Origin of the sequence: uncultured Tateyamaria sp. (assembly GCF_947488715.1) — a bacterium.
Lineage (GTDB): Bacteria > Pseudomonadota > Alphaproteobacteria > Rhodobacterales > Rhodobacteraceae > Tateyamaria.
The window spans coordinates 1-112812 of record NZ_CANLAG010000004.1; the positions used below are offsets into that span (position 1 = coordinate 1).

114 protein-coding genes, 1 pseudogene and 1 riboswitch (1 of these 116 only partly in view) are annotated in these 112812 nt (G+C 62.8%); of the genes and pseudogenes, 67 read left to right on the forward strand and 48 right to left on the reverse strand.

Annotated elements, in window-relative coordinates:
- The first annotated feature begins 249 nt into the window (after window positions 1–249).
- Together Q0936_RS10440 and Q0936_RS10445 are read left to right on the forward strand one after the other, a co-directional pair.
- The gene (locus tag Q0936_RS10440) at window positions 250–1011 is read left to right on the forward strand and encodes an NAD kinase (RefSeq protein WP_299146130.1); all 762 of its coding nucleotides are present in this window, start codon (window positions 250–252) and stop codon (window positions 1009–1011) included.
- 53 nt (window positions 1012–1064) lie between these two features.
- On the forward strand, window positions 1065–2207 hold the full coding sequence (locus tag Q0936_RS10445) for a Coenzyme F420 hydrogenase/dehydrogenase, beta subunit C-terminal domain (protein ID WP_299297147.1): 1143 nt from the start codon (window positions 1065–1067) through the stop codon (window positions 2205–2207).
- 2 nt (window positions 2208–2209) lie between these two features.
- Here Q0936_RS10445 and Q0936_RS10450 read toward each other — a convergent pair whose 3' ends face one another.
- Genes Q0936_RS10450 through Q0936_RS10460 form a run of 3 tightly spaced genes read right to left on the reverse strand, consistent with a single transcriptional unit; the run spans window position 2210 to window position 3780 of the window.
- Window positions 2210–2755, reverse strand: a complete 546-nt coding sequence (locus Q0936_RS10450) for an SCO family protein (RefSeq protein ID WP_299297142.1) — start codon at window positions 2753–2755, stop codon at window positions 2210–2212.
- Window positions 2756–2770: 15 nt separating this feature from the next.
- Window positions 2771–3331, reverse strand: a complete 561-nt coding sequence (locus Q0936_RS10455) for a hypothetical protein (protein ID WP_299297139.1) — start codon at window positions 3329–3331, stop codon at window positions 2771–2773.
- Window positions 3328–3780, reverse strand: coding sequence for a hypothetical protein (locus Q0936_RS10460; protein ID WP_299297136.1), 453 nt, complete (start codon window positions 3778–3780; stop codon window positions 3328–3330). Before Q0936_RS10460 ends, Q0936_RS10455 begins: the two co-directional genes overlap by 4 nt.
- A 168-nt stretch (window positions 3781–3948) precedes the next feature.
- On the opposite strand from Q0936_RS10460, the gene Q0936_RS10465 reads away from it, so the two are divergent.
- The gene (locus tag Q0936_RS10465; RefSeq protein WP_299378103.1) at window positions 3949–4962 is read left to right on the forward strand and encodes a hypothetical protein; all 1014 of its coding nucleotides are present in this window, start codon (window positions 3949–3951) and stop codon (window positions 4960–4962) included.
- A gap of 13 nt (window positions 4963–4975) precedes the next feature.
- Here the strand turns inward: Q0936_RS10465 and Q0936_RS10470 are convergent, their stop codons facing one another.
- From Q0936_RS10470 to Q0936_RS10495, 6 genes are all read right to left on the reverse strand, one after another.
- Entirely contained in the window at window positions 4976–6514 is a 1539-nt protein-coding gene (locus Q0936_RS10470; protein WP_299296493.1) for an SPOR domain-containing protein, read from the reverse strand.
- 66 nt (window positions 6515–6580) lie between these two features.
- On the reverse strand, window positions 6581–7213 hold the full coding sequence (gene upp, locus Q0936_RS10475; protein ID WP_299146136.1) for a uracil phosphoribosyltransferase: 633 nt from the start codon (window positions 7211–7213) through the stop codon (window positions 6581–6583).
- Window positions 7214–7357: 144 nt separating this feature from the next.
- Window positions 7358–8521, reverse strand: a complete 1164-nt coding sequence (locus Q0936_RS10480) for a phosphopentomutase (RefSeq protein WP_299296495.1) — start codon at window positions 8519–8521, stop codon at window positions 7358–7360.
- On the reverse strand, window positions 8521–9828 hold the full coding sequence (locus Q0936_RS10485) for a thymidine phosphorylase (RefSeq protein WP_299296498.1): 1308 nt from the start codon (window positions 9826–9828) through the stop codon (window positions 8521–8523). The genes Q0936_RS10480 and Q0936_RS10485 overlap by 1 nt, the downstream gene beginning before the upstream one ends.
- Complete coding sequence (locus Q0936_RS10490; RefSeq protein ID WP_299296500.1) at window positions 9825–10223, reverse strand: cytidine deaminase; 399 nt, start codon at window positions 10221–10223, stop codon at window positions 9825–9827. Before Q0936_RS10490 ends, Q0936_RS10485 begins: the two co-directional genes overlap by 4 nt.
- A 22-nt stretch (window positions 10224–10245) precedes the next feature.
- On the reverse strand, window positions 10246–11337 hold the full coding sequence (locus tag Q0936_RS10495; protein WP_299296531.1) for a cupin domain-containing protein: 1092 nt from the start codon (window positions 11335–11337) through the stop codon (window positions 10246–10248).
- A 190-nt stretch (window positions 11338–11527) separates the two neighbouring features.
- On the opposite strand from Q0936_RS10495, the gene Q0936_RS10500 reads away from it, so the two are divergent.
- The 3 genes from Q0936_RS10500 to Q0936_RS10510 all read left to right on the forward strand — a co-directional run bounded on the left by Q0936_RS10500 (window position 11528) and on the right by Q0936_RS10510 (window position 16306).
- The gene (locus tag Q0936_RS10500) at window positions 11528–13801 is read left to right on the forward strand and encodes an NADP-dependent malic enzyme (protein ID WP_299296502.1); all 2274 of its coding nucleotides are present in this window, start codon (window positions 11528–11530) and stop codon (window positions 13799–13801) included.
- A gap of 69 nt (window positions 13802–13870) precedes the next feature.
- Window positions 13871–14164, forward strand: coding sequence for a hypothetical protein (locus tag Q0936_RS10505; RefSeq protein ID WP_299296504.1), 294 nt, complete (start codon window positions 13871–13873; stop codon window positions 14162–14164).
- A gap of 240 nt (window positions 14165–14404) precedes the next feature.
- Window positions 14405–16306 (forward strand): AMP-binding protein, encoded by a 1902-nt coding sequence (locus Q0936_RS10510; RefSeq protein ID WP_299296506.1) that lies wholly within the window; start codon window positions 14405–14407, stop codon window positions 16304–16306.
- Here Q0936_RS10510 and Q0936_RS10515 read toward each other — a convergent pair.
- From Q0936_RS10515 to Q0936_RS10525, 3 genes and pseudogenes are all read right to left on the reverse strand, one after another.
- Window positions 16303–16959 carry a hypothetical protein gene (locus Q0936_RS10515; RefSeq protein ID WP_299296508.1) on the reverse strand — a complete coding sequence of 219 codons (657 nt, stop codon included), beginning with the start codon at window positions 16957–16959 and terminating at the stop codon, window positions 16303–16305. The two genes, Q0936_RS10510 and Q0936_RS10515, sit on opposite strands and share 4 nt — an antisense overlap.
- A gap of 7 nt (window positions 16960–16966) precedes the next feature.
- Window positions 16967–17443, reverse strand: coding sequence for a hypothetical protein (locus tag Q0936_RS10520; RefSeq protein WP_299146145.1), 477 nt, complete (start codon window positions 17441–17443; stop codon window positions 16967–16969).
- 127 nt (window positions 17444–17570) lie between these two features.
- A pseudogene (locus tag Q0936_RS10525) lies at window positions 17571–17822 on the reverse strand (aminopeptidase P family N-terminal domain-containing protein); the annotation flags it as partial.
- 19 nt (window positions 17823–17841) lie between these two features.
- Between Q0936_RS10525 and Q0936_RS10530 the strand changes: the two are divergent.
- A complete protein-coding gene (locus Q0936_RS10530) occupies window positions 17842–18051 on the forward strand; it encodes a hypothetical protein (protein ID WP_299296510.1) in 210 nt (69 codons plus the stop codon).
- A 254-nt stretch (window positions 18052–18305) separates the two neighbouring features.
- Here the strand turns inward: Q0936_RS10530 and Q0936_RS10535 are convergent, their stop codons facing one another.
- Both Q0936_RS10535 and Q0936_RS10540 read right to left on the reverse strand, forming a co-directional pair.
- Window positions 18306–18941, reverse strand: coding sequence for an MSMEG_1061 family FMN-dependent PPOX-type flavoprotein (locus tag Q0936_RS10535; protein ID WP_299296512.1), 636 nt, complete (start codon window positions 18939–18941; stop codon window positions 18306–18308).
- 8 nt (window positions 18942–18949) lie between these two features.
- Entirely contained in the window at window positions 18950–20578 is a 1629-nt protein-coding gene (locus tag Q0936_RS10540; RefSeq protein ID WP_299296514.1) for an AMP-binding protein, read from the reverse strand.
- Between the two features lie 74 nt (window positions 20579–20652).
- On the opposite strand from Q0936_RS10540, the gene Q0936_RS10545 reads away from it, so the two are divergent.
- The 5 genes from Q0936_RS10545 to Q0936_RS10565 all read left to right on the forward strand — a co-directional run bounded on the left by Q0936_RS10545 (window position 20653) and on the right by Q0936_RS10565 (window position 28920).
- Window positions 20653–21582, forward strand: coding sequence for a DMT family transporter (locus Q0936_RS10545; protein ID WP_299378106.1), 930 nt, complete (start codon window positions 20653–20655; stop codon window positions 21580–21582).
- A 49-nt stretch (window positions 21583–21631) separates the two neighbouring features.
- Window positions 21632–22273 (forward strand): sulfotransferase family 2 domain-containing protein, encoded by a 642-nt coding sequence (locus tag Q0936_RS10550; protein ID WP_299296519.1) that lies wholly within the window; start codon window positions 21632–21634, stop codon window positions 22271–22273.
- A gap of 205 nt (window positions 22274–22478) precedes the next feature.
- The gene (locus Q0936_RS10555; protein ID WP_299296522.1) at window positions 22479–23111 is read left to right on the forward strand and encodes a Hint domain-containing protein; all 633 of its coding nucleotides are present in this window, start codon (window positions 22479–22481) and stop codon (window positions 23109–23111) included.
- A gap of 222 nt (window positions 23112–23333) precedes the next feature.
- Window positions 23334–25646 carry a C1 family peptidase gene (locus Q0936_RS10560; RefSeq protein ID WP_299296524.1) on the forward strand — a complete coding sequence of 771 codons (2313 nt, stop codon included), beginning with the start codon at window positions 23334–23336 and terminating at the stop codon, window positions 25644–25646.
- 25 nt (window positions 25647–25671) lie between these two features.
- Window positions 25672–28920, forward strand: a complete 3249-nt coding sequence (locus Q0936_RS10565) for a DNA/RNA non-specific endonuclease (RefSeq protein WP_299296526.1) — start codon at window positions 25672–25674, stop codon at window positions 28918–28920.
- 126 nt (window positions 28921–29046) lie between these two features.
- Here Q0936_RS10565 and Q0936_RS10570 read toward each other — a convergent pair whose 3' ends face one another.
- The 11 genes from Q0936_RS10570 to Q0936_RS10620 all read right to left on the reverse strand — a co-directional run bounded on the left by Q0936_RS10570 (window position 29047) and on the right by Q0936_RS10620 (window position 40182).
- Window positions 29047–31245, reverse strand: coding sequence for a 3-hydroxyacyl-CoA dehydrogenase NAD-binding domain-containing protein (locus Q0936_RS10570; protein WP_299166143.1), 2199 nt, complete (start codon window positions 31243–31245; stop codon window positions 29047–29049).
- Complete coding sequence (locus Q0936_RS10575; protein WP_299297102.1) at window positions 31227–32168, reverse strand: hypothetical protein; 942 nt, start codon at window positions 32166–32168, stop codon at window positions 31227–31229. Before Q0936_RS10575 ends, Q0936_RS10570 begins: the two co-directional genes overlap by 19 nt.
- A gap of 42 nt (window positions 32169–32210) precedes the next feature.
- The gene (locus tag Q0936_RS10580; protein ID WP_299146156.1) at window positions 32211–33422 is read right to left on the reverse strand and encodes an acetyl-CoA C-acetyltransferase; all 1212 of its coding nucleotides are present in this window, start codon (window positions 33420–33422) and stop codon (window positions 32211–32213) included.
- A gap of 107 nt (window positions 33423–33529) precedes the next feature.
- Window positions 33530–33910: a membrane protein insertion efficiency factor YidD gene (gene yidD / locus Q0936_RS10585; RefSeq protein WP_299297104.1), complete on the reverse strand. Its 381-nt coding sequence runs from the start codon at window positions 33908–33910 to the stop codon at window positions 33530–33532.
- A gap of 3 nt (window positions 33911–33913) precedes the next feature.
- On the reverse strand, window positions 33914–34546 hold the full coding sequence (locus Q0936_RS10590; protein WP_299297106.1) for a glutathione S-transferase family protein: 633 nt from the start codon (window positions 34544–34546) through the stop codon (window positions 33914–33916).
- A 302-nt stretch (window positions 34547–34848) separates the two neighbouring features.
- Complete coding sequence (locus Q0936_RS10595; protein ID WP_299297109.1) at window positions 34849–36006, reverse strand: acyl-CoA dehydrogenase family protein; 1158 nt, start codon at window positions 36004–36006, stop codon at window positions 34849–34851.
- 23 nt (window positions 36007–36029) lie between these two features.
- Window positions 36030–36242 (reverse strand): hypothetical protein, encoded by a 213-nt coding sequence (locus Q0936_RS10600; RefSeq protein ID WP_299146160.1) that lies wholly within the window; start codon window positions 36240–36242, stop codon window positions 36030–36032.
- 45 nt (window positions 36243–36287) lie between these two features.
- Window positions 36288–38069 (reverse strand): acyl-CoA dehydrogenase C-terminal domain-containing protein, encoded by a 1782-nt coding sequence (locus tag Q0936_RS10605; protein ID WP_299146161.1) that lies wholly within the window; start codon window positions 38067–38069, stop codon window positions 36288–36290.
- Window positions 38070–38156: 87 nt separating this feature from the next.
- Entirely contained in the window at window positions 38157–38558 is a 402-nt protein-coding gene (locus Q0936_RS10610) for a MerR family DNA-binding transcriptional regulator (protein ID WP_299146162.1), read from the reverse strand.
- A 193-nt stretch (window positions 38559–38751) separates the two neighbouring features.
- Entirely contained in the window at window positions 38752–39501 is a 750-nt protein-coding gene (locus tag Q0936_RS10615) for a transporter substrate-binding domain-containing protein (RefSeq protein ID WP_299297947.1), read from the reverse strand.
- Window positions 39502–39810: 309 nt separating this feature from the next.
- Window positions 39811–40182: a MerR family DNA-binding transcriptional regulator gene (locus Q0936_RS10620; protein ID WP_299146164.1), complete on the reverse strand. Its 372-nt coding sequence runs from the start codon at window positions 40180–40182 to the stop codon at window positions 39811–39813.
- Window positions 40183–40304: 122 nt separating this feature from the next.
- Between Q0936_RS10620 and Q0936_RS10625 the strand changes: the two genes are divergently transcribed.
- The 3 genes from Q0936_RS10625 to Q0936_RS10635 are packed head-to-tail and all read left to right on the forward strand — an operon-like array spanning window position 40305 to window position 42565.
- A complete protein-coding gene (locus tag Q0936_RS10625; protein WP_299146165.1) occupies window positions 40305–40727 on the forward strand; it encodes a PaaI family thioesterase in 423 nt (140 codons plus the stop codon).
- Window positions 40724–41224 carry a PaaI family thioesterase gene (locus tag Q0936_RS10630; protein ID WP_299146166.1) on the forward strand — a complete coding sequence of 167 codons (501 nt, stop codon included), beginning with the start codon at window positions 40724–40726 and terminating at the stop codon, window positions 41222–41224. Before Q0936_RS10625 ends, Q0936_RS10630 begins: the two co-directional genes overlap by 4 nt.
- Window positions 41225–42565, forward strand: a complete 1341-nt coding sequence (locus Q0936_RS10635; RefSeq protein WP_299297949.1) for an MATE family efflux transporter — start codon at window positions 41225–41227, stop codon at window positions 42563–42565. It abuts the gene before it with no gap.
- Between the two features lie 126 nt (window positions 42566–42691).
- Here Q0936_RS10635 and Q0936_RS10640 read toward each other — a convergent pair whose 3' ends face one another.
- The 3 genes from Q0936_RS10640 to Q0936_RS10650 are packed head-to-tail and all read right to left on the reverse strand — an operon-like array spanning window position 42692 to window position 44516.
- Window positions 42692–43735, reverse strand: a complete 1044-nt coding sequence (locus Q0936_RS10640; protein WP_299297951.1) for a quinone-dependent dihydroorotate dehydrogenase — start codon at window positions 43733–43735, stop codon at window positions 42692–42694.
- Window positions 43732–44172, reverse strand: a complete 441-nt coding sequence (locus Q0936_RS10645; protein ID WP_299297953.1) for a DUF1330 domain-containing protein — start codon at window positions 44170–44172, stop codon at window positions 43732–43734. The genes Q0936_RS10640 and Q0936_RS10645 overlap by 4 nt, the downstream gene beginning before the upstream one ends.
- A complete protein-coding gene (locus tag Q0936_RS10650; RefSeq protein ID WP_299297955.1) occupies window positions 44169–44516 on the reverse strand; it encodes a DUF952 domain-containing protein in 348 nt (115 codons plus the stop codon). The genes Q0936_RS10645 and Q0936_RS10650 overlap by 4 nt, the downstream gene beginning before the upstream one ends.
- Window positions 44517–44656: 140 nt before the next feature.
- Here Q0936_RS10650 and Q0936_RS10655 point away from each other — a divergent pair, with 140 nt between their 5' ends.
- Together Q0936_RS10655 and Q0936_RS10660 are read left to right on the forward strand one after the other, a co-directional pair.
- Window positions 44657–46216, forward strand: a complete 1560-nt coding sequence (locus tag Q0936_RS10655; protein WP_299297957.1) for a 5'-nucleotidase C-terminal domain-containing protein — start codon at window positions 44657–44659, stop codon at window positions 46214–46216.
- A 114-nt stretch (window positions 46217–46330) separates the two neighbouring features.
- Window positions 46331–47014: an SOS response-associated peptidase gene (locus tag Q0936_RS10660; protein ID WP_299297959.1), complete on the forward strand. Its 684-nt coding sequence runs from the start codon at window positions 46331–46333 to the stop codon at window positions 47012–47014.
- Window positions 47015–47017: 3 nt separating this feature from the next.
- On the opposite strand, the gene Q0936_RS10665 is transcribed toward Q0936_RS10660, so the two are convergent.
- Both Q0936_RS10665 and Q0936_RS10670 read right to left on the reverse strand, forming a co-directional pair.
- Complete coding sequence (locus Q0936_RS10665; RefSeq protein ID WP_299146173.1) at window positions 47018–47365, reverse strand: hypothetical protein; 348 nt, start codon at window positions 47363–47365, stop codon at window positions 47018–47020.
- 96 nt (window positions 47366–47461) lie between these two features.
- Window positions 47462–48349: a LysR substrate-binding domain-containing protein gene (locus Q0936_RS10670; protein ID WP_299297961.1), complete on the reverse strand. Its 888-nt coding sequence runs from the start codon at window positions 48347–48349 to the stop codon at window positions 47462–47464.
- 100 nt (window positions 48350–48449) lie between these two features.
- Between Q0936_RS10670 and Q0936_RS10675 the strand changes: the two genes are divergently transcribed.
- Both Q0936_RS10675 and Q0936_RS10680 read left to right on the forward strand, forming a co-directional pair.
- On the forward strand, window positions 48450–49673 hold the full coding sequence (locus Q0936_RS10675; protein ID WP_299297963.1) for an acyl-CoA dehydrogenase: 1224 nt from the start codon (window positions 48450–48452) through the stop codon (window positions 49671–49673).
- Between the two features lie 10 nt (window positions 49674–49683).
- Window positions 49684–51834: a thiamine pyrophosphate-dependent enzyme gene (locus Q0936_RS10680; RefSeq protein WP_299297965.1), complete on the forward strand. Its 2151-nt coding sequence runs from the start codon at window positions 49684–49686 to the stop codon at window positions 51832–51834.
- Between the two features lie 211 nt (window positions 51835–52045).
- Here Q0936_RS10680 and Q0936_RS10685 read toward each other — a convergent pair whose 3' ends face one another.
- The gene (locus Q0936_RS10685) at window positions 52046–53041 is read right to left on the reverse strand and encodes an ester cyclase (protein ID WP_299297967.1); all 996 of its coding nucleotides are present in this window, start codon (window positions 53039–53041) and stop codon (window positions 52046–52048) included.
- Between the two features lie 101 nt (window positions 53042–53142).
- On the opposite strand from Q0936_RS10685, the gene ugpC reads away from it, so the two are divergent.
- From ugpC to Q0936_RS10780, 19 genes are all read left to right on the forward strand, one after another.
- A complete protein-coding gene (ugpC, locus tag Q0936_RS10690; RefSeq protein ID WP_299297969.1) occupies window positions 53143–54189 on the forward strand; it encodes a sn-glycerol-3-phosphate ABC transporter ATP-binding protein UgpC in 1047 nt (348 codons plus the stop codon).
- A 103-nt stretch (window positions 54190–54292) separates the two neighbouring features.
- A complete protein-coding gene (locus Q0936_RS10695) occupies window positions 54293–55513 on the forward strand; it encodes an extracellular solute-binding protein (RefSeq protein WP_299378110.1) in 1221 nt (406 codons plus the stop codon).
- A gap of 57 nt (window positions 55514–55570) precedes the next feature.
- A complete protein-coding gene (locus Q0936_RS10700) occupies window positions 55571–57076 on the forward strand; it encodes a GMC family oxidoreductase N-terminal domain-containing protein (RefSeq protein WP_299293057.1) in 1506 nt (501 codons plus the stop codon).
- Complete coding sequence (locus tag Q0936_RS10705) at window positions 57073–58101, forward strand: sugar ABC transporter permease (RefSeq protein WP_299293059.1); 1029 nt, start codon at window positions 57073–57075, stop codon at window positions 58099–58101. The genes Q0936_RS10700 and Q0936_RS10705 overlap by 4 nt, the downstream gene beginning before the upstream one ends.
- Window positions 58102–58128: 27 nt before the next feature.
- Window positions 58129–59283, forward strand: a complete 1155-nt coding sequence (locus Q0936_RS10710; protein WP_299293061.1) for a carbohydrate ABC transporter permease — start codon at window positions 58129–58131, stop codon at window positions 59281–59283.
- Between the two features lie 126 nt (window positions 59284–59409).
- Window positions 59410–59940 carry an ester cyclase gene (locus Q0936_RS10715; protein ID WP_299146182.1) on the forward strand — a complete coding sequence of 177 codons (531 nt, stop codon included), beginning with the start codon at window positions 59410–59412 and terminating at the stop codon, window positions 59938–59940.
- Between the two features lie 9 nt (window positions 59941–59949).
- Window positions 59950–61278: a histidinol dehydrogenase gene (gene hisD / locus Q0936_RS10720; protein ID WP_299293063.1), complete on the forward strand. Its 1329-nt coding sequence runs from the start codon at window positions 59950–59952 to the stop codon at window positions 61276–61278.
- A gap of 3 nt (window positions 61279–61281) precedes the next feature.
- Window positions 61282–62286, forward strand: coding sequence for an ester cyclase (locus tag Q0936_RS10725; protein ID WP_299293065.1), 1005 nt, complete (start codon window positions 61282–61284; stop codon window positions 62284–62286).
- Window positions 62283–63335 carry an ester cyclase gene (locus Q0936_RS10730; protein WP_299293067.1) on the forward strand — a complete coding sequence of 351 codons (1053 nt, stop codon included), beginning with the start codon at window positions 62283–62285 and terminating at the stop codon, window positions 63333–63335. Before Q0936_RS10725 ends, Q0936_RS10730 begins: the two co-directional genes overlap by 4 nt.
- Entirely contained in the window at window positions 63332–64093 is a 762-nt protein-coding gene (locus Q0936_RS10735; protein WP_299293069.1) for an SDR family oxidoreductase, read from the forward strand. The genes Q0936_RS10730 and Q0936_RS10735 overlap by 4 nt, the downstream gene beginning before the upstream one ends.
- On the forward strand, window positions 64093–65112 hold the full coding sequence (locus Q0936_RS10740) for a LacI family DNA-binding transcriptional regulator (protein ID WP_299293071.1): 1020 nt from the start codon (window positions 64093–64095) through the stop codon (window positions 65110–65112). Before Q0936_RS10735 ends, Q0936_RS10740 begins: the two co-directional genes overlap by 1 nt.
- On the forward strand, window positions 65109–66077 hold the full coding sequence (locus Q0936_RS10745; protein WP_299293073.1) for a nuclear transport factor 2 family protein: 969 nt from the start codon (window positions 65109–65111) through the stop codon (window positions 66075–66077). The genes Q0936_RS10740 and Q0936_RS10745 overlap by 4 nt, the downstream gene beginning before the upstream one ends.
- Window positions 66078–66119: 42 nt before the next feature.
- Window positions 66120–66734: a pyridoxamine 5'-phosphate oxidase family protein gene (locus Q0936_RS10750; protein ID WP_299293075.1), complete on the forward strand. Its 615-nt coding sequence runs from the start codon at window positions 66120–66122 to the stop codon at window positions 66732–66734.
- Window positions 66734–67267: a DUF6653 family protein gene (locus Q0936_RS10755; RefSeq protein WP_299293077.1), complete on the forward strand. Its 534-nt coding sequence runs from the start codon at window positions 66734–66736 to the stop codon at window positions 67265–67267. Before Q0936_RS10750 ends, Q0936_RS10755 begins: the two co-directional genes overlap by 1 nt.
- A complete protein-coding gene (locus tag Q0936_RS10760) occupies window positions 67264–68229 on the forward strand; it encodes a cupin domain-containing protein (RefSeq protein WP_299293079.1) in 966 nt (321 codons plus the stop codon). Before Q0936_RS10755 ends, Q0936_RS10760 begins: the two co-directional genes overlap by 4 nt.
- Window positions 68217–68828, forward strand: a complete 612-nt coding sequence (locus Q0936_RS10765; protein WP_299293081.1) for a class I SAM-dependent methyltransferase — start codon at window positions 68217–68219, stop codon at window positions 68826–68828. The genes Q0936_RS10760 and Q0936_RS10765 overlap by 13 nt, the downstream gene beginning before the upstream one ends.
- Before the next feature lie 15 nt (window positions 68829–68843).
- Window positions 68844–69968 (forward strand): cobalamin-independent methionine synthase II family protein, encoded by a 1125-nt coding sequence (locus tag Q0936_RS10770; RefSeq protein ID WP_299293083.1) that lies wholly within the window; start codon window positions 68844–68846, stop codon window positions 69966–69968.
- 3 nt (window positions 69969–69971) lie between these two features.
- The gene (locus Q0936_RS10775; RefSeq protein ID WP_299293085.1) at window positions 69972–70664 is read left to right on the forward strand and encodes an RraA family protein; all 693 of its coding nucleotides are present in this window, start codon (window positions 69972–69974) and stop codon (window positions 70662–70664) included.
- Window positions 70661–71191, forward strand: a complete 531-nt coding sequence (locus Q0936_RS10780; RefSeq protein WP_363323270.1) for a CIA30 family protein — start codon at window positions 70661–70663, stop codon at window positions 71189–71191. Before Q0936_RS10775 ends, Q0936_RS10780 begins: the two co-directional genes overlap by 4 nt.
- On the opposite strand, the gene Q0936_RS10785 is transcribed toward Q0936_RS10780, so the two are convergent.
- From Q0936_RS10785 to Q0936_RS10825, 9 genes are all read right to left on the reverse strand, one after another.
- Complete coding sequence (locus tag Q0936_RS10785) at window positions 71188–72420, reverse strand: mandelate racemase/muconate lactonizing enzyme family protein (protein ID WP_299293087.1); 1233 nt, start codon at window positions 72418–72420, stop codon at window positions 71188–71190. The two genes, Q0936_RS10780 and Q0936_RS10785, sit on opposite strands and share 4 nt — an antisense overlap.
- A 66-nt stretch (window positions 72421–72486) precedes the next feature.
- A complete protein-coding gene (locus Q0936_RS10790; protein ID WP_299293089.1) occupies window positions 72487–73578 on the reverse strand; it encodes a Zn-dependent alcohol dehydrogenase in 1092 nt (363 codons plus the stop codon).
- Window positions 73579–73687: 109 nt separating this feature from the next.
- On the reverse strand, window positions 73688–74917 hold the full coding sequence (locus Q0936_RS10795; RefSeq protein ID WP_299293091.1) for a TCR/Tet family MFS transporter: 1230 nt from the start codon (window positions 74915–74917) through the stop codon (window positions 73688–73690).
- Window positions 74914–76236, reverse strand: a complete 1323-nt coding sequence (locus Q0936_RS10800) for a lyase family protein (protein ID WP_299293093.1) — start codon at window positions 76234–76236, stop codon at window positions 74914–74916. Before Q0936_RS10800 ends, Q0936_RS10795 begins: the two co-directional genes overlap by 4 nt.
- Window positions 76237–76239: 3 nt before the next feature.
- A complete protein-coding gene (pcaD, locus tag Q0936_RS10805) occupies window positions 76240–77028 on the reverse strand; it encodes a 3-oxoadipate enol-lactonase (protein ID WP_299293095.1) in 789 nt (262 codons plus the stop codon).
- Window positions 77029–77033: 5 nt separating this feature from the next.
- The gene (locus tag Q0936_RS10810; protein WP_299293097.1) at window positions 77034–78224 is read right to left on the reverse strand and encodes an endonuclease/exonuclease/phosphatase family protein; all 1191 of its coding nucleotides are present in this window, start codon (window positions 78222–78224) and stop codon (window positions 77034–77036) included.
- The gene (locus tag Q0936_RS10815) at window positions 78221–79192 is read right to left on the reverse strand and encodes a threonine/serine dehydratase (protein WP_299293099.1); all 972 of its coding nucleotides are present in this window, start codon (window positions 79190–79192) and stop codon (window positions 78221–78223) included. The genes Q0936_RS10810 and Q0936_RS10815 overlap by 4 nt, the downstream gene beginning before the upstream one ends.
- Window positions 79189–80007 (reverse strand): alpha/beta hydrolase, encoded by an 819-nt coding sequence (locus Q0936_RS10820; RefSeq protein ID WP_299293101.1) that lies wholly within the window; start codon window positions 80005–80007, stop codon window positions 79189–79191. Before Q0936_RS10820 ends, Q0936_RS10815 begins: the two co-directional genes overlap by 4 nt.
- Window positions 80004–80690, reverse strand: coding sequence for a haloacid dehalogenase type II (locus Q0936_RS10825; protein WP_299293103.1), 687 nt, complete (start codon window positions 80688–80690; stop codon window positions 80004–80006). The genes Q0936_RS10820 and Q0936_RS10825 overlap by 4 nt, the downstream gene beginning before the upstream one ends.
- A 136-nt stretch (window positions 80691–80826) precedes the next feature.
- On the opposite strand from Q0936_RS10825, the gene Q0936_RS10830 reads away from it, so the two are divergent.
- Window positions 80827–81261, forward strand: a complete 435-nt coding sequence (locus Q0936_RS10830) for a peptidylprolyl isomerase (protein WP_299146204.1) — start codon at window positions 80827–80829, stop codon at window positions 81259–81261.
- Window positions 81262–81314: 53 nt separating this feature from the next.
- Here Q0936_RS10830 and Q0936_RS10835 read toward each other — a convergent pair whose 3' ends face one another.
- The 3 genes from Q0936_RS10835 to fabB are packed head-to-tail and all read right to left on the reverse strand — an operon-like array spanning window position 81315 to window position 83749.
- On the reverse strand, window positions 81315–81674 hold the full coding sequence (locus tag Q0936_RS10835; RefSeq protein ID WP_299293105.1) for a hypothetical protein: 360 nt from the start codon (window positions 81672–81674) through the stop codon (window positions 81315–81317).
- A gap of 44 nt (window positions 81675–81718) precedes the next feature.
- Window positions 81719–82510, reverse strand: a complete 792-nt coding sequence (locus tag Q0936_RS10840; protein WP_299293107.1) for an enoyl-ACP reductase — start codon at window positions 82508–82510, stop codon at window positions 81719–81721.
- Between the two features lie 9 nt (window positions 82511–82519).
- Entirely contained in the window at window positions 82520–83749 is a 1230-nt protein-coding gene (gene fabB, locus Q0936_RS10845; RefSeq protein ID WP_299146207.1) for a beta-ketoacyl-ACP synthase I, read from the reverse strand.
- 216 nt (window positions 83750–83965) lie between these two features.
- Between fabB and Q0936_RS10850 the strand changes: the two genes are divergently transcribed.
- Window positions 83966–84946 (forward strand): MBL fold metallo-hydrolase, encoded by a 981-nt coding sequence (locus tag Q0936_RS10850; protein WP_299293109.1) that lies wholly within the window; start codon window positions 83966–83968, stop codon window positions 84944–84946.
- A gap of 12 nt (window positions 84947–84958) precedes the next feature.
- Here Q0936_RS10850 and fabA read toward each other — a convergent pair whose 3' ends face one another.
- The gene (gene fabA / locus Q0936_RS10855; RefSeq protein ID WP_299293111.1) at window positions 84959–85468 is read right to left on the reverse strand and encodes a bifunctional 3-hydroxydecanoyl-ACP dehydratase/trans-2-decenoyl-ACP isomerase; all 510 of its coding nucleotides are present in this window, start codon (window positions 85466–85468) and stop codon (window positions 84959–84961) included.
- A gap of 140 nt (window positions 85469–85608) precedes the next feature.
- Here fabA and Q0936_RS10860 point away from each other — a divergent pair, with 140 nt between their 5' ends.
- The 3 genes from Q0936_RS10860 (at window position 85609) to Q0936_RS10870 (ending at window position 87724) form a co-directional block, all read left to right on the forward strand.
- A complete protein-coding gene (locus tag Q0936_RS10860) occupies window positions 85609–86394 on the forward strand; it encodes a 2OG-Fe(II) oxygenase (RefSeq protein ID WP_299293113.1) in 786 nt (261 codons plus the stop codon).
- Window positions 86395–86467: 73 nt separating this feature from the next.
- Complete coding sequence (gene irr / locus Q0936_RS10865) at window positions 86468–86887, forward strand: Fur family transcriptional regulator Irr (protein ID WP_299146211.1); 420 nt, start codon at window positions 86468–86470, stop codon at window positions 86885–86887.
- Window positions 86888–86974: 87 nt separating this feature from the next.
- A complete protein-coding gene (locus Q0936_RS10870) occupies window positions 86975–87724 on the forward strand; it encodes a methyl-accepting chemotaxis protein (protein WP_299293115.1) in 750 nt (249 codons plus the stop codon).
- 17 nt (window positions 87725–87741) lie between these two features.
- On the opposite strand, the gene Q0936_RS10875 is transcribed toward Q0936_RS10870, so the two are convergent.
- Entirely contained in the window at window positions 87742–88608 is an 867-nt protein-coding gene (locus Q0936_RS10875) for a hypothetical protein (RefSeq protein WP_299146213.1), read from the reverse strand.
- A 117-nt stretch (window positions 88609–88725) separates the two neighbouring features.
- Between Q0936_RS10875 and miaB the strand changes: the two genes are divergently transcribed.
- The 24 genes from miaB (at window position 88726) to Q0936_RS10995 (ending at window position 110271) form a co-directional block, all read left to right on the forward strand.
- Window positions 88726–90048, forward strand: a complete 1323-nt coding sequence (miaB, locus tag Q0936_RS10880; protein ID WP_299293117.1) for a tRNA (N6-isopentenyl adenosine(37)-C2)-methylthiotransferase MiaB — start codon at window positions 88726–88728, stop codon at window positions 90046–90048.
- Window positions 90049–90326: 278 nt separating this feature from the next.
- The gene (locus tag Q0936_RS10885; protein WP_299146215.1) at window positions 90327–90845 is read left to right on the forward strand and encodes an OmpA family protein; all 519 of its coding nucleotides are present in this window, start codon (window positions 90327–90329) and stop codon (window positions 90843–90845) included.
- A gap of 11 nt (window positions 90846–90856) precedes the next feature.
- The gene (locus Q0936_RS10890; RefSeq protein WP_299146216.1) at window positions 90857–91159 is read left to right on the forward strand and encodes a hypothetical protein; all 303 of its coding nucleotides are present in this window, start codon (window positions 90857–90859) and stop codon (window positions 91157–91159) included.
- A gap of 147 nt (window positions 91160–91306) precedes the next feature.
- On the forward strand, window positions 91307–92299 hold the full coding sequence (locus tag Q0936_RS10895; RefSeq protein ID WP_299293119.1) for a PhoH family protein: 993 nt from the start codon (window positions 91307–91309) through the stop codon (window positions 92297–92299).
- A gap of 58 nt (window positions 92300–92357) precedes the next feature.
- Window positions 92358–92846, forward strand: coding sequence for an rRNA maturation RNase YbeY (ybeY, locus tag Q0936_RS10900; protein ID WP_299293151.1), 489 nt, complete (start codon window positions 92358–92360; stop codon window positions 92844–92846).
- Between the two features lie 43 nt (window positions 92847–92889).
- Window positions 92890–93777: a hemolysin family protein gene (locus Q0936_RS10905; RefSeq protein WP_299293121.1), complete on the forward strand. Its 888-nt coding sequence runs from the start codon at window positions 92890–92892 to the stop codon at window positions 93775–93777.
- Entirely contained in the window at window positions 93774–95294 is a 1521-nt protein-coding gene (lnt, locus tag Q0936_RS10910; RefSeq protein ID WP_299293123.1) for an apolipoprotein N-acyltransferase, read from the forward strand. The genes Q0936_RS10905 and lnt overlap by 4 nt, the downstream gene beginning before the upstream one ends.
- A 9-nt stretch (window positions 95295–95303) precedes the next feature.
- Window positions 95304–95353, forward strand: a riboswitch (SAM-SAH riboswitch).
- Window positions 95354–95356: 3 nt separating this feature from the next.
- On the forward strand, window positions 95357–96538 hold the full coding sequence (metK, locus tag Q0936_RS10915) for a methionine adenosyltransferase (RefSeq protein ID WP_299293125.1): 1182 nt from the start codon (window positions 95357–95359) through the stop codon (window positions 96536–96538).
- Between the two features lie 88 nt (window positions 96539–96626).
- Window positions 96627–97193, forward strand: coding sequence for a hypothetical protein (locus Q0936_RS10920; protein ID WP_299293127.1), 567 nt, complete (start codon window positions 96627–96629; stop codon window positions 97191–97193).
- Window positions 97194–97742: 549 nt separating this feature from the next.
- The gene (locus Q0936_RS10925) at window positions 97743–98147 is read left to right on the forward strand and encodes a BLUF domain-containing protein (RefSeq protein WP_299293129.1); all 405 of its coding nucleotides are present in this window, start codon (window positions 97743–97745) and stop codon (window positions 98145–98147) included.
- Between the two features lie 58 nt (window positions 98148–98205).
- Window positions 98206–98757, forward strand: a complete 552-nt coding sequence (locus tag Q0936_RS10930) for a 2OG-Fe(II) oxygenase (RefSeq protein WP_299293154.1) — start codon at window positions 98206–98208, stop codon at window positions 98755–98757.
- Between the two features lie 566 nt (window positions 98758–99323).
- A complete protein-coding gene (locus tag Q0936_RS10935; RefSeq protein WP_299293131.1) occupies window positions 99324–99677 on the forward strand; it encodes a hypothetical protein in 354 nt (117 codons plus the stop codon).
- The gene (locus Q0936_RS10940) at window positions 99667–100494 is read left to right on the forward strand and encodes a hypothetical protein (RefSeq protein WP_299293133.1); all 828 of its coding nucleotides are present in this window, start codon (window positions 99667–99669) and stop codon (window positions 100492–100494) included. Before Q0936_RS10935 ends, Q0936_RS10940 begins: the two co-directional genes overlap by 11 nt.
- A 68-nt stretch (window positions 100495–100562) precedes the next feature.
- Window positions 100563–101762: a DUF1611 domain-containing protein gene (locus tag Q0936_RS10945; protein ID WP_299293136.1), complete on the forward strand. Its 1200-nt coding sequence runs from the start codon at window positions 100563–100565 to the stop codon at window positions 101760–101762.
- Entirely contained in the window at window positions 101759–102880 is a 1122-nt protein-coding gene (locus Q0936_RS10950; RefSeq protein ID WP_299293139.1) for an alanine/ornithine racemase family PLP-dependent enzyme, read from the forward strand. The genes Q0936_RS10945 and Q0936_RS10950 overlap by 4 nt, the downstream gene beginning before the upstream one ends.
- Window positions 102881–102929: 49 nt before the next feature.
- Window positions 102930–103154, forward strand: coding sequence for a hypothetical protein (locus Q0936_RS10955; protein ID WP_299293142.1), 225 nt, complete (start codon window positions 102930–102932; stop codon window positions 103152–103154).
- A 68-nt stretch (window positions 103155–103222) separates the two neighbouring features.
- Entirely contained in the window at window positions 103223–103504 is a 282-nt protein-coding gene (locus tag Q0936_RS10960) for a hypothetical protein (protein WP_299293145.1), read from the forward strand.
- An 868-nt stretch (window positions 103505–104372) separates the two neighbouring features.
- The gene (gene rpsA, locus Q0936_RS10965; RefSeq protein ID WP_299143971.1) at window positions 104373–106049 is read left to right on the forward strand and encodes a 30S ribosomal protein S1; all 1677 of its coding nucleotides are present in this window, start codon (window positions 104373–104375) and stop codon (window positions 106047–106049) included.
- Window positions 106050–106361: 312 nt separating this feature from the next.
- A complete protein-coding gene (gene ihfB / locus Q0936_RS10970) occupies window positions 106362–106646 on the forward strand; it encodes an integration host factor subunit beta (RefSeq protein WP_299143972.1) in 285 nt (94 codons plus the stop codon).
- Entirely contained in the window at window positions 106646–106996 is a 351-nt protein-coding gene (locus tag Q0936_RS10975; protein WP_299143975.1) for a LapA family protein, read from the forward strand. The genes ihfB and Q0936_RS10975 overlap by 1 nt, the downstream gene beginning before the upstream one ends.
- An 8-nt stretch (window positions 106997–107004) precedes the next feature.
- Window positions 107005–107649 (forward strand): phosphoribosylanthranilate isomerase, encoded by a 645-nt coding sequence (locus tag Q0936_RS10980; RefSeq protein ID WP_299296533.1) that lies wholly within the window; start codon window positions 107005–107007, stop codon window positions 107647–107649.
- Window positions 107649–108095 carry a GNAT family N-acetyltransferase gene (locus Q0936_RS10985; RefSeq protein WP_299296535.1) on the forward strand — a complete coding sequence of 149 codons (447 nt, stop codon included), beginning with the start codon at window positions 107649–107651 and terminating at the stop codon, window positions 108093–108095. The genes Q0936_RS10980 and Q0936_RS10985 overlap by 1 nt, the downstream gene beginning before the upstream one ends.
- Before the next feature lie 15 nt (window positions 108096–108110).
- Entirely contained in the window at window positions 108111–109358 is a 1248-nt protein-coding gene (trpB, locus tag Q0936_RS10990; protein WP_299296537.1) for a tryptophan synthase subunit beta, read from the forward strand.
- A gap of 58 nt (window positions 109359–109416) precedes the next feature.
- The gene (locus Q0936_RS10995; RefSeq protein WP_299296540.1) at window positions 109417–110271 is read left to right on the forward strand and encodes a GIY-YIG nuclease family protein; all 855 of its coding nucleotides are present in this window, start codon (window positions 109417–109419) and stop codon (window positions 110269–110271) included.
- Between the two features lie 51 nt (window positions 110272–110322).
- On the opposite strand, the gene Q0936_RS11000 is transcribed toward Q0936_RS10995, so the two are convergent.
- The 3 genes from Q0936_RS11000 to Q0936_RS11010 all read right to left on the reverse strand — a co-directional run.
- A complete protein-coding gene (locus Q0936_RS11000) occupies window positions 110323–110691 on the reverse strand; it encodes a DUF2237 domain-containing protein (RefSeq protein WP_299144001.1) in 369 nt (122 codons plus the stop codon).
- Window positions 110692–110695: 4 nt separating this feature from the next.
- Window positions 110696–111865, reverse strand: coding sequence for a serine hydrolase (locus Q0936_RS11005; protein ID WP_299296542.1), 1170 nt, complete (start codon window positions 111863–111865; stop codon window positions 110696–110698).
- Window positions 111866–111930: 65 nt separating this feature from the next.
- Window positions 111931–112812: the 3' portion of a DUF2332 family protein gene (locus tag Q0936_RS11010; RefSeq protein WP_299296544.1), read on the reverse strand. The gene runs 153 nt beyond the window's last position; only the last 882 of its 1035 coding nucleotides appear in the window; its start codon lies off the right edge, out of view — the gene reads right to left on this strand; it ends in the stop codon at window positions 111931–111933.

The following is a 112812-nucleotide window of genomic DNA, read 5'->3' on the forward strand; positions in this document are numbered from 1 at the left end:
ATCGAGCCAAAGAGCTCAGGATCACGGTCGGCGAGGGACTGGCTGAAAAAACCGTCGGTGCGATGTGGGGCGTTCATAAACACTCTCCTTGGGATCGAGTCGGTGGCTGATTTGGGTGGTTTCCTATCGGAAACGGCAGCAATGGCAAAGGATGTAAAGCGACGAAACGGCAGTTTGCCGCGGCAATACTGGTAAGGGGTGAAAATATATGGTTCTTTTGACGTCGAACGTCCGCCATAGGAAACATGTATGCCGCTCAAGATCGCCTTTGCCGCCAGCCGCGCACCCGTGGCGCAAACGGCGCGGGCCGCCCTCATTGCCCGGTATGGCGACGTGCCCATGGTCGAGGCGGACATCATCGTAGCACTGGGCGGCGATGGGTTCATGTTGCAGACCCTGCATGGGACGCAAGGCCTGGCCGCGCCCGTTTATGGCATGAACCGTGGCACCATCGGCTTTCTGATGAACGAATACAGCGAAACGGGCCTCGAGGCGCGTCTGGAAGCCGCCGAAGAGGCGGACCTCAACCCCTTGTCCATGACGGCCTGGGACCGCGATGGGCGCGAACACCACGCCCTCGCGATCAACGAAGTGTCGTTGCTGCGCGCAGGCCCACAGGCGGCCAAACTGCGGATCACCGTCGATGGACGTCTGCGGATGGAGGAATTGGTCTGTGACGGCGCACTGGTGGCCACACCTGCCGGGTCCACGGCCTACAACTATTCCGCACACGGTCCGGTGTTGCCCATCGGGTCGGATGTGCTGGCCCTCACGGCGGTGGCCGCGTTCCGTCCGCGCCGCTGGCGTGGCGCGCTTTTGCCGAAAATTGCCAAGGTGCGATTTGACGTGCAGGAGCATGAAAAACGCCCCGTCATGGCCGAGGCGGATTCCCGTTCGATCCGCTATGTCACCTCGGTCGAGATCCAGTCCGATCCCACCGTGGAACACCGTATCCTCTTTGATCCCGGTCACGGGCTCGAAGAACGGCTGATTTCGGAACAGTTCAATTGACTTTGCGCGATGCGGTGCCGCGCAGCCTGTGCACCGATTGTGGCGTGTCGCGGATGGCGGACCCGTCTGCGTGCGGCACGGCCTGCCAGTTCATCAAACCTGACTACCCCGCGATGGAACGCGCCGTGCATGGGCGCGCACGGGGGCAGGGGGACGAGCAGTTCTTTGGCCCTTTTGAGGCGATGTACCGCGCCGCGCTGACCTCAGCGGCGCAGGGCGCACAGTGGACGGGCATCACCACCGCGCTGGCCGCGGACCTGTTGGCGCGGGGCAAGGTGGATGCGGTGCTGACCATGGTGCCGGATGCGCATGACCGCTGGAAACCGCAGCCTGCGTTGATCACCGAGGCCGCCGATATGGTGCGCGCGCGCGGGATGCGCATGGGCTATGCGCCCCTGCTGGCGCTGCTGGAGGACGCGCAGGCGGCGGGACACACGCGCCTTGCCGTAGTGGGCATCCCCTGTCAGGTCTATGCGCTGCGGAGGCTCGAGGCGTCGCTGGGGTTCGACCGGATTTACGTGATCGGCACGCCCTGTTCCGACAACACGACGACCGAGAATTTCCATACGTTCCTGTCGCTGCTGGACGAAGCACCGGACACGATCAGCTATCTGGAGTTCCGCGCCGACTACAAGGTCGAGCTGCGCTTTGACGATGGGCGCACGCGGCTGATCCCGTTTCTCAGCTTGCCGATCTCGGACCTGCCGGGGGATTTCTTTCCTCTGACGTGTCGAACGTGCGTGGATTACACCAACGCGCTGGCGGACATCACCGTGGGCTACATGGCGGGCGAGGGGGCGCAATGGCTGGTGGTGCGCAATGCGCGCGGGGCGGAAATGCTGGCGGGGCTGGGCGACCGGGTCGTGCTGTCCGCGCCGGGGTCGAAGGGCAAGCGGCACGCGGCGGTCAAGGGGTTCATCGCCAACACCGCGCGGGCCGCCGGTGGTCTGCCGCTGCGGCGGATGCCCGAGTGGGTGCGCCCCATTGTCAGCTGGCTGCAACCGCGCACCGGGCCGCGCGGCCTCGAATTTGCGCGCACACGGGTCGAGATGAAGGCGGCGGAGACCATCCTGCACCTGCGACAGGCCATGCCCGCTAAGATGAAGAATATGATCCCCGACCACGTCTGGCGCATCGCGGCACCCTATGACCTGACGCCGCAGGACGGCGAAACGCCGCCCCGCGATAAACCCTGAGACTAACCTTGCGGCGCCAAGTATGACCGCGCGATCTGCGCGGCCTGCGTCACATCCAGCACCGGCGGCAAAAGGGTCAGCGTGTCGCCGTCCCCGTCGAGCAGGTGCAGGAAGCTGCCGTGGGAATAGATCCAGCCATATTCCGGGTCCTGAAACAGCGGCTCGACCTCGACACTGAAGGCGTCATAGGCCACCTGTAGCGCATCCGTATCGCCGGTCAGCCCGATAAAATCCGGGTGGATCGCGGCCAGTGGCGCGCCCATCGTCTCGACCGTGTCCTGATCGGGCGCCACCGTGATCATCACCGGCGTCACCGCGATACCGTCAGTGGCCAGATCATCCACCACCTGCGCCATCAGCGGCAGGGCCGCCGAACAGATGTTGAGACAATTGGCATAGCCAAAGAACACCAGCTGCGCGCGCCCGTCCGGATCCGCCTGGGTCCGTGTCTGGCCGAACTGGTCAGTCAGGCTATAGGGCCCGCCGATCGCGACCGGAAACGGGCTTTGTGCGGCCGCGGGAATCGCGGCCAGACACAATAGGGCCATCAAACGCCGCATCGCTCAGAAATTCTCGGCGATGAACGTGGCGTCCTCTTCGAGGCCCAGACCCAGATAGCCTTCGGTCGCGATGATCTCCTTGATGCGGGGATCACGGCGGAACCACGGGCCTTTGCCCTTGGCCTCGGGATGTTCCTTGGCCCAATTCTTGGTCCACTTGTTGGCCTTGATCTTGTCGGCACCGGCCGCCTGGATCGTCTGCACCAGATAGACGTTATTGGCACCCAGTTCCGGGTCATCCAGCATCAGCCCATCCACCGTGACCTGCTGGCCGCAAAACGGGGCAAGTTCCACGGCGGCACCGGTGAACGCAGGCTGGCTGTTCTTCATCGGCAGGACCAGCACACCGTCGGCGGCACGCACCAGACCCAACTGCCGCTTGCCCGCGCCGCAATCATCGGGGCAATCGCCGGTGAGCGTGCACAGCACATCCACGACCTCGGCGTCAAACTTGGCAGGCACCTCGGCATAGAGGTTCCAACTGCGCGCCTCGGACCCTTCCGAGAAATCCTGCGCGGCGAGCGGGCTGGCCGCCAGGGCCAGAATGGCAATCAAATGCTTCATTTGTTCGGATCCGGAATAGAGAACGACGGCACGTTGCCGTAATCGTTGTGGTTCACATTGGTGATGTCCTGATCGGACACGACATCGGACACGACGAGATAGTTCAGCCCGTCCCGCTCATACAGCATGCCGTCCGCCTCGACCGTATGCGCGGCCAACCGCAACAGCGTGTCGCCGCCTGCGGCCTCTGCGTCATTGTCCACCTTGAGGATCGTATAAACCGTGCCGTCCTCGGCCAGCAGCCCCACGGGGATGCCGCCCGCGCTGCACCACAGTGCGCAGGTGTGGTGCGCCGACCCAACCACCGCATCCGGGCTGCCCATCACGCCGGAATAGTAGCACCAGGTGTCGATGATCTCGCCGGTGACCTGAACACGGGTGCCTTCGGCGGCATACCCCGTCACAGGCAAGGCGAGCGCGGCAAGTGCGCCCAGTAACAGTGATCGCATGTTTGTCTGTCCTTCATCTGGTGTCGTTACGTCAGCCTACCGCGCCTGTGCCACGGGTCAAATCACGCTTTGGGTTTTCGGCGAATTTGTGATCGCTTGGCCCGCGCGGGCCGCCGTGCTAGGTTGAACGCCAACCACAGGGGCATCCAACGCCCGGACAAGACAGGCATGACGGCACTCAGCAAATACGACCGGCTCGAAGCAACGGGCCTGTGGCGCGCCTCCTCCGAGGCGCAGCGCCGCGAAGTTGTGGTGTCCATCGGCGATGCCACACTGGTGATTTCCGACCTCAACGACCGCGCAATCACCCATTGGTCCCTGGCCGCTGTCGAACGCGGACAGGCGAGCACGGGCAAGGCCGTGTTCCACCCCGATGGCGATCCTGACGAGACGCTGGAACTTGGCCCCGACGAAGCGGAGATGATTGGTGCCATCGACACCCTGCGTCACGCGGTGGCCCGCGCGCGCCCCCATCCGGGCCGCCTGCGCTGGCTGGGCGTGGGACTGTCGTTGTCCGCTGTCGTGGCACTTGGCGTGTTGTGGCTGCCCGGCGCTCTGGTCGATCACGCCATGCGCGTTGTGCCACCGGTCAAACAGGCGGAAATCGGCGGCGCGCTGCTCGCCCGCATCGCGCGTGTCTCCGGCACCCCCTGCCGCACACCCGAAGCCACGGCGGCACTGACGGCACTCGCGGGACGAACCGGGGCCGCCCGCGTGATGATCCTGCCCGGTGGCGTCCGCGAGGCGCTGTCACTGCCCGGCGGGACGGTCCTGCTGAACCGCGCATTGGTCGAGGATTTCGAGGAACCGGACGTCGCCGCAGGCTACGTGCTGGTCGAAGAGGTGCGGTCCGCCGCCCATCCGCCCCTGCGCGGCTTGCTCGAACACGCCGGCACAAGGGCCGTCGCGACGCTGTTGACCACCGGGGCCCTGCCGCCGCAAACGCTCGACACCTATACCGAGGCGCAATTGTCCACGCTGGTGCCTGTGCTGTCGCCCGACATGATCCTGCCCGCCTTTGCCGCTGCAGAGGTGCGCAGCACACCCTACGCCCGCGCCCGCGATATCTCGGGCGAGGAAACGCTGGAATTGATCGAAGCGGACCCGATGGCGGGCAAACAGGGCGACCCGATCATGCCGGATCGCGATTGGCTGCAACTTCAGGCCATCTGCGAAAGCTGACGACAGCCCCCGCTTAGCGGACGAAGGCGTCCCCAAACCCGGCCGACCGGCTGCGCGCCAGCGCCCGGCCCAAATCAGCCTGCGCAAAGGGGCCAGCAACAACCACCTGATAGGTCTTGCCGCCGCGTGTCACCTTGCCGATGCGCGCGGGCAACCCGGCGCGGATGATGCGCTGTGCCGCGGCTTGTGCGTTCGCGGGCTGGCCAAAGGTGCCAACCTGAACATAACGTCCCTTGGTCACAGCTTTGGGCGCAGGCTTGGCAGCCACCTTGGGCTTGGCGCGCACGGGCGCTTTGACAACCGGGGCAGGGGCTGACCGCGTTGACACGGTGGGCTGGCGCGCCTTGGCCTTATTGCGCACGATCCGCTTGCCCAGCACACCGTCGCGCTGCACCAGCGTTACGGTGCCAAGCTCGCGCTGCTGGGTCGCCGTGTCCGTGTAGGGGTAAACCAGCGCCACCGTTGTGGTCACATCGCGCCCGGTTTCACGATCAATCAGGCGGCGTGGCACCGTGTTTGTCCAGATCAACCGCGTCCGGGCCACACCGGCCAGGGATTGCTCCGCACGGCGCGGGTTCAGGCGGTCATCTTCCCAAACCGGGCGATAGCCTTTGGGCACGCGGTAGGCATTGTCGGGCTGGCGCGCGTCAAACACCTGGCGCGGCACCACACGGGTCTGCGGACCCACTGTGCCGGATTGTGCAGATGTTACTGTGCGCGCCGGAACGCGGCGAATGGTCGGGGCTGCGGTTGCAACCCGTGGCGCAGGGGCTGTGACCCGAGGGGCCGGTGCCGTGCGGTTCGCCAATGGCTGCGGGCCGCAGCGCACGGGCGCAATCGCACCAGAGTTGATATAGCGCGAGCTCACAGGCGACGCGCCGGTGCAGGCCGGTTGCCGTGTCGGTACGGCTGCTGCCGTGCGTGGCGCGGGGGCTGTGCGCGGCGCAGTCACAACCTTACGCTGCGCGGGCGCTGCGGGCTGAACGACAACTGGTTTTGGTGCTGCACGTGGGGTCGCAACGGCCACTGTGGGTGCTGCAGGGCGACGCACTGTGACACGTGGCGCAGGCTTGGGGGCCGGTGGCTTGGCCACAGTCACGCGGCGCGGCGCGGGCGCAGGCGCTGGACGCGCGGCTGTGACGGTTGGCGATTTCGGTGCGGCGGTCGGGGCAGGGCGCGTCGCGGCGGGCGCTGCTGCACGCGGCGCAGGCGCCGGTGTGGCCGCAGGGGGGGCAACGGTGATCTGCTCGACATTGCGCGCGGTCTGCGCGGGCTGCGTGCGCACGGCGGCGGCCGCATTTGCACTCAGCGACGGCGACTGGCCGCACACCAACTGCCGTTGCCGATTGACCCGCGGCACCCATGTGACATTGCCGTCAATGCCCGCACGGATAAACACACACCCCTTGCTGTCCACATATTGCGACCCCTTGAAGGACGCAGGCGGAAACTCCGCCGGTGCCTGCGCATTGCGCAGGTTCTGGGCATGCAACGCACCAACGCCCATGGACGCGGCAATCACAGCAAGCGCGACAACTCTTGTAACTTTCATCATATCCCCCACAAGATATGGAAGAAACGATGCCCCAACTGCCTGCCAGAGTAAAGGCCGCGCCCGCTATTTGGTCCCAAACATGCGGTCTCCCGCATCACCAAGGCCCGGAACGATGTATCCAACCTCGTTCAAACGGTCATCCACTGCCGCTGTGACAATCGGAACATCCGGGTGCGCCTCCTGCATCCGGGCGATTCCCTCAGGTGCCGCCAGCAGACACAGGAACCGGATATTGGTGGCCCCGGCCTCTTTCAGCAGGTCAATCGCCGCCGCCGATGAATTGCCCGTGGCCAGCATAGGATCCACCGCAATCACCAACCGATCATCCAACCCCTCGGGTGCCTTGAAGTAATATTGCACCGGCTTCAGCGTCTCTTCGTCCCGGTAAAGACCGACAAACCCAACCCGCGCCGACGGGATCAGCTCCAGCACGCCGTCCAGCAACCCGTTGCCCGCCCGCAGGATCGAGATCAAGGCCAGCTTCTTGCCCGCCAGCGTCGGCGCATCCATCGCCTGCATGGGTGTCTCGATCCGCTTGGTTGTCATCGGCAAGCCGCGGGTGACCTCATAAGCCAACAACTGGCTGATCTCGCGCAGCAACTGCCGGAACACCGCTGTGGGCGTGTCGCGGTCGCGCATGATGGTCAGCTTGTGCTGTACCAAAGGATGATCGACGACGGTCAAATGGTCGGACATGGGGCAGCTCCTCTTTTGCCCTCCTTCTGCAACGCGCAGGCGCCGGGAACAATCCCCCCTTCCTTTCGCCGTAAAATACCTCGGGGTTTGGGGCAGCGCCCCAATGCGCGCCAGCGCAAAAACATCGCGCGCGCCGTCAGGCGCTCATTTTGCTGAAACGCCCAGGTGCCGCGCGACCAGATGGGCCACATCCGCAAACCCGATCAGACCCGGTGCTGCGGCCCCCTCCACCAGAACCGGCACCCGCTCGCGCGTATGATCCGTACCAACCCAAGTGGGGTCATTGCCATGATCTGCCGTCAGCACCAACAGATCGCCAGGCCGCAACCGCGCGCGCAGCCGCCCGATCTCCGCATCAAACCACTCCAGATGCCGGGCATAGCCCGCCACATCCCGCCGATGCCCATAGAGGCTGTCGAACTCCACGAAATTGGCGAATGTCAGACTGCCGTCCGCAGCCTCGTCCACCAGATCCGACAGATGCCCCATCAACACCCGGTCATCGCCCTTGCGCACCTCATCGAACCCCTGCATGGAAAAGATGTCGCCCACCTTGCCCACACCGTAAACCGCGCGCCCAGCGTCCTGCACCCAATTGGTCAGGATCGGCGCGGGCGGCATAATGGCAAAGTCGCGCCGGTTGGTCGTCCGCTCAAAAGCGCCGTCCGTGCCAACAAAAGGCCGCGCAATCACCCGACCAACCCGCATTTCATGCAGCATCGGCGCCACCGCCGCGCACAACTCCAACAAACGCTCCAACCCAAAGGTCTCTTCATGCGCCGCAATCTGAAACACGCTGTCTGCCGAGGTATAGCAAATCGGCTGCCCGGACTGCATGTGCGCGGCCCCGTGCCGCGCGATGATCTCTGTGCCCGACGCGTGGCAGTTGCCCAATATGCCCGCGACACCCGCCGCCTCACATACCGCCTGCACCACGGTCTCGGGAAAGGCGGGCGTTCTGTCCGGAAAATAGTGCCAGGCCCACGGCACCGGCAACCCGGCAAGCTCCCAATGCCCCGACGGCGTGTCCTTGCCCTGCGATGTCTCCGTGGCGGCACCTGCACGCGGCACCGCAACTGTCTCACCAGCGGCCAGCGCCATGGCATCAGACAGGCCTAGGTCCATCAGGGTCGGGACACGCAACGCGCCGCGCCGCCCCTCATCCGCATGGCCCGCCGCACAGGCGTCTATAATATGGCCCAACGTGTTTGCGCCTGTGTCCGGCACATCCCCGTTGAAATAGGCATGCGCATCTGGCGCACCGCCGATCCCCACGGAATCCATCACAACCAGAAACGCCCGGCCCATCAGCCAATCCGCTCGGCGATCAGGTCCGGCACCGGTGCCTGCGCCGTGCCCAGCGTGATCGCGGCGCGCACCGCGGCCTCGGCCCGGTCCGCATCGGCGGCACGCGCCGCATGCACCACGGCCAGCGCCTGACCCTTGGTCACACGCGCACCCAACCGGGCCACATCCGACAGGCCCACCGCCAGGTTCAACCGATCCCCCTCGACCTTGCGCCCACCGCCCAGATCGACAACGGCCAGACCCAGCGCCTCACCGTCAATGGCTGTGACATAGCTCGTACGTGGTGCTGCAATCTCGCGGATCACCGTCGCCTCGGGCAGGAACCGCGACCAGTTCTCGACAAACTGCACCGGGCCACCCATCGCGGCAACCATGGTGCCAAACCGCTCCGCCGCGCGCCCATCGGCAATCGCCGCAGCCACAGCATCTGCACCGGCCTGAACGTCCTTGGCCAAGCCACCATTGGCCAGCAGAACACCCCCCAACGCCACGGAAATCTCGACCAGCGGCCCCTTGGTCTGCCCGGTCAGCACCCGCATCACCTCGGCCACCTCCAGCGCATTGCCAAGGGCCGGGGCCAGCGGCTGGTTCATATCCGTGATCAGCGCCGTCGTCTTGCAGCCCGACGCATTGGCCGTCTTGACCAACGCATCCGCCAGCCCGCGCGCCGCCGCCATGTCCTTCATGAACGCGCCAGAGCCGACCTTGACGTCCAGCACCAGCCCCGCCAGCCCCGCCGCCAGCTTCTTGGACAGGATCGACGCCGTGATCAGATCCAGACTGTCCACCGTCGATGTGACATCCCGCACCGCATAGAGCCGCTTGTCCGCCGGGGCGATGTCCCCGGTTGCGCCCACAATGGCACAGCCCGCCCGCGCCACCACGTCGCGCAACCGCGCTTCGCTCAACTGTGTCGACAGACCGGGAATACAGTCCAGCTTGTCCAGCGTGCCGCCCGTGTGACCCAACCCGCGCCCCGAAATCATCGGCACATAGGCCCCGCAGGCGGCCAGCGCAGGCGCAAGGATCAGGCTCACGCAATCGCCCACGCCGCCCGTGGAATGCTTGTCCAACACCGGCCCCGGCAGGTCCCAATCCAGCACCTGCCCGGAATCGCGCATCGCAATGGTCAGCGCCACGCGGCCCACATCGCCCAATCCGTTCAGACAGACCGCCATGGCAAAGGCCCCGGCCTGCGCATCCGTCACCGTGCCATCCGCCAACCCGGTCGCAAACCAGCTCAACTCATCCCGGCTGGGCGTCTGGCGCTGGCGTAGCTTGGCAATGATCGTGCGCGCCTGGCTCATGTGTCTGTTTCCAGAAAGGCCTGGCTGAACGCACCGGGCAGCAATTCGCCCAAGGTGGTCCGCTGCTCCACGCCAGCCACCGTGGCCATGGTCACCGGAACATCGCCACCGCCAAACTCGGCCAGCTTCTGACGGCACCCGCCACAGGGTGTCACCGGCATCGGACTGCCCGCCACCACGTACACTTCCGCAATCTCGCGCTCACCTGCGGCCACCATGGCGGCAATCGCCCCCGCCTCGGCACAGGTGCCCTGCGGATAGGCGACGTTCTCGACATTGCAGCCCGCGAACACAGCGCCCGAGGTCGTGCGCAACGCGGCCCCAACCTGAAAGTTGGAATAGGGCGCGTGCGCATTCTCGCGCACGGCAATGGCGGCGGATTTCAAATCGGTCATCACGTCCTCTTTTGTCCCCGGCTCACCTGTCCAGGGTCCGCGTCGCAAACACACCCGGCAGCGACACCTCAAGCAGCTCCAAATCATCCGAAGGCTCTGCATAGCGCACCGCCATCCCCGGTGGAATAACAAAGGCGTCACCCGGCTCAAGGGGGAAAGGATCGCGGCCTTCCCCGTGCAGCACCATGCGCCCCTCCATCACAAAGGTGAAAAGGATATCGCTGTCATGGGCAGTCCATGCGGTCTCGCCCGCGCTGCGCCGCGCCACCTGCACACCCGCAACCCCGTCTGTGCCCGTGGCAATCCCGGTGTCCCGCCCCTCGAACCCGGCCATGCGAAATGGCTGCCAAACCGCCTCATCCACCCTGTGATGCACAAACGCCTGCCCCTGAAACCGCCGCGCGGGGTTCGCAGGCCCGTTGGGCAGTGCCATTTCGTGATCAATCGTTGTCACATGTTCCGCCGGCACACCGATCTCGATCACCTCGATATTGTCGCTGGCAAAAAGCACGCGATGCCGGATCTCGGGCGGCTGGATCACGCAACACCCCGCCTCCAAGCGAAACGGCTCCCCCTGATCCTCATAGACCAGATCAACCCAGCCCCGATAACAATAGATCAACTGAAACCCGACCGTATGGTAATGCACCATATCCGGCACCGGCCCGCCGTCGGGAATGCGGATATGACTGGCAATGATCGACCCGCCCAACCGGTCCGGGATCAGATCGCGGTAATACATCCCTGCCCGGCCAATCACCCATGGCGCCTGATCCGCCAGACGCCGCACGACAAAGGAATGTACCGTCTCCGGCATCACCATCGGCGGATGCAACACATCAATCTCGACCCGCGTGCCGTTGGGTGCGGTCAACACACGCGCCCCATCTGCAAACCCATCCGGATCGTCGGTCAAAATGCGCAACGTCCCGGGCGGCTCACTGGCCCCGGCCTCAATCCGCACCCGCAGCCCATGGCCTGAAAACACCGCCACCGACGGATCATCCGCAGGATAGATCATGTCCATCCGCATCCCCAACGTCTTGGTGAAAAACGGAATGTCATCCCGCAACTCCTGCGTCGGCAACCGTATCTCAGCGCGTATCTCGGCCATAGCTGCTCCCCTCATCTTGCCAAATAAACTTCGGGGGAATTGTAATGCAATGGGGGCTGGCCCCCTAAAACTTAGCGTGCGCGGAACGCGCGCCTTTGGATCACGTTTGCCCCCCGTGACCAAACGTCAATTGGCGCAGCCTGAAAAATAGTTTAACGCTAAACCAAATCCGCAGACCCAAGGGGAATCCATGTCCGATACACCGAACCTGCGCGAGGCCGCGCTCGCCTATCACGAATTCCCCAAACCCGGAAAACTCGAAATCCGCGCCACCAAACCCATGGCCAATGGCCGCGATCTGGCCCGCGCCTACTCCCCCGGCGTGGCCGAGGCCTGCCTTGAGATTAAGGACGACCCCGAAAACGCCGCCCGCTTCACCGCCCGTGGCAACCTCGTGGCGGTGGTCTCCAACGGCTCCGCCGTGCTGGGGCTGGGCAATATCGGCGCGCTCGCCTCCAAACCGGTGATGGAGGGCAAGGCCGTCCTCTTCAAGAAATTCGCCTCCATCGACTGTTTCGACATCGAGGTGAATGAAACTGACCCCGAAAAACTCGCCGACATCGTCTGCGCCCTCGAACCCACTTTCGGCGCAATAAACCTCGAGGACATCAAAGCCCCCGACTGCTTTGTCGTCGAAAAGCTCTGCCGCGAACGGATGAACATCCCCGTCTTCCACGACGACCAGCACGGCACCGCCATCGTGGTGGGGGCCGCGGCCAAGAACGCGCTGCACGTGGCCGGAAAATCCTTCGAGGATATCAAGATCGTCTCGACGGGCGGCGGTGCGGCGGGCATCGCCTGCCTCAACATGCTGCTCAAACTGGGGGTCAAACGCGAGAATGTCTGGCTCTGCGACATCCACGGGCTGGTCTACGAGGGGCGCGAGATCGACATGAACCCGGCCAAGGCCGCCTTTGCCCAAGCCAGCGACCACCGCACGCTGGACGATGTGATCGACGGGGCGGACCTCTTTCTTGGCCTCTCGGGGCCCGGTGTGCTCAGCGCCGAGAATGTCGGCAAAATGGCCAAACGTCCGATCATCTTTGCCCTCGCCAACCCCACGCCCGAAATCCTGCCCGATGACGCGCGCGCCGTGGCCCCTGACGCGATCATCGCCACAGGTCGCAGCGATTTTCCCAATCAGGTCAACAACGTGCTCTGTTTCCCCTTCATCTTCCGTGGTGCGCTGGATGTGGGGGCCACGACCATCAACGACGAAATGCAACTCGCCTGCATCGACGGCATCGCGGCCCTTGCCCGCGAAACCACCAGCGCCGAGGCCGCCGCCGCCTATCAAGGCGAACAGCTGACATTCGGGGCCGACTACTTGATCCCCAAACCCTTCGATCCGCGCCTTGTGGGCATCGTCAGCTCCGCCGTGGCACGGGCTGCGATGGAAACGGGCGTTGCCAAACGCCCCATCGCCGATCTCGACGCCTACAAGACCAAACTCGACGGCTCGGTCTTCAAATCCGCCCTCCTGATGCGCCCCGTCTTTGACGCCGCCCGCGTCACCTCGCGCCGCATCGTCTTTGCCGAGGGAGAGGACGAGCGCGTGCTGCGCGCGGCTCAGGCCATGGTCGAGGAAACCACCGAACGCCCGATCCTCATCGGCCGTCCCGACGTGATCAACGCCCGCATCGAACGCGCGGGCCTGACGATTAAACTGGGCGACACGGTCGATCTGGTGAACCCCGAAAACGACCCCCGCTACCGCGATTACTGGGGCACCTATCACGAGCTGATGTGCCGGCAGGGCGTCACCCCCGATCTGGCCCGCGCCATCATGCGCACCAACACCACCGCCATCGGCGCGGTCATGGTCCACAGGGAAGAGGCAGATAGCCTGATCTGCGGCACCTTTGGCGAATTTCGCTGGCACCTGAACTACATCAGTCAGGTGCTGGGCCGCGAAGGGCACCACCCCGTCGGCGCGCTGTCGATGATGATCCTCGAAGACGGCCCGCTCTTTATCACCGACACGCAGGTGCACCTGCACCCCACACCCGAGGAAATCGCCGAGATCGCCGTGGGGGCCGCGCGCCACGTGCGCCGTTTCGGGGTCGAACCCCAGATTGCCTTCTGTTCCCAAAGCCAATTTGGCAATCAGGGTGACGGCTCAGGCTGGCGTCTACGCGAGGCGCTGCGCATGCTCGACGCCGCCGGTCACGACTTTTGCTACGAGGGCGAGATGAACATCGACACCGCTCTGGACCCCGAATTGCGCGCGCGCCTCTTTCCGGGCAACCGCATGGCGGGTCCGGCCAATGTGCTGGTCTTTGCCCACGCCGACGCGGCGTCCGGCGTGCGCAACATCCTCAAGATGAAGGGCGGCGGCCTCGAAGTTGGCCCGATCCTCATGGGCATGGGCAACCGCGCCCACATCGTGTCGCCCTCGATCACGGCGCGCGGTCTGCTCAATATGTCAGCAGTCGCAGGCACGCCTGTGGCGCAATACGGCTGATTTCGGCGCATCTGTCCCCATGTCGCACCGGGCTGGGGGTGACATGGGGGCCATCGCGCCTATCTGGGTATGGACACGCCATTCACGGGGACCGCCACGATGAAACACGCCTTGCTGCTGCTTGCTCTTTTCACCCTCGGCGCCTGCGTCGACACCCTCAGCGAGACGCGCGGTACGTTCACGGATTCCGAGACGGGGCGCACCTATTCATCCGTCACCCGCGAGTTCCAGCGCGGCGACGGCTCCACCTACCGCCGCAAGACGATCCTCGTGGGCGGCGAGCGTGTCAGTTGCCGCGCGGGCGACCAGCGCGATTGCGAGCTGGCCCTCACCGATGCCTTCGTGCGCGACCGCACCAACTAGGGCCACGCCCCAATCTGCCACAGACCCGCTTTGCAGATTGCGTGACTGCGACTTTGCAAACTCAGGCCTGATTTCCAGTTTCATGCGTAGAAACGCAGGCTTTGCAAATATTTGCAGGCCAAAATCCCGCAGTTTTGCAAAATTCTGCGCCTTACCGCCGCAGTTCACGCAGCGCCCCCTTGCCGTGTGCCGTTGACCGGGCGTAACTCTGTCGCCCAAGGCTAGACGGAGGAGAATGCCATGGGATATCGCGCCGAATACGACAGCTGGAAGGCCGATCCCGAAGGCTGGTGGATGAAGGCGGCAGAGGCCATCGACTGGGTCGAGGCCCCCACGCAAGCGCTCTTTGACCGGGGCGATCACCTCTATGAATGGTTCTCGGACGCGCAGGTGAACACCTGCTGGAACGCCGTGGACCGCCACGTGCAGAACGGGCGCAGCGATCAGGTCGCGATCATCTACGACAGCCCGATCACCGGCGCGCAGTCGAAAACCACCTATGCCGAATTGCTGACCCAAGTCGCATCGCTCGCCGGTGCGCTGGCCGCCAAGGGGATCACGTCCGGCGACCGCGTCATCATCTACATGCCCATGGTGCCCGAGGCGCTTGTGGCGATGCTGGCCTGCGCGCGCCTCGGTGCCGTGCACTCGGTTGTCTTTGGCGGGTTCGCCGCCAACGAACTGGCGGTGCGCATCGACGACTGCACGCCATCGGCCATCATCGCCGCGTCCTGCGGTCTCGAACCGGGCCGCACCGTGGCTTACAAACCGCTCCTCGACGGGGCCATCGAGCTGGCCGACCATACGCCCGACTTCTGCGTGATCCTGCAACGCGAACAGGGCCCCTGCGACCTGACCGACCGCGATGTCGACTGGTACGCGTGCCAAGAAGGCACAACGCCTGCCGATTGCGTGCCCGTGCGCGGCGACCACCCCGCCTACATCCTCTATACCTCCGGCACCACCGGCGCACCCAAGGGCGTCGTGCGCCCCACCGCCGGGCACCTCGTGGCGCTCAACTGGACGATGAAGAACATCTACCAGATGGAACCGGGCGAGGTCTTCTGGGCCGCCTCCGACGTGGGCTGGGTCGTGGGCCATTCCTACATCTGCTACGCCCCCCTAATCCACGGCAACACCACCATCGTGTTCGAAGGCAAACCCATCGGCACCCCCGACGCAGGCACCTTCTGGCGCGTGATCGCCGAACATGACGTCAAATCGTTCTTTACCGCGCCCACCGCCATCCGCGCCGTGAAACGCGAGGATCCCAAAGGCATCGAACGCGCCAAATACGACCTGAGCGGCTTGCGCGCGCTGTATCTCGCCGGTGAACGCGCCGACCCCGACACCATCGAATGGGCACAGGACAGCCTCGGCGTGCCGGTCTATGACCACTGGTGGCAGACCGAAACCGGCTACACCATCGCGGGCAACCCCGCGGGCCTCGAGGCGCTGCCGGTCAAGATCGGCTCCCCCACCGTGCCAATGCCCGGCTATGACGTGCAAATCCTTGACGATGCGGGCCACCCGGTCGCGGCGGGCGAACTGGGTGCCATCGCGATCAAGCTGCCGCTGCCCCCCGGCACCCTGCCAACCCTGTGGAATGCGGGCGAACGGTTCAAATCCTCCTACCTCAACGCTTTCCCCGGCTACTACGAAACCGGGGATGCGGGCATGATGGACGAGGATGGATACCTCTACATCATGGCGCGCACCGATGACGTGATCAACGTGGCAGGCCACCGCCTGTCCACCGGTGCCATGGAAGAAGTCCTCGCCGGACACCCCGACGTCGCCGAATGTGCCGTTGTGGGCGTGTCGGACGCACTCAAGGGCCAGGCACCCGTCGGCCTTCTGTGCCTGACCACCGGCGTGAACCGCCCGCATGACGAAATCGTGGGCGAATGCGTCAAACGTGTCCGCGACCAGATCGGCCCGGTCGCCGCCTTCAAACAGGCCGTCGTGGTGGACCGCCTGCCCAAAACCCGCTCGGGCAAGATCCTGCGCGGCACGGTGGTCAAGATCGCCGACAACGAAGCCTTCAAGATGCCCGCCACCATCGACGACCCGGCGATCCTCGACGAGATCAAGGAAGCGCTGCAATCCATCGGCTACGCCAAGGGGGAGGCCTCTGCCTAGAACCGAAGCCCGAAGAAAATCACGGCCAATGGCACAGGCGACACCGCCAAAACCACGGTCAGCAGGGTCGCGAGCGGTGAGAATATGCCGCTCAGGCCCGCGACCATCATGATGCCGCCGCCACCCCCGATGATCGCGTTGCCAGGCGTGTTCACCGCGACCGCCAACGCGACATAGCGATACCGCAAGGCGAGGCGCAGAATCCGCTTTGACTGCCCGTCAAGCAACATCGCGACACGGTCATCCTGCGACAGCGGCGCGGCGCGTGCCACCAGATCCGCAGCACGCCGCATCCGCAACATCTGCAAGAGACGCTCCAGCACATGGATGGGCAGGAACCGACCCACGGTAAAGGCCAGCATCATCGCCGCGACCGTACAGACGTAGATAAGCGGCGCAATCGCCGCACCAAGCCCCGCCAGCAGGGCAATCCCTATCTCGGCACCCGGCACAAAAGGAATGGCAAGCAGCACGACATAGGCCACTACGCCGAACATGATGGCCCTGTGGACCTGCTGCTCGTTGCTGGGCCGGATCTGAAGGTCCAGCGCGTCTCGGATGATGTGCACACCCCAGGTGGCCAGCGCGATAACGCCGATCAGCAGCACAATTTTCAGGATCAGGCCGGGCCATGTCAGCCCTTTGGACGTCATGCGCGGCTCAGCCTGACACCGGTTCGGACGGGACGGCCTCACCCACAACCCGTTCCGCGATCTGATTGGTCCAGTACCAGCGCCGGGTGGTCCAGGTCACGTCAATCGACACCGTGTCCCCGGTGACCGTGCCGTACCATACGACCGTATGCGGGGCATCCGGGCAGATCGCCGTGGTGGTAAAGTGGATCACCCCGTCGACCTCTTTGGTTTGGTAGTCGGTCCAGCCAAAGTTGCAGTAGTCCTCGCAATCGACCGACATGAATGTGCCGTCGCGAAACAGGATATTGTCATCCAGCACTGACCCGCTGGCCGGGTCCTCGCCATAAATCTTGAACGTCCTGCCATCCAGCGCACCGGTTGCGGCCCAGTCTCCCTCGGGCACCGCCAGGTCCGGGATGTCCTGGTTCATGACCGACAGGGTGGCCGCCCCCGTGCCAAAGGTGGCGGCGGCAATCGCGGCGATCTGCAAGATCTGGGACATGAACGGCTCCGTTCGTCAAAAACTGAACTGTGGATCAAATGGTGTGGTACGCAAAACAATTGACACACGCGCCGCGCGAAATGGTGCAGCAGTGCGTGGGTCAGATACCTGCTTAGCCGAACCCGTGTGCCGCTTCAATCCCGGCGCTGATGGTCACATCTTCGGTCTGCGTCACAACCAGCCCATAGGGCCGACCAAACGCGCAGTACAAAAACCCCGAATAGTAGGCGACGTTGTGCATCGAGGTGAAAACACAGGCATCAACACCCTTGGCCTGCATATCCGCCCGCAAACGGGTCAGACGGTCTTTGTACTCTTGTGGTGCAAACGGCATGGTCTTGTCACCCTGATGGAAACGGTAATATTCCGGACGATCCATTTCTGGTTCCTTCATCATCATGCCGCAGCACGGTCCGAAGAAGACGACCTTCCTCGGCTGCACCACAGCAAAAAAAAATCCCGGCATTCAGGAAGGGAAAACGGGTGTGCATGTCACTGCTGGCGACGCCATCGCCGACCCGTGGGATCACATCGCGGAAAGAGGCCGGGCAAGGCAAGCATTTTTGGGAAAAAGCACCAATGACCGGACAAGGCACCGGGCCTTTTGACCTCGACCCGCGCAACACTCTGCAATCTGCACTTGGGCACGGCAAAACGCACGAGGCGCGCGTTTTCGTTTGTGTCAGCCAGACACAGGCAACACCGTGCAGCCGCTCGGCTGTCAGCGTGCCCGATTTGAATGAACGTGGCCTTACCCCGCCGCGCGCTGGTTCAAGTGGTTCAAACAACGCGACAAAATGAAAGGTCTGACCATCGCGTTACCACACCGCGCGCCCTGTCCCCGCGGGGACACCTCACACCGTCACTCGTCGTACAGCCGCTTTTCATCGTTGAACGTCAGCCGCGCGTCGATCTGCTCCAGCGTTTCGTCCACCTGCGAATGGGCCAGCAGCGCCTCGCCGTAAGTCGGCAGCCCCTCGGTTGGCGCGGCCTTGTCCGGGTGCCACAGGCCCGACCGGATCGCCGCCTTGCCGCAGTTGTAGAACGCCTCGCGCACTTGCACCACAATGGCAAAGTCCGGGACCCGCCCCTTGATCGCCATCCGCTCGCGCAACTCAAGGTCCCGCACCACCTGCGCCGTGCCACTGACCCGCACAACCTCGGTGCGGTTTGGCACCAGAAACATCAGCCCGATATGGCCTGTCTCAAGGATGTTCTTGAAACTGTCGAACCGGTGATTGCCCGGACGATCCGGAATGGCGAGCGTGTGGGGGTCGAGGATTTTGACAAAGCCCGCAGGGTCCCCCTTGGGGGAGACGTCGATGCGCCCACCCGCATCGATGGTCGACAGTGCCACATAAGGCGACCGTTCGATCCACGCGGCACACAGCGGGTCGATATGATCCAGGATCTTGCCCTGCTGCGCGGCCCGTTCACCGGGCAGGACCGCGCGGATCTCTGCCTCACTGGTGACGATGTCGGTCGGCGTGTAGGGCATGGATCACCTCAAAGTGTTTTGGCCAGTTTGCGCAGCTCGAATTTCTGGATCTTGCCCGTGGATGTCTTGGGCAACTCCTGGAACACCACCTGTTTGGGTGCCTTGAACCCGGCCAATGTCGCGCGGGCAAAGGCGATCAGGTCGGCCTCCGACGGGCTGGCACCGGGCTTCAGTTCGACAAAGGCGCATGGCACCTCGCCCCACTTGTCATCCGGCTTGGCCACCACGGCGGCCAGGTTCACGTCCTCATGCGCCATCAGAACGCCCTCGACCTCGACGCTCGAGATGTTCTCGCCGCCCGAGATGATGATGTCCTTGGCCCGGTCCGCGATCTGGATATACCCGTCGCCATGCTGGATCGCGATGTCGCCCGAATGGAAATACCCACCGGCAAAAGCCTCTTCGGTGGCCTCCGGGTTCTTGAGATACCCTTTCATCACCGAATTGCCCCGGATCATGATCTCGCCCTGGGCCGTAGCATCCATCGGCACCTGCACCATGTCCGCGTCCATGACCGTGATGTCCTCCATCATCGGAAAGGCGACGCCCTGCCGCGCCTTGATCGCGGCCTTTTCGTCCTGGGGCAGGTCGTCCCAGTCTTCGCCGCGCCAGACGCATTCGGTCACGTGGCCGTAGGTCTCGGTCAGCCCATAGACCTGCGTGACGTTGAACCCCAGCGTTTCGATCTTGCCCAGCGTGGCGGGGGCAGGGGGCGCGCCTGCGGTGAACACCTCGACCGTGTGGTCAAAGGCGCGGCGTTCATCGTCCGCTGCATTGACCAGCATGTTCAACACGATGGGCGCGCCGCCGAAATGCGTCACACCCTCGTCGGCAATCGCGTCATAGATCGGCTTGGCCGCGATGTCGCGGCAACACACCAGCGTGCCGCCCAGCACCGGCATCATCCACGTGTGGTTCCAGCCGTTGCAGTGAAACAGCGGCACAATCGCCATGAACACGGGATAAAGCTGCATCCGCCAGCTGATCACCGTGCCCATCGTCATCAGGTAAGCACCACGGTGGTGATGCACCACGCCCTTGGGCCGCCCCGTGGTGCCCGAGGTATAGGACAGCGCGAGGCTCTCCCACTCGTCCTCGGGCATGATCCAGTCAAAAGCCGGGTCGGCCTGTGCCAGCACATCCTCGTATTCATCATGCCGCCCGGTGGCGGGCCAGCCATGCGCGGCGTCGGCCACTTCGATGATCTGGGGGGCGGGGCCGTCCATCGCGGCCACCGCCGCCTCGGTTAGCTCGACAAATTGCGGATCGACCAGCACAACCTTGGCCCCGCCGTGCTCAAGGATATACGCCACCGTATCCACATCGAGCCGCGTGTTGATCGTGTTCAGAACTGCGCCACAGGCGGGAATGCCGAAATGCGCTTCGGCCTGCGCGGGCAGGTTGGGGATCAGCGTGGCAACCACATCGCCGGGGGCCACACCCATCGCAGCCATGGCCGAGGCCAGACGCGTGCAGCGGTCATGATATTCGGCATAAGTGACGCGGTGATCGCCATAGATCACGGCGGTGCGCTGCGCGAACACATGCGACGCGCGCCGCAAATGCGACAGCGGGGTCAGCGGCACATAATTCGCTCTTGTCTTGCCCAGACCGGTTTCATCTGCCATCCAACCCATTACGCGTCTCCCCTGTTTGGCGGCGCGATTGTTGCGCTGTTCGGCCGCGCGGCGCAAGACATGGAATGCTTGAGATGACCACGGCCCCTGACCGATCTTCTGACACACGGCCCGTGGCGGCGGCGGCCAGCATGGTGGGCGCCATGGCGATCATCGGTTTCATCGACATCTACGTGGCAATCCTCGCCCAGACGATTTCGGTCTGGCAGTTCTTTGCGGTGCGGCTGGTGCTGGCCCTGCCACTGATCCTCGGCGCGTCCTGGCTGGGCTGGGGGCGGGTGTGGCCGCGCCGCTTTGGCGCTGTCGCATTCCGCAGCATGCTGATCGCGCTGGGCATGACATTTTATTTCGGCGCGCTGGCTTTCATGCCCATTGCGATGGCGCTGGCAGGGCTGTTCACCGCGCCGATCTTTGTGCTGCTGTTCACCGCTTACGGGCTGCGACAGCGGATCGGGCCGTGGCGCATCCTCGCTGTGGCACTGGGTTTTCTGGGCATCCTTGTGGTGCTTGGCCCCTCGGGCGGCGCGCTGGGGTGGATCATCGTGCTGCCGGTCTGTGGCGGCGTGCTCTATGCCGCTGGCGTCGTGGCCACTCGCGCGCTCTGCGAAGGGGAAAGCACGCTGACCCTGCTCTTGGGGATATTCGTGGGCCAGACGGTGCTCAGCCTGTGTGCGCTGGCGCTGCTGGCCGCGACCGGGGTTGAGGTGGGCGCAGGCGGCATGGCCTTTCTGACCCGTGGCTGGGTCTGGCCGATCACAGATCTGTTGCCCTACCTCGTGTTGCAGGCCGTGGGATCGGTGCTGGGCGTTGGCCTGTTGAACCGCGCCTACCAGATCGGAGAGGCGAGCCACGTGACCGTGTTCGAATATTCCGTGATGGTGTTTGGCCCGTTTTTCGGCTGGTGGCTTTTGGGCCAACAGATCACCCCGGTGCAGGTCGTGGGCGTGGTCCTGATTGTGGTCGCCGGGCTGATCATCGCCGTGCGCAGCCAGCGCGGGGCCTGAGCCGCGTGGACCTCTGGACTTGGCGCCGCGCGCGGGTACTGTGGCGACCATGATCCTCAGCCCCGGCCGCTCATACGTCTTTGTTCACGCCCCCAAGACGGGTGGCACCGCGATGGCGCTGGCGCTCGAGGCGCGCGCGATGAAAGACGACATCATGCTGGGCGACACGCCCAAAGCGATCAAACGCCGCCGCCGGGTCAAGGACGCGCAGACGCGCGGGCGGCTTTGGAAACACTCGACCCTCGCCGATATCGACGGGCTGGTGCCCAGCCTCGACGGCCTCTTTGCCTTTACGCTTGTGCGCAACCCGTGGGACCGGATGGTCAGCTATTACCACTGGCTGCGCGCCCAGGACTTTGACCACCCGGCGGTCGCATTGGCCGGTCAGATGGATTTTGCCGACTTCGCCTGCGCCGCACAGATCATGGCCTCGATGCAGGCCAGCCCCGCGCGCCACTACATGACGGATGCCAACGGCCAGGAACGCTGCGATCTCTATATCCGGCTCGAAGCGGTCGACACAGATGCCGCTCCGCTGTGGGATCACCTGGGCTTTGTGCTGGATATGCCCCATGCCAACGCCTCTGAGCGCGATGCCGATCACCGGACATACTATACCGATGCCGCGCGCACAGCCGTCGCCGCCGCCTGCGCCGAGGACATCGAAAGATTCGGCTACAGATTTGACTGACCGGATTTGCGCGGCATTTTCCTAAAAACTGTTTCCAATTTTCGTTAAATCCCGTCGTTCGGTGAGAATTGCATGGTCGCCCCGCGACAGTGCCCGATTTCTGCCCAGATCATGGCCCGTCTCTGCCGCGGGAATCACTCCAATTGAGGACATCGAAACGCAAGCAGGTGCTGATCAACGCACCGTCACCATGGGGATGGATGAAATGTTTGGATGGACGACGAAAACCGCGACGCACCGCATGCCCGAGATGTCAGGTGCTTGTGACGGTGGCGTGATGCACACACGGGGCCTTTTGTCCGGCACGCGGCTGGCGACGGCGCTGGGATGGCGCCCCGTCGAGGCGCTGACCGCAGGTGATCTGGTCCTGACGTTTGATCATGGGTTGCAGCCCCTCGTCGAAGTGCGGCGCGACACGTTCTGGGTCGCAGAGATGATGGCCCCCGCGACCTTTGCGTCGATCATGGTGCCGGCGGGTGCCTTGGGCAACGGTCAGCCCCTCGAGCTGCTGCCGGATCAAGGGGTTCTGGTCGAGACCGAGGCGGCCTGCGACGCCCATGGTGATCCCTTTGCCGTGGTCCCCGCCGCTGCACTGGTTGGATTTCGCGGCATCGAACGTGTGGCCCCGCGCGCCCAGGTCGAGGTGATCACCCTGGTGTTTGCCGATGATCAGGTCGCCTACGCCGAGGGTGGCGGTTTGGTCCACTGCCCACGGGCGACGATGTCGCTGGCGCAACTGGGCCAGACGGGCAACGACTATGACGTGATCCCGGCGCGGGATGCGGCCTTTTTGGTGGAGTGTATGGCGGCCGAGGATCGCCTGACCGCCGCCGCCTGAATTCGAATTGGCGCGCGCCTGCATTGGCGTGTGCCTCACCTTCTCTGCACCCGGTCATGCGGTGTTCCGGCCGCTCCGCCCCCAACATCGGAGCGGTGACCGGGTGCAGGGGCTTGACCATGGCTGCAGGGTCAGAGCATCTGACGTAACCTGAAGTTGATGATTGACACGACTCAATCCGCGCGACAGCTTTTTCACATAATTTGAAGAAAGCTATTTCGCATGTTGTTAGATGCACGTCCCGACAGGATGGATTTCCGTGACCGCGAGTACCGCGCGCGCCTGGTGTCGCAACCCGCGCAGTACCCGTCGAACCGGGAAATGCACAGGTTTTTCCGCCAATATGCCGATGGTGAGATGATCCTTGATCAGGGGTCCGAAGGGGCCTGTACCGGATACGGCCTGGCGGCGGTGGTCAATTACCTCAATTGGATCAAGTGGTTAAAAGGGCATCACGACGCGGGCCTTGATCTGGCGGCCGAGAACCTGCCGAACCGTCCGGCCTGTGTCAGCGCGTGGATGCTCTATTCTGTGGCCCAGCTCTATGATGAGTGGGAGGGCGAGGATTATTCCGGGTCCAGTTGCCGGGGCGCGATGAAGGGCTGGCACAAACATGGCGTGTGCAGCGACGCGCTGTGGGCCACGTCCACGGCCAATGCGGTGCCGAATGCCGAGTGGTTGCGCGATGCGGCGTCCAACCCGCTGGGCGCGTATTACCGGGTCAACGCCATGTCGATCACCGACATGCAATCGGCCATCTACGAGGTCGGCGCGATCTATTGCTCGGCCAAGGTGCACGCGGGCTGGAACTTCGACACCATGACCGCAACACCTGAGACGCAGAATTTCGACTATGCGGACCCGGATGGTGGGGCCGCGCGGCGGATGTCGCTGCCGGTGATGCCGGTGTCCGGGGATCGGACCGGCGGGCACGCGTTCTGCATTGTCGGCTATACCGATCAGGGGTTCATCGTCCAGAACTCGTGGGGGGGCGCTTGGGCCAAGAGCTGGGGGGCGGCCCAGACACCCATCGCGAATGCGGTGGGCGGCTTTGCCCTGATGACCTACGAGGATTGGGTGATCAACGGGCATGACGCCTGGGTTGCGGCGCTGGCCGCCCCTGTACGGGTGTCGAACCTGGATCAGGTGACGCCCGCCCGGTCGCGCCACAGCCTGTTGGAAAAGATGTCGCTGACCGGTGCGCAGCGCAAGCTGGAGCTGGGCATCGACCCCGACGCGCCGCGCCCCTGGAGCGAACAAAAGGCCTATGAACATTCGATCGTGATGGGCAACAACGGCAAGCTGGTGCGCCGCCGTGTCGACATGAAGGACGGCCCGACCGAGCTGCGCACCACCATCGGCGGCATCCTCGAGGCCAGCGCGGGCCGCGACGTTGTGATCTATGCCCATGGCGGGCTGAATTCCGAAGAGGTTGCGATCAAGCGCGCGCAGGTGCTGGGGCCGTGGTTCGAGGCCAACAACATCACGCCCATCTTTGTCATCTGGCGCACCGGTTTCATCGAGGCGGTGGCCAACATCGGCGAGGACATGCTGGACCAGTACCGCGCCGAACAGGAGCGGATCGAACGCACCGGGCTGGTCAACATCGCCGCCGCCGCACGGCGCAAACTGAACAAGAGCTTTGACATCGCCTTTGAGGCCATCGCCGAAAAGGTGCTGGGCAAGGCGGTGTGGTCACAGATCAAGCAAAACGCCGAGGCCGCCTGTCAGGTCAACAGCGCCGAGGGCATCACCGGCGGGATGCGCATTCTAGCCAACGTGATCCGCGACGTGCAGAAAAAGGTCGACAACCCGGTGCGCATTCACCTGCTGGGCCATTCGGCGGGCGCCATCATTCTGGGCCATTTCGCGCAGGATCTGGCGCGGTTTTCGCCCATCGGGTCGCTGGGGTTGCTGGCTCCGGCCTGCACGCTGTCCTTTGCCAACCGCATGTTCAAACCGCTGGTCGAAACGGGGTCGCTGCCGCGTGACAAGTTCTATGTGGTAAACCTCAGCCGCAGCAACGAGCGCGCGGACCGGGTGGGTCTTTATCACAAATCGCTGCTCTATCTTGTCAGTCGCGCCCTCGAAAGCCCCCGGAAGTCACCGCTTTTGGGGCTGGACGACAGTTGGATCCTCCCCTCCGAAGTGGCGGAGGGAGAGGACACATACCCCAAGATCGACAAGGCGGTGCTGGATGACCCGGCGGCCCACGCGCGACAGATCTTTGACGAGTTGCAGTATTTCTACGCGCTGGCCGGCAAGAAAGACGCCTCGACGATCTCTGAGGTGCAAAAGACCAAGTTGCGCGGTGTGCAGGACATATTGCAGTGGCGCGCGTTCAAGGCGCGGTCGGAATTTCCCTACCGCATCGTGCAGGCCCCGCAGGTCAAAGTCCGCGAGGCCACCAATGACGACGGTTTCCTGCCCACGGCCCATGGCACCGTCGACAACGATCTGACGGTTATGAACTGGGCCATTTTCCACATCGCGGGTGCCACGCCACACCCGATCAAGGACCTGAGTGGGGTCTGACCATTTTCAAACGCGAGGTGCCGTTATGGACACGCCAAATGACTATTTGAACCATTTGAAATCCCTGCTGAGCGCCGACGAGCTGGCGCAACTGTTGGACGATCCGGGGGCTTTTGGCGGGGACGCCGTCGAGGGTGTCGCCGTACCAGAGCCGGAAATGCGTATGGGTGCTGCGCCGATGCGCGGGCCAATTGGGGGTGGGCCGATTGGTGGCGGGCGCGCCATTATGCCGCCCACAGCCATCCGCGACACGATCCAGAAGTTCGAGGCGGGCGAGACGCTGACCTTTGACGATGTGCTACAGGTCGAGGCGCTTATCCTGCCGCTCAAGCGGCCGGCCGTTCTGGTGCAGGACAACGACTACCGGGTGGTGCATGATGCCTGGCTGCATCTCAACGATGCGGCGGGTCCGGCGCGGCGGCATATCCTGAATGCCTTGCCCGCCGTGGGGCGCATCAACGTGCCCAGCAACGCGGCCATTCCCTATGCGGGGACTGGTTTTGTGGTCGGGCAGGGGCTGTTGATGACCAACCGCCATGTGGCCGAGCTTTTTGCTGATGGGCTGGGCCAGTCGGATGTGGCGCTCAAGCCCGGCGCGTCGGTCAACATTGATTTTCTGGCCGAACACGGGTCGGGTGCTGTGCAGCGACTGCAGGTGGTGAGTGTGCGCATGATCCACCCGTTCTGGGACATGGCGCTGCTCGAGGTTGAGGGGCTGGCCAGCGACGCCACTGTGCTGGAGCTGTCGCAGGCCGATCCGTCGTCGCTGCGCAACCGCGAGGTGGCGGTGATGGGCTATCCCGCCTTTGACCCACGCAACGACCGCGAGGTGCAGCACCGCCTGTTCAACCGCATTTACAACGTCAAACGGATGCAGCCGGGGCTTTATACCAACCGCGCGAATGTGCGCAGTTTCGGCAATGTCGTCGGGGCCGTGGGGCATGATGCGTCGACGCTGGGCGGCAATTCCGGCAGCGCGGTTGTCGATCTTGAGACAGGGCTTGTGGTGGGTCTGCATTTTGCCGGGCTCGAGGGGAAATCGAACTTTGCCGTGCCCACATCCGCGCTGGCGCGGGACCGGCATGTGACGCGGGCGGGCGTGTGCTTTGCCGGGGCGCGTCCCCGGCCGGGGCCAAGCCCATGGCGCGCGCACTGGGCCGCCATCGAACCCGATGCGCCCGAGGACACGTCCCACGATCACCAGACGCCGGATGCAGGCGCGGATGCCGGGGCAACCAATGGCGTGCAGGTGGTGTCGACCGGGCCCAACACGATGACGATCAATGTGCCGGTCACTCTGAGCGTCGGATTTGACGGAACCGGTGTGCAAGTCGCCGCAGGCACGGGCGGCGGCGGTGCGGCGGCCACACCCGCAGCGGATGCCACCGAACGCGCGGTCGAGCCCGCGCACGACCCCGACTACAGCACGCGGACAGGCTATGATCCGATGTTCCTCGGCGTGCCGGTCCCGATGCCCGAGGCGCTGAACACCGGCGATCTGTCGGTGCAGGCGTCGGGCGAGACGGTGCTGCACTACCACAACTTCTCGCTGGTGATGAACGCCAAGCGCCGTCTGGCGCAGATCACGGCGGCCAATGTGGATGCCAGTGACGCCGCCAAAGAGCCGGAGCCAGGCTTTGTCTACACCCGCACGTCGCTGAACGGTTTCACCCGCAAACATGACCGGGAAAAGTGGTTTCTCGATCCGCGCATCCCCGCGCGCGACCAGTTGCCGGACGTCTTTTACAACCGCGACCGCACCGCCTTTGACAAAGGGCACATGGTGCGCCGCGAGGCCGTGGCCTTTGGCAGCAGCTTTGGTGATGTGCAGATGGCCAATGGCGACACGTTCCATTCCACGAACTGTGCGCCGCAGGTCAAAGGGTTCAACCGCTCCAATCTGCGCGGCATCTGGGGCAAGCTCGAGAATGACGTGCTGGATGCCGCCGAAGACGAACGCTGCGTTGTGTTCAGCGGCCCGGTCTTTGACGAAACGGACCCGGAATTTCATGGCCGTGATCTGGATGGCGACACCGTGGTGCAAATCCCCCAGCGCTTTTGGAAGATGATCATCACCTGGGACGGGGTTGGCCTGCGCACGCACGCCTACCTGCTGGAACAGGATCTGGACGACGTGCAGTTCGAATTTGCACGCGCGGGCGACTGGGTCGATCACGAGGTCGACCCCCGCGCGCTCGAAGACCTGCTGGGCACGGTTCGTTTTCCGCACCTGGCGGATGAGGGCAACGAAAAGATGTCCCCGCAGGAATGGTCCGACCTCGTGCAGGACGAGGACACCACCGATCAGGAAATCCTCGACGTGTCGCTGATCATGCCGGGCGAGGGGGGCTTTGACTTTCGCATCGTGCCCAACCCCGACTTTGTCGACATGTCCGGCGATGCACCCGGCACGGAAAACGCGATGGCGGTGGGCAATGATCTGGCCCGCTCACGGCGCGCGACCAAGTTCGACTTGCGCAAGACCTTTGGCAATGCGCCGGTGCTGGTGTCGGAAATGGACAGTTGGGGGCAGTTCCCCATCCTCATCGACGAAATCGTGGATCACCTGAACAAGGGGTACAACGTCTATTCCGTGGGCGCGGCGGGGGACACCGCGAAAAACATGGTGCGCGGACCGATCCAGGATCGGGGTCAGGAATACATGCTGGCGCTCGACAAACAGCGGGACGAGGTACAGGGCTTTGTCTTTTCGGCGGCGGGCAATGACATCATCGGCGAAGACCCGGACACCGGGCGCGCGGCGCTGTTTGACCTGATCCTGCCGTTCAACGGTGACGCGGGGGACGTGGATGGCCATATCAACCACGCGCTTTTGCGGGAAAAGCTGAACATGCTGCGCGACATGTACACAGAGGTCATCGGCAAGATCCGCGCGGATGCTGATTTCAAGCAACTGCCGATCTTTGTGCACGGCTATGACTATCCGTTCCCCTATCCCTGGATCGGGGACAAACGCAATCCGGTCCACGCGGCCAAGGACAAGTGGCTGGGCACACCGTTTACGGCGCGCGACATCCACGACAAGACGCTGCGGCGCGAGATCATCAAGGTGTTCATCGACGATCTCTACGACATGCTGAACGGTCTGGCGGGCGATCCGCAAACCAGTCAGGTCTGGGTGGTGGATTGCCGGGGGGCGATGCCGCATGTGTCGGACTGGATCGACGAGATCCACGGCACATCGCGCGGCTTTGCCAAGGTCACGGCCAAGTTCCGCGAACGCCTGCTTGAGGCGGGTGTGCCGCCGAAATAGGGGCGCATGGTGCGTTGTGGGTGTAGGGTGCGCGGTTCCCGCGCACCTCTGGGTCAGGGCAAGGTGCGCGTTGAACGCGCACCAGCGATTTGGGAAGGTGCGCGATGAACGCGCACCTTGCGGGCCTTAGGCCGCCGCTGATGCCTCGGGGCCAAAGCGGCCATAGAACGTCTGGTTCTTGTCGGCCATCTCGCGCAGCAGGGCGGGGCATTTGAACCGTTCGCCGTAGGTCGCCTCCAACTGGTCGCAGCGTTCCGCCGCATAGGGCGCGCCGATGATGTCCAGCCAGCTGAACGGACCGCCCGACCACGGGGCAAAGCCCCAGCCTAGGATCGCGCCCACGTCGCCTTCGCGGATGTCCATCAGCACACCCTCTTCGAGCGCACGCACAGCCTCAAGCACCTGGCTGAACAACAGGCGGTGCTGCACTTCGGTCACCTCGGGCTGGTCGTCCATCGCCGGGTACTTGTCGTTCAGACCGTCCCAGAGGCCCACGCGCTTGCCCTTGTCGTCATAGGCATAGAACCCCGCGTTGGCCTTGCGGCCCAAACGCCCCTCGGCTTCGAGCCAAAAGATCAGATCATCCGCGCCCGACTTGGGATAGGCGTCGCCCATCGCGGCCATGGTCGCACGCGCGATCTTGGCACCCAGATCGATGGCCGTCTCGTCGGTCAGTTGCAGCGGACCCAGTGGCATGCCCACCAGCTTGGCCGCGTTCTCGATCAGCGCAGGCTCGATGCCCTCGGTCACCATCCGCGCGCCTTCGTTGACGTAAGGAATGATGCAGCGGTTGGCATAGAAGAACCGCGCGTCGTTGACCACGATGGGCGTCTTGCGGATCTGACGCACGTAGTCCAGCGCCTTAGCCACCGCACGGTCGCCGGTGTTGGCACCCTTGATGATTTCGACCAGCGCCATCTTTTCGACCGGCGAAAAGAAGTGGATGCCGATGAACTGATCCTGATTGCCCGACGCCTTGGCCAGCTCCGAGATCGGCAGGGTCGAGGTGTTGGAGGCAAAGATGCAGGTGTCGGGGATGATCGCCTCGACCTTTGCGGTGATCTCGGCCTTGACGGCTGGGTCCTCGAACACCGCCTCGATGATCAGGTCACAGCCCGCCAGCGCCTGCAGATCGGATGTCGCGTTGATCCGCGCCAGCAGGGCGTCGCCCTTTTCCTGCGTGGTCTTGCGGCGCTTGATCCCGCCTTCGACGTATTTCGCGGCATAGGCTTTGCCCTTGTCGGCGGCCTCTTGGTCGCGGTCGATCAGCACGACGTCGATGCCCGCCTGCGCCGACACCAGCGCGATGCCCGCACCCATCAGGCCCGCGCCCAGCACGCCCAGTTTCTGCACCCGTTGATCGGGCACACCGGCGGGGCGCACAGCGCCTTTTTCCAATGCTTCCTTGTTCAGGAACAGCGACCGGATCATCGCCCCGGACGAGGGGTTCATCAGCACGTTGGTGAACCAGCGCGCCTCGATCTTGAGCGCGGTGTCAAAGGGCACCAGCGCGCCCTCATAGACGGCCGACAGCAGCGCCTTGGCCGCCGGGTACACGCCCTGCGTCTTGCCGTGCACCATCGCGGCAGCACCGACAAATGTCATGAATCCCGCAGGGTGGTAGGGCGCGCCGCCGGGCATCTTGTAGCCTTTGGCGTCCCAGGGTTTGAGAATGTCGGCATCGGTGGCGTTCAGCACCCATTCGCGCGCGGCTGCAACCGGATCATCGACCACTTCGTCGACCAGCTTGCCCTTGGCCTTGTCAGGGGAAACCATCCGCCCCTCAAGCAGGAAGGGCGAGGCCTCCATCGCGCCCAGTTTGCGCGCCAGACGGGTTGTGCCACCCGCGCCGGGGAAGATGCCGACCATGATCTCGGGCAGGCCCACCTTGGCCTTGGGGTTGTTGGCCATGAAAATGCGGTGCGTGGCCAGCGGCAGCTCCAGCCCGATGCCAGCGGCGGTGCCGGGCAGGGCGGCGGCAATCGGCTTGCCGCCCTTGTTGGTCTTGGGATCCATGCCCGCGCGTTCGATCTTGCGCAGCAGGCCGTGCATTTTCATCGTGCCCTCGAACAGGCCGCGCGCCGGGTCGTCGCCTGCGTCGGCCTTCATCTTGGCCAACAGGTTCAGGTCCATGCCCCCGGCAAATGTGTCCTTGCCGCTGGTGATCACGACACCTTTGACCGCGTCATCGGCCAGCACGTCGTCGATCAGGTCATTCAGGGTCTCCAACCCCTCAAAGGACATCACGTTCATGGATTTGTCGGTGACGTCCCATGTGATCGTGGCGACGCCGTCGGCGTCCTTGCTCAGTGTAAAGTCGGCCATGATTTGGTCCTTTCCTGGATTTCGCGATGCGTCAGCAGGGCCTCGGTTGGCTCTGGCGCGTTATAGGGATATGTTGGGTTTGATAGGGCGTTGGTGACGTGCTTGAGCTTCCATTGCACGCCGTCCCGACGCAGGATCATGCGGGATTTGATGGGCGGCAGGCTTTCTTCGCCGCCCTTGCGGAACACGGTGTCGTGGTAGCCACAGATCAGGTCAGCCCCAAGGAACTGCGCCGATGTGGCCAGCCGCGCCATGGCGTCGGCCTTGTCACCCGAGATGATGTCCACCGTCATGTCAAAGAACGGGCGGATGTCCTCGGGCGCGCGGATCTGGGTGTCGACGTGGTCGCTGTGTGAGGTATAGGGCATGTCGCACAGCGCACAGTAGGCGGCAAAGTCGTTCTGCGCTGTGGCCCCGGTCAACCGGTCCAGAAAGGACTGGTAAAGCGACATCGGCGTCGCCGCCGTCCGGCGCACGTCATTGCGGGGCGCATGTGCAGGCAGGTTGCCGTGATCCGCGACCCGCAACAGGTCAATCGGCCAGCTCACCGCCGACAGCGTGCTTTCCTCTTCGATCACACGCCAGGTGCCCTGGTTCTGTTGCAAGACGATGCGGTTGTCGTAGCTGGGCACCATGGCGGCGGCATTGCGCAACGCATGGGTGACGTAATAGCCCTGAATGTAGTCGTCGCTCAGGAACTCCGCCTCGGTCACCAGCCGGATGAACTGGTTGACGCCCAGACTGTGCAACGACCCGGTAAAGGCCGTCACACCGCGTTCAAAATCCGCCTCGGTTTCGACAATCATCTCGGACCCGACCAGCACCTGACGGCACGGCAACAGAACCGTTTTGCGCAAGGTCGCCACATCCCCCGCCAGCAGCGCGCGCGACTGGGTGTCGAGCACATCCTGAAGAAGTGTCATGGCGTCCTTGAGCATCGGTTCGGTCCTCACCTGCTGTCCGCGTCAGACGCGTTCAATGATGGTGGCGGCACCCATGCCGGAGGCCACACAGAGCGTCGCCAGACCGGTCTCCTTGTCTGCACGCTCCATCTCGTCCAGCAGCGTGCCAAGGATCATGGCACCGGTCGCGCCCAGCGGGTGACCCATCGCAATGGCACCGCCATTCACGTTGACCTTATCATGGTCCACGTCAAACGCCTGCATGAAACGCAGAACCACGGCGGCAAAGGCCTCGTTCACCTCAAAGAGGTCGATGTCTTTGATGTTCATGCCGTTGTCGGCCAGGATCTTTTCGGTGACGGGCACAGGGCCGGTCAGGTTGATGGTAGGATCGGTGCCGATCTTGGCCGTGGCACGGATGCGCGCGCGGGGTTTCAGGCCCCACTTCTCGCCAAATTCCTTGTTGCCGATCAGGATCGCCGCAGCGCCGTCCACGATACCAGACGAGTTGCCGGCGTGGTGCACGTGGTTGATCCGCTCCAGATGCGGGTATTTCATCAGCGCGACCTTGTCGAAGCCGGGCATGACCTCGCCCATCGCCTGAAAGGCGGGGTTCAGGCTGCCCAGGCTCTGCATGTCGGTCTGGGGGCGCATGTATTCATCGTGATCCAGGATCGACAGCCCGTTGATGTCGCGCACCGTCAGGACCGAGCCGTCAAACCGGCGGTCGTCCCACGCGGCCTTGGCACGGCGCTGGCTTTCGACGGAATAGGTGTCGACGTCATCACGGCTGAATCCGTATTCGGTGGCAATGATGTCGGCGCTGATGCCCTGCGGCACAAAGTATGTCTCCATCGCCAGCGACGGATCGGCGGCAATCGCGGCCCCGTCCGAGCCCATGGGCACGCGGCCCATCATCTCGACCCCGCCCGCGATATAGGCGTCACCGGCCCCGCCGCGCACCTGGTTGGCCGACAGGTTGACGGCCTCAAGCCCGCTGGCACAGAACCGGTTGATCGCCAGACCGGGGATCGCTTCGTCCAGATCCGAGGCCAGAACCGCGCTGCGCGCCAGGTTGCCGCCCTGTTCCATCACCTGCGTGACGTTGCCCCAGATCACGTCCTCGACCGCGTGACCGTCGAGGTTGTTGCGTTCCTTGAGGGCGTTCAGGGTCTGCGCGCTCAGGCGCAGCGATGTCACTTCGTGCAAAGCGCCGTCCTTGCGGCCCTTGCCGCGCGGCGTGCGGATGGCGTCGTAGATATAGGCTTCGGTCATCGTGTTCGTCCTTTTGCCAGGGGCGTGTGCGTTAAGTCCTAGGTGGGGTAGACCGGATGGTCTAATCAAGCGTGACGTTGCGGCGGTTTACGTAAACTTTGGTTGGGTCAGGGGCTGCACGCGCAAGCATCACAGCCTCCGCACCCGTCCGCCGCATCCGATTTGCCCCTGCCGCAGGGCGATGGGTCGCAACCACAACAGAGCGACGGGTCGCATTTGTCGTACCAACGGGATTTTTTGGGTTTGCGGCTGCGCTCTTGCGGGTCGTCTTCGGTGCGCAGATGCAGAGCCGCCGCCTTGCAGGCCGCAAAACGCCTGCGTATGGCGGGCAAGGAAGCCAGCAGGCCGTGATCGCGGATATGCGCCTTGGCAAACCCTGAACACCCCGTGCCGCCATGTGCCACGCGGTAGGCGCAACTGAACCCTTTGCGCGGCGAGACAAAGCGTTGATACGCCCAGATCCCCGACAAGGCGGCACGGCTCAGCATGGCTCAGGCCCGGTCCGCCGGAGAGCCGGGCATGAGATCATAGGGACCCTTCCACCCCGGTGTCTGCGCGATGTTGTCCAACCAGCGGTCGATATGGGGCCAGTCGGCGCGGTCAAACCCAAATGGCTCGGGATAATAGAGATAGCTGCAACAGCTGAAGTCCGCATTGGTGAGGCCATCGCCCACAATCCAGTCACGCCCGGCAAGATGCGTGTTCAGCACGGTGTATGCGCCCTTGAGACGGCCCTGGTAAAAGGCAATGACCTCTTGCGGGCGCTTTTCTTCGGGCAGGAAGTTCATGAGAAACCGCGCAACCCCGGCCATCGAGCTGAGCTTGTGATTGTCCCACAACACCCAACGCAGCACCTCATAGCGGTCATCCCCGTCGCCGCCGAACTTGCCGGTCTTGTCAGAGATGTATTGCTGGATCACGCCGGACTGGCTGATCCTGCGGTCGCCGTCTATGAGCAAAGGCGCCTCACCCATGGTGTTGAGGGCGCGGTATTCCTCTGTGCGCGCCGCCCCGCCAAAAAAGTCGACATAGACGGGTTCCCATTCAAGCCCGGACAGCTCCAGCGCCAGTGCCGCCTTGTACGAGTTTCCGCTTTCACCAAAGCAGTGCAGTTTCAGGGTCATTTACGCAGGCCTTTCCGGTCGCTTGAGTTGATCCGGCCGGACCGGGGGTTTCACACCCCCGGACCCCCGTGGAGTTTATCTGGCAAGATGAAGAGAGCTTTCTTCACCAAGTATTAAGGTTAACGCACCTACCCTGTCACGGCATGGCAGGCTGGAGAGCTGAGCGATGTGCAAGGTGACGCTCTGTTTTCCCGGCTTTGGCGGATGCCGCCGGTGGAAAGCAGAGCGGAGCTGCTCTTTCATCTTGCCCAAAAAACTCCCCCCGGAGGGCCGGGTTGCCCAAAGCGCTGCGCAGGGGCGCATCAAAACGCCCTCGCAATCAGCTCTTTCATGATCTCGTTGGTGCCGCCGTAAATCCGCTGCACCCGCGCATCTGTCCACATGCCGCCGATGTCATAGTCCTGCGTGAACCCATATCCGCCATGCAGCTGAAGGCACTCATCCAGCACCCAGGCCTGCGTATCGGTGGTCCAGTATTTGCACATCGCGGCCTTGTCGACGCTCAGGTCTCCGCGCAAATGCTCTGCCATACATTCATCAAAAAACGCGCGGCTGACCATCGTTTTGGTCTTGGCCTCGGCCAGTTTGAACCGCGTGTTCTGGAACTGCATGAGCGGGCCGCCAAAGGCCTCGCGTTCCCGGCAATAGTCAACCGTGCGCGCCACAGCACCTTCCATCGCCCCCACCGCCGAACAGGCGATGATCAGCCGCTCCTGCGGCAGTTGCTGCATCAGTTGATAAAACCCCTGACCCTCGGCCCCGCCAAGGATGTTCTCCGGCGCGATCTCCACGTTGTCAAAGAACAGCTCGGACGTGTCCGACGCATGCATCCCGATCTTGTCGAGGTTGCGCCCTCGGCTGAACCCCGCCGCACCGTCGGTCTCGACCACCACCAGCGACACGCCCTTGGACCCCAGCGCCGGGTCCGTCTTGGCCGCGACCACGATCAGGTTCGCATGTTGTCCGTTGGTGATGAACGTCTTGGATCCCGTCAGCCTGTAGGCATTGCCGTCGCGGATGGCGCGCGTTTTGATCGCCTGCACGTCCGACCCGGTAGAGGGCTCGGTCATGGCCAGCGCGCCCACCATCTCGCCCGACACCATCTTGGGCAGCCAGCGCTGTTTCTGATCATCGGTGCCGTAGTTCAGGATGTAATGCGCCACGATTCCGGAATGAATGCCGTGGCCCCAGGACGCCAAATTGGCCCGCGCCCCTTCGATGAGGATGGCGGCCTCGTGCCCGAAATCGCCGCCCGCCCCGCCGTATTCTTCGGGGATCGACGGGCACAGCAATCCCAGCTCACCCGCCTGGCCCCAGGTCTCGCGGTCCATCTCGCCCTGCTTGCGCCAGCGCTCGAAATGCGGCACCCACTCATTGGTGATGAACTGCGCCGTCATGTCGGCGATCATGCGGTGTTCGTCGGTCATCCACAGGGATGCACCCGAAGCGACGTCTTTCATATCTCTCCTCCCCAGGAGATGTGTCAGCGTTTGCGCGCCTCCAGCTCGGAATTGAACAGGCGCAGGCGTGCGGTGAGGTTTTCCTCGTGTGTCACGCTCTCGAAATTTTCAAACAAAAAGGAAAGCGCCTCACCCTCGTCCAGCCCCGCCTCATTGGCAAATCGTTTGAGACGGCGATACCCGTCCTCGGTCATGGCGACTGGAAATCGTCGGGTCAGGCGAAAACGTTTGGGCATTGGACCTCCGGGCGTAGGGTGCGCGGTCTCCCGCGCACCGCCACCTTAGAAGTTCGCAGCGTCCAGCGCCATAACCGTGTCCGCACCGGATTGGATGCGCGTCAGGTGCAGCGCTGTCGACGGCAACTGCCGTGCCATGTAGTAGCGCCCGGTGGCCAGCTTGGTCTCGTGGAACGCAGGGTCGGACGTGCCATCCGCCAATGCGGCGCGCGATGCCTTGCCCATCTTGGCCCACATCAGGCCCAGGCAGACATGACCGAACATGTGCATGAAGTCATAGGAGCCGGACAGCGCGTTGTTCGGGTTGGTCATGCCGTTCTGCATGAAATACATGCCCGCCGCTTGCAGGTCCTTGGACGCGGTTTTCAGCGGTTCCAGGAACTCGGCGTCATAGGCCTCGTCCTGCCCGGCATTGTCCTTGATGAACCCTTTGACCAGATCAAAGAAAGCCATCACGTGCTTGCCGCCGTCCTGCGCCAGCTTGCGGCCCACGAGGTCCAGCGCCTGCACGCCATTGGCCCCTTCGTAGATCATCGCGATGCGGGCGTCGCGGGTGTATTGCGACATGCCCCATTCCTCGATGTAGCCGTGACCGCCGTAAACCTGCTGGGCCTTGATGGTGTTGTCATAGCCCACATCGGTCAGGAAACCCTTGATGATCGGGGTCAGCAGCGACACCAGACCGTCCGCATCCTTGTCACCTGCGCGGTGGGCCGCGTCGATCATCGTGGCACTCCACAGGATGAAGGCACGCGCGCCCTCGGCAAAGCTCTTCTGGTCCATCAGCGACCGGCGGATGTCGGGGTGCACGATCAGCGGATCGGCAGGGCCATCGGGGTTCTTGTCACCCGTCACATCGCGCCCTTGCAGGCGGTCCTTGGCATAGTCCAGCGCGTTCTGATAGGCGACTTCGGCCTGGCTCAGACCCTGCATGCCCACGCCGATACGCGCCTCGTTCATCATGGTGAACATCGCACGCATGCCCTTGTGCTCCTCGCCAATCAGGTAACCCACGGCCCCGTCATAGTTCATCACGCAGGTGGAGTTGCCGTGGATGCCCATCTTCTCTTCGATGTTGCCCACGGCCACGCCGTTGCGCGCGCCGAGGCTGCCATCTTCGTTCACGAGGAACTTGGGCACGATAAACAGCGACACGCCTTTGATCCCCTCAGGCCCGCCAACGATCTTTGCCAGCACCAGATGGATGATGTTGTCGGCCATGTCGTGCTCACCGGCAGAGATAAAGATCTTCTGGCCGGAGATTTTGTAGGTGCCGTCGTCTTGCGGTTCGGCCTTGGTGCGCATCAGGCCCAGATCGGTGCCGCAATGCGGCTCGGTCAGGTTCATGGTGCCGGTCCACTCACAGGACACCATCTTGGGCAGATAGGTTTCCTTCTGCGCCTGAGAGCCGTGCGCAAGGATCGCCGACGCCGCACCGTGGGTCAGACCCTGGTACATCGTGAACGCCATGTTCGAGGACGAGAACATCTCGCCCACGGCAGTGCCGATCACGTATGGCATGTTCTGGCCGCCGAACTCTTCGGGCATGTCCAGACCGGGCCAGCCGCCTTCTTTCACTTGCTCAAATGCGTCCTTGAACCCGGTGGGGGTGTAGACAACACCGTTTTCCAGGCGGCAGCCTTCCTTGTCACCCACGACGTTCAGCGGGGCGAGCACTTCGGAGGTCAGCTTGCCTGCCTCGTCGAGAATGGCAGAGGTGAAATCAGCCTCCAGCTCGTCATAGCCGGGGATGTCAGAACCTGTGACGTTCAGCACGTCGTGCAGGATGAATTGCATGTCCTTGGTGGGGGGCGTGTAACTGGGCATTGGTCTCTCTCCCTTGGTCTGTTGCCGCAACAGGGGCGGCGCATCTTGGGGCCACGCGACCGGCGCGCGACCGTTTTCTGTGGCGCGCTATTCGGCGGCCCGTTTGGGGGTGTTCATCGAGGCAAGCATGCGCTCCCCCCACTTCAACTGGTTTTTCAGATCATCGATGGCTTCGGTCAGCTCGTCGCGCTGCAGCTCCATATCGGCAAGCCGGGCGCGTGCGATGTCATAGGTGCGTGCCAACTGGGTCTGTTGCTGGTCGCCCATGTCATAGAGGTCCAGCAACTGACGGATTTCTTCGAGGCTAAAGCCGAACCGCTTGCCGCGCAGGATCAGCTTGAGCCGGGCGCGGTCGCGCTTGGTAAACAGACGCTTCTGGCCTTCGCGCACCGGGAACAGCAGTTCCTTGGCTTCGTAGAAACGCAGGGTCCGCGGCGTGACGTCAAAGGCGTCGCACATCTCGCGGATCGTCATCATGTTCTCACTCATCGGTCTACTCACATCTCGTGTTGCGACCACGACATGGGGGAGGCTTGGATTCGATGCAACGGGTAGCTGACGTTGACGTAAGTTCTACGTTGCGTCACTTTGATGGTTGACGTTGTTGTGAGTTGCGTCAAGCGGATTTTCGCGGCGGCGCGTGGGCCGTTTGACCCCGTACGCGGGCCGAAAGGCGCGCGCGCTACTGTGTCGGTGCCCCGACAAACTCGTGCAGATCCAGCAACGCGCGCCAGTCCTCGGACTGCGCAATCATGGGCAGCGTTTCCTGGATATAGGCGTGGACGTCGGTCAGTTTTGGCTGCACCAGAATGAACCGTTGATAGGTCGAATGGGGGGCAGGGGCGAAATGCACCTGATCCCTGAGGCCATAGGATTGCACGTAATACACGGCCGCCGAATGGGCGACGATACCGATGTTGCCGCGCCCGCTGGCAATGAACTGCACCAGCGCCGCCTCTGAACTGACATCCATGCGCTCCACGCGCCCCTCGGTCACAAGGTGGTCCACATCCGGATAGCGGTGGCCTTTGACCCCGACCAGCATGCTGCCATCCAGCGAAGTCGGGCCTGCATAGGTGAACGGGTCCGAGCGGGGCGAAATCACATCATTGCTGTCGTTCAACAGCGGGTTTGACCAGCGATAGTTGACCCGGTCCGCATCCCCGAACCACAGCGGATTGGCCCACAGCACAATGCCCGGCGCACCAAAGGCCAGTTGGTCATTCAACCGTTGCCGCGGCAAGACCACCACGTCGAACTGATAGCGTCCCCCGGACTGGCGCGTCAGCATTTCGGCCAGGTCAAAGCTCATTCCGGTGCGGGCGTCCTCGTCAATCACGAAGGGGGGAAAGTTGTGATAGACCCAGACGGTGACGGTTTCGGCGGATGCGCGAACCTGGGATGACACCAGCACACAAAGGGCCAGCAGCATGCAAACGCCTGTGCGTGCGATAACCTGGAACAAGGAACGTACTATACCCGCGACCTCCGCGATTTTGAACCAATGGCAGCCGTCCGCGCTTGAAAACAGATCGCATGCACACCCGTCAGATTGGCGGGCATCCCGGAGACTGCGCGCCACGTCATTCTGTGATGTCGGACGCATTATACACCATTGTATACCAACCCTTTGCCACTTGCGCACCTTAGAACGTGTGTGGCGTTAATGTCGGTATAATGTGGTGGGGGCAGGGGCCGCGGAATATGTGTAAAATCTGGGCTATGCGTGGCCTGGCCCGGATCAGTCGCCCAATTCGCCCGCCACGCTGTCACGCAGGCCGCGCAGTTCATCGCGCGCCTCGTCCAACTGGCGGCGCTGCTCGTCCAGCTCCTTGAGCTGCCCATCGGCCAATTCGATCCACGCGCGCATCTGGGCCTCGGTGCCTTCGTGTTCGTAGATCAACAGCCACTGGCGAATGTCTTCGAGCTGAAAGCCAAACTTGCGGCCCCGCAGGATCAGCTTCATCCGGGCGCGTTCGCGCGGGCCGTAATAGCGCGACCGGCCTTCGCGGTCGGGCTGCAACAGCTCAATATACTCGTAATAGCGCAAGGTGCGCGGCGTCACATCAAAGGCGGCGCACATTTCCTTAAAGCTAAAGCGGTCGTCTGCCATGGCCGTGTCTCACTCCCTGTGTCAAAGCCTAGGCTGCAACCGGCGCTTGCGCAACAGGTGCCTTGCCCCGCAGGCGCACCCCCCTCATAAAGTAATCGCAGACTTGCAAGGGAAACCCAGCCATGTCCGACCTGTTGACCCGCGCCCGCCAGTTCATCGAGGCGCTCCCCCACAGCCGCGATCTGGGCATGACGGTGTCGTCCATCGAGGATGGCGTGGCGGTGATCACCATGCCCTTTGACCCCCGTCTGGTGGGGGACCCGGAGACGGGCGTGATTTCGGGCGGGGCGGTATCGGCGCTGATGGACACCTGCTGCGGCGCGGCCGTGATGAGCCACCCTGACAATGGCGGCGGGACCGCGACGCTGGATCTGCGCATCGACTACATGCGCGGTGCCACACCGGGTCAGGCGATCACCACACGCGCCGAATGCTACCACGTCACCCGCTCCGTGGCCTTTGTGCGTGCGACCGCGTGGGACGACGACACTGACAACCCCGTGGCCTCCGCCACCGGGGCCTTCACCGTGGAGGGCAAACGATGAAACGCCCCGAACCCGTTCAGGTGGTCAAACAACGGCGCGACGCGGCCCTGCACGCGCTGGTCGATCACGTGCCCTACATCAAATATCTCGGCCTCACCTTCGACCGGCGCGGGGACGAGCTGACCGGCGTGCTGCCCTTTGACGAAAAGCTGATCGGCAACCCGATGCTGCCCGCGCTGCACGGCGGGGTGACGGCGGCCTTTCTCGAGGTGACGGCGATCATCACCTTGTCCTGGTCCTACCTGTGGGAAGACATCGAAAGCGGCAGCCTCGACTTCGATCCGGGCGGCGATGTGCGCCTGCCGCGCCTGCCCAAGACGGTGGACTTTTCGGTCGACTACCTGCGTTCTGGCCTGCCCCGCGACGCCTATGCGCGGGCGCGGATCAACCGGGCCGGGCGGCGCTACGCCTCGGTGCATGTCGAAGGCTGGCAGGACAACCGCGACAAGCTCTTTGCCCAGGCCACGGGGCATTTCGTCATGCCCCAACGGCGCTAGATGGAGGCCAAAGCCCCCACCGCGCCCCCCGCGCCGCTGACCCACCGCCGGGTGCTGAAAATCGCGCTGCCCATCGTGCTGTCCAATGCCACCGTGCCGATCCTGGGCGCGGTGGACGTAGGCGTGGTGGGCCAGTTGGGCGAAGCCGCACCGATTGGGGCCGTGGCCATGGGCGCGATCATCCTGACCACGATGTACTGGATTTTCGGGTTTTTGCGCATGGGCACAGTCAGCCTTGTGGGGCAGGCGGCGGGCGCGGGCGACGACGACGAGGTGTCGGCCTGGCTGACCCGCGCACTGCTGGTGGCTGTCGTGGGCGGCGTGGGGTTGATCGCGCTGCAAGTGCCGCTCTTTTGGGGTGCGTTCTGGCTGTCACCCGCCAGCGCCGAGGTCGAGGGCCTGACCCGCGACTACCTCTTTATCCGCATCTGGACTGCACCCGCCGCCATCGCCGTCTATGCGCTGACCGGGTGGCTGGTGGCGATGGAGCGGACAGGCGGCGTGTTCTGGGTCCAGCTGGTGATGAACGGGGTGAACATCATCCTGAACTTCGTCTTTGTGTTGGGGTTCGGCTGGGGCGTGCCGGGGGTGGCAATTGCCACCGTGATCGCCGAGGTGATCGGGGCGGGCCTGGGCCTGTGGTTCTGCCGCGCGGCATTTTTGCGGCCCGCCTGGCGCGACCGGGCCCGCGTGCTGCGCCGCGCAGCCTTGGTACGGATGGCGCTGCTCAATACGGATATCCTGCTGCGCTCGGCGATGCTGATGGTGATCTTTTCCAGCTTTGTGTTTCTGGGCGCGCGGTTCGGGGACGTGACGCTGGCCGCGAACGAGGTGCTGATCCAGTTCATGTATATCACGGCCCACGCGATGGACGGGTTTGCCTTTGCCGCCGAGACGCTGATTGCGCGCGCCTACGGGCGGCGCGACCCGATGCGGGTGCGGCGTTCGGCACTGATGACGGGCATGTGGGGGATGGTGGTCTGTGCGACGACCGCGCTTGGCTTTCTGCTGGCGGGGCCGTGGCTGATTGACGTGATGGCCAAGGACGCCGAGGTGCAGGCCACCGCGCGCGCCTATCTGTGGTGGATGGTGGCGGCGCCACTGGTGGGCTGTGCGGCGTGGATGTTCGACGGGATCTTCATCGGCGCAGGCCGGGGGCGGGACATGCGCAACATGATGGCGATTTCATTTGTGCTCTATTGGCTGGCGGTGCTGGCGCTGTTGCCGCTGATGGGCAATCACGGGCTTTGGGCAGCGTTGCTGGTGTCCTTTGTGGCGCGGGGCGTGACGCTGGGGCTGCGCTATCCGGCGCTCGAGCGGGACGCTCGGCATAGAGGATAGTGCGGGACGCTCGGGATAGAGGCTCGAGCGGGACTCTCGGAATATAGGCTAACGCGGGCTGCGGGTGTGTGACCCTGGGGGCCAGCCCCCAGACCCCCGGAGTTTATCTGGCAAGATGACAGGGAGCTAGAGCCAGTCCTTGGCGTTTGTTCCCGTGGCCTCGGCGACCGATTGGAAACCGTCCTGTTTCAACTGGGTTTCGAGGCCCCGCGCGATGCGCGCGCCAAGGCTGAGACCGCCGTAGACAAGCCCGGTATACAGCTGCACGGCTGACGCGCCTGCGCGGATCTTGGCATAGGCGTCGCGGGCCGAAGAGATACCGCCCACGCCGATCAGCGGCACTTTGGTGAGGCTGTGCAGCTTTGCCAGCACGCGGGTGGATTTCTCAAAGAGTGGCGCGCCGGACAGCCCGCCTTTTTCCGGGGCGTGGGCGCTGCGCAGGCCGCTGCGGTCCAACGTGGTGTTGGTGGTGATGATCGCGGCGACGCGCGCGTCTTCGGCCACCTTGGCGATGTCGGCCAGATCCTGATCGGTCAGGTCGGGTGCAATTTTCAGAAAGACTGGGATGTCGCCCCGCACCTGCATCACCCCGTCCAGCAGGGCGGCCAGCGCCATTGGCCCCTGCAGGTCGCGCAGTTTTTCGGTGTTGGGGCTTGAGACATTGACCGTGGCAAAGTCGATATGCGCCGCACAGTGTTGCAGCACGCGGGCGAAATCCTCGGCCCGGTTGGCGCTGTCCTTGTTGGCGCCGAGGTTCAGGCCCACGGGCACGCCCTTGGGCCGTTTGGCCAGCCGTGCACCGATGGCCTGCATCCCGTCATTGTTGAAGCCAAAGCGGTTGATGGCGGCGGCGTCCTCGGTCAGGCGGAACAGGCGCGGCTTGGGATTGCCGGGCTGTGGCAAGGGCGTGGCAGCCCCCACTTCGATCCAGCCGAAACCGGCGCGGGACAGCGGGGCGATGGCGGTGGCGTTCTTGTCGAACCCGGCGGCGAGGCCCACGGGGTTGGGCAGGTCCATGCCTGCCAGATGCGTGCGCAGGCGCGGGCTGGTCAAAGGGCCGGGCAGGGCGGCCAGCGGTGTGTGCAGCGCCTTGAGCGCCAGACCATGCGCCAGTTCCGGGTCAAGGCGGCGCAGCGCCTGTGTGCCGATCCGTTCGAGCGTCTGTTTCATCCGAATACAGCACCCCCTTGGGCCGGGGCGCAGCGGATCAGCCGCGAGGTTTTCACCGCCGCTTGCCGGTGCACCACAGCGCGTTGGTATTCGGGGTCCGTGACCATCGCCAGAAAGGCGCCCGCATCGGGGTAGCGCGCGATGAACATCGCATCCCACGCCTCGTCTGCGGGGCCGATCAGCACGGTGTCAAAGCCGCCGCGCCACAGGATCGACCCGCCCACGCGGGCCAGCACCGGGCCGGACTGTTTGCCATAGCGCGCATAGGCCTGCGCGCCGGTCAGCCCATCTCGGGCCAACACGTGATCACCGGGATAATTCGCCAGATCGTTGAACCGAACCAGGTTCAGCATCTCGATGGGCGTGTCGCGGGGCAGGTCCTTGAACGCCTCGAACTGGGCGCGATCCGGATCAATGAACGCCTCCGCCCCGCTCATGTGTCGAACCCGGCCCCTGCGGGAAACACATGCGCGCCATCCACCAGCGGCAGCGGTTGCGCCCAGTGCACGTCACTCAGCCGCATTTCGCGGTAGAGGTGGGGAAATTCAGCGCCGCCGCGTGACACCTCCCACTTGAGCGCGTCACCCAGAGCGTCGGTCTCAACGGCGATCAGGAACAGGTTTTCCTCACTGGCAAAGTGCTTGGCCGCAGTCTCGGCGGCCTGTGTGGCGGTGGAAAAATGGACATACCCATCCGCCACATCGATCGGCGCGCCGGGTGTTGCACCGTTTTCACGCAGCGCGGCCCATTCGGGGGCGCGGAAAATCTTGTAAATCAACATGGGGCGGTCATGCCCATTGCCCGTCTGCTGGTCAAGTGGGCGTTGTCGTCCTTTTGTCGTCTCCCTTCCGTAGGAACCTCTTTGACTCGTGGCGGCGATTGCTGTCACGTTGCTGTCATAACCAAAACGGGAGACACCAGATGACGCGATTTCTGATGGGTACAGCTGTGTTGGCGCTGAGCGCAGGCATGGCATCGGCCGAATATACGCTGCACATTCTGCACACCAACGACATGCACAGCCGCATCGAATCGATCAACAAATACGATTCGACCTGCAACGCCGAGGGCGAGGCCGAGGGCAAATGCTTTGGCGGTGTCGCACGGGTCAAATCGGCGATCGACGCCAAAAAGGCCGCGCTGGACAACCAGAACGTCGTGGTGCTGGACGCGGGCGACCCGTTCCAGGGCTCGCTGTTCTACACCACCTACAAAGGGGCCGCCGAGGCCGAGTTCATGGAACAGATGGGCTATGACGCCATGGCCGTCGGCAACCACGAATTCGACGACGGCCCGCAGGGTCTGGCGGATTTCATCGGCAAGGTCAGCTTCCCCGTCATCTCCGGCAACCTTGACCTGTCGTCCTCAGCCGAGCTCAAGGGCAAGGTCGACAACCACGTCGTGCTCGAGGTGGGCGGCAAGAAAATCGGCGTGATCTCTGCGCTGGCCACCGACACGGTCGAGACATCCTCGCCCGGCCCCGACGTTGTGTTCCAGGACGAGATCGAGGCGCTCAAAGCTGACGTGGCCGTGCTACAGGGTGAGGGTGTCGACATCATCATCGCGCTCAACCACGTGGGCCTGGCCAAGGATCTGGCGATTGCCGAAGCCGTGGACGGCATCGACGTGGTGATCGGCGGGCACAGCCACACGCTGATGTCCAACGACGACGACGGCACACCAGCCTATCCGACCATGGTGGGCGACGCAGCTGTGGCACAGGCCTATGCCTACACCAAATATCTGGGCCACCTGACCGTCACCTTTGACGATGCGGGCAATGTCACCGCGGCATCGGGTGACCCGATGGTGCTGGACGCCTCGGTCGAACCCAACGCCGCCTTTGCCGCGCGCATCGCTGAAATGGGTGCCCCCATCGAAGAGATGAAAACACGCATTGTCGCCGAAGCGGCAGATGCCATCGAAGGTGACCGTTCGGTCTGCCGGGTTCAGGAATGCCCCATGGGCTCGCTCATTGCCGACGCGATGCTGGACCGGGTCAAGGATCAGGGCATCGAGATTGCGATCCAGAACGGCGGCGGCATCCGCGCCTCGATCGACGCCGGCGAAGTGACCATGGGCGAAGTGCTGACCGTGCTGCCGTTCCAGAACACCCTGTCGACCTTCCAGGTCTCGGGTGAGGCGATGGTGGCAGCCCTCGAAAACGGCGTGAGCCAGATCGAAGAGGTCAAAGGCCGCTTCCCGCAGGTCGCGGGCATGTCCTTTGCCTTTGACGCGGCCAAGCCCGTGGGCGAGCGCATCAGCGACGTGATGGTGGGCGGCGCGCCCATTGACCCGGCCAAGGTCTACGGCGTGGTGTCCAACAACTACGTGCGCAACGGCGGCGACGGCTACGCGATGTTCACGACGGCTGAAAATGCCTATGACTTCGGGCCCGACCTGGCGGACGTGCTGGCGGAATACCTGGCGGCCCAAGGGCCATTCACGCCCTATACCGATGGGCGCATCACGGTGAAGTAAGCCACCAAACCGCACATACAGACGACAAAAGGCAGGGGGCACACCCCTGCCTTTTTCATGTCTGCAAGGGGGGCGGACTTACGCGGCGCGGCGGGTTGCGCTAGCGTGGATGCCATGTGTGGACGATTTGCCGTAACCCTGCCGCCGGACGCCATGGCACAGCTCTTTGCAGCGGTGCCGGCCAACGACTTGCCCGATGTGCCAAATTACAACGTCTGCCCGACCAATGCGGTGCATGTGGTGACGGCACAGGACGGGCAGCGCCAGCTTGGTGCGATGCGCTGGGGGTTTGTGCCGCACTGGTACAAAACGACCTCCGACGGCCCGCTGCTGATCAACGCACGGGCGGAAACCATCGCGGAAAAACCGGCCTTTCGTGCGGCCTGCCGTGAACGGCGCGGCATCATCCTGGCCACCGGCTTTTACGAATGGACACGCGATGGCGACACACGCCTGCCGTGGTACATCACCCGCACGGACGGCGCGCCGCTGGCCTTTGCCGCGATCTGGCAATCCTGGGCGGCCAAGGGGCAGGACGACCCACCCATACGCACCGCAGCGATTGTGACAACGGGGGCCAATGCGCCCATGTCGGCCATCCATCACCGGATGCCTGTCATCCTGACACCGGATGATGTGGCGCTGTGGCTTGGCGAAGCGGGAAAAGGGGCCGCCACGCTGATGCGGGCTGCCCCTGATGATGCGCTGACATGGCACCGGGTCGCGCGCGATGTGAACTCAAACCGCGCGTCCGGCCCCGATCTGATCACACCGCTGGGCGATGTGATCGAAGACTGAAGATCAATCCAGCGGTGCGTCGGAAAAGCTGACGTTGCCCTGTGTCAGGTACGCGCCGTCGCCATCCGTGGCGTCCTTGTCAAAGAACGTGTTCTGGATGCCCTGTTCCATCACCATGAAATACTCGCCGCCATGCGAGATGGGGCCGATTTCCCATGCGCCGTTCTTGGCGATGATGTTGTGGTCGTTGCCCGAGATGTTGTGAAACCGCACGGTGTCGCCGGAATCGATGTAGGTGACAGCCGGGAAATAGGCGTCGGGCAGGATCAGGATGGTGTGTTCAGCCGCCTGGGCCGCTGTGGCCGAAGCCAGCGTGGCAACGGTCGCCACAAGAGAAATCGCGCGCTTCATGGCCGCACTCCTTGGTTGTTTCGGCCCCACCCGAAAGACAGAATCATCTGTGCAGGTTATCGCGTGGGATTGGGGCGGAAATGCGGCGGGTGTGGGTCATGCATCAGGCAGTTGCGTCAAAAGCCAGGCACGAAATGACCGTAGGCTGGGCGGGGCGGGGCGCTCCTCAGGCCACACCAGATAGTAGTCACCGATGCTCTGCCCCGCACCACCCGCCGCCGGGACCAGCGCACCGCTCTCCAGATGCGGCGCGGCGACAAATGTGGGCAACAGCGCAATGCCCAGCCCGTGAATTGCCGCCTGTGCCATGGTGGAAAACTGGTCGAACACCATGCCCGGTGCCGTTGGCGCAGGCACGGCATGTGCCGCACACCACCGCGCCCAGGCGCGCGGACGGGTGTCCAGATGCAGCAGGGGCAGGCGGGCAATCTCCGCCACATCCGCGCCCTCAGGCACGTTGCCCGGTGCCGCAACCGCCACGACCGTTTCAGGCATCAACGGCTGATACCCCGCACCGGGCCAGTCCCGACGCCCGAAATGGATCGCCGCATCAAAGGGCTGGCTGCGAAAGTCAAAGGGCGCCAGCCGCGTCGACAGGTTGACCGTCACCTCCGGATGGGCGCGGGCAAAATCGGCAAGCCGGGGGGCCAGCCAGTGCATGCCAAAGGCGGGCAGAATGGCCAGGTTCAACGCGCCACCTTCCGGGTTCGCCCCCGCCGTCACCGACGCCGACCCCAACCGGTGCAGCACATCGCGCACCTGCTCGGCATAGCGCCGCCCCGCAGGCGTCAGCACCAGCGCACGGCCCTGCCGTACAAAGAGCTTGGCGTCGATCTGTTCCTCCAGCGTCTTGAGCTGACGGCTGACAGCACTCTGCGTCAACGACAGCTCCAGCGCCGCATCCGTGGCCGACCCCAGCCGCGCCACCGCCTCGAACGCCAACAGCGCCGGGGTCGATGGCAGATAACGGCGATGCGCGAACATATGAGTTTTCCTCATGGATTGCAGGACAAGCCGTCGTTAGATGTTCCCGCCGAGTTCTGCAATACTGCCGCCAAACCGTGACAACCCGAGGAATGCCGCCATGAACGCAGAAACCAAAGTTCTCAAGGCCAAGGACGCGCCCGATCTCGGCAGCTTTGACTGGTCCGACCCCTTCCGCCTGTCCCAGCAGTTGTCCGAGGACGAGCGGATGATCCAGGCCTCCGCCGCCGCCTACGCCCAGGAAAAGCTGGCCCCCCGCGTCGTCAGCGCCTTTGCCGATGAAACCTCCGACCCCGAAATTTTCGCCGAAATGGGCGCGATGGGCCTCCTCGGCGCAACCCTGCCCGAGGAATACGGCGGCTTGGGCGGCTCTTACGTCTCCTACGGCCTCATCGCTCGCGAAATCGAACGCATCGATTCGGGTTACCGGTCGATGATGTCCGTGCAATCCAGCCTCGTGATGTACCCGATCTATGCCTACGGCTCCGAAGACCAGCGCCGCCGCTACCTGCCCAAACTGGCCTCGGGTGAATGGATCGGCTGCTTTGGCCTGACCGAACCCGACGCAGGCTCCGACCCCGCAGGCATGAAAACCACCGCCAAAAAGGTCGATGGCGGCTACGTGCTCAACGGGGCCAAGATGTGGATCTCCAACGCGCCCATCGCCGATGTCTTCGTGGTCTGGGCCAAATCCGACGCCCACGACGGCAAGATCCGCGGCTTTGTCCTCGACAAGGGTACCAAGGGCCTCTCCGCGCCTAAGATCCAGAACAAACTCAGCCTGCGCGCCTCGATCACCGGCGAGATCGTGATGGAGAACGTCGAAATCCCCGACACCGCGCTCTTGCCGGATGTGCAGGGCCTCAAGGGGCCGTTCGGCTGTCTCAACCGCGCGCGCTACGGCATCGCGTGGGGGGCCATGGGGGCGGCCGAATTCTGCTGGCACGCCGCACGCCAATACGGGCTCGACCGCAAGCAATTCGGCAAACCGCTGGCGCAGACCCAGCTCTTCCAGAAAAAACTCGCCGACATGCAGACCGAGATCACGCTGGGCCTGCAAGGCGCGCTGCAAGTGGGCCGCCTGTTGGACGCAGCCCAGGCCGCCCCCGAGATGATCTCTATCGTCAAACGCAACAACTGCGGCAAGGCGCTGGACATCGCGCGCATGTCCCGCGACATGCACGGCGGCAACGGCATCTCGGGCGAATTTCAGGTGATGCGCCACATGATGAACCTCGAAACCGTCAACACCTACGAAGGCACCCATGACGTGCACGCCCTGATCCTGGGCCGCGCCCAGACGGGCCTTCAGGCCTTCTTCTGACCGCACGGGTATGGACCGCGTCTCGATCGTACATGACAATTTCCTGCGCCGTGTGGCGGCGCGGGATCTGCCCGAGGCGTCCCCGCACGGGCTGGACGCAGACACCAGCCGCGCGCTCTTTGACGCGCAATGCCTGACCCGCGCGCTCGATATCGTCAGCCGCGAGATGCAAAAGGCGGGGCAGGGGTTCTACACCATCGGCTCTTCGGGGCACGAAGGCATGGCCGCCGTGGCCCACGCGCTGCGCCCCGACGACATCGCCTTTTTGCACTACCGCGACGGCGCGTTTCAGGTCGCCCGCGCCGCGCAAAAGGGCCAGGACATGTGCCGCGACATGCTGCTGTCCTTTGCCTGTGCCGCGGACGACCCCGCCAGCGGCGGACGCCACAAGGTGCTGGGCAGCCGCGATCTCTTCATCCCGCCGCAAACCTCGACCATCGCCAGCCACCTGCCCAAGGCACTGGGCGCGGCCTACGGTCTGGGCCTTGCACGGCGGGGGCGCCCCGATCTCGCGATCCTGCCGCGCGACGGCATTGCGGTGGCCTCCTTTGGCGACGCCTCGCTCAACCACTCCACCGCCCAGGGCGCGATCAACGCCGCCGGGTGGACCTCCGTTCAGGGCGTGCCGCTGCCGCTCCTCCTGATCTGCGAGGACAACGGCATCGGCATCTCGACCAAAACGCCCACCGGTTGGGTCGCGGCCAGCCTCGCGCACCGTCCGGGCCTGACCTATTTCACCGGCGACGGCTGCGACCTCTGGGACGCGCACCGCGCCGCGACCGAGGCCGCCGCCTTTGTCCGCACCCACCGTAAACCCGCCGTGCTGCACCTGCGCACCGTCCGCCTCTATGGCCACGCGGGCGCGGATGTCGCCACCAGCTACCTGCCGCGCGCGGAGGTCGAGGCCGACGAGGCCAACGACCCGCTGCTGATGACCGCCGCTGGCCTCATGGCCCAGGGCATGGCACCGGACGACATCCTGCACATCTACCACTCCGCCCTCGACCGCACCCGCGCCGAGGCCGCCGAGGTCGCCAAAGCCCCCGCACTGCCCGACGCACGCGCCGTCATGGCCGCCATCGTGCCGCCACCCCGCGCGGCCGCCCCCACCAACGGCCCCGACGCGGACCAGCGCCGCTCCACCTTCGGCAGTGACCACGCCCAGATGGACCAGCCCCAGCCGATGTCGCGCCTGATCAACTGGGCGCTCACCGACCTGATGCTGGCCCACCCCGAAACCGTGATCATGGGCGAGGATGTGGGCCGCAAGGGCGGCGTCTATGGCGTCACCCAGAAATTGCACGCCCGCTTTGGCCCCGCCCGCGTGATCGACACGCTGCTCGACGAACAGTCCATCCTCGGGCTCGCCATCGGCATGGGCCACAACGGCTTTGTCCCGATGCCCGAAATTCAGTTCCTCGCCTATCTCCACAATGCCGAGGATCAGCTGCGCGGCGAGGCGGCAACGCTGCCCTTCTTCTCCAACGGCCAGTGGACCAACCCGATGGTGCTGCGCATTGCAGGCCTCGGCTACCAAAAGGGCTTCGGCGGGCATTTCCACAACGACAACGCGCTCGCCGTGCTGCGCGACATCCCCGGCCTCGTGCTGGCCTGCCCGTCGAACGGCGCCGATGCGGTGCAGATGCTGCGCGAATGTCACCGGCTGGCGCGCGAAGAAAACCGGCTCTGCGTCTTTGTCGAACCCATCGCGCTCTATCCCATGCGGGACGTCACGCCCGGCGACGGCGCATGGATGCGCAGCTATCCCGCGCCCGGCGCGACACTTCCCATGGGCGAGGTCGGCGTGGACGGCGCCGGCGACCTCGCCATCGTGACCTTCGGCAATGGCCGCTATCTCGCCGAACAGGCCGATGTGGAGAACGCCCGCCTGATCGACCTGCGCTGGCTGGCCCCCCTGCCGCTCGACAGCCTGTTGGTCGCCGTGGGCGATGCGCGCCACATCCTCGTCGTGGACGAGACCCGCAAATCCGGCGGCGTGGCCGAGGCCGTGATGACGGCGCTGTTCGAGGCCGGGCACACCCGCATCGCGCGCTACACCGCCGATGACAGTTTCATCGCCACAGGCCGCGCCTATGCCGCGACGCTGCCCTCAGCCGAGGGCATCCGCACCGCCGCCGCCGCCCTGCGCGCCAAGGGTTAAAGAAGAGTTACCGGAGCCTCGAAAACCTTAACAACGTGGGAACATGAATGGGGCGTTAACGTGGGCGGGCCGCGCAAAACGTACAGTCCAGGCGCAAAACTGTACGTTTTGCCCCAAAACCACGGATCACGCCGGATAGACGCCTGCAAAAACGTACAGTTCCCCACCAATTCCGTACATTTCGCCCGCAAACAGGCACCGCACGCTGCGTTTACCCCACCGTACGCTCCATCGCGTTCGACCGCGCAATCAGGTCCACCCCCATCTGCGCCATCAGGTCCATGTAGTCGAGGCAAACCCAGTTCTCCGCGATCTGCCCACCCGCGCAGCGATAGAAATCCATCACCCGCAGCGTCAGCGCCTTGCCCGTCGCAGGCACCCCCAGATAGGCGCCGCGATGTGTCATCGTCATCGACGGCCAGCCCGAGATCGCGGCGTAATTCCCCTGTCCGATCCGGGCATAGTGATTGCCCCCCTTGCGGTCCGGAAAGGCCGCCAGAAACGGCGCGCGGTGGTCCTGCACGAACCCGTCCCAGCGGTAGTTCGATCCCACTCCGCCGGGCCCGTACCACAGCATGTCGTCGGCCCAATATCCGCCCTCACCGGTCTGCCCCTTGGACGTGCCGGTGTTGGGGTCATAGACGTGCAAATCCCCCAGCATCGCCTCGATCAGATCAAGGCTCGCCGTCCCATCCCCGCCGGGCAGAATGCCATCATGGGTGGCCGGGCCGGGGAACAGCATCTCTGTCCCCAAAAGCCCGCCAAACGGATCCCGCCCCGCCTGCCGCATCAGGTCCGGCAGGTCCAGGATCACCCGTGCCTCGACGATGCGCCCGTGCTCTATGCGGTAAAATTCACCCGACCGCAAAAACGCCAACCGATTCGATGGCGCAATCCCCAAGAGCGGCCCCGCAAACGTGCCCACATAATGCGTCACTGCCGCAATCCAGTTGCCCCCCTCCGCGCGCCGATTGGCCCCGGTGATGAAAATCTCATCACGCCGCCGTGCGTGCCGCAGTGCAGCGCGAAGTGGTGCAAAAACCGTCTCCCACGCCGCCGCGCGCCCGGCCACCTCATTCACGGGATGCGAGAAATAAAAGGCGCAATCGTCCGAAAATGCGTCCTCCAGCGCTCGCTGCGCTGCGGCATCATCCTCTGCCCAAATCCCGGTCAATGCGGCGTGGATGCGCCCGATATCATCGCTCATCGTTTCAAAGCTCCCTGATTTTGCACACGTGTGCAAAAAACAGTTGCCAAGCCGCGGTGCGGATGTCTAGCCTCAATCAACACGCCGTGACGGGGGACCCAATGGCCGAAATCCAATTGCGCAATATCAACAAGCGGTGGGGCTCCTTTGTGGGCGTCGACAACTTTGATCTGACCATCGCGGACGAGGAATTTCTGGTCCTGCTGGGTCCGTCAGGTTGCGGCAAAACGACGACGATGCGGATGATCGCCGGGCTCGAAGACGCGACAGATGGCGACATCATGATCGACGGCAAACGGGTTAACGATCTCGACCCCAAGGACCGCGATGTGGCGATGGTGTTCCAGTCCTACGGGCTCTATCCGCACCTCAACGTCTACGAGAACATCCGCTTCCCGCTCAAGGTGCGCAAGGTCGATCCGGCGACCCATGACGAACGGGTGCGCCGCGCCAGCGCGATGGTGGAACTCGACGATTTCCTGCACCGCAAACCGGCGGAACTGTCGGGTGGCCAACGTCAGCGTGTGGCACTGGCCCGCGCCATTGTGCGCGAACCCAACGTGTTCCTGATGGACGAGCCGCTGTCGAACCTCGATGCGAAACTGCGCGTGTCCACACGGGCGCAGATCAAAAACCTCAGCCACGAACTGAAAGTCACCACCGTCTACGTGACCCACGACCAGATCGAGGCGATGACACTCGCCGACCGTGTGGTGGTGATGAAGCAGGGCAAGGTGCAACAGGTTGGAACGCCTACAGAAATTTACGATCACCCGGCCAATACCTTTGTCGCGTCCTTTATCGGATCACCAGCGATGAACCTGATGGAAGGCACCATGTCAGGCGGCACATTCACCGGCGACAACGTCTCGATCTCGGGGCTGTCAGTGCCGGACGGACCGGTCACCATGGGCTTCCGCGCCGAAGATGCCGAACTGGCCGAAACAGGTGGTGAAGTCTCTGCGCCGATCTACACGATCGAGCTGCTCGGTGACGCGACAATGTTGACCGTGCGCGCAGGCGGCCAGTTGGTTTCGGTCAAGGCACACAAGGAATACCGGGCCGAGATCGGGGACCCCGTCTCGTTCCGCGTACCGGCGGGCATCTGCCACGCCTTCTCTTCCTCCACCGGCGAGCGCATCGCCTGAGGAAAACCGCCCAGCCGCGCGGGGGCACCCACGGGGCCGGGCCAATCAAGCCGGTGCAGGCTTGCAAGATGCACTGGCGTCAAACGCAACAGGGAGTTTGCATATGTACTTGAAGAAACTGGCACTGGCGGGCGTTGTCTCGTTGATGGGCACGTCGGCTTTTGCCGCCTGCGCCTATGAGAACGATGTGCCGCTGAAGTCGCTGAGCGCGGGCTTTGAAGCATGGAAAGCCGTCACGGACGCTATGGCGGAGTGCGGCAATTTCCAGGCCGAGCTGGATCAGGAATTCCGCACCAAACAGCCCGCCGCATTTGAGGCGAACCCGTCGCTCTACCACATTGGTGGCGTGTCCAACGGCACTGTGACGCCGCTGTTGAACGCGGGCACCATCCGTCCGCTGGACGATCTGGTCGCCAAGTATGGTCAGAACCTCTCGCCCAACCAGTTGATCAAGGTTGACGGCAAGACAATGGCCATCGCCATGATGGTGAACACACAGCACCTGATGTACCGCGAAGACATCTTTGCCGATCTGGGCATCGCGACACCTACGTCCTGGGACGAAGTGTTCGCCGCCGCTGAAAAGATCAAGGCGGCAGGTGTCGTGGACCACGCCATTGGCGCCACGATGAAGTCCGGCTGGAACCTCGCGCAGGAATTCGTGAACATGTACCCCGGCTTTGGCGGTGCGTTCTTCAACGCGGACAACACCACGGCGGTCAATTCCGACGCGGGTGTCAAGGCGCTGGAAACAATGGCGAAAACGCTGGCGTACACCGATCCTGAAGTGCTGGTAAGCGACTCCACCTACGTGCAGCAGCAGTTCCAGCAGGGCAAGATCGCCATGTCGAACCTGTGGGCCAGCCGTGCCGGTGCCATGAACGACGAAAACGAAAGCTCGGTTGTGGGCAAGGTCAAGATGGCCGCAGCCCCCATTGCCATGGACGGCGGCGCGCCTGCGACGACCCTGTGGTGGGACGGTATCGTGATCGCCGCGAACATCACCGACGAAGAGGCTGATGCCGCGTTCCGTCTGGCGATGGAAGGTCTGGACGAAGAGATGGTCAAGGCCAACAACGAAGCCGCGATCTGGCTGGTCAAAGGCTATGAGCCCGGCCCGCTGGCCGCAGGTGCCATTGCCACTGCAACGGCCACTCCGTCCGCACCGCCATACCCGTCGACCACTCAGATGGGTCTGTTGCACACGGCGCTGGGCAACGAACTGCCTGCGTTCCTGACAGGTGACCGCGACGCGGCCGCCACGCTGGTCGCCGTCGAAGAAGCCTATACCACGTCGGCCAAAGAGGCCGGTGTGCTCGAGTAAGGCACACGCAGGGCTGGCCGGGGAAACACCCGGCCAGCCCGATGTTGCGGGGACAAGATGCAAACCGAATTTGACCATATTGTTGTGGGCGGTGGCTCTGCTGGATGCGCGGTGGCTGCGCGTCTTGCCGAACGACCGGGCGCACGCGTCTGTGTGATCGAGGCGGGGCCGTCGGATGCTGACATCCGGGTCAAGGTGCCATTTGGTCTGGTGCATTTGCTGGGGTCGGACCGGCGCAACTGGAAACGCCAGACGGTGCCGATGGCCGCAGCGGGCGGGCGTCGTGTGTCGGTGCCACGCGGGCGGATGCTGGGCGGGTCGGGGTCGATCAACTCGATGGTCTGGTTTCGCGGGACCCGCGCAGATTTTGACGCCTGGGCCTTGCCCGGCTGGGATGCCGACACTGTGTGGGACGCCTTTGATGCCGTCGAGGCGCGCATGACGCCCACCCGTTTGCCGCATCCCCACAGCCTGTCTAATGCGTTTGGTGAGTTGTTTGCCGCCAACGATCCGGGCGCGCCACCCACACCCGAACGCCAGAGCGCGGGCGTCTTTCACACCAACATGCGCAATGGCGCGCGGTGGTCGGCTGCGGACGGGTTCCTGCGTCCGTCTGGTGCCGATGTCCTGACCGGCGCTGAGGTGGACCATGTGACCTTTGACGGGGCGCGTGCCACGGGTGTGGTGCTGCGCGATGGCCGCACCCTGCGCGCGCTTGCGGGTGTTGTCCTGTCAGCGGGCAGTATCGAGAGCCCGATGATCCTGATGCGGTCGGGTATTGGCCCCGCCGCAGACCTCAAAGCCGCCGGGATCGAAGTTCAAGTCGATGCACCCGGCGTGGGTGATAACCTGCATGACCATCCGGGCTTTGGCCTGCATTTCAAAGGGCGCGGGTCGGGCTATGGCCTGACGCTGGGCCAGTTGCCTGCCTGGGCGGTGTCGCCGCTGCAGTGGCTTATGACGCGGTCGGGGCGGCTGGCCTCCAACACGGTTGAGGCGGGCGCGTTCTATAGTGTGACCGACAGCGCGGTGCCTGAAGTCCAGACACATTTCCTGCCGTTTCTGATGGGTTGGCAGGGGAGGTCGATCATCTGGGGTGCGGGGTATTTCGCCGATGTCTGCCTGTGCCAACCACGATCGCGCGGGCGCTTGCGCATCGGGCCGGATACACACGCACCGCTGATTGATCTGAACCTCTTTGGCGACGAACGGGACCTCGACATGATGACGGCCGCTGTTGCGCGGCTGCGCACGTTGTTGGAGCGGGCCGCATTTGGATCCCGCCGCGCGCCAGAGATGTTTCCCGGCCCAGATGTCACCGGCGAAGCCCTGCGCGAGACGATCCGCACCCGCGCCGGAACCGCCTATCACCCCGTGGGCACTGTTGCCCTGGGCGGGCCGCTGGATGCGCTTGGCGCTGTCAAAGGGGTCAGCAACCTGTGGGTTGCCGATGCCAGTGTTATGCCACGCATCACCAGCGCCAACACCAATGCCCCGTCGATGATGATCGGCTGGCAGATCGGTGGCCACGTTGCCGCCCACGCAAAAAGGAACGCCGCATGAAGTTCAAAACCTTCTTCTGGTTCGTTGGCCCGTCGGTCTTCATGATGTTGCTGTTCATCGCCGCCCCGCTGGTGTCGGTGTTCATCCAGTCGTTTCAGGTCACGCAACCGATCATGCAGCAGATCGAGGTCGAGACTTGCACGCCGGGTTTCCTGACGCAGACCTGTACAACCGAGGTCAAAACAGTGCCGGTCATCGACGAGGTAACCGGCAAGACGCAGACCACCACCGAATGGGTGGGTTTGCAGAGCTATCGCAACGTCCTGCAAATGGACAAGGTCTGGGCCGCACTGGGGTCGGGCAACTGGGGCGATATCCTGCAAATCGACTTTTGGAAGGCGCTGCGGTTCACGCTCAGCTTTACGCTGTTCACGCTGCCGCTCGTGATTGGGGTGGGCCTGTTGATTGCGCTGGCGGTGAACAACGCCGCGCGCAGCCTGCGCGGGCCGGTGATCTTTATCTCGCTCTTGCCATTCATCATCACGCCGGTGATCGGGTCACTGTCGATCTACTGGCTGTTTGTCGGCGACGGTATTCTGACGGCGACGCTGGAACGCTGGACGGGTCAGGACATCGCGATGTTCGCCCAAAGCTGGACCATCGAGATGCTGATGTATTTCTACAGGGTCTGGCACGTGGCGCCCTTTGCCTTTGTGATCTTCTATGCGGGCCTGCAGACGGTGAACATGGACACGCTGGAATCTGCGATCATCGACGGGGCCAACCGGTTCGAGCGGCTGCGCTATGTGATCGTGCCGCATCTGATGCCGTTGATCATTTTTATCGCGCTTATTCACCTGATGGACTGCTACCGCGTGTTCGAGGAAATCGTCGGCTTCCGCAGCCAGGCGCATGTGATCTCGCTTCAGTGGCTGACCTTTGATTTCCTGACACCGGACGATGCGGGCAACCGTGCCATCAGCCGGGCATCGGCCAGCGCCATGCTCACCATGATTGGCATTGTGGTCCTGCTGGTCCTGCCACTGCGCCGCACCTGGCGCGACCACAAGGGAGGGGCGCACTGATGCGGTATCTCCAAGGGAGCGTTGACCATGTCGAGTAAAGCCACCGCACAGCCATTGTCGCTGAAAATTGCATCCGGCGCGTTTCTCGCCTTTTGGTGCGTGCTTGCGGCCTTTCCCATCGTGTGGATTGCCGTGATGAGTGTGAAATCCCCGCGCGACGCCTTTGCGGCCAGCGCGTGGGATGTGATCACCGGGCCAGCCACGCGCGCAGCGGGCAACGGGCTAAGTGTTCTGGACATCATTGTCGGGCTCGCGTTCCTCTACTTTGCGATCCGCTGGGCCTTTACCCGCCTGCCGGGGCTGGTCGCGCGCTTTGCGCCGCCCGGACTGATCGTGCTGGGGTGGCTGGTGGGGGCCGCGGCCTATGGCCTGGTGTTTGTGCTGCTGTTCTTTGGCGTGCTGCCTGCCGTGATGGACGTCATCAATGGCATCGCGGGGCCGCTGGGCACGCCCGTGCTGGGCCTTACGACTGAACACTATGTCGCCGTTTGGGGTGAGAACCAGTTTTACCGCAACTTCATGAACTCGATGATCGTGACGGCGGGTGTTGTGACCATCTCGCTCACCGTGGGGACGCTGGCGGGCTACGGTCTGGCGCGGTCCGGGTCGAACCTCGCGTTCTGGCTGCTGATCCTCGCGCTTGTGTTCCGCGCACTGCCGCACTCGGTGCTGGTGGCGGGCTATCTGCCGTGGTTCATCAACTCGGCTGAAATCCTGCGCCCGATCTTCGGTGAACTGTCGCCGACACTCTATGGTCAGCCCTGGGCGGTGATTGCCGTGCTGGTGTCGATCAACCAGCCCTTTACGATCTGGATGCTGCGGTCGTTCTTTCAGAACATCCCGGCTGAACTGGATGAGGCCGCGCGCGTCGATGGCTGTTCGCACTTTCAGGCTTTCCGCCGGGTGATCATGCCGGTCATGTGGCCGGGGGTGATCACAACGGGGCTCTTTTCCTTCCTGTTGGGGTATAACGATTTCCTTGTGACGTCGCTGTTGCTGGATGCGCAGAACCAGACGATGGTTCCGGCCATTGCAGGGTACTTCAACCGTGAAACCACCACGACCGATCAGGTCGAAGCGGTGGCGGCGGCGGTGTCGATCACAGCACCCCTGTTCCTGCTCGTGATGGTGTTCCAGCGCCAGATCGTCAGCGGCCTGACCGCCGGCGCGGTCAAGGGCTGATGAGCAGCGCGTCACGATCCGGCCGGATGCAGCGGCATCCGGCATTGAACCGGATGCCTCGGGATTTCATCTGCATCTGCGTTGCTTCGCCAACGCAGATGACATTCCAGATGAAAGGATGATCCCATGAAAGGATCCCGACCCGAACAAGCGGTTCTGACCCGCGACACCGACATGACCAAGACCGACGCCACCCGCGCGGTGATCGAAGGCATGGTCGACGGACTGAATGACCACCGTATTGACGACATTGGCCAGTTCTTTGCCCAATCCTTCCGCTGGATGGGCAACACCGGCTGCGGCACCAAGACGGGGCTGCAAGAGTTCCAGGACAATTGGCAGCGCCCCTTTCAGGCGGCGTTTTCCGACAAGGTCTGCGTGGACGAGGCGCGCCTTTACATGGGCGAGTGGGCCGCGGCCTTTGGCCGTCAGGAGGCCACGCATTCCGGCACATTCATGGGCATCGCGCCCACCGGCAAGCGGATCGAGATCCGCTACATGGACTTTTGGAAAGTCGAAGAGGACCGCATCACCGACAACTACGTGATGGTCGATTTTCCCCACGTGCTCGCCCAGCTGGGGCGGGACGTTTTTGATGGCGAGGGCTGGGAGGCCTTCGATCGCGGCGAGAAGACCCCGCCGCGTCCCGATAACTGAGGTGACGAGATGACAATTGAGTATTTGAAGCGCGGCAAGCCAGAGGCGGAGCGGGCCGAAGACGACGCCAAGACACGGGCCATCGTCGAGGCAACGCTTGCCGATATCGAGGCGCGCGGCGACGCGGCGGTGCGCGATCTGTCGGAGAAATTCGACAGCTACAGCCCCGACAGCTTTCGGCTGAGCCTCGCGGAAATCGAGGCGCTGATCGACGAGCTGACCCCGCGCGAGCTGGAGGATATCAAGTTCGCGCAACAGCAGGTGCGCGACTTTGCGCAGGCGCAGCGCGACTCGATGCTGGATATCGAGGTTGAGACGATGCCGGGTGTGATCCTTGGGCACAAGAACATCCCCGTGCAGTCCGTGGGCTGCTACGTGCCGGGGGGCAAGTTCCCCATGGTCGCCAGCGCCCACATGTCCGTCGCCACCGCATCCGTCGCGGGTGTCCCGCGCATCATCGCCTGCACGCCGCCCTGGCAGGGCAAGCCCAACGCGGCGGTGATCGCCGCCATGCACCTCGGTGGCGCGCATGAGATTTACGTGATGGGCGGCATTCAGGCCGTGGGGGCCATGGCCATCGGCACCGAGACGATTGACCCCGTGCACATGCTTGTGGGGCCCGGCAACGCCTTTGTCGCCGAGGCCAAGCGCCAGCTGTTTGGTCGCGTGGGCATCGACCTCTTTGCCGGCCCCACCGAGACGATGGTGATCGCGGACGACACGGTGGACGCCGAGATGTGCGCCACCGATCTGCTGGGACAGGCCGAGCACGGTTACAACTCACCCGCCGTCCTGCTGACCAATTCGCGCAAGCTGGCCGATGACACGGCGGCAGAGATCGAGCGCATCCTGACCATCCTGCCCACCGCCGACACAGCGCGCAAAAGCTGGGAGGACTATGGCGAGATCATCCTGTGCGACACCTATGACGAAATGCTGGCCGTGGCGGATGATGTCGCCTCCGAGCACGTACAGGTGATGACCGACCGCGACGACTGGTTCCTGGAGCACATGACCTGCTACGGCGCGCTGTTCCTTGGACCGCGCACCAATGTTGCCAATGGGGACAAGGTGATCGGCACCAACCACACCCTGCCCACCAAGAAGGCGGGGCGCTATACGGGCGGTCTGTGGGTTGGCAAATACCTCAAGACACACAGCTATCAAAAGGTCACCACCGACGAGGCTGCCGCCGAGATCGGGGCCTATGGCTCGCGGCTGTGCATGCTCGAAGGGTTCGTGGGCCACGCCGAACAGTGCAACCTGCGGGTCCGGCGCTATGGCGGCATCAATGTCCCTTACGGTGAGGGCGCGCCTGCGCGCGACGCCGCGGAGTAGCCAGTGATCGACCAGAACCAACGCAACAAGGCCACGGCGCTGACGCTGTGGTCTGCGCTTGACCGCGCCCCGGCAGAGGCGGTGCCGCTGCTGGATCATGTGCAGCACTGGCAGGGGCCTGCGCCCATTGGCGTGCAGACCTCGGGCGCCGATGTGGTCACAGCCCTTTTTGCACCGCTGCGCGATGCGGTGCCGAACCTGCGCCGCCAGACACATATCTTTATGGCTGGAACATCGTCGGCCAATGAAAACGGGCAAGGCGACGGCGCGTCCTGGGTGGCCGGTACGGGTTACTACACCGGGCGGGCAGTGCAGTCGGTCTTTGGCATCCCGGCCACCGGGCATGATCTGCGGGTGCGCTGGGGCGAGTTCCTGCGCTTTGACGACCAGGGCCGGATCACGCACGCGCAGACCATTTGGGATTTTGTCGACTGGTTCGACCAGATCGGTCTGCCGGTCCTGCCAAAGCCACGCGGGGCCGCACATGTGTATCCCGCGCCCACGGCCTATGACGGCGTCCTCACTGATCCGGGCGATGACCAAGCTTCGGCGGACACGATGCAACTGGGTCGCGGACTGATCTTTGGCGGGCTCAACAGTTTTGACACGACGGACCTGTCCAGCATGGGCATGGCGCGGTTCTTTCATCCCAACGTCAAATGGTACGGGCCGGGTGGCATCGGGGCGTGCCTGTCCCTGAGCGAGTTCGAGACGCTGCACCAGCAGCCATGGCTTGTCGCCTTTCCGGACCGCAAGGTGATGCATCTTGAAAGCCTGTTTGCCGAGGACCGAATGCTGGCGGCATCCGGGCCGCGCGGCGTGGTTGGCACACATGGCGGCACCTATCTGGGCCATGCGGCTACAGGTGCGCCGATTGAGGTGTCCGGCCTTGATTTCTGGCTGCGCACGGATGGGCAATTCACGGAAAACTGGGTCTTTGTGGACATGGTGCATCTGTTCGAACAAATGGGTGTCGACCTGTTTGCGCGCATGCGGGATCAGCTATGACCATGGACATTCCCACAGCAAACAAGGCGCTGATCGCGCCGTTTCGGGCCGCACTCTATGACGGTGACCTCGCAGAAGCGCGGCGGTGTTTGCACGCGATTTGCGCGCCGGACGTGGTGTTCCGGCTCGCCTTTCCTTTTGAGAGCACGCAGGGCGTTGATGCATTTGTTGACAAGGTCTTTGTGCCGCTGGCGCGCGCGTGGCCTGACATGGAGCGCCGCGATCACATCGTGATGGCAGGCCCCACGCCCGAAGGTGCGGATTGGGTGGGCTGCGGTGGCTATTACACCGCGACCGCAACCGCGCCCTGGCTGGACATTCCCGCCACGGGCCACATCGTGCACATGCGGTTCCACGAATTCTACCGCGTGGCGGACGGTAAGGTCACCGAGATGCAGGCGCTGTGGGACATCCCCGAAGTGATGATGCAGGCCGGTTCCTGGCCCATGGTGCCATCGCTTGGCCGCGAGTGGCACGTTCCGGGGCCAGCAACCTGTGATGGGCTGGTGCCGGGGCCTCATGATCCGCAGGCAAGTGCCGCGTCCTGTCTGCACATCATCGACATGCTGGCACATCTCAAGAAACACCCCAGTCAGGGCGGCCCCGAAGTGATGGAGATGGAACGGTTCTGGCATCCGAAGATGATGTGGTACGGCCCCAGCGGCATCGGGTCCGGGCGCGGCATCGCGGGTTTTCGCAACTGGCACCAGATCCCGTTTCTGAACGGCATGCCGGACCGGGGACAATATGTGGACGAGATAGTCTATCATTTCTTCGGTGACGGACCCTATGCTGCGGTCACGGGCTGGCCGGACATGTACCAGACGATCACGCATGGCGGTTGGCTTGGCCTGCCGCCCACCAACACACGGGTGGAAATGCGGTCTCTGGACTTTTGGCGGCTGGAAAATGGACGGATACGGGAGAATTGGGTGATGGTGGATATGTTGCAGATGTATGACCAGATCGGGGTCGACGTGCTGGCGCGGATGCGCGAGTTCAACAAGGCGCGGGTGGGCTTTGACCCCGAGACAGGACGTGCGGCATGACCGATCTGCCCCGCACTCCGTCCTTTGATCTTTCCGGCAAACGGGCACTGGTCACTGGCGCGTCTTCTGGCATTGGCCTTGGCTGTGCCGTGGCGCTGGCCGAAGCGGGCGCGCACGTGGTGTGTGCCGCACGGCGGGCCGACGCGCTGGCCGAAGTTGTGGATGCCATGACCACACAAGGATGGAGCGCCGAAGCCATGCCGCTGGATGCGTCCGACATCGACGCTGTGAACGCGGCCTTTGAACAGCCCTTTGACATCGTTTTGAACTCTGCCGGTCTGGCCCGCCACGGCCCGTCGATGGACACACAGCCCGAGGATTTCGACGCCGTTGTCGCGATCAACCTCAAGGGGGCTTATTTTCTGTCCACCGCGGCTGCGCGCGCGCTGACCAAGGCGGGCAAAGGTGGGTCCATCATCCACATCTCGTCCCAGATGGGTCATGTGGGCGGGATCGACCGCGCCGTCTATTGCGCCACGAAACATGGCGTCGAGGGCATGGTAAAGGCCATGGCCATCGAGTGGGGCAAGGCGAGCGTACGCATCAACACGGTCTGCCCGACCTTTGTGCGCACGGCGTTCACGGAAAAGTCGTTTGAAGACCCGGAGCGTTACGCCTGGATCATGGACAAGATCAAACTGCCCCGCGTGGCCGAGGTCGAAGACATCATGGGCGCGGTCCTGTTTCTGGCGTCTGATGCGTCGGCGATGGTGACGGGCACGTCGATGCTGATCGACGGAGGCTGGACAGCGGACTGATGCCGGACAAGGTGACAGCACTGGACGTGGCGGAACGCGCCGGGGTATCCCGGTCTGCGGTCAGCCGGGTGTTCACGCCCGGTGCGTCCGTGTCCAAGCGCACGGCGGACAAGGTGCGGCAGGCGGCGGATGCGCTGGGCTACCGGCCCAACGTGTTGGCGCGCAGTCTGATCACCGGGCGCAGCCGCATCATCGGTTTGGTTGTGGCCTATCTGGAGAACCACTTTTACCCCGAAGCCATCGAACGGCTGAGCCGCAAGTTGCAGGAACAGGGCTATCACGTGCTGGTTTTCCTGTCGTCCAACTCGGGCGAAGAGGCCGACGAGGTGATGGAGGAACTGCTAGACTATCAGGTTGATGGCATCATCGCCGCCAGCGTCGGCATGTCCAATGACCTGACGCAACGGTGCGAGGCGGCGGGAATCCCGATTGTCCTGTTCAACCGGGCGCAGGATGACGACCGGCTGTCTTCGGTCACGTCCGATAACTATCACGGTGGCCGCAAGCTGGCCGAGTTTCTGGTGGCGGGCGGCTATACCCGCATCGCCCATATCGCGGGATGGGAGGGCGCCTCGACCCAGCGCGACCGCGAGGCGGGCTTTGTCGCGGGGCTGAATGCGGCGGGACAGGCCCTGTACGCGCGGGGCGTGAGTGACTTCAAATTTGACCAAGCCAAGGCCGTCGCCCGCGAGATGTTCGCCGGACCGGACCGCCCGGATGCGGTGTTTTGCGCCAATGACCACATGGCCTTTGCCGTGATGGATGTGCTGCGGTTTGAACTGGGCCTGAAGGTGCCGGGCGACGTGTCGGTTGTGGGCTATGACGACGTCACGCTGGCGGCCTGGCCGTCCTATGACCTGACGACCGTGCGCCAGCCTGCGGGCCAGATGGCCGATGCCACGGTCGAGATATTGATGGATCGCCTGAACGATCCCGAAACCAAACCCCGCCGCGTCGCGCTGGATGGACCGCTGGTCCTGCGCGGATCGGCCCGCATACCCAAAGGATGGACCTCATGAAGGGTTTTTCGAACCGGTGGAAAGACTTCCCCGACTATATCATCGGCATCACCAAGGAGATCTGGGAAGATCGCGGCATCGCGACTCTGCATCACTACTACAGCCCGGACATCGTTGTGCGGTCGCCGGGGTCGGTGGTCATCGGCAATGAAAAGGTCATCGGGGCGACCATGGCCACGCTCGCCGAGTTCCCGGACCGGACGCTGTTGGGTGAGGACGTGATCTGGAGCGGGACACCGGAGGAGGGGATGCTGTCGTCGCACCGCATCCTGTCGACGGCGACGCACACGGCGGATGGTGTTTATGGGCCTGCGTCGGGCAAGCGGTTGCAGTACCGGATCATCGCGGATTGTCACGCCATCAACGACCAGATCAACGACGAGTGGTTGATCCGGGATCAGACGGCCATCGTGAACCAGATCGGCTGGGAGGCCAAGGCCTATGCCGCCGACCTGATCGCACGCGAGGGCGGGATGGAACAGGCGGTGCGCCCGCTGACCCCGGCAACGGATCAGCCCGGCCCCTACAAAGGGCGCGGCAATGACAACGCGTGGGGTGCCCAATATGCGGACATCCTGACCCGCATCATGGGGGCCGACATGGCAGCGATCCCGGCAGCCTATGACCGTGCGGTGCAGTCGGAGTATCCCGGTGGTGTGACGGGCCACGGCACTGGACCGGTCGACCGGTTCTGGATGGGGCTGCGGGCATCGTTCCCGGATGCGACGTTTACCATCGACCACCAGATCGGGCGCGATGACGACGCAATGCCGCCGCGCGCCGCGATCCGTTGGGCGTTGCATGGCAAGCACGACGGTTGGGGCTATTTCGGCGCACCCACGGGGGCCGAAGTCTATGTGCTGGGGATCAGCCATGCCGAGTTTGGCCCATGGGGCCTGCGTCGGGAATATGCGCTCTTTGATGAGACGGCGATCTGGAAGCAGATCCTGCTCCAGACCGGTTAGGGTTGGATATGCATATTTTTGGAACAATGAAGGTCTCGCGCGATGCAACGCTATGATCATCTGATGTTCACGGATGCGGTACGGGCGTTGCAGTCGGTGGACGGGTCTGCGGACATGTACGCCAACAGTTATGGCGCGCGCACCCATGCCCTGAACGCGGATGAGGTGGCCTTTGTCGCGTCGCGCACGTCGTTTTACATGGCGACGGTGTCGGCGACGGGCTGGCCCTACATCCAGCACCGGGGCGGGCCTGCGGGGTTTCTCAGGGTGCTGGATGATCACACGCTGGCGTTTGCGGACTATCGCGGCAACCGACAGCATATCTCTGAGGGCAATCTGGCGGGTGACGACAGGGTCTCGCTGTTCCTGATGGACTATCCGCGCAAGGCGCGGCTGAAGCTGCAGGGGCGGGCCGCTGTGCGCGCGGCGTCGGATGATGCCGCATTGGCCAGCCAGTTGGCCGTTGAGGGGCAGGGCCGGGTTGAGCGGGTTGTGACCATCGCGCTTGAGGCGTTTGACTGGAATTGCCCGCAGTTCATCACGCCGCGTTTCGATGCAGCCGAGATTGCGCAGTTGGTCGGACCCGAAATGGACAAGCTGAACGCGCGCATTTCTGCACTTGAGGCTGAGAACGCCGCGCTGAGGGTTCGTTCCTGATGGACATCTACCGTGCCGCCGAACGTCTGATGGGGATGCGCGATGCCGATTGGCGCCGTCACGCGAACCCGGTCAGCGTGTGGACGCGGTTTTCCTGTTTGCCGCTGATCGTGCTGGCCATCTATGCGCGCCAGTGGATCGGCTGGTGGGCAGTGCCATGTGTTGTTCTCGCCTGCTTCTGGACATGGGTGAACCCGCGTGCCTTTCCATCGCCCGCTGACTTTGGGTCATGGGGCGCGCGCGGAACCCTGGGGGAGCGGGTGTTTCTGGCCCGTGACCAATATGATCTGAACCCGCAACACATTCGGGTGGCCCACGTGTTGACCGGTCTGTCGGTGCTGGGACTGGGGCCGCTGGTCTATGGGCTGATTGCGTTGAACCCCTGGGCCACTTTGCTGGGCCTTGTGGCCATCATCCTGCCAAAGGTCTGGTTCGTGGACCGCATGGTCTGGCTCCACGCCGACGTGACACACACCATTCCGGGCCAAGCGTTGCCCGACCCCACACTTCCACATGAAAGGATCCCCCAATGACCCCCGCCGAGATGGAGCCGCGCATCGTGCGTTACGGTGACCTGATGCCCTGCAAGACTGCGTTTATCGACGCGCATACGCCGGGGTCGGACCAAAAGGAAAACTTTACCATCATCGGCGGTGGTGTGTCGGAATCCCCAGATCAGCACGTGCATATCGGCATCCCGCACGGGTTCAACATCGGTGCGGCGGGGCAACCGCCGAAGTGCCGGAACTCACTGCACAGTCACCGCACGGCCGAGGTGTTCTTTGTCCTGTCGGGGCGCTGGCGGTTTTTCTGGGGCCGTTGGGGGGATGCAGGCGAGGTCGTGTTGGAAGAGGGCGATATCATCAACATTCCCACCGGCATTTTCCGTGGGTTCGAGAACATTGGCACCGACTATGGGATGATCATGGCAATCCTTGGTGGGGACGACGCGGGTGGTGGCGTGATCTGGGCGCCGCAGGTGATCGAGGATGCAACGGCGCATGGCCTCGTTCTGGGCGACAACGGCAGCCTCTATGACACCAAACAGGGTCAAAGCCTGCCTGATGGCGTTGCGCCGATGACAGTGCTGACGGATGAAGAGCTGCAAGCCTATCCCGAGATGTCCCCGATGCAGGTCGTGGGCATGGGCGTGCGCCGTTATTGGGACATGGTGGCGCTTGCGCAACACGCGCCATGCAAGGTGATTGGTGAGAGGGGCATCATCCGGGATAAACCGGGCTTTGAGGTGGATCTCATCACCCGCAGCAGCGCGTCTGACGAGATGCACAGCCATGACCGCCCCTCTGTTCTGATGCCGATGCGCGGTCATTGGCGGGTCACATGGGAGGGCGGTACCACCACGCTGGCGCCGGGTGACACGATGAGTGTGCCGGAAAACATGCCCCACAGCGCGGTGCCGTCGATGACAGGCGAGGCGTCGCTGTATCACATCGTTGGCACGGATGATCCCGCAGGGCCCACATGGCAGGGGTAGACGCCTCTCCGGATGACACGCAGCAGGTCTATGAGCGCCAGGCCGAAGCCTTTGATGCGGGCCGGTCACGCGCGCTGTTCGAGGCGCGGTGGTTGGCGCGGTTCACGGCCTGCCTGCCTGCGGGCGCGCGGGTGCTGGACCTGGGCTGTGGCAGTGGTGATCCCATCGCGCGGTGGTTCATTGCCGAAGGGTTCCGCGTCACCGGTGTCGATTTTGTGCAGCCGATGCTGGACCTTGCCCGTGGGCGGTGGCCCGAGGGGGATTGGCGTTTGGGCGACATGCGCACGCTTGATCTGCCGGACCGGTTTGAAGGCATCGTTGCGTGGAACAGCTTCTTTCACCTGCGGCCCGATGAACAGCGCACCTGCATTGCCCACATGGCCCGACACCTTGTGCCGGGCGGCTCACTGCTGCTAACCGTGGGGCCAAAGGCGGGCGAAGTATCCGGCACCGTAGGGGGAGAGCCCGTGTATCACGCTTCTCTGTCGCCTGCGGGCTATGCCACCTGCCTCGAAGAGCACGGCCTGCGCCTGACCGGGTTTCTGGCCGAAGACCCGGACACCGACAAGGCCAGCGTGCTGATGGCGCGCAAAGACTAATTCAGGAGACATCCATTGCCCGTTCTGACAACCCATGCCGGCAGCCTTCCCCGCACCCAGGAGGTCGTCGATTTCATTTTCGCCCGCGAGCGGCAAGAGGACTATGACGCGGCCGCATTTGACGCGGCGATGACCGAAGCCGTGGATGCCACGGTGGCCCGTCAGGCCGCTGTTGGTGTGGACATTGTCAGCGACGGCGAGACGTCCAAGATCAGCTATGCCACCTACGTCAAGGATCGCTATACCGGATTCTCCGGCGACAGCCCGCGCAACGCGCCTGCCGATCTGAAACAGTTTCCCACGTTCCTCAAACGTCTGGCCGATGCCGGTGGCACACCGCAATACGCACGCCCCATGTGCACCGGCGAGGTGCGCAGTAAGGGGCAGGGCGAGCTGCAAAAGGACATCGCCAACCTCAAGGCCGCCATGGCGAAGCATGGGGTCGAGCGTGGTTTCATGAATGCAGCGTCACCCGGCGTGATCTCGCTCTTTCTGCAGAACGATTTCTATCCCACACGCGACGCCTATCTGGCGGCACTCGCTGATGCGATGAAAGAGGAATACGAGACCATCGTGGCCGCCGGTCTCGATCTGCAACTCGATTGCCCGGACCTCGCCCTCAGCCGTCACATGCTTTTTGCGGATCTGTCGGATGCGGAGTTCGTCAAGATCGCGGATGCCCATGTCGAGGCGATGAACCATGCGCTGTCGAATGTGCCGCAGGACCGGGTGCGGGTCCACATCTGCTGGGGCAACTACGAGGGTCCGCACACCTGCGACATCGACATGGCGACCGTGTTCCCGACCCTGATGTCGACCAAGGCGCAGTACCTGCTGTTCGAGACGTCGAACCCGCGCCATGCGCATGAATGGACGGTGTTCCGCGACCGCAAATCCGAGATCCCCGATGACAAGGTGCTGGTGCCGGGTGTGGTGGACACCACCACCAACTTTGTCGAACACCCCGACGTTGTGACCCAGCGGGTCGACCGGTTTGCCGACATCGTCGGCGCGGACCGCGTGATCGCGGGCAGCGATTGCGGGTTCGGCACCTTTGCGGGCTTTGGGTCGGTCGACCCCGAGATCGCCTATGCGAAACTGAGCGTGATGGCCGAAGGCGCCGCACGGGCCAAGGGGTAGACCATGGATGCCGCCCTGCATGACCTGCTGAAATCGGTCGACACACCCACCGTCTGCAACGCCATCGAAGTGGCACAGGGCAAGCGTGGGTTCAACGGCTTTACCCGTGGCACGATGCTGGCCTCTGACCCGGACGGCGTGATGGTCGGCTATGCCCGCACCGCGCGCATCCGCGCCGTGGCCCCGCCGACCGAGGCACCAGAGGTGATCAAGGCGCGGCGCATGGCCTACTACAAATACATGTCCGAGGGGGACCGTCCGTCGGTCTGCGTGGTGCAGGATCTGGACGTGCCGAACGCCATCGGTGCCTATTGGGGTGAGGTGAACACCAACATCCACAAGGCATTTGGCCTGTCCGGAACGCTGACCGACGGGGTGATGCGCGATCTGGGCGACGTGGCCGAGGGGTATCCTGTGGTCGCGGGGTCCGTTGGGCCAAGCCACGGATTTGTGCATGTGGTGGACTACGACACGCCTGTGCGCATCCACGGCCTCGACATCCGACCCGGTGATCTGGTCCACGCGGACGGCCATGGTGCCGTTGTGGTGCCCGAGGATGTGATTGCGGGCCTTGCCGATGCCATCGCAACCCTCATGCGCTCCGAGGCCATCGTGTTCGACGGGGTCAAGGGCAAGCGCGTGACCTTCGACGAGTTCGAAAGCATCTGGGCCGCGTTCGAGGCCGCGCGCACGTGACCCGCTGGGCAGCGGCGCTGATGCTGCTATGTCTGCCTTCTATGTTGATGGGGCAGACGATGGAACTGGAACCCGACTGGGAATATGTGGCCGACACGGTCATGGGCGGCGTCTCGCAAGGTGCTGCGCGCCTTGAGACGGTGGACGGGCGGCAGGCCACACGCCTGACCGGTACGGTGTCGCTCGACAACAATGGTGGCTTTGTCCAGATCGCGTTTGATCTGGCGGGTGGCGCGGTGTTCGATGCGTCCGGCTATACCGGCATCGCCCTCGATCTGCGCGGCAACGGTGCGGACTATGACATCCGCTTGCGCACCGATGCGCTGACCCGGTCCTGGCAATCCTTTCGCACCAGCGTGACGGTGCCGCCCGCGTGGACAACGCTGCGCCTGCCGTTTGACAGCTTTGTGCCACACCGCACCGACGCCACATTCGATCCGTCCCGCCTGCGCCGCATCGGTATCCTCGCCATCGGCCGCGAGATGCAGGCCGACATCGCCGTGTCTGGCGTGCGCCTTTACCGCTAGTCGCGCGGCGCGGGTGCGCCTCCTTCGAAATTGTTGCCATTGGCGTAGTCGCAGGGCGGCTCCTGCATCTGCAAATGCAGCCCGTCCCCGGTAAAGGGATGCGCGCGCGCCAGATCCTCGTCCACCTCGATGCCCAGACCGGGCGTATTGGGCGGCGTTATGAACCCGTCCTCGACCCGAATGCTGCCCTTGATGAGCTGATCATGGAACGGTGTCTCGATTGTCTCGCACATCAGGATGTTCGGGATCGAGGCCGCCAGATGGATGTTCGCGGCCCACTCCACCGGCCCGGCATAAAGATGCGGCGCCATCTGCGCGTTATAGACCTCAGCAATGGCGGCGACCTTCTTCATCTCCCAGATGCCACCGGCCCGGCCCAGTGCGGGCTGCACGATGGACGCCGCCCCGCTGCGCAGCACAGGCGCAAACTCGGCCTTGGTCGTCAGCCGCTCGCCCGTGGCCACAGGGATGCGCACCGCGCGCGCCACCTTGGCCATCTCTTCGACCGCATCCGGCGGAATGGGCTCCTCGAACCACAAAGGGCTGTAGGGTTCCAGCGCCTGTCCCAACCGAATGGCCCCGGCGGTGGTGAACTGCCCGTGCGTGCCAAAGAGCAGATCGGCCCGGTCCCCCACGGCCTCGCGGATCGCCTTGCAGAACGCCACCGACATCGTGATGTCGCGCATCCCCGGCATATGCCCGCCCCGCATCGTATAGGGCCCCGCAGGGTCGAACTTCACCGCGGTATAGCCGCGCGCGACACAGTCCAGCGCCGCCTCTGCCGCCATCTCGGGCGATGTCCAGAACGCATTCAGATCATGGTGCGGCAACGGATAAAGGTAGGTGTACGCCCGAATCCGGTCGTTCATCCGCCCGCCCAGCAGCGCATGCACTGGCCGCCCGTGCGCCTTGCCGAGAATATCCCAACAGGCAATCTCCAACCCAGAAAACGCGCCCATCACCGTCAGGTCGGGCCGCTGCGTGAACCCCGACGAATAGGCGCGGCGGAACATCAGCTCGATGTTTTCCGGGTTCTCACCCGCCATGTGCCGGTCGAACACATCCTCGATCACGCCGCGCATCGCCTCCGGCCCCACCGACGCAGCATAACACTCGCCCCAACCGACAATGCCGTCATCCGTGGTCAGCTTGACCAGGATCCAATAGCGCCCGCCCCAACCCGGCGCAGGCGGAGCGGTCACGATGATATCCAGATCTTTCAATTTCACCGCACAGGCTCCTTCATCTTGCCAAATAAACTCCGGGGGGCCCGAAGGGCGGGGGCTGGCCCCCTCCTACCTGTCAAACAGGATCACGTTTCGCCGCGCCGTGCCGGATTTGGTGTCTTCGATGGCCTCGTTGATCTGATCCAGCGACCAACGGCCCGAAATCAAACTGTCGAGCTGCAACCGCCCCTGTTGGTACAGGTCGACCATCCACGGAATGTCGCGCTGGATCACCACATCCCCCATCTTGGAGCCCACCATGCCCTGACCCGTCGCGGCCAGCATCACCGGTTCGTATTCCGTCATGGCACCCGAATGGGGCATGCCCACCATGATGACTTTGCCGCCCCGGCCCAGGTAACGCGGCGCCTGCTCGTAGGCAGGGATGGCGCCCACAGTGACGATCACCGCCTCGGCCCCCTTGCCCCCAAGCGCCTTGTAGCTGGCCCGCCACGGCGATTTCTGCGTGGCCAGCACGCCGTGTGTCGCACCAAAGGCCTTGGCGTCTTCCAGCTTGTCCTCGGTCATGTCCACGGCCACGATGCGCCGCGCACCGGCAATCCGCGCGCCTTGAATGGCGTTCAGGCCGACGCCGCCCGCACCAATAACCACAACGTCCTGTCCCGCGCGCAACCCGGCCGCATTCACCACCGCGCCCACGCCAGTGATCACACCGCAGGCAATCAACGATGCGGCGTCTTTGGCCATGTCGCCGGGGATTTTGACCAGTTGTTTCTGGTCCACCACAACCTTTTCGGCAAAGGCGCCACAGGCCATGGCCTGATGCAGCTTGGTATCGTCCTTGGTGCGGATCGGTCCCTTGTCGCCGTCATAGGGCGTCTCGCAGATCGTGGGCTTGCCGCCTGCGCAGGACGGGCAGGTGCCACAGGACCTGATCAGCGTCACAACCACGCTGTCGCCGGGCGTCAGCCCGGTCACTCCGGGGCCTACGGCGCTGATGATGCCTGCCGCCTCATGGCCGTAAACCGCAGGCAGGCTGCCGCCCCAGGCCCCGCCCGCATAGGAAATGTCCGAATGACAGATCGCCACGGCGTCCAGTGTCACCTCGACCTCGCCCATGTCGGGCGCACGCAGCAGGATGTCCTCGACGACAAGTGGTGCGCCGAATTCGTGGCACACGGCCGCTTTGATGGTTTGCATATCTGTCCCTTGCCTTGTCTCGTGCGCCATCCCCGTCAGTCGGGCCTGACGGCGCGTTTCCCAGACGGTGACGCAGGACATGCCCATTCGCAAGACGGTTTCCGACCGATTAGGCCTCTGGCGTGTCGCTGACGTTGGGGCCGCGTGGGGTTTTGCCGATGCTCAGAAAGACGGCGAGCGCCAAAGCGACAAGAGCACCCGCCAAAAAGAACGGCGCGCCCGGCAGGTAGATCACCGCCTCGCTGTCCGTGAACGTGTAAAACGCGCTGGTCATCATCAGTGGCGACACAATTGTCGCGAGGGCCGCGATAGAGGTCAGCGTGCCTTGCAATTCGCCCTGTTGATCGTCGCCCACGGCTTTGGACATGATGCCCTGCAGGGCCGGGGTGATGACGGCCGGCAACGCCGCCAAGGGCGTCAGGATCAGCAACCAGGTCCCGGAACTGACCACGCCGATCAAGAGAAACACACCAATGTCCGCAAAATGCCCATAGATCACGGCCCCGCGTTCACCCAGCAGGCGCAGGATGGGGCGGATCAACCCGCCCTGTACGACGGCCATGGCGATCCCGAAGAGGCCCAGCGACAGGCCAACCATACCCGGTGTCCAGTCGAACCGTTCGGCGGTGTAATAGGCCCAGATCGACGGATAGACGACAAAAGCCACCTGATAGATGAAATACACCAGCAACAGGGGGCCAAGACCCGGTAGCCGCCCCAATTGCCAGAACACCCCCAGCGGATTGGCGCGCCACCAGCTCATTGGGCGTCGAATACGTTCATCCACGGTCTCTTTCAGGACGAAATAGCCGAAAATGCCATTGGCGGCGGCCAGCGCGGCGGCGGCATAAAACGGTGCGCGCGTTCCATATTCGGCCAACAACCCACCGACAACGGGACCCAGCACAAACCCCATGCCAAAGGCCGCGCCGATCAGGCCGAAATTCGCGGCCTTTTCGCCCGGTTCCGAGATGTCCGCCATATAGGCATTGGCCGTGGATTGGGTGGCCGCAGTGATGCCGCCCACCACACGCCCAAGGATCAGCAGCCAGATAGACCCGGCCACCGCCATCACAAGATAGTCGGCGCACAGCACCACCAGCGAGATCAACAGGATCGGCCGCCGCCCGAACCGATCCGACAACGCCCCCAGCAGCGGGCTGAAAAGGAACTGCATCGCCGCAAAGATGGTCGACAGAATACCACCCCAAAGCGCAGCCGTCCCCAGACCCGCGCCTTGGACCTCTTGGATCAGGTCGGGCATCACCGGCACGATCAAACCGATGCCCATGGCGTCGATCATCACCGTCAACAGGATGAAAAGGACCGGCAGCCTCACAGCGCGGCAACTGCGCGGGCAAAGGCGCGCGCGTCGTTGGGCGCGTGGCCCATCTGGTCCGTGGCCTCAAACAGCGACGCAGGCAGATCGGAATATGTGGTCCGGGCGACGGTCGACAGGGGCAGGCCCTGCGCAATGGCCTCTGTCACCAGTGCTTTGGTTGCGGCTTGGGCGTCCGGGCGTGACATTCTGGATGCCAGCGCAAAGCTCAGCGGTTCGGCATAGATCAGTCCCGCACCTCCCAGATGTTCGCGCATCCGCGCAGGAACCGGTGCGATGTTCGGGGCGAGGGTCGCAGCTGTCTCAACGGCACTCGCGGCACAAAGGGCGATTTGCGGCACCACCATCCATTCGGTGAACCACGCCGCCCCGTCGCGTTGATACTGATGTGGTGCGGCCTGTTGCAGCGTCGCCTGAAGCCCGGTCATGTGGTTGTTCAACGCGACAAGGACCGATGGCGCCACGGGGTTTTGCTTTTGCGGCATGGTTGATGAGCCACCGGCGGTGCCCAACGTCACCTCGCCCGCGTCCGATGACACATGTCCAATCAGACCCTGACCCATCGCGGCCAAAGCGGCCACGACCTGCGCCATCCAACTTGCGATCTTTAGGATGGGCGTGCGGTCGGTGTGCCAACTGCGCCCCGGATCCTTCAGGTTCAATGCCTCTGCCAATGCGGCACGTGTGGCCGGTGCGTCCGCGCCAAGGGCGGCACTGGTGCCTGCCGCACCACCCAGGGATACCCACAACGCCCCGGCGCGCACTTGGTCAAGCTGGCCCAACGCCTCAAGCAACGGTGCGCCCCATTGCGCCAGAACCGCGCCCCAGGATGTGACGGTCGCGTGTTGCCCATAGGTTCGCGCGGCCATGGGGGTCTCTGCGTGCGCTTCGGCGGCGTTGCCCAGATGCTGCAACAGCGCGCCCAAGCGGGCCTCGATCGCGGCCAGGGTCTGACGCATGCGCAGCATCAGGCCAGTGTCGATGATGTCCTGACTTGTCGCCCCCCAATGGGCGAATTGCGCGTGTTCCGGCGCCTCCATCGCGGTGCGAAAGGCCGTCACGAGGCCCGGAACGGCGACACCGTTGCGCGCGGCATCGCGTGCCAGACCCGCCGGGTCGATCTGCACCTCGAGGCTGGACCGGTGAATAAAGGCGGCGCTCAGTTCGGGGATGACACCTTGGGCGCCCTGCACCTTGGCCAGCGCCCCTTCGACGAGCAGCATCGCGCGCACTTCGGCGCTGTCGGACCACAGGCGTCCAACCTCACCCGTGGCAAAGAGCGGCCCATAAAGAGCCGACGAAAACACGCTCGCCGCCATGGATCAGATATGCCCCGTGCCGGTCAGAAATTCGGTCAGGATATCGGCATATTCCTGCGGTTGCTCGACGCAGGGCAGATGCCCGGCCTTGCGGATCAGCTTGAACGTGCTGCCCGGCACCAGTGCGGCGGTCTCGCGCACCAGATCGGGCGGGGTTGCGCCGTCTTCGGACCCGGCAATGCCCAGCGTCGGCAGGCGCAGGGTGGCTGTCGTGGCGTAGAAATCCGACCCCGAAATGGCGGCTGAACACCCCGCATAGCCCGCGTCCGGTTGCCGGACCAACAGATTGCGCCACAGCTCCAACTCGGGCGTGTCCAGAAACGCCTTGGAAAACCACCGCGTCATGGTGGCGTCGGCCAAAGCCTCGATGCCGCCAGTCTCGACCGCCGCGATACGGTCGGCCCACATGTCCTTGGTCCCGATCTTGGCGCTTGTGTTGGACAGCACCATCGACCGCACCAGATCCAGCCGCTTGACCGCGAGGCCTTGTGCAATCAGCCCGCCAATCGACAGACCGACAAAACAGGCATCTGCAAAACCGGTCATGTCCATCAACCGCTCCACATCACTGACCAGCGTGCCCATGGCGTAGGGCGCTGGCGGACAGGTGGACAGGCCGTGGCCCCGCTTGTCATAGCGGAGAATGCGCAAACCCGCAGGCAACAGCGGCAGGATCGGATCCCAAAGCCGCATATCCGTGCCCAGCGAGTTGGCAAACACCACCGGCGCGCCGTCTTCGGGGCCGTCGATACGGTAGTGCAGGCGCACGTCGCCCAGATCAGCCATATGCATAGTCGTCAGTCCTTCAGTCGCATGTGGGCGATGATCTGCCCGTGGTCGGATGCCAGCTTGTTATAGGGGGCTTCGGCGTGACTGCCATCGGTCAAATGATCATTCAGCACGCTGAAATAATCCATATGCCCGATGCTGCCCGGTGCACCCTCGATCAGGTGGCGCGACATGTAAATCTGGTCGATGCTTTCATAGACGCCGCCAAACGCTGCCGTATAGACCATGTCACGCGCGGATTTGCGCACAAACTGCCGCTCGGCCGAATGCAGGCGCACGGCCTCTATGTCCTCGCGGATTTGCGCGTCTTCCTCGACGCTGTAGCGGTCGCGCGGGGTCTCTGCGTCATGGCGCAGCATCCAGGCATAGTTCTTGAACGGATGTTCGCCGCTGATGATTTCGGAGCTGACCGCATGTTCGCCGTCGTTGAAATCGCCCATCACCATCACGGGATTTCCCGCCTGCAACTCTGCGACGATGGCCCGGCGCAACACCCAGGCCTCGGCCATGCGGCGCAGCGACGACCGCACACCCCCCAGCGCCCGCGCCACCGGGTCGTATTGCGTCAGGTCCACCTCGGGCGGAAAGGGCGCACCGTCGGGGCGCACAAACTCGCCCAGCTTGGATTTCAGGTGGCAGTTGAACACGGTGATGACGTGCTTGCCCACTGGCACCCGCGCCATCAGGATCGGGCGGCTGAGACGGGTCAGGCGAAAACTGCCCCCGCCATCCGGCCCCATGGGGCCAAAATCAATGTCCACCGGTTCGGGCAGGTCCTGGATGATCTCGGGCGTACCGACAAAGCCGAAACGCGACAGGATCGCGACACCGGGTCTGCGCTGGCCTGGGCCGCCGTCGTTCACATTGGGTGCCACCGCCAACGCAGCATCAGTGTAGGGGCGGTAAGCCAACTTGCGAAAGATCGCCTTGCGCCGGTAGCGTTTGTTGGGGCCGGGGATGTGGGCCGCGTTGTCCTCGACCCCTTCGGCGTCCGCTTGCGCAATCACGTCGCGCAACGCGCTTTCCTCGAAAATCTCCTGAAATCCGACAATATCCGCATCCATTGTCTGGATCTGCTCGGCCAGCCAATCGGCTTTCCACGCATATTCCTCGGGGGTGTATTTCTGAAACCGGTAGTATTCCTGTTCCGGTCCAATCAGGTTCTTGACGTTGAAACTGGCGATTGTGAATTCGGTCATGTCAGGCTTTCCAGACTTTGAGCAAAGAGATGAGGGTCCACGTTACCGCCCGAAATCGTGACGATCACGTCGTCCCCATCTATGGCATCCTGCCGACACAATGCGGCAGCAAGGGCAACAGCACCACCCGGTTCCGCCACCAGCTTGAGCCGCAGGAACGCTTGCGCCATCGCATAGAGCGCCTCGTCCTCGGACACGGTCAGGCCGGGCCCGCACAAACGGTGCATGATCGGAAAGGTCAGGTCACCCGGTTGCGGCGTGATGATCGCATCGCACAGGTTGCCAGAGGTGGCCGCGTTGCGCTCAATCTGGCCGGAGGCAAGCGACCGGGCCACGTCGTCAAAACCCTGCGGCTCCACGGGCCGTACCCGCAGGCCGGGGGCATCCGTATCCAGCGCCAGTGCGATGCCGCTGGTCAGCCCACCGCCACCGCAACACACAAGAACGTCCGCCTGTTCAACACCGGCGGCTTGGGCCTGGGCGGCAATCTCGAGGCCGACAGTGCCCTGTCCCGCGATCACTTGCGGCGCGTCAAAGGGTTTGATCAGGGTCAGGCCACGGGACTGCGCCAGCTCTGCGCCGATGATGTCGCGGTCTTGCGATCCCCGCTCATAGAGGACGACTTCGGCCCCGAGCGCGCGCGTGTTTGCGATTTTCAACGCAGGCGCGTCACGGGGCATGACAATGACGGCCGCAACACCGTGCATGCGAGCGGCCAGTGCGACGCCCTGCGCGTGGTTGCCGCTGGAAAAGGCAATGACGCCCGCGCGTCTGACATCCGGGTCAAGCGCAGACAGCGCCGACCATGCGCCCCGAAACTTGAAACTGCCGGTATGTTGCAGGCATTCCGGTTTGATCCAGACCCGACGCCCGGCAATCTCATCCAGAAAGGGTGAGGTCAGCAGCGGGGTCAGACGTGCATGACCGTCGAGCCGTTTGGCGGCAGCGCGGATCATTTCGATGTTCATGTCATGCTCTCCATCCACTTGCGTATGGCGGCAACAGCCTCGGGTTCATCAAGGAAGGGGATGTGGCCCCGATCCGGGACTTCGGCAAGGATCATATCGGGTCGTCGCGCCTGCATCTTTTGGGCGGTCTCAGCGCTCAGCAGGTCGGAACCCGCGCCCCGGATCAGGCACAGCGGTTTGCCCGCCAGCGCGTCGAAAAAGGGCCACAGGTCCGGCACGGCGCCACCGGCCGCGACCGCGTCCCGCAAATGCGGGTCATAGGTGATGTCGAGGCCCGCGTCCGTTTGCACAAAATGGGTGCGTGCCTCGTGCAGCCAACGGTCTGCCGGGACGTTGGCAAAACCCTTGAGCACGTGGGGCAGGGCGGCGGCGGCCTCTTCGATCGTGCGGGCGGCGGGCCGTCGGCCCAGATATGTCATGATGTCCGCCAATCCGGCGGGGTTCAGTTCGGGGCCTACGTCGTTCAATGCGGCCCCCAACAAACGATCCGGGGCGGTGGCGGCCAGCCCCATGGCGTTCAACCCCCCGCGCGATGTGCCGAGGATGGCGACCGAGGACAGTGACAGGTGATCCATCAGCTCCTTCACATCGCGGATCTCAATGGGCAGGATGTAGTTGGCCCAAGTGGGATCATGGTCTGATTGTCCGCGCCCACGATAGTCCATGCGGATCATACGGCACGGGGGTAGATGCGGCGCGATGTACTGAAAATCCTGGGTCGTGCGCGTCAGTCCCGGCAGGCACAGCAGCGGCAGACCCGCGCCCGTGTCTTCGAAATAAAGCGACAGGCCGTCCGATGTGGTGAACCGGCTCATACGCCCGCCAGGGCTGGGATGCCCGTCAGGTCGGGCAGGATGTGCGGAGGTGTCCAAGGCAGGCGGTCGACCGGGTCGCCTGCACGATTGACCCAAGCCGTGACAAAGCCGTAGCCCGCAGCCCCCGCGGCGTCCCACCCGTTGGAGGACACGAACAGCACCTCGTCACGGGCGCAGTCAAACCGTTGGCCCACCAAGTCGTAGACGCGGGCATCGGGTTTGAAGATGCCGACGCTTTCCACGGACAGGCAGGCGTCCAGCACGTCCCCGATCCCTGCGGATGCAACGGCGCCGTTGAGCATGTCGGGCGATCCATTGGACAGGATCGCAGTGTTCAGACCCGCGGCCTTGAGCGCGCGCAGCATGGTCGGAACCTCGGGGTAGGCCTGCAGTTCCCAATAGAGCGCCAGAAGGCGCGCGCGCAGGGCTGGGTCACCTGCGTGGCCGGACTTGTCCAGGGCCCAGTCGAGCCCGTCCTGGGTGACCTGCCAAAAGTCGGTATGCGCATCCGTGATGGCGCGCAGCCAGGTGTATTGCAGCTGTTTGAGCCGCCAATGTTCGGCAAGAACGGGCCACGTGTCGCGCAGCGCGGCAAAGTCAGGCTCTGCGGCGGCCTGGCGTGCGGCGGCGGCCACATCGAACAGTGTCCCGTAGGCGTCAAAGATACAGGTTGTGATGGGCATTGGCTGGCTCCTTCTGGGTGCAGACTGTCACGGGTCCGGGCGAACGAAAAGGGGGCAGGTGGGGTTTACCCGACTGCCAATGGCAGGCAGGGTGTGGCACCTGTGGATCAAACAGGCAGTGTTGGGAGAGGAAGACATGGCTGAAATCAAGGATGGGGATACCGTTCGGATCCACTATACGGGCACATTGCTGGACGGCACGGTGTTTGACAGCTCTGACGGGCGTGAACCGCTGGAATTTGTGGTGGGATCGGGCCAGATTATCCCAGGTCTAGACGTGGCCTTGCCCGGCATGGCGCAGGGTGAGAAAAAGACGGTCAACATTGCCTCGGACGACGCATATGGCCCGGTGAACCCGGCCTTGCGTCAGGACGTGCCGCGCGATGCGATCCCGGATGAGATCCCGCTGGAGGTTGGGTTGCAGTTGCAGATGCAAACGCCGCAGGGCCAGCCCATGCCGGTGACTGTGGCAGAGATCCGCGATGCGGAAGTGACGTTGGACGCCAATCATCCGCTGGCGGGCAAAGACCTGAAATTCGATTTCGAGATCGTGTCCTTCGACGCGGCGTGACGCTGTGCGGACGCTGTTTGCCCTTTGGGCAAAGGCGCCCCGCCCACCGTCCCTTAGCGCCCCGGATCAAGCGATTGCAGCTGGTTTTGCACGGCGCGCGCCTGTTGAAGGTGCGCGTTTTCGCCGCTTTGCCCCTGGTGTGACGCAAGTGCGCCGCCTCTGCGGACGGGCACCACATCGGTGGGCATACGGCGCACATTGACGTCGACGGGGGCATCCAGTTGGTGCACCGCGCTGCGCGTTGGCACATCGTGGAACCATAGCACCGTCGCCTCTATGGTGCCGGGGTAGAGGCGCAAGGTCAGCAACAGACCCATCCCGGTCAGCGAAAACAGCAAACGCCCGAGCCACGCGGATCTGCGCGCCCGCGCGTCGCGGCGTTTCACTTTGCGTGCATGGGTGTCGTCTGCCATCTGCATGTTGCAGATATGGCAGACGGATCGGGCAGGATTGCGGCCTAGAGGTGGTCAGGCTGGGGCATGCCCAGCACGTGGAACCCACCGTCGACGCGGATGATTTCGCCGGTTGTACAGGCGCCCGCATCCGAACACAGATAGACCGCCGTCCCGCCTACGGCCTCAAGGGTCGCGTTCGAGCGCAGCGGCGCGTTCTGATCGGTGTGCTTGTAGGTCTTGCGCGCGCCGCCGATGGCCGCGCCGGCCAGCGTTTTCATGGGGCCGGGCGAGATCGCGTTCACGCGGATGCCTTCCGGACCCAGATCATTGGCCAGATAGCGCGTGGCCGATTCCAGTGCGGCCTTGGCCACACCCATCACGTTATAGTTCGGCACCACGCGGTTCGAGCCTTGATAGGTCAGCGTCAGAAGCGTGCCGCCGTTCTCGATCATCAGGGGATGCGCGCGGCGCGCCACCTCGATGAAGGAGTAGGCCGAGATGTCCATCGAATGCTTGAAGTTGGCGCGGCTGGTGTTGAGGAACCGGCCTGTCAGTTCTGCCTTGTCGGAAAAGGCGATGGCGTGCACGACAAAGTCGATCGTGGGCCAGCGCGCGCCAAGGGCCTCAAAGGCCGCATCAAGCGAAGCGTCATCGGTGACGTCCACATCGACCATGAAATCCGACCCGACGCTGGCCGCCAGCGGCTCCAGCCGCTTGCCAAACGCCTCACCCTGGTAAGTAAAGGCCAGCTCGGCCCCCGCTTCTGACAACGCCTTGGCGATGCCCCACGCGATGGACCGATCATTGGCAACCCCCATTACGAGGCCGCGTTTTCCCTTAAGCAATTCTGACATATGAAACTCTTACCCGTGAAATCTGGACAGGATCATCGACCCGTTTGTACCGCCAAAGCCAAATGAATTTGTCATAACGGAATCAAGCCCCGCATCGGCCCGCATCTGCGTCGCGATCTCGGCTGGATCGAGCGCGGGGTCAAGCGTTTCGACGTTGATCGACGGCGTGATGAAATCATGCTCCAGCATCAGCAGGCTGAAGATCGCCTCGAGCGCGCCTGCCGCACCCTGTGCGTGGCCCGTCATCGACTTGGTCGAACTGACGGGCGGCGTCGTGCCTTGTCCAAAGACGCGGCGTACGGCTTCGATCTCGCCCACATCGCCCACGGGGGTCGATGTGCCGTGCGCGTTGATATAGCTGACCGCGCGGCCTTCGGGCAGTGTTTCGAGGGCTGCGCGCATGGCGCGTTCGCCGCCTTCGCCAGACGGGGCCACCATGTCGTGACCGTCCGAGGTTGCAGCATAACCGGTGACCTCGGCATAGATCTTGGCCCCACGGGCGCGGGCGTGCTCCAGCTCTTCGAGCACAACCATGCCGCCGCCGCCCGAAATCACGAACCCGTCGCGGTCGGCGTCAAAGGCGCGGCTGGCCCGGTCGGGCGTGTCGTTGTATTTCGACGACATCGCGCCCATCGCGTCAAAGAGGCACGAGAGCGTCCAGTCGAGTTCTTCGGCGCCGCCTGCAAACATCACGTCCTGTTTGCCCAGCATGATCTGTTCGGCCGCATTGCCGATACAGTGCAGCGACGTCGAACAGGCACTGGTGATGGAATAGTTGATACCCTTGATCTTGAACCCCGTGGCGAGGTTCGCGCTGATCGTGGATGACATGCATTTCGGCACGGCAAAGGGGCCAATCCGCTTGGTCGCACCGGTCTTGAGAACCGTCTGGTGCGCGGCCAGCATGGCGGATGTGGAGGGACCCCCGGATCCGGCAACCAACCCGGTTCGCGGGTTCACGATGTCGCTTTCCTCCAGGCCCGCATCCGCAATCGCCTGGCTCATCGCGATATGGGCATAGGCGGCACCCGGTCCCATGAACCGCAGGGCGCGTTTCTCAACGTGCTCTTTGACGTCCAGTTTCAGCGTTCCGGCAACCTGGCTGCGAAAGCCGTGTTCAGCCATCTCTTCGCTGGCAACAATACCGGACGTCCCGGATTTGAGCGAAGCCAGCACTTCGGTGGCGTTGTTTCCGATGGATGAGACGATGCCGAGGCCCGTCACGACGACGCGTCGCATGCGCGCACTCCTTGGTTTAGGTCATGGGTATGTAGGACAGGGGGGGAGTGGGGTGCAAGGTGGTATGGCATGTCCACGGCCACTGCCACGCGGTCCGGCAACGCCCATGTGGGAAATTTGACACCGAAATTTATTTCCGCGCGCGCCCGGTTCATGTTGCGTCACGGCGCATTGTTCGCTGTTGTGGCAGGGCAGACAGGTAAGGGGGAGGTTCAAATGCGGCGCAGGTTCAACGTCACGTGCTTGATGGCACTGTGCCTGACCCTCCTTATGGGACAGGCGCACCGGGCTGAGGCCGACGGGGATGTGGCCTTTCAATTCCTGGGCAATACCACGCTGGTTTTTGACGACGGTCACACACGGATCATGACCGATGGTTTCCTGTCGCGGCTGCCGCTGCGCAAGCTGCTGTTGGGCATCAAAATCGAAACCGATGAGGACGCCGTGACACGCGCGCTGCGGCAGGCAAAGGTGGATGACACCGCCGCCATCTTTGTGGCCCATGCGCATTTCGACCACGCCATGGATGTGGCTCATGTCGCAAACAGGTTCGATGCACGAGTTTTCGGGTCACGGTCCACACGTGCCGTGGCGCTGGCGGGGGACGTCCCCGACCATAGAATCACCGTCCTGCACGATGAGCGCCGCTACCAGATCGGCAATTTCACAGTCACGGCGATCTACACGCCACATGGCGATCCCAACCGCTTTCCGGGCGAATTGCGACCGGGGTTCAAAACGCCCGCACGGATGAAGGATTTTCGCGCCAACGAGAACTATTCGTTCCACATCCGCAACGGGCAAACCACGGCGCTGGTGGTGCCGGGGGGCAACTACCTGTCGGCCAAGCTGAATGGCTATGACGCGCAGACCGTGTTTCTGGGGATCGGAGGCCTAAACGGCGCCGCACAGCGCGCGGCGGGCCGGGGTGATCCTGATTTCATCGCGGATTACTGGCGCGAGACGGTGCAGGCGGTTGGGGCCAAAACGGTTGTGCCGATCCACTGGGACAACTTCTTTGTGCCGCTGACACCCGGTGTCCGCTTTCGCAGCCCGCCCGCAATTATCGAAGATTTTGCTGCAACGCGCGCGCGGCTAACGACATTGGCTGAAATGGATAAAGTCTGCATCCACTGGATGACCGAGCCGTTTCTGACGCGCACCCTGAATGCGGATCACACCTGCGGGGAATACTAGACCTGTGCCGCCTCAGCTCTCGCTGAGCGCGACTTTCATGTCCTTGACCTCATAGATGACCTCGCCATCGGCTTCGACGATGCCGTCGGCCACACCCATGGTCAGGCGGCGCGTCTGCACGGCCTTGGTAAAGTCGATCTTGTAGGTCAGCAACTTGCGGTCGGGCCGCACCATGCCCTTGAGTTTGACCTCGCCCACACCCAGCGCATAGCCGCGCCCGGTCCAGCCACGCCAACCCAGATTGAACCCGGTCAGCTGCCACAGCCCGTCCAGACCCAGACAGCCGGGCATGATGGGGTTGCCGGGGAAATGGCAGTCGAAAAACCAAAGGTCCGGGGTGATGTCGAACTCGGCCAGAACATGGCCCTTGCCGTGCGCGCCACCGTCACCAGAGATGTCGGTGATCCGGTCCATCATCAGCATCGGTGGCTCGGGCAGTTGCGCGTTTCCGGGGCCGAAAAGTTCGCCTCGCGCGCATTTCAAAAGGTCGTCCTTGTCAAAGCTGCTTGGGTATTCCGACATGGTTGGCCTCTTGTTGTCGCGCACATGCCCGGCGTGCCGGGATCGCGCCCGTCTAGCATCGGCAGGCCAACAGGTGCAAGTGGTGCACCCCAATGCGCTCATGCCTTGTCAGGATCAGCGGCTTGATCCACAGTCCGGGCATGAAAGACATTATTGATCTCGACAGATACCCGCTCGACACCCCCGGCAGCGACCGCTGGAACGCTCTGGTGCACGAGGCCCAAGACGGGCTGCGCCGCGACGGGCTTTTCAATTTTGTGGGCTTTATGCGGCCTGCGGCACTGGACCAGACGCTTGCGCATGTTCATCCGCTGATGACGACGGCGTCGTTCCACCACAGCCGCAGCCACAACATCTATTTCAAGGACGAGGTCGAGGGCGTCGCACCCGACGATCCCGCGCTGGCCAAGGTCGAGACCGCCAATCACACGCTCTGCCATGACCAGATGCAGGACACGCCGCTGGACCGGATCTACAAATGGCCCGCCTTTGCCACGTTCCTCGCCGCCGTCATGGACAAGCCGGAATTGCACATCATGGACGACCCGCTGGCGGGGCTGAACGTGCTGGAATACCGCGCGGGCGAGGCGCTCAACTGGCACTTTGACCGATCAATCTTTACCACCACGCTGCTCTTGCAAGAGCCATCTGAGGGCGGCGTGTTTGAATACGCCCAGAACCTGCGGTCAGATGACGATCCGAACCACGCAGGCATTGCACAACTGCTGCGCGGAGAGCTGTCGCCCACCCAACTGGCGCAGTCGGCGGGTACGCTGAACGTGTTTTTGGGCGTGAACACGGCCCACCGCGTGTCGACTGTTGCGGGGGACACCTCGCGCATCGTTGCCGTGCTGTCGCACTACGACACACCGGGCCGCCGGTTTTCGGATAGCGAACGCATGGGCTTCTTTGGTCGTGTGGCATAATGCGCTTTTCCCCTTTTGCGATTGAATTGCAGGAAAATGCGCTTTTATATGTGGGGACAGAACCGAGGACGCGATGACCCAGGATCAACATCAGGTTGGAAGCACATGGCTGGCAGGTGCCGGTCTACGCCCCACACGCCAGCGCGTGACGCTGGCTGCATTGTTGATCGGGGACGGTCAACACCGCCACGTCACCGCCGAAAGCCTGTTCGAGGCCGCCAAGGATCAGGGCGAGGCCGTGTCGCTCGCAACCGTCTACAACACCTTGCGCGCCTTTTGTGATGCCGGGCTGATGCAAGAGGTCACGGTTGATGGCTCCAAGAGCTATTTTGACACGAACACACACGATCACCCGCATTTCTTCTGGGAAGACGAGGCCAAGCTGACGGATGCCCCGTCGGACCAACTGGTGATCGCACAACTGCCCGATGCGCCTGAGGGGGCGGAAATCGCCTCTGTGGATGTTGTGATCCGGCTGCGCCGCAAAAACTGACCTCCCGGTCCGCCGCCTCTTTACCGCACAGCAAGGAAATTGCCGTAACCACTTTGTGATCCGTGGTTGTTTTAGGTTATTTTCTGCATGTTTGATGCATCGCCCGCCCAAGTCGAGACCTCAGCCGACGACCGTGACGTGCCACTGTCGCGCGCGTTGCAATTGCAATGCCGTGCGCTGGCGGCGGTGCCGCACGAATTTCGCGCCGTGGGCACCTGGCTCAATTACAATTGCGCCATGATCCCGCATCTGGACGACGACACCGAACGTCAAAAGATGCTCGATGATGCGAAACTGGCACGCGCCGCGCTGGACGAGGTGATGCCGTACTTCGATTTCAACGCAAACCTGCCGGATTATCACCCTGACGCGGTGGCATGGTTCCGTGACTGCTTGCGCCGCTCGCCCGGCCAATGCGCCCCGTTTGTGCAGACCGCGCGCATGTTGCATGCCCTTCATCACGTGGTCGAGACGGACCCGACCCGCTCATTGCCCGCACAACGAGAGATTTCGTGCTACATCGTCGACACCCTCGCGCCTGAGATTTCGGCCGTGCTCGACATCCTGCGACAGGCGATGGAGGCGCAGGAAATTCAGCGCAAGGCCTGGGCCGAACAGCAACGCCGCGAGGCGGACACCGCCGTGGGGCGCATCCAGTCCATCAGCAAAATGGTGCGCCTGATCTCTTTGAATGCCTCGGTCGAGGCCGCGCGCGCCGGTGAGACGGGCAAAGCCTTCGGTGTCATCGCCCACGAGGTCAAAGCGCTGTCCGAAGCGATCCGCGAATCCGCGGGCAAAGTCACCACAACCGTACATTCCCTGACCGACCGGCTGTAGCGGCGCGCGTCAGGTGGTCAGAACCACTGCCCCGGCTCCATTAGACCCAGATCCAGCAACTGCCGCGAATGCCATTCGAACGGGGCAGAGTTGTGCCACTTGAACGTCTCGATGTCATAGGTGCTGCCGGGGTTCAGCTTGAGCGCTTTGGCCGTGCGGAACGAACAGATCGCCGCCGTCAGGTTGTGGTGCCATTGGCAAGCGTAGGTGTTGTATTCTTCGTCGCTGAACGTGTGATCGGCCCGCAATTTCAGGCCCGGCTTGGTCTTGAACAGCGCAATCCGGTCAATTTTGCGACGCACCGACGGCACGTGTTCTTCATAGCGCCAACGCAAACCGCCAAAGAAATCCAACTGCCGGTCCTTTGGATGCCCATGCGTGTCCTTGCGGGCCAGGGCGTAATATCCCGACCGATCCAGATGCGCCCGGTCCAGTGCCACCGCGTTCGGATGCGCCCAAAGATCGTCCGAATATAGGTCGATCACATAGGTCAGCATCGCATCGCGCCGCTCTTCGGTATGAAAGGCCAGCATTTCACCTACCGTCCGCGTCTCGCAGAACGGATGGAAAAGGTATTCCGCGTTGTAACAGTAGTACATCCATGTCCCCGCGGGGACAGCGGCGATCAACTGGTTCACCCCATCCTCTGCCGCACCTTCCCGCGACAAGTCATAGTCAACGCGCAACACCGTTTCATGCAGATCAGGAGGCAAGGCGAACTCGGCAGGCATCAGCGCGATGACGTGTTTGAACCCGGCCTGCTGGTGATGGCGCAGCGTCGTGGCCACCTCGATATCGTCCTCGACCAGAACCACCGCCACCGGCCCCTTGGCGGGCAGGGCGTCGCTGTCTTTGATCAAATCGGTCAGGCTGTTGAACTGCATAGGCACACCGTGACGTAATCCATAACCCTTTCATTGGGATAAACGGCGCTCCATTGCAAGATGCAGGCGAGGCTGATAGATCGCGCAACTGATCTCCCTAGCCCTGTGGATGCCCCCATGACGACGCCGAAAAAGCTCTTCATCAAGACCTATGGCTGCCAGATGAACGTCTACGACAGCGAACGCATGGCCGAAACGCTGGGCGGGCAGGGCTATGAACAGACCGACACCCCCGATGATGCGGACATGATCCTGCTCAACACCTGCCATATCCGCGAAAAAGCGGCGGAAAAGATCTATTCCGAACTGGGGCGGTATCGGGGGCTCAAGGCCGACAAACCGGACCTCAAGATCGGTGTGGCCGGATGCGTGGCCCAAGCTGAAGGTGCTGAAATCATGCGCCGTCAGCCCATGGTCGATCTGGTGGTCGGCCCCCAAAGCTATCACCGCCTGCCCGAGTTGGAGGCCAAGACCCGTCAGGGTGACAAGGCGCTCGACACCGATTTCCCCGAAGAGGACAAATTCGAACGCCTCAAGTCGCGCCCCAAGGCCAAGCGCGGCCCCACCGCGTTCCTGACCGTTCAAGAGGGCTGCGACAAGTTCTGCGCGTTCTGCGTGGTGCCCTACACCCGTGGCGCCGAAGTCAGCCGCCCCGCCACCCGCATCCTCGATGAGGCGCGCGATCTGGTCGAACGCGGCGTGCGCGAAATCACCCTGCTGGGCCAGAACGTCAACGCCTATCACGGCGCAGGGCCGGACGGCGCGGACTATACGCTGGCGCAACTGATCTGGGATCTGGACAAGGTGGACGGGCTGGAACGCATCCGCTTTACCACCAGCCATCCCAATGACATGGGCGACGACCTGATCGAGGCGCATGGCACCTGTTCCAAACTGATGCCCTACCTGCACCTGCCTGTGCAATCGGGCAGCGACCGCATCCTGAAACGGATGAACCGCAGCCACACCGCCGAAAGCTATCTGCGCCTGATCGAACGCATCCGCGCCGCGCGCCCCGACATCCTGATGTCCGGCGATTTCATCGTGGGCTTCCCCGAAGAGACCGAGGCCGATTTTCAGGCCACGCTGGATCTGGTCGAGGCCGTGAACTACGGCTATGCCTACAGCTTCAAATACTCGACCCGCCCCGGCACGCCCGCTGCCGAGCGGCCCCAGGTCGACCCGGCCGAGGCCGACGACCGCCTGCAACGCCTTCAGGCGCTGATCACCCGGCAACAGCGCGCCATTCAGGACAGCATGGTCGGGCGTACGGTTAACGTCCTGTTTGAAAAGTCCGGTCGCCTTCCCGGCCAGATGGGCGGCAAGAGCGACTACTTGCACGCGGTGCACGTCGACAACGCACAGGTGAATATCGGTGACATCGCTCCGGTGAGAATCGTGGCCGCTGGCACCAATTCCCTGACCGGCGAATTGCTCTGACCCGCGCACCGGCCACCGCATTCTCGGGTGAAAACAGCCTCAGCAGTGGTAAGTGCGCTAAATATAGCCACAATATCTGGTGAAAACGGGTTCACAGACCGTTAAAATTTGCCTACGCTTTCCCGCAGAATGGTGAGGGTCTGCCCTATGGGGTGTGTTTCGACCTTTGCGGGGGACTAACAATAAAAAGGGACAGAGCTGTGGCGAATTTGTTTTCCCGAACAGTGAATAGACTTTTGGCAACCGCGGCTGTCACCGCCGTTGCATTGACATCATTGATGGTGTCGGACGTGTCCGCGCAGGCCTTTGGCCAGACGCGGTCGCAACAGGGACGTGACAAGGGCCAGTACATCCCTACGATCTGGGTCGACCCGGACGGGTGCGAACACTGGGTCATGGATGACGGCGCCGAGGGCTATATGACCCCGCACGTCAACCGCAAGGGCATCCCGGTCTGCCGCCGTGGCAACCTGTGTGGCGTGATGCAGTCGGACCAGTTCTTCAAGACTGACAGCTTCCGCATCCATGCCGCTGGCAAACAGCGCCTGATGCAGTTCTTCCAGGAATCGACGGCCACCAGCTTTATCATCACCGGCCACACGGACAGCCGCGCCAGCGATGCGTATAACCTGCGCCTCTCGCTGAACCGCGCCAACGCCGTTGCCGCCGTTGCCCAACAGTCGGGCGCACGGATTGCGGACGTACGCGGCTATGGCGAACGCCAGCCTGCGGCCTCCAACGGCACAGCACGCGGCATGGCCAAGAACCGCCGCGTCGAAATCATCTGTATCCAGTGAGGGACATGACCATGACCAAGTTGAAATTCGTCCCGCTCCTGATTGCCGGTCTCGGTGTTGCCGCTTGTGGTGATGGCCTGCCGCCGGACAAAACCATCGACCGCGGCACCGACCGCAAGGACCTCAGCCAGCTTCAGGCCGGGATCTGGGTTGATCCCAACGGCTGTGACCACTGGATCATTGACGACGGTGTCGAGGGCTATCTCTCCGCCCGGCTGGACAAGTACGGCAAGCCGGTTTGCTCGGGCGTCGCACCGCCGACACAGACCGTGGGTGACTTCAAAGGCGGTTCCAGCATCCGTGACCCCAACTGATCCCCGCAAAATCCATGCAGAAAGGCCGGAGCGTGTGGCACGCTCCGGCCTTTTTTGTTTCAATTTGATGAAAATGGCCCGCCGCCCGTTGCACCCCCACCGGGAACTTGCCACGCTCAACCAAACCCGAGATGAACGGAGCAGGATTTGACCCTAGACCAACCGGCCAAAGAAGTGGTTCTGGAATTCCCCGACAACCGTCTGCTGATTGACCTCTGCGGGCCCTATGACAGCCACCTGACAGCCGTCGAATCGGCGCTCGAAGTCCAGATCATCCGGCGCGGCAACGTGCTGGCTATCCTTGGCGAAGAGGATGCCCAGAAACGCGCGGCTGACGTGCTGAACGCGCTCTACCTCCGGCTTGAGACCGGAAAAGAGGTCGAACCCGCAGACGTGGACCGCGAATTGCGCATGGGCAACACCGAGGCCGATACCGGCAGCCGCGCAGGCGACCAGCTCGAGATGCCGGTGGGCAACCGGATCGAAATCAAGACCCGCAAGAAACTGGTCGAGCCGCGCACCGACGCGCAAAAGGCCTATGTGCAGTCGCTCTTTGACAATGAAATGGCCTTTGGCATCGGCCCCGCAGGCACCGGCAAAACCTATCTCGCCGTGGCCGTGGGGGTGTCCATGTTCATCTCCGGCCATGTCGATCGCATCATCCTCTGCCGCCCCGCCGTTGAGGCGGGCGAACGTCTGGGCTTCCTGCCCGGCACCCAAGAGGAAAAGGTCGATCCCTACATGCAGCCGCTCTATGACGCGCTGAACGACTTCCTTCCGGGCAAGCAACTGGCGAAACTCAAAGAGGAAAAAACCATCGAAATCGCCCCGCTCGCCTTCATGCGCGGCCGCACCCTGTCACGCGCCTTTGTCGTGCTGGACGAGGCGCAAAACGCCACCACCATGCAGATGAAAATGTTCCTGACCCGCCTCGGCGAAGGCTCGCGCATGGTGATCACCGGCGACCGCACTCAGATCGACCTGCCACGCGGCGTGCCATCGGGCCTGTCGGATGCCGAACGCCTGCTCAAATCGGTGCCCAAGATCAGCTTCAACTACTTCACCTCCAAGGACGTCGTCCGCCACCCCCTTGTGGCCGCCATCATCGAAGCCTACGAGGCCGACACAACACCGTCCTGATCCTTCATTGTTCCAGAAATATGCCGGGGGTCCGGGGGCAGGCCCCCGGTTCAGACAGATACCACACGATATCGACATCCTGATCGAAGACCCCCGCTGGCAGGCGCTTGATGTCACCGCGCGCGCGGCCATCGACGCCACGCTCGCAACGTGCGGCATAGACCATGCCGAACTGTCCCTGCTGGCCTGCGACGACAGCCGCATCACGGCGCTCAACGCCGACTTCCGCGACAAACCCGCCCCCACCAACGTGCTCAGCTGGCCCGAAGAGGACCTCAGCCCGGAGCAAGACGGCGCAGCCCCCCACGCGCCCACCCCCGATCCGGGCGGCACGCTGGCGCTGGGTGACATCGCCATCGCCTACGACACCTGCGCGGCCGAGGCCGCCGAACAAAACAAACCCATGCAGGACCATGTGACGCATTTGATTGTTCACGGAACCCTGCATTTGCTGGGCTATGACCACATCCGTGACGCCGACGCCACGCGGATGGAGGCCCTCGAAGTCAAAATACTTGGCAAGCTGGGCGTGCCTGACCCATATTAGGGGCGTCAGGGTGCGACGCCCTGTATGAACTGGACTGGAGCCAATGGGCGAAAACGACGGATCGTCTGACGCGGCGCAACGCGCGCAGTCAGACAATGACACGACAGACACAACACCAAATGGCGGTTTTCTGGCGCGCGTGATTGGCGCGCTCAGCCCGTCCGAGGCCCCCGACACCCCCACCGAAACGCAGGTGTCACGCCCGCAAATCCACGGCATGATCAACCTGCGCCGGATGCGCGTCGAGGACGTGGCCGTCCCCAAGGCGGAGATCACCGCTGTTCCGGACACGGTGACACTGGATGAACTCGTGGCGCTCTTCCGCGAAAGCGGGCTGACGCGACTGCCGGTTTTCGAGGGCACGCTCGACACCCCCATTGGCTTTGCGCACCTCAAGGACATCGCCCTGCAACATGGCTTCAATGGCGGCGGCACCGATTTCGACCTGCGCGCGCGCCTTCGGCCGCTCCTCTTTGTGCCGCCTTCCATGACCATTGGCGTGCTGCTCACCAAGATGCAGACCGAACGCCGTCACATGGCGCTGGTGATCGATGAATATGGCGGTGTTGACGGCCTCGTCACCATCGAGGACCTGATCGAACAGGTCATCGGCGAGATCGAGGACGAGCACGATGTGGACGAAGGCGTGTTCTTCACCCGCGAAAAGAGCGGATGCTACTTGGCTCTGGCCAAAACCCCGCTGGCGGAGTTTGAGGCGGAAACGGGCCTGTCCCTCACCACCCATGATGATGTCGACGAAGAAGAGATCGAAACGCTGGGCGGTCTGGTCTTTATGCTTGCTGGCCGGGTCCCCGCACGCGGCGAAGTTGTCCCGCACCCGGATGGCCCAGAGTTCGAAGTGATCGACGCAGACCCACGCCGGATCAAACGCCTGCGCGTGCGCATGCACGGGCGGGACGCCGCCGAATGACCCAAGCCGCCGCGCCTGCCGGGGCGGTGCCGGCTTGGGGCGTGGCCTTCTTTGCCGCTCTCGCCGGGGCCTGTGGCGCGCTGGGCCACCCGCCGTTTGATCTCCCGATGGCCATTGCGGTGCCGATGATCGCGGGCTTTGTCTTTCTCTACATGGCCCGCACGCCACGTCAGGCGCTGTTCTATGGCTGGGCGCTGGGGTTTGGGTATTTTGGACTGACCCTGTCGTGGATCACGGAACCGTTTCAGGTGGATGCGGCAGAAACCGGGTGGATGGCGCCCTTTGCCGTGGTTCTGTTGGCGCTTTTGCTGGGTGCGTTCTGGGCCGCGGCTATGTCCTTTGCCCGCTGGGCCGGGGGACGTCCCTGGATGCTGGCTGTGGCATGGGCCGGGGCAGAGCTGTTGCGCGCCTACGTGTTCACCGGCTTTCCATGGGCCGCACCGCCCCAAACACTTGTCGACACGCTTGCCGGACAAGGGCTTGCGTGGCTGGGTCCGCATGGGCTCATGCTGACCATGTGCGCCGTCTGCGCCATCGCCGTCACCCGTCCGGTCAGAGCGCCGTGGGCGGCCATTCCCGCGGTCCTTCTGGGCGCTTTGTTGCTGCGGCCTCTTGAGACTGTCCTGTCCCCCGTCACCGACCACACCGTCCGCCTCATCCAGCCCAACGCACCGCAGCACGAAAAATGGGATCCCGAAAAGATCCCCGTTTTCGTTAACCGCCAGATCGAATTCACCGGGGCAGGGGACACGGTGCCAGACCTAATCGTCTGGCCCGAAACTGCGCTGCCCTATTTGCAGGAATACGCCCAACCCGTGTTCGACGCCATTGGCGCAGCTGCGCGCGGCGCGCCCGTGGCGCTTGGTATTCAACGCGCGGATGATGCCGGTTATTATAACGGCCTCGTTGTTCTGGACGGCGCGGGTCAGGTGACGCAAAGCTATGACAAGCACCACCTCGTCCCCTTTGGTGAATACATGCCATTCCCCGCCCTGTTTCGCAGCCTTGGCATAAAGGCGCTCGCCGACCGGGCCGATGGGGGCTATGCCGCCGGACCGGGGCCACGGTTGCTCGACTTTGGCGCGCTGGGCACCGCACTGCCACTGATTTGCTACGAGGCGGTCTTTGCACATGATGTGGGCCGCGCACCGCAGCGCCCGGCCTTTTTGATGCAGCTGACCAATGACGCGTGGTTCGGCATGCGCTCTGGCCCGCAACAACACCTCGCGCAGGCCCGTATGCGTGCGATTGAACAGGGTCTGCCGATGATCCGCGCGGCCAACACCGGCATCTCTGCCGTGATCGACCCGCGCGGGCGCATTGTGTCGGCCTTGCCGCTCAACACGGCCGGATATCTTGACGAACGCCTGCCCGCCGCGGCACCCCCTACGCTCTACGCCCGTACTGGGGACTTGCCGTGGGTTCTGCTGATCCTCGCGGGTCTTGTCGCGTCCGTGTTGCGCCGTGCGCGGTTCAGGCGCACGCATGCCATTGACGCGGGCGAAACCGGCGCGTAAGTCGGATCGGACCTGTCACAACGGCTTCCTGACGTGGCGGGGATCAAAGCAATGGAGCGCCCATGTCCCGCAGCAATTACACCTTCACTTCGGAATCCGTTTCCGAGGGCCACCCCGACAAGGTCTGTGACCGCATTTCCGACGCCGTTCTCGACGCCTTTCTGGCCGAAGAGCCCGAGGCCCGCGTCGCCTGCGAGACATTCGCCACCACCAACCGCGTCGTCATCGGCGGTGAGGTCGGGCTGAGCGATCAGGAAAAGCTGCACGACTACATGGGCCGCATCGACGACATCGCCCGCGCCTGCATCAAGGACATCGGCTACGAACAGGACAAGTTCCACTGGAACACCTGCGAGATCACGAACCTGCTGCACGAACAATCCGCCCACATCGCCCAAGGGGTCGACGCCGCGGCGGACAAGGACGAGGGCGCAGGTGATCAGGGCATCATGTTCGGCTATGCCACCAACGAAACGCCCGCGCTCATGCCCGCACCGATCCAATACGCCCACGCGATCCTGCGCCGTCTGGCCGAGGTCCGCAAGGACGGCACCGAACCCGCCCTTGGCCCCGACGCCAAATCGCAGCTGTCGGTGATTTACCGCGACGGCAAACCCGTCGGCGTCAGCTCGGTTGTGCTGTCGACCCAGCACCTCGACGAAAGCCTGACCAGCGAAGACATCCGCGCCATGGTCGCCCCCTACATCAACGAGGTCCTGCCCGACGGCTGGCTGACCGATGCCACCGAATGGCACGTGAACCCCACCGGCAAATTCGTGATCGGCGGCCCGGACGGCGATGCGGGCCTCACAGGCCGCAAGATCATCGTGGACACCTACGGCGGGGCCGCCCCCCACGGCGGCGGCGCGTTCTCGGGCAAGGACCCGACCAAGGTGGACCGCTCGGCGGCCTATGCCGCGCGCTATCTGGCCAAGAACGTCGTGGCCGCTGGCCTTGCTGACAAATGCACGATCCAGCTCAGCTATGCCATCGGCGTGTCCAAACCGCTGTCGATCTACTGCGACACCTTCGGTACCGGAGAGGTCGCCGACGCCGCCATCGAGGCCGCTGTGGCCCGCGCCATGGACCTCACGCCGCGCGGCATCCGCGAGCACCTGCAACTGAACAAACCCGTGTACCAGCGCACCGCCGCCTACGGCCACTTTGGCCGCGCGCCCGATGCCGATGGCGGTTTCAGCTGGGAACGCACGGATCTGGCCGACGCATTGCGCGCAGGTCTCTGACCCCCACGATCCCCTCATCACCAAACGGTGCGTGGAAATTGAAAGCGGGGTGGCCTAGCTTTTTGTCATGTGACGAAAGGTTTTGCCCATGCCCCGCTTTCTGCCTGCCCTCTTGCCAGCCCTTGCTCTGTGCCTCGCCGTGCCCTTTGCCACCGCGCAACAAACCGACGCGCCCGAAGCACCGCCAGAGGCCGCAGCCGAACCGCCCATGACGCTGCAACGCATGGCCGAGATCATCCGCGCCATCGACCCCGAAGCGCAGCCCGCAGGCGGCGCCATCCAGTTCACCATTGACGACATCCCGGTGGTCGTGATCGCCGACGCAGCGGCCAACCGGATGCGCGCGATGGTGCCCATCCGCTCCGCCGGCGGCTTGACCAGTGCCGAACTGATGCGGCTCATGCAGGCCAACTTCGACACGGCACTTGATGCCCGCTACGCGGTGGCGCAAGGGCGGCTCTGGGGCGTGTTCATCCACCCGCTCAGTTCCCTTGAAAAAGACCAACTGCTCTCCGCTTTCGTCCAAACCATCAACGTCGCCCGCACCTACGGCCAAACCTACTCCGGCGGCGCCACGGTCTTTGGCGGCGGTGACAGCAATGGCATCTACCAAGAATTGCTCGAAGACCTCCAGAAACGCGGCGAAGAAATCTGAGATAGGTTCCGGGCAATAGAGCATGCGACCTGTGCCGCCGTTGATGGCAGCCTAAAACCGGACAAGTGTCCGAAAGAAGAAGCGCAAGAAGCGGAGGTTGCGACGCATCGCTTCTATTCTAGTGGCGGACATTCAAGGTGGATGCGGCGAAAGTCGACTCCGAGCCCAAGGTGGTCATTTGATTTTCATGCTGCGCGCGCACGCAGCGCAAAAGTGGCGGGATTTGCTTGACCGATTGCGCCGCGTTTCGGCGGAAAAACCGGCCATCCAGAAAAATGTGCGACGAGGCCAACCACGCGGACCCGCCGCCTCAAGACAAAACGGATTGTATCCTTGCCATATAAGCGCAAGCAGGGAACAGGCGCGGTGACGACGCAAGACCCTCAATGTTGAGACATCTTTCTACAAATTTGCCTTTCGCTTGCTTTGGCCGAGACTCAGCGTCGTCTAACCTCTACGGTCTTTCTCTGAAGCGATGTGATTGTGCGTCTATCACTGCATGTTCATGCATCGCTCAATCCCGCAGGGGGCCAAATCATCACAAATCTCATGCAGATCGTTTATGTATCGCAGCCGTTTGGGTTCGACGAGCCGACACTGGCAGGAATTTTGTTGGATGCCAGACGCTGCAATAAGCGCGATGACGTGACCGGCGCGTTGGTTTGTCGACATGACATCTACCTTCAACTACTGGAAGGTCCAGAAGATGCAGTACGCGCAGCCTATGCACGGATTTGTTGCGATGATCGTCATGCTGGGGTCAAAGAACTCCTGAATCGCAAGATAAACTCCCGGTTTTTTGCAAATTGGGCGATGCTTCATGATCCTGCAAAAACGTGGATCTGGACGGAAGCAGAAATCGCAAACGCGGCACTTGATTGTGCCGAGCCCGAAGAAATCATAAAGGTATTCAAAGGCCTATCGGAACGTTCCGAAAAATTGGTTGCGAATTGATGCAACCCCTTTGCGCATCGACGCAAGCTCGATCCACCACTGTCAAATGGTGAACGGAATGAAGGGTGTGCACTCAGTGCCCGATGCGTTTACGACGTGGGAATGTGACCGCATTGTTGCGGCAATCGCCAAAATGCCCGCCGACGACGCGCGGCTTGTGGGCCGCAATCGGGATCACAATCTGCGTCATGCGGAACTCGTTTGGATGGACGATGTCGGAGACCTCAGCTGGGTGATGACCCGATTGATCGAGGTTGTTAGTCATTCTAACAACCAACAGTTTGATTTCGATGTACGCGAATTTGCGGAGAGCCCGCAAATTGCCAGCTATGATGCGGCCAAAGGGGGCCATTTTGCTTGGCACTCTGACATTGGCAATGGTCCCACTGCTGGTAAAAGAAAGCTTACCCTTGTGCTGCAATTGAGCAATCCGGACACCTACGACGGCGGTGACTTGGAAATCAGGCCAAGTGCTCACATCCTCTTGGCCAATCGGGCGCAGGGGTCTGTAAGTGTGTTTCCGAGCTTTGCACTGCACCAAGTAACGCCAATCAAGCGGGGCACCCGGCGTTCGCTGACCGTCTGGGCGCATGGCCCCCCATTTCGCTGAAGGCAGATCGAAGCGGCCAAGGTGATCGAAATCATCAAATTTTCTGGCAGTTCCATACCTCATGACGAACGCCCGCGCTACAACCTCAACAAAAACCTGGGTCCGCTATCACCATAGGCATATCATGCGGGGGGACTAGCTGCTGACACACAAGATTGGCGCTCCGTTCGCGCCCTTTTTCTGAGCCATGGGCCGTGTTGGAAAGATGTTCAGATTACCTAGCATTGCAAATTAGGCGCTAGGCGACTACATACACAGTACAAAGTTGTGGCCGTCTTCGGCAAAGGCGCATCGCCTGCCAGAGCCAACCGCAGTTGCCTATCATCAAAATTCGATTGTCGCATGCCATAACAGGACTCTGACGTTTGGGAAGGTACGCGATGTTATCGCGCACGACCGCATCGCCCATGCGTCATATTTTTCCGCATAGGCGGAAGGAAGGGGCAGCGATTTACGCCCAGACATTGATTGCGCGTTGCCGATCAATCGGCCTCGAAATGGCTCTGACAAAATGCTTTGCCAGTGCAAAAAAGTGAGGCGGCGCTTTCTCCGTCAAAGGATCAAAAATGACTTTTCCAGAATGGACGAAACCCGGCCTCTACGGTGCTTTGGGTGGCGCAATTGCGGTTTCCATACTTGGCTTCACTTGGGGTGGCTGGATGACCAACAACAGCGCCGAAACCATGGCAAAGGAGATGGTATCTGCAGAGGTGACGTTGGCCATGGTTCCGATATGCCTCAACATGTCAACGGCTGATCCAGAACGCACAGCGAAGCTCGCAGTTCTACAAGAAATTTCTGGCTTTGGGCGCCGCAATGCAATGATGGAAACCGGCTGGGCCACCCGCCCCGGTTCAGACGCTCCCGACCGAGACCTTGCAGAGGCTTGTCTCGCGAGGCTTGAATTGGATGGATCATAATTCAAAAGCTTCGCTGCAATCGTCAAAAGCAGTTTGCGGGGCACCTATGTCGGCGGACGCCCGAATTCTTTGGGTCGTTTTCATGGGTCCCATTTTTTCTCTCATTCTATTGTCAATGCCCGCGCTTGCTCAAACCATGCCGGAAAACGCCAGCGCAAAGAGCTATGGTGACGGTTGGGAATGCAATGTCGGGTATCGGCTCAACGGCGATACTTGCGCTACCGTTGTGGCACCGGAAAATGGGTTTGTGACGAACCGCACCTATGGTTCCGGATGGGAGTGTCTGCGTGGCTATCGCAAGGTCGATGGAACAGATTGTGTCGCCGTGGTGGTCCCGAATTACGGCGTCCTCGATCCTTCTGGCGAACGCTGGCACTGTCTGCGTGGATTTCTGAAAGTTGATGATACCTGTCAAGAAATCGTCGTGCCTGAAAATGGCTATCTGGTGGACTCGACCTATGGGTCTGGATGGGAGTGCGACCGCGGGTACGAGCAGGTGGATGACCTTTGTTCTGCAATTGCAGTTCCTATCAACGGCTATCTGAACACAGCCGGTTATGGTCAGCCGTGGACATGTGAACGTGGCTTCCTTGAACGGGACGATCGCTGCGAGGCCGTTGTTATCCCGGAATTCGCATATTTTGATGATGCTGCCTACGGTAAGGGATGGAAGTGTGAGAGGGGGTACGAAGCTTCCGGTACGGATTGCGAAGCAATCGATATCCCAGCTAACGCCCATCTCGACAGGCCTGGCAACCGTTGGGAATGCAACCGGAATTTCCAGAAGTCCAAGGGGCTTTGCGTTCTTAAGAACTAGGCCCAACAACAGTGTCTCGATTTCCAAAGTCACTGGCTACGGCCTGCTGCTCTCAAAAGGAAAATAGTATGAAATCCGAACTTCAAACTGCTGATACCCTTCGTCGTCCAGCCAGAGGTGCGCAGGCGCCGCCCTTGACCAAAGACACCACAACACACTTGGCTTCGCTCGCCGAGATTGCCGCACAGCCAACAGCGGTTGTCTATTGCGAAGGCAATTTTGCCAGAATTGATGGCAAAACAGCAAACGGCCTTGTGCGTCATTCTGAGGCCTACAGGATCGTCTCAGTCATCGACAGCACCCAGAGCGGGGAGAACGCCGGGGACGTCCTAGATAACGTGATGAACGAAATACCAATTCTCGAAGATCTGGATGCCGCTGTCGCCCGCGAAACCGCGACGCCTGATACTTTCATCTACGGAATGGCTCCCTCAACAGGGCGACTTTCGATGGCTGATCGTGGTGTCGTACTGCATGCAATCGAGCGCGGTATGAACATCGTCAGCGGGTTGCACGAATATCTAAGCGACGACACCGAAATTGCACACGCGGCATCGACGAAACAGGTCACCATCCGCGACATTCGCAAACCCAAGCTTGGCAAAGACATGCGCTTGTTCGACGGCAGCGTCGCACATGTCCATGCGCTGCGCATAGCCGTTCTTGGAACGGATTGCGCCATCGGAAAGCGGACCACGGCGACGGTTTTGGCACGTGCCTTGAACGCAAAAGGTATCAAGACCGTGCTGGTGGGTACAGGCCAGACTGGCCTAATGCAGGGTGCAAAATACGGTGTGGCCATGGATGCTGTCCCGCCTCAATTCTGCTGCGGCGAACTTGAGGGCGCGATTGTAGCGGCCTCGGAGGCAGAGCAACCAGACGTTATTTTGATCGAGGGCCAAGGTGCACTCAGCCACCCTGCTTTCTGTACCTCAGCCTTTATCCTGCGCGGCGGCCAGCCGGACGCAGTCATCCTTCAACACGCTCCCAAACGCGCCCATCGCTGCGATTTTCCCGACATGCCAATACCTACCCCGGCAAGTGAGATTGCACTGATTGAGGCCTTCTCGGATACCAAGGTCATTGGCGTGACGCTCAACCACGAGGGCATGTCCGAAGCCGAGATCACAAGCACAATTGCGGCACAAAGTGCGAAACTCGGGCTGCCTGTCACTGATGCGCTCAGCCGACCAGTGGCCCATTTGATGGCAATGGTCGTTGCAGCCTATCCCGGCGTCCAGCAGGGTCGACCCAAGGTTGCGGTATGACCTGCCCGCGCATCGATGTTGATCTGCGGAAGATACGCGAGAACACAAGAACAATTGTCGACAGGCTAAATGTGCGTGGCATCCAGGTGACCGCCGTGACCAAAGCCACGTGCGGACATCCGGCAATCGCGCGGGCGATGGTGGACGGTGGCGCAGAGGGTCTAGCTGAGGCGCGGTTGAGCCATGTTCGGCGGTTACGCGAGGCTGGAGTGGCCTGTCCGATCACGTTGATCCGCACACCGATGTTGAGCCAGGTCGATGATGTCGTTCAAGTCTGTGAAGCAAGCTACAACACAGAGATGACTGTGATCACTGCTCTTGCGGCAGCGGCTCTCCGGCAAAAGACGGTCCACGGCATTATCCTGATGGTCGAAATGGGTGATCAGCGTGAAGGGATTTTGCCGAGGCACGTTGTCGGCATGGCGCAGCGCGTCGTGGCGATGTCCGGGGTGCAGTTGAAGGGCATTGGCGCCAACTTCGCGTGTCTGAGCGGTATTGCCCCGACAGCGGCAAAGATACAGGCCCTGTCTGATCTTGCCAATGAAGTTGAGGGGCAATGTGGCCCGTTCCTTCAGACAGTATCTGGCGGCAATTCTGCAAACCTGACTATGGCTCTCAACGGTTCTCCTACGGGTCGGATCAACGATCTGCGCATTGGAGAGGCAATATTGCTGGGGGTCGATCCGGTCACAGGGGGTCAGATTGGTGGTCTGTATCGGGACGCCTTCACGCTCGTCGCTGAAGTGATTGAGACGGACGCAAAGTCTCTCGGTCCACTGGTCGGCCGCACTGATCCGCCCCTTGGAAAGATCCACCTCGTCTCAGACACAACAGGAACCATCCGATTGATCTTTGCGATTGGGCATCGGGACACGGACGCGACCGGGCTGACAATGCCGCCGGACCATACTTTCGTCGGTGCAACAAGCGATCATCTTATCATTGGGACAAAAGATCCGACGCTCTGCGTGGGATCAGAAATGCGGTTTCAGATGAATTACAGCGCTTTGATGCGGGCCATGGCAGCGCCAGACACCCAGTTAACCATACGCAATGACCGACCGGTGTCAGACCCACGCGATGCCCAAGATCCAAGCACCCACCTGGCGTTGGTTTGAACAACGTCAATCCGACGTGCCGCAGCAAATTCAAAGAGGAGATTGACTCTTGGCAAAGCTCACAAAAGCAAGCGTTTTCAAAGCACAAGGTCCCAGTGCCGAAACACCGATGGACAAGACCACTCGCATCGTTAGAAAAATGGTCGAAGAAGAGGCCGAACAACGGGAAACCAAGAACAACCGTCTGCGCAAGGCGCGCCTCGAACGAGAAGCGAACACGCCGATGAAGCCGTTGCGTGGGGGAAAAGCAACTTCATCCAAGGGTGCCAAATAGCGACAAAGCACACTCCGCCCGTGCCTTTCCATCAGCGGGCTGACCAAACACATCTGAAGGAACTACCCATGACAGACTCAGGCGAGAGCACAACAAAAGTTCACTATATCTGTCAGACATATTTGGAACAGAAGCCCGGGCGTGATGGGCAGGCAGGCCTGAAAATTGGCAAGCAATTCCAATATTCAACAGCAGCAGAAGCCCAAAACAGAGCGGAACGCGAAGCCCAGAACGAGGATTGCTCTGGGGCTGATGCCTATATGATCAGTGAAGACCCAAACAGTGGCGAAGTCGGCCCCCCAAGCTTTCTTATCAGACTTGGAAATGTCCCGGAAACCGACGATCTTTAGAACTACGATTTTTGTAGAGGGTTTTCCACAGGGCAACCCACGACCATGGGACGAGTTCATGAGAAAAGCGACCGGTGGCGCAGTCGCATTGAAAGGCAAAATGCCGATCAGCTCAATACCGAAGGTTTGAATGACGGCTTCGATGACATCAGCTGGATCGCAGCGGCGTGTGTGCTGTGACTGCGAAGCAATGCTGCGTCAGCAATAGCTGCATCTGCATAAGGCAGGTTTGTCCCGCTGAACAGACGAGTAAGTCATCCGGGCCAACGTCTGGTTTGGCCTGCTCCCGGACCAATGCAGAAGGAGCGTCGTTTCTGTTCGATATGATGGGTCACGACCAAGTGCTTGCAGTCATTGCCCTGACCTTCCTGTCAAAGCACCAAGAACAGCCATGATATCTCAAACCGGCAGAGTGTTTGCATCAAAACGGAACATAGGCTTCGTCGCAGGTGATTGTAGAATGCTACGACCGCCCGCCTTCAGGGGGCAGTATGCGGTCCGTTTGGTTAACACCGGCTACCAAGGCGCGCGGTGGTCTATCTCTTTGGTGTCGCGTGCGAATGTCGGAGGGGCTAAGATCCCGTGACACCACCGTGCGCCTTGTCCCCGCGGGGACAGCGCCAATCGGCGGTGATGCGACAGACAGTCTTGCCCTACGCGTCAGCAACCGCTATACGCGCGCACGTCGCCAAGGTGTAAACACCACAAAGACATCGAGACGGGCAGGGTCGGACATCTCCGGCCCTCTTTGTTTTGGTTGCACCTGACCAATGAAATCCGTTCCACCACTTGGTGGGCATGAAACCAAGACCGGCGGAGACAACCGCGCGGCCCGCAAAACTGAACATAGTTAGGAAACGCACGCCACATGGCTGATAAATTGATGGAGGAATTCGAAGCCCTCCTGCAAGAAAGCTTCGAAATGGACACACCCGAGGAAGGGTCTGTTGTCAAAGGTAAGGTTCTCGCGATCGAAGCGGGCCAAGCCATCATCGACGTAGGCTACAAGATGGAAGGCCGCGTCGAGCTCAAAGAATTCGCAAATCCCGGTGAAGCGCCCGAAATTTCGGTCGGTGACGAAGTCGAAGTGTTCCTGCGCTCGGCCGAGAACGCCCGTGGTGAAGCCGTCATCTCCCGCGAGATGGCCCGCCGCGAAGAAGCATGGGATCGTCTGGAAACTGCCTACGCTGGCGAAGCGCGCGTCGAAGGCGCGATCTTTGGCCGTGTCAAAGGTGGCTTTACCGTTGATCTGGGCGGCGCTGTTGCGTTCCTGCCCGGCTCTCAGGTTGACGTCCGCCCCGTGCGTGACGCGGGCCCTCTGATGGGTCTGAAACAGCCGTTCCAGATCCTCAAGATGGACCGTCGCCGGGGCAACATCGTTGTGTCGCGTCGTGCGATCCTCGAAGAATCGCGTGCCGAACAGCGCGCCGAAGTTATCGGCAACCTGACCGAAGGTCAGACAGTAGACGGCGTGGTCAAGAACATCACCGAATACGGTGCGTTTGTTGACCTGGGCGGTGTTGACGGTCTGCTGCACGTCACAGACATGGCATGGCGCCGCGTGAACCACCCGTCCGAGATCCTCACCATCGGTGAGACAATCAAGGTGCAGGTGATCAAGATCAACAAAGAGACGCACCGCATCTCGCTCGGTATGAAGCAGCTGCAAGAAGATCCATGGGATCTGGTGGCCGCGAAATACCCGCTGGAATCCACACACACAGGCCGCGTGACCAACATCACGGACTACGGTGCCTTTGTGGAGCTGGAGCCCGGTGTCGAAGGTCTGGTCCACGTCTCCGAGATGTCCTGGACCAAGAAGAACGTGCACCCCGGCAAGATCGTGTCCACCTCGCAAGAGGTCGAAGTCATGGTTCTGGAAATCGACGGCGCCAAGCGTCGCGTGTCTCTGGGTCTGAAACAGACCATGCGCAACCCATGGGAAGTGTTTGCAGAAACACATCCCGAGGGCACCGAGGTCGAAGGCGAAGTCAAGAACATCACCGAGTTCGGTCTGTTTGTTGGCCTCGAAGGCGACATCGACGGCATGGTTCACCTGTCGGACCTGTCTTGGGACCAGCGTGGCGAAGAAGCCATTCAGGACTACCGCAAGGGCGACATGGTCGGCGCGGTTGTGTCCGAAGTGGACGTCGAGAAAGAGCGTATCTCGCTCTCGATCAAAGCGGTTGGTGGCGACAAGTTTGCCGAAGCCGTGGGCGGCGTGAAGCGCGGCTCGATCGTGACTGTGGAAGTGACAGCCATCGAAGATGGCGGCGTCGAAGTGGAATACGAAGGCATGAAGTCCTTCATCCGCCGCTCCGACCTGTCGCGTGACCGTGCCGAACAGCGCCCCGAGCGTTTCTCGGTCGGTGACAAGGTGGACGTCCGCATCACCAACATCGACAGCAAGACACGTCGTCTGGGCGTCTCGATCAAGGCGCGTGAAATCGCCGAAGAGAAAGAAGCCGTGGAACAGTACGGTTCGTCCGACAGCGGTGCATCGCTGGGCGATATCCTTGGTGCTGCGCTGAAAGGCGACGAATAAGATCAGGCACTCTGCCAGGATCACGACATGAAAAGGGGGCCGCATGGCCCCCTTTTTGCTGCGCGCACCGGGCGCGATACGCTCCGAATCACAACGTCGTGACTGCAGCGCTTCGACCATGGGTTGTACTCTGTCCGCCGCAAGGCACGGACAAAACCTTAGTTTTCCGTGTGCTAACCGCCCTCTGGGCTTGTAAAAAACCGCTCAGGCCAACGGCTTCCTATTCACGAGATGCATTTAAGTTCCTATAGTCACGGACAGCATTGCCAAAAACGGGCCGCACTCGCCCGTGCCTATTCGGGGGGAAACATCATGATCCGGTCAGAGCTGATCCAAAAGATCGCCGACGAAAATCCGCATCTGTATCAACGCGATGTGGAGCGGATCGTGAACACCATCTTTGACGAAGTGACGGGCGCTATGGCGCGCGGTGACCGCGTCGAGCTGCGCGGCTTTGGTGCGTTTTCCGTCAAGAAGCGTGATGCCCGCGTGGGCCGCAACCCGCGCACCGGTGAAACCGTCGATGTCGAGGAAAAGCACGTGCCGTTCTTCAAGACCGGCAAATTGCTGCGTGACCGCCTGAACGGGAAAGTCTGATGCGTTACATTCGCTATGCCTGCATCGCTGTGTTTGCGATTGCCCTGATTGCTGTGGCACTGGCCAATCGTGGCATGGTCACCGTCAACCTGTTGCCTGCGGAGATTGCGAACCTGTTCGCCGTGGCACCCAGCATTCAACTGCCCCTGTTTGTCGTGATCTTTGGCGGTATCATCGCCGGTTTGCTGATCGGTTTTGTCTGGGAGTGGATGCGCGAACATGCGATCCGGTCCGAAAACAGCCGCAATGCCCGCGAGGTGCGTCGGCTGGAGCGTGAAGTCAAACGCATGAAATCCGAAAAGCACGAAGGTCAGGACGAGGTTCTGGCGCTTTTGGACGAAGCCAGCTAAGCCACATCATGTCCGGCGTTTCCGTCAAAATCTGTGGCCTCAGCCACCCTGAACACGTGTCTGCGGCTGTGGCTGCGGGGGCGGGTTACGTGGGCTTTGTGTTCTTTCCGAAATCGCCGCGCAATGTGTCGATTGAAACCGCGCGTGCGCTGGCTTTGGAGGTGCCAGTAGGCGTGGCCAAGGTTGCGCTGGTGGTGAATGCGGATGATGCGTTTCTGGACAGGCTGGTGGCCGAGGTGCCGCTCGATTTCCTGCAATTGCATGGGCAGGAAAGCCCGGAGCGGGTGGCCGAGGTCAAGGCGCGCTATGGTCTGCCGGTGATGAAGGCGGTGGGCGTTGCGGGGCCAGAGGACCTGGCCAAGCTGGATACTTATATGCGTGTGGCCGATCAGATCCTTGTCGATGCCAAACCACCCAAGGACGCCAACCTGCCCGGCGGGAACGGTGTGGCCTTTGACTGGAGGTTGATTGCGGGGCGGCGTTGGCCGGTGCCGTGGATGCTGGCTGGGGGGCTGAGCCGTGACAACGTGGCCGAGGCGGTGCGCATCACCGGCGCGCGTCAGGTGGACCTGAGCAGCGCCGTCGAGACCGCGCCGGGGCAGAAGGACAGTGGTTTGATCCACGCATTTCTGGATACGGTCAAGGCGATCTGATGGTTGCCTTTCGCACAGCCACCGAGGCGGACGTGCCGGACATTTTGACATTGATGCAGGACGATGCACTGGGTGCGACCCGAGAGGGGCAGGACCTTGGGCATTATGTTGCTGCGTTCCGGGCGATGGTGGCCGAGGGCAACAACCATGTGATCGTCGGTGTCCGCGGGGCGCGGGTGATGGCGACCTATCAGATCACGTTCATCTCTGGCCTGTCGCTGCGCGCGGCCCGGCGGGCGCAGGTCGAGACCGTGCGTGTGGCCAGTGATCTGCGTGGGCAGGGGATCGGCGCGCTGATGATCGCGGATGCCGAGGCGCGGGCGCGGGCGGCGGGCTGCACCCTGTTGCAGCTGACCATGAACAAAAGTCGCACCGATAGCGCGCGGTTCTACCAGCGCCTTGGCTTTACCCCTTCGCACATCGGGTATAAACGCGATCTGACCTGAACGCGGAGGCCGGGAATGGCAAACGATCTTTTCAACTCTTTCATGACTGGCCCTGACGAGAATGGCCGGTTTGGCGATTTTGGCGGGCGGTTCGTGTCCGAGACGCTGATGCCGCTGATCCTGAGCCTTGAGGAAGAGTACGAAAAGGCCAAGACCGACGACAGTTTCTGGGCCGAGATGGATTTCCTGTGGAAGCATTATGTCGGCCGTCCTAGCCCGCTGTACCATGCTGAGCGCCTGACAGAGCATCTGGGCGGTGCCAAGATCTATATGAAGCGCGACGAGCTGAACCACACCGGTGCGCACAAGATCAACAATGTGTTGGGCCAGATCATCCTGGCGCGGCGTATGGGCAAGACGCGGATCATTGCCGAGACAGGTGCCGGTCAGCACGGGGTGGCCACGGCGACGGTCTGTGCGAAATTCGGTTTGAAGTGCGTGGTTTACATGGGCGCGCATGATGTGGAGCGTCAGGCCCCCAACGTGTTCCGGATGAAGCTCTTGGGTGCCGAGGTGATCCCGGTGACCTCTGGTCGTGGGACTTTGAAAGACGCAATGAACGACGCGCTGCGCGACTGGGTGACCAATGTGCGCGACACATTCTACTGCATCGGCACGGTGGCGGGGCCGCACCCGTACCCCGCCATGGTGCGCGATTTCCAGAGCATCATCGGCAAGGAAGTCCGCGAGCAGATGGTGGAGGCCGAGGGCCGTTTCCCAGACACTGTTATCGCCGCCATCGGCGGTGGGTCGAACGCGATGGGGCTGTTCTTCCCCTTCCTTGACGACAAAGAGGTCGGCATCATCGGTGTCGAGGCCGGTGGCAAGGGTGTGAATGCCAAGATGGAGCATTGCGCGTCCCTGACGGGCGGGCGTCCCGGCGTGCTGCATGGCAACCGGACGTATCTGTTACAGGACGATGACGGGCAGATCCTCGAAGGGTTCTCGATCTCGGCGGGGCTGGATTACCCTGGCATTGGGCCGGAACACGCGTGGCTGCACGACATTGGCCGGGCCGAATATGTGTCGATCACCGACCGCGAGGCGCTGGAGGCGTTCCAGCTGTGCTGTACGCTCGAAGGGATCATCCCGGCGCTTGAGCCCAGCCATGCGCTGGCCCATGTGATGAAGATCGCACCGGAGCTGCCGTCCGATCACATCATCTGCATGAACATGTGCGGGCGGGGTGACAAGGATATCTTTACCGTTGCGCGCGCTCTGGACTTTGACATGTCGGGGCCTGAGGGACGCAACGTCGAGTGATACTGTGAAGAATGGCCGATCCATCGAGTTATTTTTTTATGATGGCACGCCGTCAGGAATGACAGCGGCAACCGTGCCGTTCCAGTGGACTGGGCATGTCTTAAGTACCAATCGGGCACAAGTGTTCGAGGCTCTGAAAGAACCGGAAACGATGAGCCCCGGAATCTATCTCTTGGTTGGCGTCAAAGATGGAAATGACACCATATATGTTGGCGAAACCGACGAAATCCGGACACGGATTAAGCAACATCTACAAGAGGGTACGAAGGATTGGTGGGAAAGAGCGATTTTCGTTTCTGCCCAAGGTGGAGAGCCCCTGAACAAGGCACACGCACGGTATTTGGAGCACAGGATCTTCGAGACCGCGAAAAGTATCAAAAAGGTGTCACTCGACAACAACAAAGCACCGACGGCAAGCCCCTTGAGCAAAGCGGCCGTGGCGCACATGGAAGACTTTCTAAGCAATCTTCGATTGGTTTTGCCGGCATTGCGTTTTGACTTCTTGTCGAACCAATCCAGACAGGACAATTCTGAAGACAGCGGAAACATCACTGAAGACAAGACCTATTTTGTCCTGACAACGAAACACGTCAAAGCCCGCGCGCATCAAAATGCTGATGCATTCGTTGTGGAACAGGGGTCTGAAGTTAGAGAAACTTGGGTCGGAACCACAACGAAAAATTCGGGGTACGGTCGCCTTTATAGTGAACTTGTCAAACAGGGCGTGATTGGCTGGCAGGGAACGCGTTTTGTTTTCTTGGAAAGCTATGGATTTTCAAGTTCCAGTGCCGCGGCATCTGTGGTCACTGGGCGGCCCGCGTCTGGCACTGCGTCTTGGTATCTCGAAAGCGATGAGAGCCAGTCTTTCGGTGAGTTTGAAAAAGCCAAGGCAGCATTGGAACCGCTGCCTTAGTGTTTGCTCCCGACAGACTTAGGTTTCGCCGCAGTAGCGCTTTACTATATTCTATGCAGCGTGATCGCGCAGCACTTCCAGTGACACGATCTCAAGTGCGCGGCGGTGGGTGGCGGCGAGGTTGACCTTGGGGGCGCAGCCTTCGTCGTGGGCCTGGAGGAAACGGGAGGCGCAGAGGCACCAGCTGTCGCCCGGTTTCAGACCGGCGAAGCGGAACTCGGGCCGGGGGGTGCTGAGGTCGTTGCCGACATATTTGGAAAATGCCAGGAACTCGGCCGTCATCACGGCGCAGACTGTGTGGCTGCCTTGATCGGCGGCGCAGGTGTTGCAGTGGCCGTCGCGGAAAAAGCCTGTCACCGGGTCCGTGCCACACAGGGCAAGAGGGTCACCGAGGACGTTGACGCTGTCTTCTGGCTCCACTGTTTTACTCCTGCGTTGCGTCAACGATGTCCCGGAACATGCTGATGTTGCTTGCGCTTACGCCCTGTTCCCGGAACTGGCGGTCGGCGGCGGTGGACACGATGACGACCCCCGCCTGTTGGTCAACATAGAGGTACTGGCCGTAAATGCCACGTCCCATGAATTCACCCGGGCCTGCGCCAACGGGGATCCACCACTGATAGCCATAACCGATCTTGCCCGGTTTCGTGCGCGCGGTTGGCGCGGTTGAGGCGGCAACCCAGTCTGCGGGCACGATCTGTTGGCCCTGCCACATGCCGTTTTGCAGGATCATCTGGCCAAACCGGGCATAGTCGCGGGTCGTGATGTTCAGCCCGCCCAGCACAAAGGCCACCCCGACCCCGTCGGTCAGGTAGTAGGGGGGCTGTTCGAGGCCAAGCGGTGCAATCAGTTTTTCGGCCATCAGGTCCGGCACGTCGCGGCCCGTGGCGGCACGGGCGACCATGCCGACGATATGGGTGTCGATCGAGGTGTATTTCCATTCGGACCCCGGCGCGGCAAAACGTTCGGTGAGGCCTGTGGCAAAGTCATCCATCTTGCCGCCCAGGGCAATGACGCGTCCCATCCGGTTGATATCGCTGTCGTAATCCAGATAGTCCTCGTCAAAGGTGATGCCGCTCGACATTTGCAGGACATCGAGGATCGTGGCGCCGTCATAGGCCCCGCCCTTGAGCGTGGGCACATAGTCGGTGACAGGCGCGTCGAGGGACGCGATTGCGCCCTCGTCCACGAGGATGCCGAACAGGGCGGACAGGTAGCTTTTGGCGACAGACCAGCTGATCCGGCGATCATCTGGGGTGGTGCCGAGGTAATAGGCCTCGTGCACGATCTGACCGTCCTTGAGTACAAGGGTCGAGGTGACGCTGCGGTCGGTGACCCATTGGGCGTAGGCGTCGGGCATGACCATCGGCGCGCCCTCGGGCAGGGGGCTGACCGGGCCTGCGCCGTTGGGGATTTCCCTGTGGAGAAATGCGCCGTCCATATTGGAGAAATTCGACACAATGCGATCCTGGTCGAAGAGGGAGTTCACCGCGAGCAATCTGGTGATTTCTTCGCGCTTGTAGAATCCGACCACAAGTGCGGCAATTATCAACGCTAGCACAGCGCGCAGCGTCCATTTCAGTACAATATGCATGGTCTTTCCCCTTGTTGTGCCAAGCTATCCACAGCGTCGGGATATGCGGCAACACTGACGGTGCGTCATGCGGTCCAGTTGATCCAGCGGCCGTGGAAGTCGGCGCGGCCCAGGTGCAGGGTCAGGTCGCCGGGCCAGAGGCGGAGGGTCAGTGCCGCCCCAACTGCGCCCGTCGTGTCGCCATCGGTTTCCATCTGCATCCACGCGAGCGGCGTTTGGGGCGTTGCGCGTGCGCCTGCGGCCTCGATCAGGGCAGTGCCGCGGGCCTGTGCGTCTGCCGGGAAATACTGCCACGCGACGGTGTGTTGGATCATGTGCATGTGGCCTTGGGGTGCCGCTGTAAGACGGTGTTCCAACCAGTTGATTGCATCGCCTTTTTCCACATTGGCCTGCATGACAGAGGCGGCGGCACGGGTGAGAGCGAGCCGGTGGGGTTGATCCGCCCAGAGATAAGCAGTCAGCCGGAGGAGGTCGTCGGTGTCGTTTGGATTCAGTGGGTTAAGGTCGACGCCTGATCTATCCACAACCTGTGGATTGTTTGCGGGGGGCTGTGGCCCGGTCCACTCCGGTGTGAGGGTCAGCGCGGGTGTCTTTGGTCCGTAGGTTTGCGTGCCGGTGTCGAGGGCAAACTGGTCCCACATCAGGTTCAGGCCGCCGCTTGCGCCCAGCTCGGACAGTACGATGGGCCGGTCAAAATGGGTGCATGCGGTGCGCGCCATGGCGATCAGCGCGGCACTGCGGCGGACTTCGTTGGTTTGGGGTGGGCTGGTTGTCCAGTCGAGCAAGAAGTCCTCGTGCGTGGTCAACGCGTTAAGCACCGTATGTTCAAGCGTTGCGTCATCCACCGTGTTGGGCGGGTAGGCGGCGATGAGGGCGGTATCGGCGCCTTGCAGCACCAGCGCGTGCAGCCCGCCCGCGATGCGCAGCGGCAGAGAGTGACCTGCGGG

Excerpts from the sequence above, each read along its gene's own strand:
- Q0936_RS10740 (WP_299293071.1), top strand. The coding sequence starts at position 64,093 with ATGCCGGACAAGGTGACAGCACTGGACGTGGCGGAACGCGCCGGGGTA.
- Q0936_RS10700 (WP_299293057.1), top strand. The coding sequence starts at position 55,571 with ATGCAAACCGAATTTGACCATATTGTTGTGGGCGGTGGCTCTGCTGGA.
- Q0936_RS10665 (WP_299146173.1), bottom strand. The coding sequence starts at position 47,365 with ATGAAGCGCGCGATTTCTCTTGTGGCGACCGTTGCCACGCTGGCTTCG.
- Q0936_RS10985 (WP_299296535.1), top strand. The coding sequence starts at position 107,649 with ATGGTTGCCTTTCGCACAGCCACCGAGGCGGACGTGCCGGACATTTTG.
- Q0936_RS10440 (WP_299146130.1), top strand. The coding sequence starts at position 250 with ATGCCGCTCAAGATCGCCTTTGCCGCCAGCCGCGCACCCGTGGCGCAA.
- Q0936_RS10835 (WP_299293105.1), bottom strand. The coding sequence starts at position 81,674 with ATGGCAGACGACACCCATGCACGCAAAGTGAAACGCCGCGACGCGCGG.
- Q0936_RS10480 (WP_299296495.1), bottom strand. The coding sequence starts at position 8,521 with ATGGGCCGGGCGTTTCTGGTTGTGATGGATTCCGTGGGGATCGGCGGT.
- Q0936_RS10870 (WP_299293115.1), top strand. The coding sequence starts at position 86,975 with ATGTTTGATGCATCGCCCGCCCAAGTCGAGACCTCAGCCGACGACCGT.
- Q0936_RS10775 (WP_299293085.1), top strand. The coding sequence starts at position 69,972 with ATGGATGCCGCCCTGCATGACCTGCTGAAATCGGTCGACACACCCACC.
- Q0936_RS10920 (WP_299293127.1), top strand. The coding sequence starts at position 96,627 with ATGCCCCGCTTTCTGCCTGCCCTCTTGCCAGCCCTTGCTCTGTGCCTC.
- fabB (WP_299146207.1), bottom strand. The coding sequence starts at position 83,749 with ATGCGACGCGTCGTCGTGACGGGCCTCGGCATCGTCTCATCCATCGGA.
- Q0936_RS10820 (WP_299293101.1), bottom strand. The coding sequence starts at position 80,007 with ATGAGCCGGTTCACCACATCGGACGGCCTGTCGCTTTATTTCGAAGAC.
- yidD (WP_299297104.1), bottom strand. The coding sequence starts at position 33,910 with ATGCTGAGCCGTGCCGCCTTGTCGGGGATCTGGGCGTATCAACGCTTT.
- Q0936_RS10960 (WP_299293145.1), top strand. The coding sequence starts at position 103,223 with ATGACAGACTCAGGCGAGAGCACAACAAAAGTTCACTATATCTGTCAG.
- fabA (WP_299293111.1), bottom strand. The coding sequence starts at position 85,468 with ATGTCGGAATACCCAAGCAGCTTTGACAAGGACGACCTTTTGAAATGC.
- Q0936_RS10500 (WP_299296502.1), top strand. The coding sequence starts at position 11,528 with ATGTCCGATACACCGAACCTGCGCGAGGCCGCGCTCGCCTATCACGAA.
- Q0936_RS10840 (WP_299293107.1), bottom strand. The coding sequence starts at position 82,510 with ATGTCAGAATTGCTTAAGGGAAAACGCGGCCTCGTAATGGGGGTTGCC.
- Q0936_RS10760 (WP_299293079.1), top strand. The coding sequence starts at position 67,264 with ATGACCCCCGCCGAGATGGAGCCGCGCATCGTGCGTTACGGTGACCTG.
- Q0936_RS10625 (WP_299146165.1), top strand. The coding sequence starts at position 40,305 with ATGTCCGACCTGTTGACCCGCGCCCGCCAGTTCATCGAGGCGCTCCCC.
- Q0936_RS10810 (WP_299293097.1), bottom strand. The coding sequence starts at position 78,224 with ATGACCGAATTCACAATCGCCAGTTTCAACGTCAAGAACCTGATTGGA.
- Q0936_RS10715 (WP_299146182.1), top strand. The coding sequence starts at position 59,410 with ATGAAAGGATCCCGACCCGAACAAGCGGTTCTGACCCGCGACACCGAC.
- Q0936_RS10645 (WP_299297953.1), bottom strand. The coding sequence starts at position 44,172 with ATGAGCGGGGCGGAGGCGTTCATTGATCCGGATCGCGCCCAGTTCGAG.
- pcaD (WP_299293095.1), bottom strand. The coding sequence starts at position 77,028 with ATGCATATGGCTGATCTGGGCGACGTGCGCCTGCACTACCGTATCGAC.
- Q0936_RS10980 (WP_299296533.1), top strand. The coding sequence starts at position 107,005 with ATGTCCGGCGTTTCCGTCAAAATCTGTGGCCTCAGCCACCCTGAACAC.
- Q0936_RS10610 (WP_299146162.1), bottom strand. The coding sequence starts at position 38,558 with ATGAGTGAGAACATGATGACGATCCGCGAGATGTGCGACGCCTTTGAC.
- Q0936_RS10640 (WP_299297951.1), bottom strand. The coding sequence starts at position 43,735 with ATGAAACAGACGCTCGAACGGATCGGCACACAGGCGCTGCGCCGCCTT.
- Q0936_RS10790 (WP_299293089.1), bottom strand. The coding sequence starts at position 73,578 with ATGCAAACCATCAAAGCGGCCGTGTGCCACGAATTCGGCGCACCACTT.
- Q0936_RS10565 (WP_299296526.1), top strand. The coding sequence starts at position 25,672 with ATGGACACGCCAAATGACTATTTGAACCATTTGAAATCCCTGCTGAGC.
- Q0936_RS10505 (WP_299296504.1), top strand. The coding sequence starts at position 13,871 with ATGGACACGCCATTCACGGGGACCGCCACGATGAAACACGCCTTGCTG.
- Q0936_RS10930 (WP_299293154.1), top strand. The coding sequence starts at position 98,206 with ATGAAGGGTGTGCACTCAGTGCCCGATGCGTTTACGACGTGGGAATGT.
- Q0936_RS10555 (WP_299296522.1), top strand. The coding sequence starts at position 22,479 with ATGTTTGGATGGACGACGAAAACCGCGACGCACCGCATGCCCGAGATG.
- Q0936_RS10875 (WP_299146213.1), bottom strand. The coding sequence starts at position 88,608 with ATGCAGTTCAACAGCCTGACCGATTTGATCAAAGACAGCGACGCCCTG.
- Q0936_RS10655 (WP_299297957.1), top strand. The coding sequence starts at position 44,657 with ATGACGCGATTTCTGATGGGTACAGCTGTGTTGGCGCTGAGCGCAGGC.
- Q0936_RS10635 (WP_299297949.1), top strand. The coding sequence starts at position 41,225 with ATGGAGGCCAAAGCCCCCACCGCGCCCCCCGCGCCGCTGACCCACCGC.
- Q0936_RS10495 (WP_299296531.1), bottom strand. The coding sequence starts at position 11,337 with ATGGCCGAGATACGCGCTGAGATACGGTTGCCGACGCAGGAGTTGCGG.
- trpB (WP_299296537.1), top strand. The coding sequence starts at position 108,111 with ATGGCAAACGATCTTTTCAACTCTTTCATGACTGGCCCTGACGAGAAT.
- Q0936_RS10590 (WP_299297106.1), bottom strand. The coding sequence starts at position 34,546 with ATGACCCTGAAACTGCACTGCTTTGGTGAAAGCGGAAACTCGTACAAG.
- Q0936_RS10600 (WP_299146160.1), bottom strand. The coding sequence starts at position 36,242 with ATGCCCAAACGTTTTCGCCTGACCCGACGATTTCCAGTCGCCATGACC.
- Q0936_RS10940 (WP_299293133.1), top strand. The coding sequence starts at position 99,667 with ATGGATCATAATTCAAAAGCTTCGCTGCAATCGTCAAAAGCAGTTTGC.
- Q0936_RS10710 (WP_299293061.1), top strand. The coding sequence starts at position 58,129 with ATGTCGAGTAAAGCCACCGCACAGCCATTGTCGCTGAAAATTGCATCC.
- Q0936_RS10675 (WP_299297963.1), top strand. The coding sequence starts at position 48,450 with ATGAACGCAGAAACCAAAGTTCTCAAGGCCAAGGACGCGCCCGATCTC.
- Q0936_RS10620 (WP_299146164.1), bottom strand. The coding sequence starts at position 40,182 with ATGGCAGACGACCGCTTTAGCTTTAAGGAAATGTGCGCCGCCTTTGAT.
- Q0936_RS10490 (WP_299296500.1), bottom strand. The coding sequence starts at position 10,223 with ATGACCGATTTGAAATCCGCCGCCATTGCCGTGCGCGAGAATGCGCAC.
- Q0936_RS10730 (WP_299293067.1), top strand. The coding sequence starts at position 62,283 with ATGACCATGGACATTCCCACAGCAAACAAGGCGCTGATCGCGCCGTTT.
- Q0936_RS10530 (WP_299296510.1), top strand. The coding sequence starts at position 17,842 with ATGCCGCAGCACGGTCCGAAGAAGACGACCTTCCTCGGCTGCACCACA.
- Q0936_RS10860 (WP_299293113.1), top strand. The coding sequence starts at position 85,609 with ATGAAAGACATTATTGATCTCGACAGATACCCGCTCGACACCCCCGGC.
- Q0936_RS10815 (WP_299293099.1), bottom strand. The coding sequence starts at position 79,192 with ATGAACATCGAAATGATCCGCGCTGCCGCCAAACGGCTCGACGGTCAT.
- Q0936_RS10660 (WP_299297959.1), top strand. The coding sequence starts at position 46,331 with ATGTGTGGACGATTTGCCGTAACCCTGCCGCCGGACGCCATGGCACAG.
- Q0936_RS10905 (WP_299293121.1), top strand. The coding sequence starts at position 92,890 with ATGGGCGAAAACGACGGATCGTCTGACGCGGCGCAACGCGCGCAGTCA.
- Q0936_RS10885 (WP_299146215.1), top strand. The coding sequence starts at position 90,327 with ATGGTGTCGGACGTGTCCGCGCAGGCCTTTGGCCAGACGCGGTCGCAA.
- ihfB (WP_299143972.1), top strand. The coding sequence starts at position 106,362 with ATGATCCGGTCAGAGCTGATCCAAAAGATCGCCGACGAAAATCCGCAT.
- Q0936_RS10890 (WP_299146216.1), top strand. The coding sequence starts at position 90,857 with ATGACCAAGTTGAAATTCGTCCCGCTCCTGATTGCCGGTCTCGGTGTT.
- irr (WP_299146211.1), top strand. The coding sequence starts at position 86,468 with ATGACCCAGGATCAACATCAGGTTGGAAGCACATGGCTGGCAGGTGCC.
- Q0936_RS10450 (WP_299297142.1), bottom strand. The coding sequence starts at position 2,755 with ATGGCCCTATTGTGTCTGGCCGCGATTCCCGCGGCCGCACAAAGCCCG.
- Q0936_RS10975 (WP_299143975.1), top strand. The coding sequence starts at position 106,646 with ATGCGTTACATTCGCTATGCCTGCATCGCTGTGTTTGCGATTGCCCTG.
- Q0936_RS10630 (WP_299146166.1), top strand. The coding sequence starts at position 40,724 with ATGAAACGCCCCGAACCCGTTCAGGTGGTCAAACAACGGCGCGACGCG.
- miaB (WP_299293117.1), top strand. The coding sequence starts at position 88,726 with ATGACGACGCCGAAAAAGCTCTTCATCAAGACCTATGGCTGCCAGATG.
- Q0936_RS10510 (WP_299296506.1), top strand. The coding sequence starts at position 14,405 with ATGGGATATCGCGCCGAATACGACAGCTGGAAGGCCGATCCCGAAGGC.
- Q0936_RS10995 (WP_299296540.1), top strand. The coding sequence starts at position 109,417 with ATGACAGCGGCAACCGTGCCGTTCCAGTGGACTGGGCATGTCTTAAGT.
- Q0936_RS10685 (WP_299297967.1), bottom strand. The coding sequence starts at position 53,041 with ATGAGCGATGATATCGGGCGCATCCACGCCGCATTGACCGGGATTTGG.
- rpsA (WP_299143971.1), top strand. The coding sequence starts at position 104,373 with ATGGCTGATAAATTGATGGAGGAATTCGAAGCCCTCCTGCAAGAAAGC.
- Q0936_RS10925 (WP_299293129.1), top strand. The coding sequence starts at position 97,743 with ATGCAGATCGTTTATGTATCGCAGCCGTTTGGGTTCGACGAGCCGACA.
- Q0936_RS10605 (WP_299146161.1), bottom strand. The coding sequence starts at position 38,069 with ATGCCCAGTTACACGCCCCCCACCAAGGACATGCAATTCATCCTGCAC.
- Q0936_RS10800 (WP_299293093.1), bottom strand. The coding sequence starts at position 76,236 with ATGGCGGCGAGCGTGTTTTCGTCGGCTCTTTATGGGCCGCTCTTTGCC.
- Q0936_RS10825 (WP_299293103.1), bottom strand. The coding sequence starts at position 80,690 with ATGCCCATCACAACCTGTATCTTTGACGCCTACGGGACACTGTTCGAT.
- Q0936_RS10945 (WP_299293136.1), top strand. The coding sequence starts at position 100,563 with ATGAAATCCGAACTTCAAACTGCTGATACCCTTCGTCGTCCAGCCAGA.
- Q0936_RS10485 (WP_299296498.1), bottom strand. The coding sequence starts at position 9,828 with ATGAGCCAGGCGCGCACGATCATTGCCAAGCTACGCCAGCGCCAGACG.
- Q0936_RS11005 (WP_299296542.1), bottom strand. The coding sequence starts at position 111,865 with ATGCATATTGTACTGAAATGGACGCTGCGCGCTGTGCTAGCGTTGATA.
- metK (WP_299293125.1), top strand. The coding sequence starts at position 95,357 with ATGTCCCGCAGCAATTACACCTTCACTTCGGAATCCGTTTCCGAGGGC.
- Q0936_RS10650 (WP_299297955.1), bottom strand. The coding sequence starts at position 44,516 with ATGTTGATTTACAAGATTTTCCGCGCCCCCGAATGGGCCGCGCTGCGT.
- Q0936_RS10765 (WP_299293081.1), top strand. The coding sequence starts at position 68,217 with ATGGCAGGGGTAGACGCCTCTCCGGATGACACGCAGCAGGTCTATGAG.
- Q0936_RS10570 (WP_299166143.1), bottom strand. The coding sequence starts at position 31,245 with ATGGCCGACTTTACACTGAGCAAGGACGCCGACGGCGTCGCCACGATC.
- Q0936_RS10755 (WP_299293077.1), top strand. The coding sequence starts at position 66,734 with ATGGACATCTACCGTGCCGCCGAACGTCTGATGGGGATGCGCGATGCC.
- Q0936_RS10750 (WP_299293075.1), top strand. The coding sequence starts at position 66,120 with ATGCAACGCTATGATCATCTGATGTTCACGGATGCGGTACGGGCGTTG.
- Q0936_RS10470 (WP_299296493.1), bottom strand. The coding sequence starts at position 6,514 with ATGAAAGTTACAAGAGTTGTCGCGCTTGCTGTGATTGCCGCGTCCATG.
- Q0936_RS10560 (WP_299296524.1), top strand. The coding sequence starts at position 23,334 with ATGTTGTTAGATGCACGTCCCGACAGGATGGATTTCCGTGACCGCGAG.
- Q0936_RS10535 (WP_299296512.1), bottom strand. The coding sequence starts at position 18,941 with ATGCCCTACACGCCGACCGACATCGTCACCAGTGAGGCAGAGATCCGC.
- Q0936_RS10705 (WP_299293059.1), top strand. The coding sequence starts at position 57,073 with ATGAAGTTCAAAACCTTCTTCTGGTTCGTTGGCCCGTCGGTCTTCATG.
- Q0936_RS10580 (WP_299146156.1), bottom strand. The coding sequence starts at position 33,422 with ATGACCGAAGCCTATATCTACGACGCCATCCGCACGCCGCGCGGCAAG.
- ugpC (WP_299297969.1), top strand. The coding sequence starts at position 53,143 with ATGGCCGAAATCCAATTGCGCAATATCAACAAGCGGTGGGGCTCCTTT.
- Q0936_RS10465 (WP_299378103.1), top strand. The coding sequence starts at position 3,949 with ATGACGGCACTCAGCAAATACGACCGGCTCGAAGCAACGGGCCTGTGG.
- Q0936_RS10540 (WP_299296514.1), bottom strand. The coding sequence starts at position 20,578 with ATGGGTTGGATGGCAGATGAAACCGGTCTGGGCAAGACAAGAGCGAAT.
- Q0936_RS10515 (WP_299296508.1), bottom strand. The coding sequence starts at position 16,959 with ATGACGTCCAAAGGGCTGACATGGCCCGGCCTGATCCTGAAAATTGTG.
- Q0936_RS10595 (WP_299297109.1), bottom strand. The coding sequence starts at position 36,006 with ATGAAAGACGTCGCTTCGGGTGCATCCCTGTGGATGACCGACGAACAC.
- Q0936_RS10670 (WP_299297961.1), bottom strand. The coding sequence starts at position 48,349 with ATGTTCGCGCATCGCCGTTATCTGCCATCGACCCCGGCGCTGTTGGCG.
- Q0936_RS10735 (WP_299293069.1), top strand. The coding sequence starts at position 63,332 with ATGACCGATCTGCCCCGCACTCCGTCCTTTGATCTTTCCGGCAAACGG.
- Q0936_RS10745 (WP_299293073.1), top strand. The coding sequence starts at position 65,109 with ATGAAGGGTTTTTCGAACCGGTGGAAAGACTTCCCCGACTATATCATC.
- Q0936_RS10680 (WP_299297965.1), top strand. The coding sequence starts at position 49,684 with ATGGACCGCGTCTCGATCGTACATGACAATTTCCTGCGCCGTGTGGCG.
- Q0936_RS10850 (WP_299293109.1), top strand. The coding sequence starts at position 83,966 with ATGCGGCGCAGGTTCAACGTCACGTGCTTGATGGCACTGTGCCTGACC.
- Q0936_RS10550 (WP_299296519.1), top strand. The coding sequence starts at position 21,632 with ATGATCCTCAGCCCCGGCCGCTCATACGTCTTTGTTCACGCCCCCAAG.
- hisD (WP_299293063.1), top strand. The coding sequence starts at position 59,950 with ATGACAATTGAGTATTTGAAGCGCGGCAAGCCAGAGGCGGAGCGGGCC.
- Q0936_RS10460 (WP_299297136.1), bottom strand. The coding sequence starts at position 3,780 with ATGCGATCACTGTTACTGGGCGCACTTGCCGCGCTCGCCTTGCCTGTG.
- Q0936_RS10695 (WP_299378110.1), top strand. The coding sequence starts at position 54,293 with ATGTACTTGAAGAAACTGGCACTGGCGGGCGTTGTCTCGTTGATGGGC.
- Q0936_RS10950 (WP_299293139.1), top strand. The coding sequence starts at position 101,759 with ATGACCTGCCCGCGCATCGATGTTGATCTGCGGAAGATACGCGAGAAC.
- Q0936_RS10545 (WP_299378106.1), top strand. The coding sequence starts at position 20,653 with ATGACCACGGCCCCTGACCGATCTTCTGACACACGGCCCGTGGCGGCG.
- Q0936_RS10455 (WP_299297139.1), bottom strand. The coding sequence starts at position 3,331 with ATGAAGCATTTGATTGCCATTCTGGCCCTGGCGGCCAGCCCGCTCGCC.
- Q0936_RS10575 (WP_299297102.1), bottom strand. The coding sequence starts at position 32,168 with ATGACACTTCTTCAGGATGTGCTCGACACCCAGTCGCGCGCGCTGCTG.
- Q0936_RS10830 (WP_299146204.1), top strand. The coding sequence starts at position 80,827 with ATGGCTGAAATCAAGGATGGGGATACCGTTCGGATCCACTATACGGGC.
- Q0936_RS10445 (WP_299297147.1), top strand. The coding sequence starts at position 1,065 with ATGGCGGACCCGTCTGCGTGCGGCACGGCCTGCCAGTTCATCAAACCT.
- upp (WP_299146136.1), bottom strand. The coding sequence starts at position 7,213 with ATGTCCGACCATTTGACCGTCGTCGATCATCCTTTGGTACAGCACAAG.
- Q0936_RS10520 (WP_299146145.1), bottom strand. The coding sequence starts at position 17,443 with ATGTCCCAGATCTTGCAGATCGCCGCGATTGCCGCCGCCACCTTTGGC.
- Q0936_RS10935 (WP_299293131.1), top strand. The coding sequence starts at position 99,324 with ATGACTTTTCCAGAATGGACGAAACCCGGCCTCTACGGTGCTTTGGGT.
- Q0936_RS10615 (WP_299297947.1), bottom strand. The coding sequence starts at position 39,501 with ATGCTGCTGGCCCTTTGTGTGCTGGTGTCATCCCAGGTTCGCGCATCC.
- lnt (WP_299293123.1), top strand. The coding sequence starts at position 93,774 with ATGACCCAAGCCGCCGCGCCTGCCGGGGCGGTGCCGGCTTGGGGCGTG.